A 114,187-nucleotide genomic window follows, 5' to 3' on the forward strand; every position below is an offset into this window, starting at 1 on the left:
ACTGGCAGGGTTGCTGGAGACGCAGGAAGCCACGGTGCGCGCGGCCTATCGCAAGGCGGGCTTGCGACTGGCGGCGCGGATGGTGCGGGGTGACTGGTCCATCCTGTGGATGCGGCGGCGGGCGGCGGGTAGCGTTCGCTCGAGCCGGGTGGGCGTGCTGCCCGAATGGTCTAAACGCTGGTAGTGCGCAACGGGGCTTGTGCATCGCCCGCTCTCGTTTAATCATCCGATTAAGGCGGGAGATGCGCGATGACCTATGAAACCTTCACCATCGAAAAGCGCGGCGCGGCCGACTGGGTGACGCTCAACCGGCCGGAGGTGCTCAACGCCATTTCACTGCAGATGGTGCGTGAGCTTTCGGACTATTTCGGCAAGTTGTTCCATGACCGGGATACCCGCGTCGTCGTGCTGCGCGGCGCGGGCAAGGTGTTCTGCGCCGGGCTCGACATCAAGGAGCGCGCGGAGAACCGCGAGGAAATCCCGTTCGCGGGCGGCTTCGGATTTCAGGGCTACCTCGCCGACGTCTATATCAAGATGCGGCGCTGCCCGCAGCCGATCGTGAGCCTCGTTCACGGCGCGGCCTGCGGCGGCGGTTTTTCGTTCGTGCTGGCGTCGGACATTCGGGTTGCGGGCACCAGCGCGAAGATGAACGCCGCCTACATCAAGCTCGGGCTTTCGGCATGCGACATGGGCTGCAGCTACTTCCTGCCGCGCCTTGTCGGCACTTCGGTAGCAAGCGAGCTAATGTTGACCGGTCGCTTTATCCATGCACCGCGGGCGCTGGCGACCGGCCTGGTTTCAGAGGTCGTGCCTGACGACCAGCTCGAAACAGTCGGTCAGACGTATGTCGACGATTTGCTGGCAGCTTCGCCCATGGGCCTGCGGATGACCAAGGAGGGCCTCAACCTCGCCATTGATGCGCCGAGCCTCGAAGCGGCGATGGCCATCGAGAACCGCAACCAGTTGATGACTGCCGCCAGCCCCAATTTCCGCGAGGGAATGCAGGCGTTTCTGGAGAAACGGAAGCCGAGCTACGCGCCGGAGTGAGCCGCCAGGGTATCGCGCAGCAATATCAAAGCGGCGCTAGTGAAAGCCTGCATGTTGGCAAGTCGGTCGTCGCTCTCCGTCGTCACTCGCACCGAGGCCTCGATCCCGTCAGGCCCGACGACGCCAATCGCGCTGGTACCGGAAGCAACGCCCAAAGGGTGTGAACTGCCGCCGGAAGCGCCGGTTTCGGCGATGGCCCAATCGGAACCGTAACGCTCGCGCATCAGCCGCGCTTGCGCCAGAGCATAGTCTTCCTGCGCCGAAGCGTAGCCGCGCAATGAGCCCGGTGCGTGGCCGAGCACCATGCGCCGCCCCTTGAGCGTGTAGATCACCCCGCCACCAAGGTAGAACGCCGACGCGCCGGGCATGGCGAGCAGGCTTGCCGAGATCAGGCCTCCGGTTGAGCCATCGACGACGGCGATGGTTTCCTGCCTTTGCTTCAGCAGTGCTCCCGCTTCAGCGCCGACTGCGGCCAACACCTCCAGCATCAGCCCGCAGCCTTCACGATTTCGGCCCAGGCGGCTTCATCGATCACGTCGATGCCGAGTGCGGCGGCCTGCTTCAGCTTGGAGCCTGCACCGGGTCCTGCCACGACGAGGTCGGTCTTGGCCGAGACCGAGCCAGCCGCGCGCGCGCCGAGGGCTTCGGCCTGCGCCTTGGCTTCATCGCGGCTCATGGTTTCGAGCTTGCCGGTGAAGACGATGGTCTTGCCGGCCACGGCGCTGTCCTTTGTCTCGACCACATAAGGCGGTGGGGAGACTTCCGAGAGCAGGTCTTCCCAGACGGCGATGTTGTGCGGTTCGTGGAAGAAATCACCCAGCGCTTCGACCACGACCGGGCCGACGCCTTCGATGGAGAGGAGGTCTGCAGTCGCTTCCCCGCCTTCCCGTGCAGCAATGGCCGCCTCGCGCAGGGCCGGCAGCGTGACGAAGCGCTTCATCAGATCGCGGGCGGTGACCGCGCCGACGTGGCGGATGCCGAGGCCGAACAGCAGGCGGGCCGCGTCCGGCTGGCGCTTCCCTTCGATCGCTGCCAACAGGTTGTCCACAGACTTGTCCTTCCAGCCTTCGCGCCCGACGATGTCACTGCGGCGCTTGCGCAGGCGGAAGATGTCAGCCGGGCTTTCAAGCCAGCCGAGCTGGAAGAACTCGATGATCGTCTTCTCGCCAAACCCCTCGATATCGAGCGCGGCGCGGCTGACGAAGTGCTTGAGGCGTTCGACGCGCTGGGCCGGACAGATCAGGCCGCCGGTGCAGCGCACGTCGACCTCGCCTTCCTCGGCAACGGCTTCGGACTGGCATTCGGGGCAGTGGTCGGGGAAGTGGTAGGCTTCGCGCGGGTCCTCGCGGGTCAGGTTCTCGACCACCTGCGGGATGACGTCACCCGCGCGCTGGAGCACGATGCGATCGCCGACGCGCAGGCCCAGACGCCCGATCTCGTCGCGATTGTGGAGCGTGACGTTGGTGACAGTAACGCCGCCGACGAGCACCGGCTTCAGACGACCCACCGGCGTCAGCTTGCCGGTGCGGCCAACCTGGATGTCGATGGCTTCCAGCGTCGTCTCGGCCCGTTCAGCCGGGAACTTGTGGGCGATCCCCCAGCGCGGGGCCTTGGCCACGAAGCCAAGCCGCTCCTGCCAGTCGAGCCGGTCGACCTTGTAGACGACGCCATCGATGTCATAGGGCAAGTCTGCGCGCTGTTCGCCGATGCGGCGGTAATGCGCGACCATTTCAGCCGGGGATGAGCAGCGGACCAGCAGTGGCGAGACCGGCACGCCCCACTCGGCAATTTTGCGCATCATCTCATACTGTGTGGCGGCGGGCACCTCGCTCGCCGCGCCCCAGCCGTGGGCGAGGAAGCGCAAGGGGCGGCTGGCGGTGACGCTGGCGTCCTTCTGGCGCAGCGAACCGGCGGCGGCATTGCGCGGATTGGCAAAGACCTTGTCGCCCGCTTCGGCCTGCCGCGCATTGAGCGCAAGGAAGTCGGCCTTGGCCATGTAGACCTCGCCGCGGATCTCGAAGACAGCGGGCACGTCGAACAGACCTGCGCCCTTCAGCTCCTGCGGAATGTCGGCGATATGCGCGACGTTGGCCGTGACGTCCTCGCCCACCTGCCCGTCGCCACGCGTGGCGGCGCGGACCAGCCTGCCGTTCTCATAGCGGAGCGAGCAGGACAGGCCGTCGATCTTGTCCTCTGCCGTCATCACCACTTCCGCGCTTTCGGACAGCGCGAGGAAACGGCAAACGCGGGCGACAAACTCCTCGACTTCCTCGTCGGTGAAGGCGTTGTCGAGGCTCATCATGCGAACCTCGTGGGAGACCTTGCCCAAGGGCGACGATGCCACTTCGTGCCCGACCTGGGCGCTCGGGCTATCAGGCCGGATCAGGTGCGGAAACGCGGCCTCAAGCTCGGCATTGCGGCGCACCAGCGCATCGTACTCGGCGTCCGAAATCTCGGGCGTATCCTCGGCGTGGTAAAGCCGGTTGTGCCTGGCGATCTGGCGCGCGAGGCGCATTAGCTCGTTGGCGGCTTCGGCTTCGGAAATCTCGATCATCATGCAGGTCCAAGCAGCGTGGCAACCATGGGGCGGCGGGCGCGGAAGCCAAGGCTTTCATAAAGGCGGATCGCCGAGGCGTTGCTGGCGTAACTGTGCAGGTAGGGCACTTCGCCCCGCGCTGCCATGCCGGCCATAACCTTGCGGATCAGGCGCGCGGCAAGGCCCCTGCCCCGGAACTCCGGCCAAGTACAAACGCCGCTGACTTCGGCAAGGTTGGCGGCGGGGCGCATGCGCTCGCCTGCCATCGCGGCAAGGCGGCCATTGATGCGTATTCCGTAGAACTGGCCGTAGCGCCACGTCTGCGCCGCCCAAGGACCGGGCTCGGTGGCCAGGGCCAGCTCCGCCATTTCTGCAGCATCCGTTTCGCCCAGTTGGATGATCTCCGGGTCATCACACAGTTCGTTCGGGCCATCGGCGATCATTTGCAACAACGGCGCTACCTTCAGGACGTGCAGACCAGAAGGCGCGGCAACCGCCTCTGGTTCGACCAGCCAGATCTCCGCCCCGGCCATGTGTTCTGCCAGGGAGTGCTCTTGACCGGGCAAGGCTGCGGCAAACGGACCGTACGCCGGATCAAGGCGGCGAACCTCACCATGACCGACATCGAGCACCTTCTGGGGACCGCCCAGCGAATGCCAGACCGGGCGATCAAGCACTTCGACTTTCAGCATCGTGTCCGGCTCGCTCACGCTCGCTCCAGCAGGCGGTCGGCCTGCGCGCGCGCCTCGGCCGTCACTTCGGCGCCCGAGAGCATTCGGGCGATTTCTTCCTTGCGGGCCGCGTCGTCAAGCAGGCTGACCGAGGTGCGGGTGACAGTGCCTTCGGACGACTTGGCGATCATGTAGTGCCGGTCCCCGCGCGCCGCGACCTGCGGACTGTGGGTAACCGCAAGCAACTGACCACCGCTGGCAAGCCGCGACAGACGATCGCCGATAGCGCTGGCCACGGCGCCGCCGACGCCGCGGTCGATCTCATCGAAGATAATCGTTGCCGCGCCACCCTCTTCGGCAAGCGCGACCTTGAGCGCAAGGATGAAGCGCGAGAGTTCGCCGCCCGAGGCGATCTTGCCGAGCGGGGCGAAATCCGCACCAGGGTTGGTCGAGATCAGGAATTCGACGGCATCGATCCCGCCCGCGCCCCAGCGATCTTCGGGCAGTCTCAGGACCGCCGTGTGGAACTTGGCGGCGTCGAGCTTGAGCGGAGCGAGTTCGGCCGCAACCGCCTTGTCCAGCCTGCGCGCAGCTTCAGCGCGCTGGACCGAAAGCGTCTCGGCCTTGGCCTGGTAGTCCAGCGCCGCCTCACGCGCGGTCCTTTCGAGACCGGCGATCTGGGCCTCGCCCCCTTCGATAGCGTCGAGCGCAGTGCGCATCTCGGTTATCTTGTGGGGGAGCTCATCAACCGCGCAGCCGTGCTTGCGGGCAGCGGCGCGCAGATCGAACAGACGCGTCTCGATGCGGTCAAGCAGCGCGGGGTCGTGGGCCAGCGCTTCGGCGGCGCGGGCAAGCTTGTCCTCGGCCTCGCTCGCCTCGATGACCGCCCGGTCCAGTGCATCAAGTGCTTCGGCCAGCAGCGGGTGCTCAGTGGCAATGCGGTCAAGCCGGCGGGCAGCGCTGCGCAGCGTGGCAAGGGCGGAGTCCGAACCTTCCCACAAGCGCTGCAGTTCGACGAGGTCGCCCGAAAGCCGCTCACCCTTCTGCATATCGGCGCGCTGGCCGGCGAGTTCGTCCTCCTCGCCGATAACCGGAGCAAGGGCAGTGAGTTCGGCCAGGTGAGCGAGCAACAGGTCCTGCTCTTCGGCAGCGCGCGAAACTGCGGCACGGGCAGAGTGGAGCGCATCCTCGGCCTTGCGCCACTTGGTCCATGCCGCATCGACGCCTGCCGCGTCTGCCCCGGCGTAACGGTCAAGCAGGGCGCGGTGGCCGCGCGCGTTCACGAGGCCGCGATCATCGTGCTGGCCGTGCAGTTCGACCAGGCTCCGCGCCAGTTCGCGCAGCAGGGCGACGCCGACCGGTTGGTCGTTGATGAAGGCCTTGGAGCCGCCGTCAGCGCGCACCCGGCGCTTGATGATCAGCGCTTCACCCGGTTCAACCTCGATCTCGGCCTCGTTCAGCGCGGCGCGGATCGCGGCGGGCATCCGGTCAAATTCGAATGTGGCCGTGACGCTGGCCTGATCCTCACCACTGCGAACGAGGCCGCTGTCGGCGCGATCGCCCAGAATAAGGCCCAGCGCGTCGAGCAGGATCGATTTGCCGGCGCCGGTTTCGCCCGTCAGCACGCCAAGCCCGCTGGCAAAGCTGAGATCGAGCGCCTCGATGAGCACGACATTGCGGATCGACAGGCTGGTGAGCATCGCGCGATTCTCTAGCCGGTTGTGGCGCGCTCGTCCACGCACGCTGAAGCGTTTCGTTCTCCACTTGTTTCATTCGAGTGACAGCGTGCCACACGGCCGCAACGCGAATCCGCCAATGAGCTGTGCAGATGGAGAAAGGTTCGCTCATGGCATCGCATGCGAAACTCGACGGCAAGACGCCGTTCAAATCCGCCGCAGATCTGATTTCGTCTGCTCCCGCCTGGCTGGATCTGCCCGAACCACGCGGCTTCCGGCCCAAGCGCCGCCTGCGCACGGTGTGGATTTCCGACGTTCACCTTGGCACGCGAGGGTGCAACGCTCCGATGCTGCTGGATTTCCTTGCATCCATCGAATGCGAGACGCTCTACCTTGTCGGCGACATTGTCGACGGCTGGCGGCTGAGCAAGGGCTGGTACTGGCCCGATGCCCACAATGAAGTGATCCGGCGCATCCTCAAGATGGCGCACCGCGGCACGCGCGTGATCCTGATAGCTGGCAATCACGACGAAATGCTGCGCCCCTATGCCGGCATGAGCTTTGGCGGGGTGGAACTGGCTCTCGAGACAATTCACGAGACCGCCGACGGACGTCGCCTGCTGGTCACCCATGGGGACGGGTTCGACGGCGTGGTGCTCTATGCACGCTGGCTGGCGTTCCTTGGCGACAAGGCCTATTCGTTGCTGCTGCGCGCCAACGTGCTGTTCAACATCGCGCGCCGGCACCTCAAGATGCCGTACTGGTCGCTATCGGCATACCTCAAGAAGAAGGTCAAGAACGCGGTCCAGTTTGTCTGCGACTTCGAGGAAGCAGTGGCGCATGCGGCGCGGGACATGGGCGTCGATGGCGTCGTTTGCGGGCACATCCACTGCGCCGAGATCCGCCAGATCGGCGACGTGACCTACTACAACGATGGTGACTGGGTGGAGAGTTGCACGGCTCTCGCCGAAGAGTTCGACGGCAGCATGTCGATCATCGACTGGGCCGAGGACACGCGCCGCGCAGCTGCAGTCAAGGCCGCGCTTAAGCCCATTCCGCAGCTTGAGGAGGAACCGGCATGAGGATCGCGATCTGCACCGATGCCTGGCATCCGCAGGTGAACGGCGTCGTCAGGACTCTGGCGGCAACGGTCGACCGCCTCATCGCCCGAGGTCACGAAGTCGAACTGGTAACGCCAAGCCAGTTCCTGACGATGCCGCTGCCGGGCTACAGCGAGATCCGCCTTGCCATGCTTCCCCGGTTCGGCACGCGACGCACCTTGGCAGACTTCGCTCCCGACGTGGTGCATATCGCCACGGAAGGTCCGATCGGATGGAGCGCAAGGGGCTGGTGCAAGGCCAACAACGTGCCGTTCACCAGCGCCTTCCACACCCGCTTTCCCGAATATGCAGCTGTCCGCACCGGCTTGAAACCCGAACGCTTCTGGCCGGTCATGCGGCGCTTTCACGGTGCCAGCCGCGCGGTGCTGGTATCAACGCCAACTTTGGCGGCAGAGCTGGCCGGCCACGGCGTGACCCAGACCCGGATCTGGACGCGCGGCATAGATCGGGATCGTTTCCATCCCGATCATGAACCCCTACCCGAACTGGCGGATTTGCCCCGCCCGATCATGCTCAATGTCGGTCGGGTCGCGATCGAGAAGAACCTGACGGCATTTCTCGATGCGGATGTAGCAGGCACGAAAGTGATCGTCGGCGACGGCCCGGCGCTGGCAAGACTGAAGGCGCAGTATCCTGCGGCCGTCTTCCTCGGCGCGCGCCATGGTGAGCAATTGGCGCGAGCCTATGCTTCGGCCGATGTCTTCGTGTTTCCGAGCAGGACCGATACCTTCGGCCTTGTCATGATCGAAGCTCTGGCCTGCGGATTGCCGGTCGCAGCCTATCCCGTGCCGGGGCCGCTCGATATCATCGGGCGCGATGGCCGCGGCCCGTCCAGCGACCTGCCGATGCAGATCGGCGCTCTGGACGAAGACCTTGGCCTGGCGATCCGGAAGGCCTTGCGCTGTGATCGGATCGGCGCGGCCGTCCAAGGTGCACGATACAACTGGGACCGCGCGACCGATCAGTTCCTCGAGGCCGTGGGCGATGCCATACGCGAGCCCAGCGCACATGCGTTCGCCTGAAGCCATGTAATCAGACAAAAGGCGGTGGCATCTATCGAGGATGCCATGCTAAGGGCGCGGTCACGGAGACCCGACCCAATGCTTGCAGATGCCCCGCCCCAACTTGTTGTAATTGCGTCGGAAACGCCCGAAGTCACAGCCTCGCGTGAATTGCCGGCAGGTGTGGCGGATCTGATTGACGCAACACTGGCGTCAGGCAATCGCGCCGATGCCGAAGCCGTCATTCGTGCTGCCAAGCTTGCATTCCCGAGTGCCGCAGAAGCGATTGACGAGAGAGTGGCCACGCGCAAATCGTCCAGCTTTGCGCTGGTTGCGGCACCAGCCAGCAGGCAAGGCGAACCCAAAAAGTCAGAGGCCGCGGCGACACCCGCAAAAGAACCGAAAATTGCCGGCGAAGGGGAAGCCGGCGCATTTGCCAACACCGGCAATGCTCCGGGCATCGGACTGGTTGGCGGCTTCAAGCTGCTGGCCGAGGGCGCCAACTGGCGCATCGCCACGACTGCCCGTGCCGACTACCAGGAAACGGCGGACGTGGTCACCCGCGAACAATATCGCTTCTCGGCAGAGCCAAACTACAAGTTCGACAGCCGAGGCTATCTCTACGGCCTCGGCCAATTCGAGCAGGACCGCTTTCAAGGCTTTGCCTCGCGCTACAGCATTTCGGGCGGGCTGGGCTACAGTCTGCTGAAAGCCGATGATGCCAAGCTGAGCATCAAGGCGGGACCGGCGTGGCGCGTGACGAACCCGGTGGAAGGCGAGCGTGAATCCGTCGTGGCGGGGCTGGCATCGCTGGAAGCGAAGATCAAGCTGACGCCGAGCCTCGAATACAGCCAGGATGCCAGTGCCTATTTCGATGCGCAGGGCAGCACGTTCTATACCTTGGCGGCTCTCGACTCACGGCTGATCGGCAAGCTCAAGGCCCGGCTATCGTACATGGTGCAGCACGAAACCGCACCGGAACTCGGCCGGCTTGGCACGGATACGACGAGTCGGCTGACGCTGGTCTACGGGTTCTGAAGCGCCGTCAGGCGGCGGTGGTGCCCGGGGCGTGCTTGTTCATCAGATCGAACGAGCGCTCATACCACTTGCTGCCCGGATAATTGGTGCCCAGCACCGCTGCAGCCTTCTGCGCCTCTTGCGGCAAGCCGAGCGAGAGGTAGCTCTCGACCAGCCGGTAAAGCGCTTCGGGCGTGTGGCTGGTGCTCTGGTATTTTTCAACCACAGTACGGAAACGGAGCGTCCCGGCCAGCCACTTGCCGCTGCGCTGGTACATGCGACCGATCTCCATTTCCTTGCCGGCAAGGTGATCGTTGATCAGGTCGATCTTGAGCCGTGCATCGGCAGCGTAATCGGTGTTGGGGTAGCGGCGCACCAGCTCGTTCATAGCGGTCAACGCCTGCTGCGTGATCTTCTGGTCGCGCGTGACGTCTGAGATCTGCTCGTAATAGCAGAGAGCGACGAGGTAGTAGGCGTAGGGCGCGTCCTTGTTGCCGGGGTGAATCGACAGGAAGCGCTGGGCCGACTGAACCGACTTCGAGTAGTCCCGGGCAACATAATAGCTGAACGCGCTCATCAACTGGGCGCGGCGTGCCCATGGCGAATAGGGATGCTGGCGCTCGACCTCGTCGAACAGGGCAGCTGCCTGCTTCGAATCACCACGGTCAAGCCGGTCCTTCGCAGCGGCATAGAGCGTATCGACGTCGCGCGCGACGTAGGCCACGTCCTTCTTCTTGTTCCCCCCGCCCGCACAGCCGGCAGTCACGCCCATGGCGACGGTAGCGGCGGCAAGGACGGCGAAGCGCAACGGGCGGCGCATATCGAGGACGGTCATGCCGACCCTATAGCCAGCCGGTTCCTGAACGCCAAGTGAAGTTGCGGTCTTTTACGCCTCGGTGAAAGGAGGCTCGACCGCAATCGGATCGGCCAGCGTCATGCGATCGAGAATAGCTGCCGTTTCATCGCGCAATTGCAGCATCAAACCGCGCAACCGGCACTCGGCCTCGGGCAGGCAATTGGTGCAGGTTTCGTGAGCGTTCCGCGCCGCGCAAGGCACCAGCGCAAGGCTGCCGCGTGTCAGCCGGATGATGTCACCATAGCGGATATCGACCGGCGGAAGCGCCAGTTCGTATCCGCCGTCCCTCCCCCGGTGAGAGATGACGATCCCTTCCCGCGCCATTTCGGAGAGGATGACGGTGAGGAATTTACGCGGGATGTTCTGCGCCTCGGCGATCGCATCGAGACGCACGGGCCCCTGTCCGAACGTGTCGGAAAGGTGCTGGAGCGCCCGGATCGTATATCGCGTCTTTTGCGAGAGCATGAGAAAGACATGAACACTCGAACGCGAATGTCAACGCGCTTGGTAGAATTACTGGTGGGGTCTTCTGCACTTTACCGTTAGTCCAGCCCGGTTCCTTCGAGGAACCGGGCCAGTGCATTCCTTGCCCGTCACAAAGGCAACGCGCGGTTCACTTTGCCTCGGCAGTGCTTTCCACGAAATCAAGCCGGGCGCGGTAGGGGTCTTCGACGTGCTTCGCGCCACCTTCGGCGATAAGCATGACCTTGGTGTCGTCATCGGTGGCGGCCGGCCACGCCAATCCCGGCATCCCGTGGGTCGCGAAATCGATCCACAGCTTATGCGTGGCGGTTGCGACCGCTTGCTCGCCCGGGACCATCTTCCATTGCGTGCGGGCAGCGACAGTGTCGAAAACATAGGGCAATTCGCTGGCGTGCGGCGCACCACCCATGGCCTTGCGGAAATCCGGATGCGCATAGGCGAACCGATACAGGAATGCCGCCTGCCCCCGCTTTGCCAGGGCCCTTGCCACGGCACGTGCCGGTTCAATGAAAGTGCGATCGGCGCTGGTCATGACCGCGACCTGCAAAGGTGCGCCGTCGCCAGTCGGATCATAGAGCTTTCGCGCCTCTGCCTCCCGTTCGCCGTAGCTGGCAAATATCTTGCCCTTATCGGTACCGAAGGGAAGCCCGTCTGCTGAGTTTGCGCCGACCATGATCGGAACCCTGGCATAGAGTCCGGCGGCGATTGCCTCGACAGGACTGCCGAAAATGGTCCGGGCATCGACCATCGGTCCGGAATAGGAGGGCTGCGACATGGTCATCATTGAAAGATCACCTGTGACCTTCTCCGCCGGCAAGGCCCGCAGCGCTGCAGCGTCGAGACCGGCGGCAAAAGCCTCACCGGCTTTGGCTGCACCTGCAATGGTTGGCGTCGGCAAGGAGCGTTCGCGCCCGGCACCGCTCTCTATGATGACCTTCTGGAACAGCCCACGCGCCTCGGGAGCCTGCAGCAGCATATGCATCGACATGCCGCCTGCGCTTTCTCCGAAAACGGTGACGTTCGCCGGATCGCCGCCAAATCTATCGGCATTGGCCTTCACCCAGCGGAGCGCCGCGATCTGGTCGAGATAGCCGAAGTTGCCGCCGTACCCTTCAGCCGCCAAGGCCGGGTGCGCAAAAAAGCCGAAGCGACCAAGGCGATAGTTCAGGCTGATCAGCACCACGCCGTCGCGCGCGAAGTTCTCGCCGGAATAAACCGCAGGCGAGGAGCCGCCGTTGACGAACCCGCCACCGTGGACCCAGACCATCACTGGCAATTTGGCCCCCGGCTTCGCCGATGCGGGTTTCCAGACGTTGACGAAAAGGCAGTCTTCCGCAGGCGTGGTTCGAATCGGTGCCGCATCGGGCGGGAATGGCGCCTGGAGGCAATCTGCCCCGTATCTGGTGGCATCGCGCACCGAGGTCCAAGACGTCGGCGGCTGCGGCTCGCGCCAGCGGTTATCCCCTACGGGAGGTGCAGCATAAGGGATGCCAAGGAAGGCCGAGACGCCGTTTGCAGCCTCAGTGCCGCGAACTGGCCCTGACGCGGTTTCAACGACGACCTCCTTGGTCACAGTCGAAGACGGCTTGGCAGCATGGCCGACACCTGAAGACAGGGCCATCATTCCTGCACCCAACGCCAGCGTTGCAATGACACGCATGCTCAATCCTTCCAGGTCTTGGCTGGCAGCTTTACCTTGACCGGCGTGCCCAGCGTTTCGGCATCCTTGCCAAGGGCGAAGGTGTATTCAACTGCCGGCATTGTCCAGCCGCCGTCCTTCCAGTCAGCAAGGATGCGCGGGTCGATGGTCAGGCTGACGTTTTGCGAAGCGGCTGCGGCAAGGTTCACGCGCTGGAACCCGGCAAGGCGGCGCTTGGCCTGTCCCGCGCGGTCGACGAGGTAAAGCTGCGCAACTTCAGCGCCCTCGCGCTTGCCGGTGTTCTTCACGGTGAAGCTGGCAGTCATGCCCTTCAGCTTCAGGCCCGCGCTCTCGAACGTCGTGTACGACAGGCCGTGGCCGAACGCGAACAGCGGCTTGGCGCCCTTTCGCGCGAACCAGCGATAGCCTACGTCCGACCCTTCGATGTCATAATCAGAGACCAGCTTGTCGCTGCCTGACGAGGGATTACCCGAGAAATCGGGTTCTACCCAGTCGCTGCCATCGAGCCTGGGGCGCGGCAATTGCGCTTCGCTGGCCGGGAAAGTCAGCGGCAGGCGGCCCGAAGGGTTGGTGTCACCGAACAGCACCGAGGCGATGGCCGGCCCGCCGCGTGCGCCGGGATACCAAGCCTCGAGGACGCCTGCTACCTTGTCCAGCCACGGCATCTTCACAGGGCCGCCAGTTTCCAGCACGACGATGGTGTTGGGATTGGCGGCAGCAACAGCCGCAATCAGCTCGTCCTGGCCATCGGGCAGCGACAGGTCGGGCACGTCGAGGCCTTCGGTGGTCCACTGCGTCGCAAAGACGATGGCGACTTCGGATTGCTTTGCCTTCTCCACCGCGTCGGCAATGTAGCGCCCGTCACGGAAGGTGACCTTGGCGTCCTTGGCCAGCGCCTGGATCGCGTCCATCGGGCTGGAGCGGTGGTACTGCTGGGCGATGAAGCCGGCCCACACGCCCTTGCCGCCGATCGGACGGGTCACGGCTGGGCCGCCCTCGCCATGCACCTGGCTGGATCCCGCGCCCGAAAGCACGCCGCCATCGGCATAGCCCCCGATGATGGCGATGGACTTCGCGCTCTTGGCCAGCGGCAGCGCGCCATTGTTCTTGAGCAGGACGATGCCTTGCCGCGCGACTTCTTCTGCAACCATGCCATTGGCGGCGAAATCGATCTTGCCGCCCGGCTTGGCCGGGTTCTTGTCGAGACCCGAGGCGTAGATCGCGGTCAGCACGCGACGGTTCATGTCATCGAGCCGCGCCTTCCACACAGGGTCAGCCGCCGCCTTGTCCTTGAGCTTGTCGCCGAAGAATACGCCGGGATCGAGCTGTTCGCCCGACTGCTGGTCGAGTCCCTTCAGTGCCGCCTCGAGGTTCGGCACCGCGCCCCAGTCCGACATCACGAAGCCCTTGTAGCCCCACGATTGTTTCAGCACCTTGTTTAGCAGCCAGTCGTTGGCGCAGGCCTGTTCGCCATGAACGCGGTTGTAGGCGCACATCACCGAGCCGGGCTGGCCCTGCTCGATGCCGATCTGGAAGGCGAGCAGGTCGCTCTCGCGCGCGGCGCCCTCGCTGATCTTCACGTCGACATACTTGCGCCCGGTCTCCTGCCCGTTCAGCGCGAAGTGCTTGATCGTCGAGATGATATTGTTCGACTGGATGCCGCGGATCGCCGCGCCCACCAGCATGCCCGAAAGCAGCGGGTCCTCGGCAAGGTATTCGAAGGTACGGCCATTGCGCGGATCGCGCATCAGGTTGACGCCGCCGGCCAGGAGCACGTTGAAGCCTTTGGCCCGCGCTTCCGATCCGATCATCGCGCCGCCGCGATACATCAGGTCAGGGTTCCACGAAGCCGCCTGCGCCACGCCCGAAGGCAGCGCCGTGGACCCGTCCTTGCGGATGCCCATCACGTAGGATACGCCAAGGCTGGCGTCGGTTTCCTTGAGCGCGGGCACGCCCAGCCGCTCGATCCCCGGAATGTACCCCGCCCCTGCAATCGCATCGGCCGGAATCGGCGGGGTCGGCCCGCCCAGCGGCAGCGGCATGATGCCATGCGTCAGCACCACCTTCTCGTCCGTCGTCATCTGCCTGACCGTCGCCGCTGCACGCGCATCGGCCGCCTTCATGTCGACTGCAGAAGCTTGTTGGGCTTGGGATTCCGTCGCGCCAGTAGCCACCATCGTGCTCGCCGCCACCAAGAGGCGCCACACCTTCGACATCCATAGTCTCCTGAATTTCACAGCGGATTGACCACTCGATGGCCGAGGACCTGCCAGACTATTGGCAGCGCTGTCAAGCAGACGAATAGAAATCCCAATCCGCAAAATAGGGTTCTTGTGGAGCGCCCGTACAAAGACTAGGTTTCAAGTTGTGAATGTTCGCACAGCGGTTTCCATCCCTGTATTGCCAAAAAGAGACGCATGACCTCCCCGACTTTTCCGGCGAGCTCCGCCCGGGCCACCATGGACGATGTGGCACGTCTTTCAGGCGTGTCGCTGAAAAGCGTGTCTCGCGTCATAAATGGCGAACCTCACGTATCGGCAACCCTGCGAGCAAAGGTCGAGGCTGCGATTGCAGAGCTCAACTATGTGCCTGATGCAGCCGCCCGCTCGCTTGCCGGATCACGCACATTCATCATCGGCCTGCTGCTGGACAATCCCAGCCCGCACTACACCATGAAAATTCAGAAGGGCGTCTATGACGTCGTACGCTCCCAGCAATATCATCTGCGCATCGACAATATCGATTCCACCGTACCGAACGCACAATTTTCTGCGCTATTGGAAGCCCTGATCCGTAACAATCGCTGCGACGGGTTCGTGCTGACCCCGCCGCTTTCGGACAATCTGCTCCTTCTCGACTTTCTCGAGGCGCGCAAGATTCGCTATGTCCGGATCGCCCCGGCGCTGGATAATGCGCGTGGTCCTGGAATTGCCATCGATGACGCTGCAGCAGCTGCTGCCATGGCCAGGCATCTGTGGGACCTTGGTCATCGCCGCTTCGCAGTCATGCGGGGGCCGGCGTCGCACCGGGCCGCAGCCCGCCGGCGAGACGGCTTCATCGCCGAACTGGAGCGGCTCGGCAACACCGCGCCGGTGATCGACGCCGATGGCGGGTTTTCTTTCGAAGGTGGAATTGCCGCCGGCGAAACCCTGATCGCCCAAAGTCCCAGGCCGACCGCCGTCTTCGCCTGCAACGACGACAGTGCTGCCGGCGTGATGGCAGCTTGCTCGAAGGCAGGCTTGAAAGTGCCGGACGACATCTCCGTCTGCGGCTTCGACGACAGCTGGATTGCGCGGTCAGTCTGGCCCTATCTGACGACCGTGTATCAGCCGATCGAGGAAATGGGCCAGGCGGCCGCAGCCCTCCTGCTCAGAAGAGACGAGCAGGAAGGCAAGATTTCCGAGCTTGGGTTTAAGCTTGTAATCAGGGATTCGACTGCCCCTCCCCCGCAGTCTCAAGCGTAACCGCGCCGATCAGCCCTGACGGGCGGAGCGCTGCATCGGCACTATACGTCGGGAACGACGTCCAGGTCACCTTTTTCGCACCGGGTTGTGCATCGCCGATCAGGCGATTGACCCATAGGTTCGCAACCTTGACCTCTACCGAATTCACGCCATTCCGCACTGCACCGGACAGATCGACCCGGTACGGCTTGTGCCAGGCATAGCCGACGTGCTTGCCATTGACGGATACTTCAGCGATCTCGCCCACCTCGCCGAGGTTGAGCCAAAGCGGCGCGCCAGATTTGACGCTCTTGGGCAAGACGAAGCTGCTGGTGTAGGTCGCCATGCCCGAGAAGTACCTGACACCCGGATCGGCCTGGTCGCTCAGCGATGCCAGTTTCGGCAAGGTGATTCCTGCAGGTGCGCCACGTCCTGCCTGGAAGGCGACCTGCCATGGCCGGTCCAGCTTGGCCACCGCAGTGGGCACGACCTTCTTGATCATCAAAGCGTTCGATTTGGCGGGTTTGCGGAACACGACGAAAACGGAACTCTCGGCACCTAGCGTCAGTGGGACGATCGTTTCGCCGTCTTCGATGCGGTAGGATACAGGCTCCGAACGCCCGCTATCGGCGTGCCACAGTTCCGGCTGCTTTCCGGTGATACGGAAGCGCGCCTCTACCCGCTCATCCACCGCCTTGCGGTTGTTCAGAAACCACAGATCGCCGTCACTCAAGGTACGGTGGACGAACAGCACCTCGGCATCGGCACTGGCTCCCGACATCTGGAAGTCCGGCGACACGCCCGCCTTCGCAAGTGCCGCATCGATATCGGCAGAGGCGATGACCTGCCCTGCCCCAATCCGCGTCACCGGTGAGCCAGACCACAGTTTCGCGACCAGTGCTGCGAAATCGGCATCGCCGTCTGTCAGCGCGGGCGAGCTTTCGGGCGCCTGACCGACGACGGTTGCACCCGCCTCGACCAACGCAGCGAGGCGCCGCAATGTCGCGACGGTCATGCGCCGCGTCGATCCGCCAAGCTGGATCGCCTTGTAGCGCGCCCCGCCTTTGGCGACGATCTCTCCATCCTTCACCTCGATCGCATCGAACAGCGCATCGCGATTGATGAAATCATAGGCATGGGCCTTGGGTGCGTCGGCAATCGGCTTGCGCCCATAAAGGGCCGTGATCGGTCCTTCCTCGCCGTAGAAGTAGGCAACGTCGGCAACGTTGCGGCCTGCCTGCAGGAGCAGAGAGGACCGCGCCATGTAATCGACCCACGGCCGGGCAAGTTCGGCCCATGCTTCGTGGCGATTGAAAAACTGGCCGAAGATGGCCAGCGACATGCCTGGCACCTTGTCGTCAACCGGCTGGTGCACCGAAGTGTGCACGACCGGGCGGTTCACGCCGCTGGCGAACTCCAGATCAATGATGCGGCGCAATTCATTGGGAGCGTAGGCCCACGGCGCCAAGGCAGACGTCATCGATTCTGCCGCAACGATGTTCTGGCCATAGACATGCGCTACCGAGGCTGCGCCCTTCATGTCCGCGAGGTAGCTGGGGTTGGGTCCGGCCTTGCGGCTGAAGGTCCACAGGGCGGCCATCGGCACATCGGCATGGCTGCGCATTGCCATGTCATCGCCAAGCGAGGGACGGTTGTCCTCGAGAGCCTCGCCATAGACCTTCAGGCCGTTCTCGTGCGCCACCCGCGCGACCGTTCCGTAGTGCTCGGATGCCATGAGATCGGCGAGAGTCTGGCGGTAATCGCGCAAGAACTTGTCCGACTGATCGCGCGTGCCGACGACCACGCCAGCCAGAGCGGGAAGGTAGGGCATCGGATCGTAACCGCGAAGTCGCTTGAACTGCTCGACCATGCGCGGCGTCCAATTGGCCGCGCCTACCTCGATGGAATCGGTCAGGAGAGCGCGAACGCCTCGCTTGCCGACGAGATCCTCACCCGCCGCATCCTTGTAGGTGCCGATGTAATGTTCGAGATAGCGACGAACAGCATTGCCATCGAACTTGTCGACCTCAAGACCCGTCGCCTCAGGCGGGGCGGGATGATTGGTTGTGCCAAGCAGGCTCGACCCAAAGCGGATCACACGCCACCGCCCCTTTGGCGGCGTCCAATCGAGTGAGCCATCGGGGCGCATCTTGCCTGTCAGGTCGATGACCCTCGAAGGATCAACGCCGACGGCACCCCTGTCTGGTTCGCCGAGCGCATCGTAATCCCGTGCGATCGCAAAGCCCGCCTTGGCTTCGAACTGGTCAACGGCGATTTCGGAAGTCAGGCGAAATTGCTTGATCTCGAGCGGCGCCTTCGCGCTCGCCGCGATCATTTCGACAAAGCCGCCTGCAATGGCACCAGGCGCAGGATCGCCCATATTGGAGCCGTTGAACGGCAAGGGTATGAAAACCAGACGGAAATGACGCGCTGTCACCGGCTTGAAACTGACGGTCGACGGCGCGCCGGTGACCGGTAGGCTTGCGACAGGCTGCCATGCGGTGCCGTCGATGCTGGACTCGAGGCGAATGTCGAGCGTCGGCCCCGCGAACATGCTTTTCGCGCCGGGAATGGCAATCGTCGCAGAGCGTATCGTCTGCGGCTTGGCGTAGCTCGCCACCAAGGTTGTCGGCGCCTCTGCCGGACCACGGGGCAGGGTCACGCCAGTCTGCAGGCTGGCATCCGCCAGTTCCGCGGCAGAGATCGGCTTGCCACCCGAACTGAAGGCGGGAAGCACGTCTGCCGCTGCCGTGTCCGGCAGCGCGAGCACCGCAATATCGCTATACAGCTCGGGAGCCTTGAAGCCATGCTCGCCGGTGATCGCAGCCAGCGGATCTGAATCCGGCATGTCCAGAAAAGGCCCGGTGGTGACCGGAGGCATCGGCAACTTGCCCGTGAACCGCTTTCCACCCTGAAGGCGCGTTTCTGCCCAAACGACCTTTTTCAGCCCATCTTCAGGCTTCACCCACGGGCCGCCGGTTTCCGACCAACCCGGTGAAGCCGCGATGGCGAGCTCAAGGCCGAGGCGGTCAGCCTCGCTGGCGGCGAAGCGAAAGGCGTCCTTCCATTCCGGCGTCATGTACACGAGACGCTTGTCCACGACCTGTGGGGTCTGGAGCCCGGCGTCGAAGTTTTGCAGGCCGCCAATGCCGACGCGCTTCATCCAGTCGAGATCCTTGGCGATCCCATCCTTGGTGATATTGCCGTTCATCCAGTGCCACCAGACGCGTGGGCGCGCTTCCATTGGCGGGTCCTGGAATTGCTGGGCCAGTGGATCAGGGCTCGTCGCGCCCTGATCGGCAGCAGGAGCCTCGGCAAAGGCAACTGGCGAGAGCAGCGTGCTGCAAGCAAGGATCGTGGCGACCGAAAGGCCCCGGCGGATGTTCATCATGCTCTCTCCAGACTTGTTCTGTTTATGGAATTGCAAATCAGACGATGCCTGCGCCCAGTCCGACCGCCTTGCGCTCCTGCGCCTTGCGGCTGCGGTATTGGCTCATGCGGTACGCTTCGAGCACATCAATGGCCCCTCCCGCTTCCACTCGCGCCTTGGCGAGGATCGGCGCAACGTCGACGTTGTAGGCGCGGCGCAGGGCCTGGAACGCCATCATCGTGTCGTTGGCTTCCTGTGCCGCGTGCAGCGCCTCGCGGTCGACCAGTTGCGCCTTGGCGAAGCACTGGGTGATCGTCTCGGCGCTCGACAGCATCGATTCGATCGGATCGGTCACGTTGTGCGACTGGTCGATCATGTAGCTCGGGTTGAAGCCTTCCCGCGGATTGAGTTCGGCCTCGACCAGTTCGTTGAACACCAGGAACAGCTGGTGCGGGTTGATCGACCCGCTGTCGAGGTCGTCATCGCCATATTTGCTGTCGTTGAAGTGGAAGCCGCCAAGCTTGCCGAAGCGGTGCAGGCGGGCAACGATCTGTTCGATGTTCACGTTCGGAGCGTGGTGGCCGAGATCGACGAGGCACTTGGCCTTCGGACCAAGTTCCTGCGCCGCAAGGATCGAGGAGCCCCAGTCGCTAATCACGGTCGAATAGAAGGCCGGTTCGAACATCTTGTGTTCCAGCAGCATGCGCCAGTCATCGGGCAGCGCGGCATAGATCTTCGAAGCCGCTTCGAGATAGCGGTCAAGGCTACGGCCAAGGTCCTGCTGCCCCGGGAAGTTGGTGCCATCACCCACCCACACCGTGAGGTCGGTGGAACCGAGCTGTCGGCCGATCTCGATGCACTCGATGTTGTGGTCCACCGCTTGTTGGCGCGTGGCTGCATCCTGCGCGGCGAGCGAGCCATTGGCGTAGGTGTGAGCCTGCCCAGGCTGGTCCTGGAAGGTGTTCGAGTTCACCGCGTCAAAGCCGAGTCCAAGGGCCGCCGCTTCCTCGCGCAGCGCCTTGTAATCGCTGACCTTGTCCCACGGGAAATGCGGGGACACACGCGGCGTCACGCGGCTGAGCTGCTGGATGACGGCGCAGTCTTCCAGCTTTTCGTGGATGTTGGTCGGCTCGCCCGCGATCGGGAACTTGGCAAAGCGCGTGCCGCCGCGCCCTGCCCCCCACGAAGGCACGGCAACCGAAAAGCCCGCTACGCGGTCCTTGATCGCATCGATGTCGATCCCCGTGCGCGACAGCTTGCGGCCAAGTGCGGCGTAATCTTCCTCCAGCGCCTCGGCATGAAGGGCATTGCATTCGGCGATCAGGTCCACCGAGATGGGCAGTTCGGTCATCTCTTCATCCTCTCCCGGAGACTTAGCGTGTAAAGGCCTGCGCGTTGCCCGCGTCGACATTGATCATGTTGCCGGTGGACTTTGCGCTCATGTCCGACGCCAGGAAATAGACGGCCTCAGCAATGTCCTCCGGCAGCACATCGCGCTTGAGCATCGAGCGCTGGCGGTAGTGCTCTTCCAGTTCCTTGCCGCTGTCGATGCCGTGGGCGCCTGCGCGCTCCTTGCGCCAGTCGCCGTCCCAGATCTTGCTGCCCTTGATCACGGCATCCGGGTTGACGGTGTTGACGCGGATGCCGTGGGGCGCCCCTTCCAGCGCCAGGCAGCGTGCGAGATGGTTTGCTGCCGCCTTCGCCGAGGCATAGGCGCTGGCGTTGGTCGCCGCAGCCACGCCGTTTTTCGAACCGATGAAAACCACCGACGAACCGCCCTGCTCCTTCATCCGCTTCATCAGCGGCCAGGCAGCGCGGGCGGTAAGGAAATAGCCCTGCGCCAGCACGTCGTAATTGCGATTCCACAGCTCGATCGTGGTCTCCTCGATCGGCGCGGACGAGGCAATGCCGGCATTGGCGACGAGGATGTCCAGCCCGCCAAACTCGCGCGCCGCCACATCGATAGCGGCCTTTACCTGAGCTTCGTCAGTGACGTCGCACACGGCAGCGCGCACGACATCCTTGCCGAATTGCTTGGCAAAGCCAGCGCGCACTTCCTCGACCGCATCGGCTGCGCGATCCGCCAGAACCACGCAGGCACCTTCGCGCAGCAGACGAGCGGCAGACGCGGCACCGATGCCCCCTGCCCCGCCGGTGACGAGCGCGATCTTGCCGACCAGCGGCTTGGGCGAAGGCATGCGCTGCAACTTGGCTTCCTCGAGCAGCCAGTACTCAATGTCGAAGGCTTCCTGCTCGTCCAACGCGATGTAGTCACCGATTGCCTCGGCGCCGCGCATCACGTTGATGGCGTTTCCATAAAATTCGCCAGCAAGCCGTGCAGTGGTCTTGTCGGTGGCGAAGGTGATGCGACCGACACCGGGTACGAGCACCACGACAGGGTTGGAATCGCGCATGGCAGGCGAGTTGGACCGCTTGCAGCGTTCATAATAGGCCGCATACATCTCGCGATAATCGGCGATCTTCTGCGCCAGATAGGCATCGTCCTGCAGACGCGCCGGGTCAAGGGTCAGCGGTGCGATCTTGGTGCGCAGGAAGTGATCGGGGCATGACGTCCCCAGTGCAGCAAGGCGCTCGAAGTCGGCCGAGCCTGTGAACTCCAGCGCCTCGGCATCGTCCGAGAAGTGGCCGAGCTTCTGGCGCGCGCCGGTCATGAAGCCGCGCAGGCGGGGCATGAGGTCTGCGGCGATGGCAGCGCGATCCGGGTTCGGCGCAACCTTCCGGCCGCCAAAAGCGGGCTTTCCGCCCAGCTTTGCGTTCAGATAGTTTGCAGCGTCAGCAATCAGCTGCACGGTGTGCTCGTAGCAGGCCTTGGCGCTGTCGGCCCAGCAGATGATCCCGTGGCCCGCCAGCATCACGCCTTCAACTTGCGGGTTCGCCTTCACGTAATCACGCAGCATCACGCCCAGCGTGTAGCCGGGGCGCTTCCACGGCAGCCAACCGATCTTGCCGCCCCAGATTTCCTGCGTCGCCGCTTCGCCGCCTGAGGACGCTGCCAGCGCAATGATCGCGTCCGGGTGGACGTGATCGACATGGGCAAACGGCAGCAACGAATGCAGCGGCGTGTCGATGCTGGCCGCGCGGCCGTTCAGATTGAAGGTGCAGTGCGGCAGGAAGCCGACCATCTTGTCGTCATCGTCAGGACCAGAATAGTGCGCCTCCAGCCCCAGCAGCTTGGCCTGATAGAGCGTGGCAAAACCATCGAGCTTCATCGACCCGATGTCGCCACCCGATCCCTTGACCCACAGCACTTCGACCTTCTCGCCGGTAAGCGGATCGACCTCCTCAAGCTTGGCTGAGGTATTGCCGCCGCCGAAGTTGGTCACCGTCAGATCGCTGCCGAGCAGGTTCGAGCGGTAGAGCAGCAGTTCAGCCGTGCTGAGCTGCGAAGCGACCGCATCGTCCCAACGGCTGGCCGGCACGGCGAACGGAAGGGCGGCAGTAATCGGGGTGTGGGCGTTCATGGCATCCTGCAGACTGTTGCGCGATCTCGCGGTCAGCGACTCAGTAGCACTTTGCGCAAAAACGATCAAGAATGATCATTTGTGATTGTTTGAGCGATGGGCACAAAAAAGCCCCGCACCGGCGAGTGCGAGGCTCGTTGCTATCCAGGCCGTCAATTAGCGTGCTGACTGCTCCAGGAATGCAATCAGATCGGCTCGGTCCTGCGGGTTGGCCAGCGGAGGAAAAGCCATGCGATTGCCGGGTGCAAACTTCGCCGGACCACCAAGAAAAGCGTCCAGCGTCTGCGCATTCCAGACAACCGCCTTGTCCTTGAGCGCTTCGGAATAGTTGAAATTCGGCATTGTGCCAGACGTGCGGCCAACCACGCCCTTGAGCGACGGGCCAAGACGCGTCGCGCCAGTGTTCAGGTCGTGACAGGCGGCGCAACGGGCATACACGGACTTGCCCCTCACCGGATCGCCCGATGCCTGTTGGGCCATCGCACTGCCGGCGACGGCCAGCGTAGCGGCGGCGATAAGGGCGACTGGCTTCATGAAGCGGAATCCTTTGGTCATCATGGCATTATGCCTGACAAGGTATGTCCCGCTGCTGAACGGTCAATCCTTGGCTGGCGCCGAAAGATAAAGCTTCATGAGGATGCGGAACAGTTCGGACTTTTCCTTCCCCGTCAGGGCCGAAGTCAATTCCGTCTCGTGTTCGGCAATCGCCTGACGGGCGCGCGACAAGACCTCGCGCCCTTCGTCTGTAAGCCACAAGCCGCCGGCACGACGATCGAGCTTCGAAGGCTCATTCACCACAAAGTTGTTCTTGATCAGCTGACGGACGAACTGGTGGACTGTCGGCCGCTCGATCTGGAAGAACTTGGAAAGGTCGGTTTGCTTCACGCCCGGATTGGCGTTCACCAGCCAGAGAATGGCAACCTGCTTGGGGGTGACGCTCATGGGATCGAGACGCTTCTCGAGGCGCGTCACGAACAGTGTGTTGACCGTGCCGATATGCAGGCCGAGCACGGAATCCAGATCATCGAGATCAAGATCGGGTACGACCGATTGTCTGCTGATCTCTGCCGTTGCCACTGATTTCCCTTCTCACGCTTGCACGCACCCGCTTATGGTCTGCTTGAAATGCTGGCGGTATCGCGCGGCGGTCGGTTCCGTCCATTAGTAAAGCATACTAATTCTGCAAAGCCTTTTTGCAGCCACAATGCGTCCCGAGCACGTGGAGACGCCGCTGCGCCCTCGACATATCCTCCAGAATTGACCACTTGGGCCGCAACATTGGGAGAGCGTCTATGTCGGGCAAGGTCTATTTGGCAGTTATCATAGCAGCGCTGTCGACCTCGGTGGCATTCGGGCAAAGTGGCCCTAGCGCACCTGCACCTTCACTGACTTATGCCTTTACCGTAACCGCAACACTCGCGCCTCCCGTGGAGCAGGGCGAGGTGGACACGGCCCGCAAGCGCTTCATTGCCATAACCGGCGGCACGGTCAGCGGCCCGGCGCTGAGCGGGGAAGTGCTCCCGGGCGGCGGCGATTGGCAGGCGATCCTGCCCGGCGGACTGACCTCGATCGAAGCACGCTACTTCCTGAAGGCTGCCGATGGGACCGTGATCGAAGTGACCAACCCCGGCGTTCGCACGGCCACGCCCGAGGTGATCGAGAAGCTCGCCAAAGGCGAAGCGGTAGACCCATCCGCCTACTATTTCCGCACGACGCCGCGCTTCTCGGTCAAGCCCGGAGCGTATGACTGGTTGCGGCGCAAGGTCTTCGTAGCGCGCGGCATCCGCAAGCCTGATGGCGTGGTGATCGACTTCTACACGGTGGAGTAAGGCAGTCTCAGGCGTCGACTGGCGCCGTGGTCTTGCCGAGCGCCGGGATACCCACCGAGCGCCTGCCGCCATAGTCGGTTCGGACCACGATGAGGTTACCCTTCTCGAGATGCTCCAGCAGACGGCGGATGCGGCCTGATGAGCGCGTGCCGTAGATCTCGGCGAGACGCTCGTCATCCGGGCATGGTGCACCTTCAACGGCCGCGCGTGCGAGTGTCAGGAACGGCGCGAGCAGATCGTCAGGCACGTCCTTGCCTATGCGCAGAAGATCCTGCCACTGCGCGGCCTTGTCGTCATGGATGCCGGCAACCGCCATGGCGAAACGGCGGCGGAACGCACCGAGGTCCATGCCAGGCAGAATGCGCAACATCCGGCAGCGGACGGTGAAGTCCTGATAAAGCTGCGACGCAGGCTGGAATGTGCAGTCGGGCTCCGCCGCCATCTCCGCCAGGATCGAGGCGATGCTCGCCGCGGTTTCCTCCGCCTCGAACAGGCTGGGCGCCTCAGGTAGCTCGACCTGCTCGGCGGCCGGCACGTACCCTTCGATCTGCTCGAGCAACTCGCCGCTTTCCGGCGGCGGCGCATCCGGTTCGGGAGCACGAGGCGGCGATTCCATCGCCAGCGGCTCGGACAGCAGGATCGATTCCATCTCCGCGCCAGCTGCGTTGGGGAGCGGCATCAGGCCCTGCACCACGTTGCGCGCGCGGGTCTGGACATCGGCAATGCGCACGCTGACCGGTCGCCGGGCAATCGCAGGGCCAAGGCCCAGAAAATGTCCTCGTTCGAGGTCGCGGATCTTTTCGGCCTCGCGCCGCTCCATGCCGAGGAGGTCGGCCGCACGCGCCATGTCGATATCGAGGAAAGTGCGCCCCATCAGGAAGTTCGATGCTTCGGCGGCAACGTTCTTGGCCAGCTTGGCGAGGCGCTGGGTGGCGATAACACCCGCCAGCCCGCGCTTGCGCCCCCGGCACATCAGGTTGGTCATTGCCGAGAGGCTGAGGCGGCGTACTTCGTCGGTCACATCACCCGCGGCGGCCGGCGCGAACATCTGCGCCTCGTCGACCACCACCAGCGCCGGGTACCACTCGTCGCGCGGGGCATCGAACAGGGTGTTCAGGAAAACGGCTGCACACCGCATCTGCGCTTCGAGTTCCAACCCGTCGAGCGCGAGAATCACCGAGGCGCGGTGCTTGCGAATGCGTGCGGCAAGCTTGGCGATTTCCGGGCCATCATAGGCCGATCCATCAACGACGACGTGGCCGAAGGGTTCAGCCAGCGTAACGAAATCGCCCTCCGGGTCGATCACTACCTGCTGGACGATGCTCGCGCTCTCTTCCAGCAAACGGCGCAGCAGATGCGACTTGCCCGACCCGCTGTTGCCCTGCACGAGCAGGCGGGTGGCAAGAAGTTCCTCGACGTCGATCCTGACAGACGCGCCGGACCGGTCGGCGCCGATGACGATTGATGCGCTCACGCCTGTCGCTCTGGCGAAGGCAGGGAGAGTCGGCAAGGCCGTGACCTTGTGATTTCCCCCGCCTTCAGCGCCTTTTACGGCAGGACGATGCCATCGCCGCGCTTGTAAAGCGGCGCGACACTGTCGTCGGGCCGTCCCGGATGCTGCTCTTCGACCGCCTTTGCCGATGATGGCAGTTCGAACGGCAGGCGCCCCTGCGACTTCGCCTTGCCGGTCACGAGATCGACGAGCACGGCATCACTGGCTCCAAACAACCCGTAGATCGCCGCGGCCTTGTCCTTGAATGCAGTCAGTACGGCAGGGCGATCCAGGTCCACCGCCACGATCGTGGGCACTTTGGCGGACGCTTTCTCAACCAGTTTCGTTGCTTCATCGTCAGCACGGAAATCGAGCCTGCCCTCATGCTGGCGCGAGCCGAAGAAGTGGTTGGGGTGAAGCACCTCGAACGGCGTAGCGACACGGACCAGCGCGACGTCGGCCTGATCGAGCGTATCGACAACCGTCAGCCCGCCAGCGCGCGCCGCCTCGGCGTTAACGCCAGACAGCCAGACCTTGCGCCCCGGCGCCAGGGGAAGCAATGCATTCCGGTTTTCAAGCAGGACCTGCGCGGCACGCTGCGCCTTGTCAGCTTCGGCCTGTGTCGCCGGATCGCCGACGACCTTCCCGGCTTGCCCAACATCGACGTAAGGGTTGTCAAACAGGCCGAGTTCGAACTTGAGCTTGAGCACGCGCCGCGCTGCTTCGTCGACGCGGGCAAGGCTGACCTTGCCGTGCTTCACTGCGGCAAGCAGCGGCGCTGGATTGTCGACGCCGCCGAACTGGTCGATCCCGGCATTGGCACCCATCGCATAGCGGTCTTCCTCGGAAAGATCCTCAACTCCCCAGGGCATCGCGATATTGTAGCCTTGCGGCTTTTCCGCAGTTGGCGACTTGCAAGGTTCCATACAGGTGTTGGTGATCCCCCAGTCGGAAATCACGATGCCACCGAAGTTCTTTGTCTTGCGAAGAAGACCTTCGATCAGCGGTTTGCTGAAGCCAGCGCCGACCTGGGGCAAAGGCTTGCCGCCGATGCTGACACCGTTGGCGATCACGTAAGTCGGCATGACGCCCGCGGAGTTTGCGGCCAACGCACCGTCGAATGCGGCCACGTGCTGGGCAAAACTTTCGTTATCAAGGCGGGCGATGCGGCCATAGTAATTGTGCCCGTCGAAGCCTTCCGGCTCAGCGCCATAGCCGACCCAGTGCTTGACCACAGTGGCGACGCCAGAGCGGACAAGCCCCTTGGGGCTACCCTGAAAACCGCGCACATAGGCGCCGGCAAGGCGGGAAACCGTCGCAGCGTCAGAGCCAAAGGTTGCCACGCCGCGTGGCCAGCGCGGCTCAGTGTAGAGATCGGCCTGCGGACTCAAGGCCATGTGGATGCCGACTGCCCGGTACTCGGCGGCAACGAGCCGACCAAATCGCTCGACCAGTTTCTCGTCGCCGATTGCAGCCATCCCTAGCGTCTCCGGCCATTGCGAAAACCCACCGGACGCCGAACTGACGCCAACTGTCACCTGGAAGTGGTTGCGTGGATCGGTGCTGATCGTGACAGGGATGCCGAGCCGCGTTGCCTCGGCGAGGCGCTGGATGGCATTGTTCTCTTCAGAAAAGGATCTGGCATCAGGCGACAGGCGGGTGATCGCACTGTTCACGCCTCGTGCAAGCTGCGCTTGCGCTGCCGACTTGTCGTAGGCCGTCCCTACCCCGATCCCGGACCCCTTCTCGGCAGCCAGCGTGCCATGGAGCATGAGGGCAACCTTCTCTTCCAGCGTCATCTGCCGCAGCAAATCGTCAACGCGACGAGCCGTGGGGGCTGCCGGGTTCTCGTAGACGTCCTGTCGACCGTTGTGATTGAGATCGCGATAGGTCTCGCCCGCGCGGGCTGGCTGGTGGACCAGCATGGCCGCCACAAGGGCTGGCAAGATTGCTGAACCTACACGAAGTGACGTGAACGAACGCGACATCAAACTCTCCCACCCGCACATTGACAGCGCAAGACACATACACGTTAGGGAAGCGATGCACATCAGACAACGCCCCAAAGACAGAAAAAGCGGCGACGCAATCACTTGCGCCGCCGCCTCTGCGACCCGTCGGGCAAAAAGGGGAAAGCCCTTCGGTAACCGAGGGTTATGCTTACCCCTGTCGGATCATGTAGTCGAAAGCAGAAAGCGCAGCTTTGGAACCTTCGCCCATGGCGATGATGATTTGCTTGTAGGGGACGGTGGTAGCGTCACCCGCTGCGAAAATCCCGGGCACGCTGGTTGCACCACGGGCATCGACTTCGATTTCACCGCGCGCCGAAAGATCGATTGCGCCCTTGATCCATTCCGTATTGGGCACAAGGCCGATCTGCACGAAGATGCCTTCGAGTTCGACCGTGTGCATTTCCTCGCTCGTACGGTCTTGGTAGACCAATCCGGTGACCTTTGCGCCGTCTCCCAGTACCTCGGTGGTCAGCGCTGATGTCACGATCGTCACGTTGGGCAACGACCGCAGCTTGGACTGCAGTACGGCGTCGGCACGAAGCTGGCTGTCAAACTCGATCAGCGTGACGTGGGCAACGATGCCGGCAAGGTCGATCGCCGCTTCGACGCCCGAGTTGCCGCCGCCGATCACCGCGGTGCGCTTGCCCTTGAACAGCGGGCCATCGCAGTGCGGGCAATAGGCCACGCCCTTGTTGCGGTACTCGTCCTCGCCGGGAACGCCCATCTGCCGCCAGCGCGCGCCGGTGGAGAGGATCAACGTCTTGGCTTTGAGGCTGGCGCCGTTCTCCAGCTTGACTTCATGAAGCCCGCCCTCGGTGCCGGGAACCAGCGCCGTCGCCTTCTGCAGGTTCATCACGTCGACTTCGTATTCCTTGACGTGGCTTTCCAGCTGGGCGGCAAGCTTCGGCCCTTCGGTGTGCTGGACCGAGATGAAGTTCTCGATACCCATGGTGTCGAGCACCTGCCCACCGAAGCGCTCCGCGACGACGCCGGTCCGGATGCCCTTGCGCGCGGCATAGATCGCAGCGGCAGCGCCCGCAGGCCCGCCCCCGACCACGAGCACGTCGAACGGCTCCTTGGCGGCAATCTTCTCGGCGGCGCGGGCAGAAGCATTGGTATCGAGCTTGGCGACGATCTGTGCAAGGTCCATGCGGCCTGAGCCGAAGGGCTGGCCGTTCAGGAAAACGGTCGGCACGGCCATGATCTGGCGACGCTCGACTTCCTCCTTGAACAGCGCGCCGTCGATGGCGACGTGAGTCACGTTGGGATTGAGTGCCGCCATGATGTTGAGGGCCTGCACCACGTCAGGGCAGTTCTGGCAGGTCAACGAGAAGAACGTCTCGAAGTGCAGCGGACCGTCAAGCTCGCGCACCTGGTCGAGAAGCTCGGCGTCTTCCTTCGGCGGGTGCCCGCCAACATGGAGCAGCGCGAGGATCAGCGAGGTGAATTCATGGCCCATCGGCAGGCCAGCGAAGACGGCTTCCGCCCTGCCCTCGTCTGCCCGGATGGCGAAGCTGGGGACCCGCTCGTCAGTCCCATCAAAGCGCGCGGCTACCTTGTCGGATTGCGCGGCGATTTCCTCGACAAGCGACCGCATCTCTGCGGACTTGGCGCTGTCGTCCAAGGTAGCAACCAGCTCGATCGGACGGCGCAGGTTGCCGAGATAGGCCTTGAGCTGGGCAGTGGTGGCGGCGTCAAGAACGGGCATGGTCATTTCCTTTGGACAATACTGACCGCGCGTCACCGAATGGTCGGCGCACGGGAGATCAATTCGAATTTGATCGGGATCGTGGAACCGGCGGACCGCCCAGAAGTGGCACGGCCCGTCCGGTGGCTATGGCAGGACGTTCAACCCCACGCGGTGAACGCCCTGCCAGAACAATCAGATCTTGCCGACGAGGTCGATCGAGGGAGCCAGCGTTTCGGCGCCTTCTTCCCACTTGGCCGGGCAGACCTGGCCGGGGTTCTCACGCCAGTACTTGGCAGCCTTGATCTTGCGCAGCAGTTCCGCAGCGTTGCGGCCCACGCCCTCTGGGGTGATCTCGACCAGCTGGATGGTGCCGTCCGGATCGGTCACGAAGGTGCCGCGGTCAGCAAGACCGACGCCTTCGCGCAGGATGCCGAAGTTGTTCGAGATCGTGTGGTTCTGGTCGCCCAGCATGTAGTAGTTGATCTTGCCGACGGCCGGCGAGGTCTCGTGCCATGCCTTGTGGCTGAAGTGCGTGTCGGTCGAGACCGAGTAGACTTCGACGCCGAGGCCCTGGAGTTCGCCATAGATGTCGGCGAGGTCTTCCAGTTCGGTCGGGCAGACGAAGGTGAAGTCGGCCGGGTAGAAGAAGAACACGCCCCACTTGCCGAGCACGTCCGCGTCGCTGACGTCGACAAACTTGCCCTGGTGGAAAGCGGTTGCCTGGAACGGCTTCAGCTTGGTTCCGACGATCGACATAGACTCAAATCCTTCTCGTTGTGGATTGGTGAACCGGGATACGAATGGCGAGGTAGGGCATGGCTCAGGATTTTTCCAATGAGCAAATTCGCCCTGTTTGATTTATTGCGTCGATCAATGACCGGGCTTTGACGGTAGTTTCGAGATCTCTCGGCAATATCTGACCCAAAGTGCAAGGTCCGCCGAATGCCTAGGAACGCTTGAGTCTCGGCGGCGTTGCCGCATCCGGATGCAGTTTTTGCACTATGTGCCGCAATTTCCGCACTTGAAATCCTTGCGCGACTGAACCAAGTGGCAATTCGCAACGGAACGATTTCGTTCAATTTCCTGGATGGATTTCTCAATGGCCGTCTCCACCGATACCAGCCCCACCGCTTCAACTTCGGAAAGCAGCTCTGGCCGCAAGAAATTCATTGGCCGAGTCGCGGTCGGCGCGCTGGTTGTCGGTGCGCTCTATGGGGCTTACGCGCTCTACGATTACGAGACTGTCGGCAAGTTCATGCAGGATACGGAAGACGCCTACGTGAAAGCCGACGGCGTCACGATCAGCTCCAAGCTCGGCGGTTACGTGCGCCGCGTTGCAGTGAGCGACAATCAGGCGGTCGAACAAGGCGCGTTGCTGGTCCAGATCGATCCGACCGATTACAACACCCGTCTTGCACAGAGCAGCGCGCAGGTAGACGTCGCCCGCGCTACCGAAACAGCCTCTGTCGCGGCCATCCAGGAAGCACAGTCCGCGGTAGGCCAGGCCCGCGCCGCGCTGCAGGCGTCCCAGCGCGAACTCGCTTACCTGAACGGCGAAGTTGCCCGGATGCGGCCGCTTGTTGCGAGCGGCGCAGAACCAAAGCAGGCGTTCGACCAGCTCATTGCCAACCGGGACAAGGCGGCGGCAGACGTTGCAGCAAAACAGGCCGGGCTTTCGGCCGCGAATGATCGCGTTACCAGCGCTCGTGCCCAGGCCGGGCAGAGCGCAGCGCAGATCAAGGCAGCGCAAGCCCAGCGCGAGGCTGCCAGCACTGATCTGGCGACGACCCGCATTGTCGCCCCGATCGGTGGCAAGATCGGCAACTCCACCGTGCGCATCGGCCAGTTCGTGCAACCTGGCCAGCGCCTGATGACGATCGTGCCGACCGAGGCGATCTACGTCGAAGCCAATTTCAAGGAAACGCAGATCGGCCTGATGCGTCCGGGACAGCCCGTCACGGTCCACGTCGATGCCCTCCCCGATGTCGATTTCCATGGCACGGTTGAGAGCATCACGCCCGGCACTGGCGCCAATTTCTCACTGATCCCGCCGCAGAACGCGACTGGCAACTTCACCAAGATCGTCCAGCGCGTGCCAGTGCGCATCCGCATCAACGCCGGTCCTGAATCACGCAAGGTGCTGGTCCCTGGCCTTTCGCTCTCGGTCGAAGTCGACACCCGTTCGGCAAAGTCGGCAATCGAGACGATCCGCAACGAACAGGATCGGGTCGCGTCGAAGTGAGCCAGTCGGCAACCATCGATGAGGCGGCAATGCCGCCGCCCGCCGCCAGCGGCGAAAAGGCCGACATCACGGCTTGGTTGGCGGTGGCCGCAGGCGCCATCGGCTCGCTGATGGCAACGCTCGACATCTCCATCGTCAACGCCTCCCTGCCCACGATTCAGGGTGAGATCGGCGCTTCGTCGAGCGAAGGCACCTGGATCGCCACCGCTTATCTCGTGGCAGAAATCATCATCATTCCACTTACGGGTTGGCTTGAGCGTGTATTCGGCCTGCGCCGCTTCCTGCTGATCGCGGCGATCCTGTTCACCGGCTTTTCGATCATGTGCGGACTGTCGTCTTCGCTGACGATGATGATCCTCGGTCGTGTCGGACAAGGCTTCACTGCGGGTGCGATGATCCCGACCGCCCTGACCATCATCGCCACGCGCCTGCCACCCAACCAGCAACCGGTGGGCACCGCCCTGTTCGGCCTGACCGTCATCATGGGCCCGGTCCTCGGTCCTCTGGTGGGTGGCTGGCTGACCGAGACGTTCAGTTGGCACTATGCCTTCTTCGTCAACGTGCCGATCAGCCTGATCCTGATCACCCTGCTGCTGGTCGGTCTGCCAAAGGGCAAGATGCAATTGGGCGAACTCGTCAACGCCGACTGGTTCGGCGTGATCGGCCTGATCCTCGGTCTGGGCGGCATCACGGTGGTGCTCGAGGAAGGCCATCGCGAGCAGTGGTTCGAATCCGCCCTGATCTGGAAACTGAGCGCAGTCACGCTGCTCGGCTTCATATTCATCGCCATCGGCCAGTTCAAGGCAAAGCGCCCGGTCATCAAGCTGGCCCTGCTGCGCAAGCGATCCTTCGCCGCGGTATTCGTGCTGGCGTTCGTGCTCGGTGCGGTGATGTTCGGCACCGCCTACGTCATCCCGCAGTTCCTTGCCGCGATTGCCGATTACAACGCCATGCAGGCAGGACGCATCGTTTTCATATCCGGCATCCCGGCGATGCTGATGATGCCGCTGTTTCCGATCCTGATTTCCCGCGTCGATCTGCGAGTGATCGTCGGAACCGGGGTCGCTCTGCTGGCGATGTCCTGTTACCTCGACGTGACGCTAACCGCGCAATCGCGCGGCGGCGATTTCGTCGAGACGCAGCTGATGCGTGGCCTTGGCACCGTGTTCTGCATGATGTTCCTCAATCAGGCGGCGATCAGTTCCGTGGCGCGTGAAGACGCCGGTGACGCAGCGGGCCTGTTCAACGCAGCGCGCAACCTCGGTGGTTCGGTCGGGCTCGCCCTCCTCGCCACGTTGCAGGATCAGCGCTGGGAGTTCCATCGCTGGACGCTCCACAGCGCCCTCGGCGCGAACAACCTCAACGTCCAGGACTGGGTCAGCCAGCAGGCGATGAGCTATGGCGGCGGCCCCGACGGAATGGCGGCGGCGCTCCGGTCGCTCGACGGCATGATCCTGCGCGATGCACTGGTCATGGCTTTCAACGATGATTTCATGGCGCTGACGCTGGGCATCCTGCTCGTTTCCCCGCTCGTTCTTCTTCTGCGCCCGCTTCCCAAGGGCTACCACGCAAAGGCCGGACACTGATGACTGCCTCGCTTTCCTATCGCCGCATCGGCAGCGCCACTATCCTTGCGGCGTTGCTCGCTGGCTGTGCGACCGTAGGTCCCGACTACAAAGGTGCTCCAGAAGTCGCTCCGGCAGCGGCCTCGCGCGGCACGTTCGTCCGTGCCGGAGAGGCCATGCCGCAGGCCACGCCTTCGTCGCGGTGGTGGGAGAGCCTGGGCGACCCCGTTCTGAACCAGTTGGTCGTCTCGGCTCTTGAAGACAGCCCCGGCATCGCCGCGGCGAATGCCCGCATCGCCCAATCGAGGGCAGCTCTTGCTGCCAACCGCACAGCTGCGCTGCCGACGGTGAACACGTCCTTTGCCGCTCCCTATCTGAACGTTCCGGGCAACATCGCCGGAAACGGCGGCGGGCGAGACGAGATCAACGCCTATAATCTCGGCTTTGACGCCTCTTGGGAAATAGACCTGTTCGGCGGCACCCGGCGCAAGGTGGAGGCTGCCTCGGCGCGTGCAGAAGCCGCTGAAGCAGGTGCTGCCGATGCCCGCGTAACCCTCTCGGCCGAAATTGCGCGTGCCTATGTCGGCCTGCGGGCTCGGCAGTCTATGCTGGCGCTGCAAGACCGGCAGGTGGGCATAGACCGGGAACTGGTCTCCTTGGCGCAACAGCGGTTTGCCGCCGGGACGATCCCGCAACAGCCCGTCAACGCTGCAGAAGCGCAAGCTTTCGCCAGCGAGGCCGACGTTGCCAAGTCCCGCGCCGAGATTGCCGTTCTGATGGACCAGATTGCAGTGCTTACGGGCAAGGAGCCCGGTGCGCTCGACACCCTGCTGGGAACTCCGGCTGCGGTGCCGCTGCCTCCTGCCGAAGTGGCCATTGGTGACCCCGCCAACCTGTTGCGCAGCCGCCCCGACATTCGCATGGCCGAGCGCCAGTTGGCGGCCGCCAATGCCGATGTTGGCGTGAAGATTGCCGACAAGTTCCCGAAGATCTCGTTCCTCGGGCTGCTGGGTCTTGGCGGCCAGAACATCGGCGACATCTTCGACCCCGCCAACATCGTCGGCATCGCCCTGCCCCAGATCAAGTGGAACCTCTTCGATGGCGGGCGCGCCAACCGCCAGGTTGAAGCAGCCAAAGGCGCCTATGCTGAAGCCGAAGCGAATTACCGCAGAACAGTGCTGACGGCGCTTCAGGATGCCGAAGGTTCGCTTGCGCGCTTTGGCGCACAGCGCGTCGCTTTCGGCAAGGCGCTTGATGCGGAAGGTCGGGCGCGCAAGAACGTTGAACTGCAGCAGCAACGCTTGCAGGCCGGGACCATTGGCAGGCCCGACCGTCTTGATGCAGAGCGGCAGGCGTTGCAGTTGGCGATGTCAGCTGCCGCCGCACGCGCCGAACTGACGACCGGATTTATCGCGGTAGAAAAGGCGCTTGGGCTTGGCTGGACCGCCAGTTCAGCAGGGTCAGGAGCGGATAAATGAAACGGATTCGCCCATTTTATAGTATATTGACTCCAGCCATGGCTGAGGCACTTTATCCATCAGATACGCCGCAAAGGCGAGAAAGTGGGAAAGATGCGCTGGATTACCGATGCGGGCCTCCGCTTCTGGCAGGCCTATCGCGAAGGACTGGAGATGTCCTGCCCGGTTCACAACCGGATCGCCGAAGCTATGGCCGAACGGCTGTGCGAGCGGGATCAACCGCATGACACTGCCGCCCTCGCCGCCTTCGCAGAACAGCAACTCACCGTCCACTGATCTTTCGGGTAGTAGGACCGCCACGAAGCGCGGTCGTCCGTCGCTGGAGGAAGCGCAACGTCTTCCTGCGCGAATCCTTGAAGCCGGTTGGGAGGTCCTGCGGGACCATGGCTTCGAAGCCTTCACCTTTGATCGCGTCGCGCGTCATGCGCATATCGGCAAGGCCACGATTTACACACGCTTTGCCGGCAAACGCGAATTTCTCGAAGCGCTGCTGGCTCACAAGACCATCGAGCGTCGGCTCGAAATCATGAAGCTGGGCGCTGGCCTGCCCGTCGTCGACGCGTTCTGCATTCGCGCCGCCGCGATAATGCGCGTGCTCCATTCGGCAGAAGGCCGGATGATGGAGCGACTGGTCGACTGGTGCGACCAGGAATTCGGCAATGAAGAAGTGAACTACCGCCAGGCGATGTATGCCGATGCCCTTGTCAGCATCTCGGAAGAAATCCGCGAAGCTGCGCACGTGCAAAACCTCGAACTGGCCGATCCCGGACTGGCTGCTCGCTTCTGGTTGGAGGGTCTGCTCGGCCACGCCCGTTTCACGGGCTCAATCAAGGAAATCGACGACCGCGCCAACGAGGAGTGGGCGCGCGCCTATTCCGAGTTCTTCTTCGCCGGTCTGCGCCACACTGGTGCCATCACGGGGCCTGCCGCGTCGCCTTGATGTTGAAGCTGACACTTACCGCATCCTTTAACTGATCCGTCGCAGACCATTCGGATTCACCGACCCCAAAGGACAGGCGCTGCAAGGTCGCATTGCCGGTGGCGGTTGCCTTGTCGCCGCTGATCTTGAGGGCGAACCGCAGTGCCAGCGGCTTGCGTTGTCCATGCAGCGAAAGCGTTCCATTGGCGACATAGCGGCCTTCGCCCATCTCCCGAATGTTCGTGGAAACGAAGTGCGCCGTGGGGTGTGCACCAACGCCGAAGAAGCTGTCACTGCGAAGCATATCGTCGCGCTGGCTATCGCCGCTGTCGACCGAGGCGAGGTCGATCGTCGCCCGGATCGATGATCCCGGCAGGTCCTCGGGATCGAAGATGATCGTCGCATCCCAGCGCGAGAACGATCCGTTGATCGCCTCGCCGCTGTATTCTGCGGCAAAGCCCAGGCGCCCGCCCTTCTCCAGTTTCCACGGACTCGCCTTGGCGGCTGTCGCTGCCGCGCTCTCGGCAACGGCGGGTTCTGAACTCGCCGGCGCCGATGGATCTTCGCCCGGAACCTCTGCAGAAGTCTCGGAAGCTATTTCGCTCGGCGAAGCAGGAGCCGGAGACTTGTTACCCGAAAACGACAGAAACAGGCCGCAGATCAGCGCCCCGGCACCAAGCGCGATTGCCGCAAATCCGGCGGCGCCTATCGCGCCGTGCGAGCGGATCGCCGCTGGCAGCATCCGGCCAATCACGTCCTCGCGCTTGAAGTGGTGGTACAACGCGCCGGCTACGTGCAGCACGATCAGCGCCATGCCGACCGTGCCCAAGGCACCGTGCAGCACTTCGGCAGGTTCATGCCAGGCCTGGCCGACGGGCAGGTCCGGCCAAGGCACCTTGCCGAACAGCATCGTCTGCAACCGCACCTTGGCCGTCGATACGATGATCCACCCGGTCAGCGGCCCGACGATCATCACTGCATAAAGCAGGACGTGCACGACGGACGCGAGCAACATCTGCGCCTTGCCATCCTGCACCGGCGCGGGTCGCACCTTGAACAGTCGCACCACCAGCCGCGCAAGGCTCAGCAGCAGGATCGCGATGCCGACCGACTTGTGGAACTGGTATCCTGAAAACTGCACCGCGCCCTTGGGCAAGTCCTCCAAGGCCCAGCCAAGCCCGATCTGGAACAGCAGCAACAGGGCGATCGCCCAGTGCAGGATGATGGCAAGCGCAGAATACCGTTCGGGCCGCAGCGTCGTCATAGTCAAAATACCCCTCGATCCGACAAGCGTCATAACAGCGACGACGAAGACATGGTATGCCCCCTCGTATCGGCGCAGTGGATTGCTACATCTGCGCACATCAATCCTTGGGAGACCTCAATGTCCAATAGTCCGTGGGCCCATCACCGCAGCGCAAGCATTGCCGACGACATCGATTTCGAAATCAAGGGCCAGGAATTGCAGTTCCTCGAGATCGAACTCGATCCCGGCGAAAGCGCTGTCGCCGAAGCTGGTGCCCTCGTCTGGAAGGACGGCTCAGTCGGAATGACCACCGTTTTCGGCGATGGCAGCGCCGATCAGCAGGGCGGCTTCATGGGCAAGCTGCTCGGTGCGGGCAAGCGACTGGTCACGGGCGAGAGCCTGTTCACGACAGTTTTCACCCACAACGGTCACGGCAAGGCCCGCGTCGCCTTCGCCTCGCCCACGCCGGGCGCCATCCTGCCGATCAAGCTGTCGGACGTGGGCGGCACGCTGATTTGCCAGAAGGACAGCTTCCTCGCCGCCGCGCGCGGTGTTTCGATCGGCGTTGCCTTCCAACGCCGCGTGATGACCGGCCTGTTCGGCGGCGAAGGCTTCATCATGCAGAAGCTTGATGGCGACGGCTGGGTCTTCGTCCAGATGGGCGGCACGCTGGTGGAAAAGGAACTGCGCCCTGGCGAAGAACTCCACGTCGATACCGGCTGCCTTGCCGCTTACACGCCGGGCATTGACTTCGACCTGGTAAATGCAGGCGGCGTGAAGTCCGTCCTGTTCGGCGGCGAAGGACTGTTCTTCGCGCGCCTGCGCGGTCCCGGCAAGGTCTGGATCCAGTCCCTGCCCTTCTCCCGGCTTGCCGGACGGATGCTTGCCGCCGCCGGCTCCCGCGGCGGCCAGAACCGCGGCGAAGGCTCGATCCTGGGCGAACTGGGTGATTTCATCGGCGGCAACAACTGAGGATACGAAAAGAGGCCGGTGGATCGCTCCACCGGCCTTTGAGTACCGCATGCGCTGCGGGGTGGTTCAGCCTCAGAAGCTCTTGCGCAAGGTGACGCCCCAAGTGCGCGGATCACCCGGAAGGCCCGCGATCAAGCCGGTATTGCCGGGGCCGACGAAGAGCTGGTCGATATAGTTCTGATCGAACGCATTGCGTACCCAGCCATAAATGTCGAAGCCGCTGTCGGTGCGGAAACCGGCGCGGAAGTTCGACAGCGAATAGCCATCGACCCAGGTGTAGATCGAAGGCGTCGGGTTCGACGAGAAGTTCGACCGGTAGCTCCCGTCATAGCCGAAGTAGACTTGCCCATCCTCCTCGAGGAAGGTGACCGGTGCATTGGCTTCGAGCCCGAACGACAGCGACCACTTCGACACGCCGGGCAGACGCTGACCGGAGATGTCGCAATTGGCCGGGCTGGTGGTGGCGCCCGAGAGCTCTGGCGGGCACGGCGCATCGACGAACTTGCGGTACGTGGCGTCGGTGTAGGCCCCATTGACGTAGGCATTGAAGCGCTCGCTCGGCCGGACTGAGAAGTCGGCCTCGATACCCTGCGAGCGCACCGCACCGGCATTGGCGAGATAGCCGCGCAGAACCCCGAACTGGCCATTGTTAACGTTGGCCTGATAGTCCTTGATGTCCGTGCGGTAGGCCGAGAGGTTGAGGATCGCACGACGGCCCCAGAACTCGGTCTTCAGACCCGCTTCGTAGTGCTGCACCGATTCCGGCTTGACCGTGGCCGCGCCCAGAATCGGGTTGTTTGCCGCATCCGTCGGCACGCCGTTCTGGTTGATGCCGCCCGATTTGAAGGTCTTGGCATAAGTCGCGTAGAACATGATGCCCGGCGCAACCTTGTAGCTGGCGGTGAAGTCGTAACTGAAGTTCCAGTCGCTGAACTTGGGCGAGATCGTCTGGGGGGTGAAGATGCCTAGCTGCGCCGTCTTCACCGGAGTGGTCGTGCCGTCGATCAGGATTTCGCTGCCCGAGGCCGTGAACACCCGCCGCTGGTAGAAGCCGTCCTTTTTGTCGTAATTCACGCGCACGCCCGGCTGCAGCGTCAGCTCAGGCGTCACCTTCCAGCTCGCCTGCCCGTAAACCGCCACGCTGGTATTCTTGAGATACTGCGTGTTGAGCGCGGTCAGCCCGTTCAGCACGTCCGAGTTGTAAAGGGCGTTGCTCGGCGCAAGGTTCCATTTCGTCGATGCGCTGCCATGCTGCTCTGTGCCCTGCGTGTCGATACGCTGGTAGAACCCGAAGGCACCAAGCACGAAATCGAGGCGGTCGGAGCTGTAGTTGTAGCGCAATTCCTGCGTGTACTGGTCCTGCTGGGAAGGGTTCTGCGACTTGGTGACAATCGGCAGGCCGGTAAAATCACGGTCGTTCTGTGGCTTCCAGTCCCAGAAGCGCCACGCCGTGACCGAGGTCAGCGTGCCCGGCCCGATGTCCCACTTGGCCTTGAGCGACACGCCGCCGATCTTGTTGCCAGCCTGCAGCGTCGCGTCCAGATCGGTCAACCGGTCATAGGGATTGGTGCTTGGCACGGTGTAGCCCTGTGCCGCCGCAAGCGCTGCAAACTGGCGGTTGGCAGCACGCTGCGTCGTCCCTGTGCGGACATAGACCGAACCGCAGCAAGCAGCGTCCTGCTCGCTGTAATCCCCGGCCAGCGTGATGCTCAGCGCTTCGGATGGCTTGAACAGCAACTGGCCCCGAAGACCAAGGTTGTCCTGCCCCTGTATCCACTGCTTGGAGGTCACATTATAGATCGTGCCGCGGCGGTTGGTCGATGACACCGCCAGGCGCGCCGCCAGCGTATCCGTGACTGGCCCAGAGACGGCAGCCTTCGCCTGCACGAAGTTCAGGTTGCCGATGCTGACTTCGGCCTTGCCTTCGAAGTCGAAGGTCGGCTGGTTGGTGGTGATGTTGATCGCACCGGCCGTCGTGTTCTTGCCATAAAGCGTGCCCTGCGGCCCGCGCAGGACCTCGATCTGCTTCACGTCGAGAAAGTCGAACGTCGCCGAGGCAACGCGCGCGTTGTAGACGTCGTCGATGTAGATGCCGACGCCCTGCTCGATGCCATCGTTGGTCAGGCCGAACGGCGCGCCAAGGCCGCGAATGTTCACCGCGGTGTTGCGCGGGTTCGAGGAGTAGAACTGCAGCGTTGGCGTCAACTGCTGCAAACGGCCGACGTTAAAGGCGCCGGTATTGTCGATATGCTCGCCGCCGACGACGGAGATCGCCAACGGGACGTCCTGCGCCGTTTCTTGGCGCCGACGCGCTGTGACGACGATCTCGCCGCTGTCACTGGCCCCCGTTCCGACGGAAGTCGTCTGGGCGTCCTCGGGCGCGGGCACTGCGGCGGTGGTGGTGGTGGCAGGCGCTTCGGCAGCGTAGACGCCATGCGAAGCCAGGGCGAGCGGCGCAACGCCACCCGCGAGAAGGACGCGGAAATTCATCGTAGGACCTCATGTGTTCCCGAACGATGCTTCCGGTTGTCCGGTCAGCGGTGCGGTAGCTCTGTGTGTTTTTGGTATTGGATGCGCGGGACGATCAGTTCGGCTTGAGCCGTCGCTTCTCGGTCACGTCGATCTGGACGACACGTCCTTCGTGGACGGTCAGTTGCACGGCCCCATAACGCAGCCCGGTCAGGGCTTCGCGCACGCTGGCAATGCTTTCCTCGAGATGGCTTTCGGATTCACCCTGATTGCCAGCCCCTGATTTGGTCGGTTCGGTCATTCCCCGTTCGATCCTGTTGGCGCGAAGGGTGCCCGTCGATTGTGCTCGCATGATTGCCATACCCCTTTCTTGCGCAGTGTCCGGCGACTCGCCGCCGTTGCCCAGCTTCTATACTCAAGTTTTTTAGTAGACATTAAACTTCGTCTGTTGCGGCGCAAAGCTTTCCTTTTGTCGATGCAGGAGGCTGTTGCGCAATTGGCGCCGTCAGGACCAATTATCTCTATCGCAAAGATAGACAATGCAGTTGCGACGAATTGGCGCGAGCGCGCGACAGTTCGCGTCGAGGTTCAACCGTTGTTCGACAACGCGCCCTTGGTGGCTCAGTCGTTCTTGATGAGGCGAAGAACAGGTCGGGGCTTCAGCGGAGCCTGCGGAACGTCGTCCTCCAGCCTGTGGGCGAGGCATTCCACTGCCATGGCGAGATGGAGCGCGGCCATGGCTTCACCGTGGGTGTCGAGTTCGTCGAGCGCAGTCGACAAGGCTTCGAAGACTTCGACTAGTGGCTTGGCTGCTACTTGCATGGCGTAGACTGTTCCTGTTGCCCCGCACAACCTGACGGACCCTGTTGTCAGGCAACTCCTAACCGCGAATTCGCCCGCAGAAAGGGAAGATTGCACCGGAAATGAACAACCGGAAACCAGGGTGGAGACAGATGCAGACGCTTGCCGCGGAGATTTACTTACCTCTCTGACAGTTAGTCAGGCAACGCCTTCGCGCTGCAGCATGCCGGCGCACTAGCGCCGACAGAATCAATCGCATCCACTTTGGCAATATCGCCAAGTCCAGTGCCTGCGCACTTTTGAGCCTGCCTCGCGGTATCCTACCGTCGCCGAATCGGCGGCAAGTTCCCTCGCCAAAACGACGAAACGCAACGCGCGTTCGGCAGACACAAAAATCGTCGCGGCTGGCAAATCACCAAGAACTGTTAAGGTTCGGATTCGAACCAATCACTTACTGGCAGCGCGCCATGGCCTCCCTCGCCAGCCGCGCAAGAACGGGAAATGCCTCTGCGCGGTCCCTGGCATGCGCCGATGCGGCAGTGCCCCGAAGGTAGCGTCCCTTGATGCCATGGAAGATCGCGGCGAGCCGGAAATAGTTGAAGGCCACGTAGAAATCCCACGAGGCGATCGAGTCTCGCCCTGTCCGACGGCAATAGGCAGCGACGTATTCAACCTCGCTGGGGATATTCAACGCAGTCAGATCCGCCCCTTCCAGCCCGGCCACGATGTTCGGCGGCATATGGTACATCATCGCGTGATAGGCAAAGTCGGCCAGCGGATGCCCCAACGTCGAAAGCTCCCAGTCGAGCACGGCAATCACGCGGGGCTCTGTGGGGTGAAAGATCATGTTGTCGCAGCGGAAGTCGCCGTGAACGACACTTGTCTCGTCGCCTTCGGGAATGGCGGTCGGCAACCACTCGACCAGCGCATCCATGTTCGGATCGCGGCCGGCAAGTTCGTCCTCGAGGTACTGCTTCGACCAACGGCCGACCTGCCGCGCGAAGTAGTTGCCGGGTTTGCCATAGTCACCCAGCCCCACCGCTTCGTGGTCGATCGAGTGCAACTGCGCGATCGTCGCGTTCATGGCGTCGAAATAGGCCGGACGCTCCTCGCGGGAAACGTCAGGAAAAGTCGCATCCCAGAAGATGCGGCCCTCCACCATCTCCATCACGTAGAACCAGCTGCCGATGACGCTTTCATCGGTGCACAACCCATGGACGTGCGCCACCGGAAAGCCGACAGACCCGAGCGCCGAGAGCACCTTCGCCTCCCGCTCGACCGCGTGCGCCCCCTTCAACACTGGCCCAGGTGGCTTGCGGCGCAGCACATAGGCACGGTCGGGCGTGATCAGCTTGTAGGTCGGGTTCGATTGCCCGCCCTTGAACTGCTCCACCTCGAGAGGCCCCGAGAACCCCTCGACATTGGCTTCCATCCACTTCGCAAGCGCCGCCTCGTCGAAGCGATAGCCCTCACGTACCGGGGTGGTGCCCGCGTTTGCCTCCTGCGCCGTGCCGCTCATCAGTGCGCCGCTCCTGCCTGCGCATGACGCCAATCGCGGCGGATCTTCTTGGCAAGGCTCCACTTGTGGACCTCTGTCGGGCCGTCATAGATGCGGAACGCTCGCACTTCGCGGAACATCTGCTCGACGATCGTATCGGTCGTCACGCCCGTTCCGCCCATCACCTGCACGCACTTGTCCGCCACGCGCATCAACGCCTCGGACACTGCAACCTTGGCCATCGAGCTTTCGACAGTACCGAGCGAGCCGGTATCGAGCACGCCTGCGCACCAGTCGATCATCAGCTCAGCCTGCTTCAGGTCGATCATGTTCTCGGCCAGCATGAAGCCGACGCCTTCGTGATCGATCAGTTGCTTGCCGAACGCCATGCGACGGTTGGCGTAGTCCGAGGCGATCTCCTGCGCGCGGATGCACCCACCCAGCCAACGCATGCAGTGCGAAAGCCGAGCCGGGCTCAGGCGCACCTGCGCATACTTGAAGCCCTCGCCCGGCTCGCCCAGCATCTGGTCCGCCGACACGCGAAGGTCCTTGATGTCGATCACCGCGTGGCCGCCCGGCATGTTGCTGTCGATGGTATTGGGCACGCGCACGATCTCGATCGCCGGGTCCGGCAGGTCGACGAGGAACATGCATGCCCCGCCCTCCTCGTCCTTGGCCATGACGATGCCGACCTTGGCGCCCTTGGCGCCGGTGATGAAGGCCTTGCGTCCGCTGATGACCCAATGATTGCCGTCGCGCCGGCATGTCGTCTGCATCATCGAAGGGTCGGAGCCCGCCCCACCGGTCTCTGCCGGCTCGGTCATGAAGAACGCCGAACGCGCCTCCCCCGATACCAGCGGCTTGAGGAAGCGCTCCTTCAGTTCAGGGCTACCGACCTTGCCGAGCAGGTACATGTTGCCTTCGTCCGGCGCCTGCGTGTTCACGGCCAGCATGCCCAGCGGCGAAAGCCCTGAGCGGATCAGCACGACCGCCGTCTCGCGCTGGCTGAGGTGGCGACCATCGGCCAGGATGTGCGGCGTCAACACGCCCGCCGCGCGCGCCTTCTCGCGCATTTCCATGACCATCTCGTCAAGCGGCGCGCCGTGATCGTCACGGCGCGGATCGCTTTCATACGGGATAACTTCCTCGCGAACGAACCGCTCTACCCGATCCGCGATTTCCAATGCGGCGTCCATGCCGATGCCAATTGCCATTCTGCTTTACTCCTCAATCGCGGGATCGGTTGACAGTTTTCAGCGCGGCGCCATGCGGATCGCGCCGTCCAGGCGGATAACTTCGGCGTTGAGCATCGGGTTGGTTACGATGCTCTCGACCATGCGCGCGTATTCTTCAGGCTTGCCGAGACGGCTCGGGAACGGGACTTGGCTCCCAAGCGAGTCCTGCGCTTCCTGCGGCAGCGATTGCAGCAGCGGCGTCAGGAACAGGCCCGGCGCGATGGTGTTCACGCGGATGCCATAGCGGGCAAATTCACGCGCAATCGGCAGTGCCATGCCGACGACACCACCCTTGGATGCCGCATAGGCCGCCTGCCCGATCTGGCCTTCGAACGCAGCGACGCTGGCAGTGTTGACGATCACGCCACGCTCTTCGCCAACCTGCTCGGCATTGAAAATGCGGGCCGAAAACTTCGACAACACGTTGAACGTGCCGATCAGGTTGATCTGGATGATCTTCGAAAAGTCCTTGAGCGGGATTGCCTTGCCATCGCGCCCGATGACCTTCGCGGGCGGCCCGATCCCGGCGCAGTTCACCAGGATCCGAGCCTTGCCGTTCATCGCCTCGGCCTCGAGGATGGCGTTGTCCACTGCATCCTCATCGGTGACGTCGACCTTGAAGAACGTGCCGCCGATGGCCTCTGCATGGGCGCGGCCCAGATCCTCGTTCAGATCGAAGATCGCAACCTTGGCACCCAGTTCAGCGAGTCGAGCCGCTGTTGCCCCACCCAGACCAGAGGCGCCACCCGTCACGATTGCTGCCAGCCCCTTGATTTCCATAGCCTATGCATCCCTTCCTTCAATCAGTTCTGTCACAAGTCAGAACCGACCAGAACAATATCTACTCACGAGTAAGTATTGTTCCAAAGGGTATGGAGTCAATCGCAGCATTGCCCTACCCTGCGCGCGACAGAAGCGCCGACTTGGCGCAATTTCCAACTGGCAGAACACGCAGGGTACCGCTCTTGGCCGCACGATCTCCCTTCAAGACCGCCGCCGAACGCAGCGAGGAGCGCGAAGCCAAGCGCATGGCCGTGCTCGAGGCCGCGGTGCGGATGTTCAACGCCCGAGGCTACCACCAGACCTCGCTCGACGACGTCGCAGCGAGCCTCGGCATCTCCAAGCCGACGATCTATCACTACCTTGGCAACAAGGAGCAGGTTCTGGTCGAATGCCTGACGATCGGCATGAACCAGTTGCTTGCTGCAGCAGACGAGGCGCGCGTTCATCACGGACGCGGCCTCGACCGCCTCCGCGCCTTCCTGACCGACTACGCCGAAATCAACATGAACGACTTCGGGCGGTGCAACATCCTGACCGCCAACGAGGCACTGTCACCAGACGCCCGGGAGTCCATCCGCCTGCGCAAGCGTCGGATCGATGCGACTTTGCGTGAACTGGTGGCCGAAGGGATCGCCGATGGTTCGGTTTCGCCGTGCGAGCCGAAACTGGCTGCACTCACATTGGCCAGCGCATTGAACGGCCCCTCGCGCTGGCATCGTCCTGATGGCCAACTGTCAGAGCGTGATATCGCGAAGAAGCTGGTCGATTTCCTGACCGCAGGCCTCGCCCCGCGCTGATCAGCTGCCGCCGTAGAAGCTGCGGAACGAAGCGGGCGCACCACACTTGGCGATCGCCGTCTCGACGTGCCGCTTGCGCTCACGCACCAGCGAGGCCGAGGTCAAGGCAAACCGGCGCTCGTAGCCGACTTCCGCGGCAGTGAACGGCTTTGTCCCCGGCAGCACGCTTGTCCCGCCAAGGCCGAACACCATGAAGTTGAGCATGTCCGCGAGTTGCTGATTGTCGCTGATCCGGCTCTTGGCGATGTTGGGCAGGCGCAGCAGGTAGGCCCGCGTGTCTGCCGTGCACATCATGTAACCGACGCGTCCGCGCAGCTCGGGCAGCTTGGCCGGTGCCGAAAGCCCCTGGACGCCGTGGCACCCGGCACAATGCTCGACATAGTCGGCCTTGGCCAGTTCCGCATCGCCAATTGCCGCCAGCCCTTTCGCCACGGTCTCCGCCCGAGGATCACCCGCCGAGACAGCCGGCACCGCAAGCGCCAGCGTCGCAGCGAGTCCGGCTAGAGCAACGAGGCGCATCGCCGTCCGCCTCAGGCCGCGCCGATCATCATGGCGGTAGAGCAGTGATACTCCATGCTGCTCGTACCGAAGCACCAGATGATATTGTTGTTGAGCTGCGGCAGATACAGCTGCGTCTCGCGATCGATATTGTCGCAATTGCACTGACCGCAGGCGGGCTTCCCGCAACAGTCGCGATAGGCGATCATGTAGGCCTTGCCGTCATCGGGATTGATGCAAGATCCCACCCATGAAACCGGCGAAGGCTCTGCGCCTGCCGGGCAAGTGTGGATGCCGCCACCGCAGCAGGTGCACAACGCGCCATCGATCGCACAGTAGCGCCAGTAGTCGCACTTCGTCTGGTCGGTCGTCTGCGCGCTGCGGGCAAAGGCCGTCTTGGCCTCGGGCGACCGGTCAGGCTTGGCCGCTTCGGCACGGCTCACCGGCAGCAGCGGGAAGACCGGCGCCGCCACCAGCGCCGCCCCCATCCGCGCAAGGATGCCACGACGCGAGGTTCCACCGGCAAAGCGCCGCAACAGCTTCTCGCCCATCGCATCGGGATTGAAACGCTTCATCGAATGCCCCCTATGATCCTTGATGCGCCCGCGCCGTCAAGCTGCGGCAACAGTCTTCAGCTTGCCGATGTAATCCTGCACTGTGGCAATCCCCATTTCGTGCGCCACCACCAGGCTCTCGAGATGCTCGCGACTGTTGACCAGCCCCTTGGAAAGGATCGTCCCTTCCGCATCCAAAAGCACCGCGTACGGCAGCTTGCCCACTTCGAACGCCTGCCCCACCTCGGGACCGTTGATGAAACGGTAGTTTTCCAGCCCCTGCGCCGCGATCAGTCCGCGCTGCACCTGCGCGTCATCGTCGCCAACGAAGGTCAGTTCCACCCGCTCGTCCTTGGCAAAGGAGCGTGCCGCCGGGATCAGGCCCTTGCACAGCGGGCACGTTGCTGAAACGAACATCAGCAGTCGCAACGGCACATCCTTGGCAGGCCCGCCGACGATCACGTCCTTGCCTTCAAGCGTATGAGCCGGAACCGCCGGAGCCTTGCCCCCGACTGCCGGCCCGCCACTCGTCTGCAAGGCGCCCGCCGGAGCCACCCGCATGTGCAGCACACCCACTTGCCGCGCCAGCGCCAGCAGCGCCACCACCAAGGCGATGATCACCAGCCATGACAGGACCTGTCCAACGATCAGTGCGGTCATCATCGCGAATTCCTTTCCGTGGCGAGAGGCCCTTGCGCCAGCGCCGCCAGTGCGTTGGCCAGAAGGGTCAGAAGATAAAGCGCTGCACCGGCCGCGAGTCCGATCAGCCATTGCGCCGAAGCGAACGGCGGCTGCGGCAGCAGTGCAGGCACCAGCAGCCCAGCCAGCACGATGTTCCGCATCACGAGCGCACGGCTAAGGGGCTGGCGCAGTTCCGACCGACCGCAACCGCAATCAATGTTGGAACGACCCCTGCCAATGTTGATCGCCATGGCCGCCGCAAAGACCAGCAGCAAAAGACCGGCGGGCACAGCGGCAAAGCGAACGCCTCCGATCAGCGCAAGCCCAACCGCCACTTCGGCAACCGGCAGCGTCGCCGCGACCGCGGGGACCAATGCCTCAGGCAGCAAGCGATAGTTGGCGACGACACCGGGAAAGACCCGCCGGCTCCGCAACTTCGCAATCCCCGCGCCGACGAACACCGCGCCAACGCCGATCGCGCCGGCCATGCCCGCGATCCCCATTGCCGCAGTCATGCTCAAGGCTTCACCTGTGATCACATCGGCTCCACGACGGTGATCAAGCCGCCACCGGCGTTCTCGATCTCGTGCTTCACCTCTCCTGTCTTGGAATCGATGACAAGCGCCTTGCCCTTGTAGCTGTTGACCATGATCATCGCCGCATCGTCCTGTGTGATCTGGATATTGCCCGGCTCCCCTTCCACCGGGATGCGCTTGACCAGCTTCTTCGTCGCCAGATCGACGCCCCAGATTTCCTCGGCGCCTTCCTTGTGACTCCAGTATTCGCCCTTGTGCATCAGCACCCACAGCGTACCGCTCGGCCTGTGCAGCGCAACCGGCTGCATCCCGCCGGGATACCAGGCAATGTCGAGCGGCTTGACGTCAGCTGGCTTCATCCCGCCCGCTTCCTGGATAGAAAACGGCGCGCTTACCTCAACCTTGCCACCGATCGAAGCCGTGCGGATCAGGCCGGTGTAGCTGACCATCACCACCTGCTTCTTCTTGCGATCATAGACGGTGTTCGAAAAGATCGGGTCTGCCGCAGCGTCGAAGAACGGCTCGGTCCGCGTGATGTCCTGCGTTGCGCCCTTGATTGCCACTGTCGCGATCGTGCCGTCGGCGCAGAGCGAAGAGAACCCCACGCCCGGATTAGGGATCATCCCTGCGCATCCCGGCAGTTCCACCGCACGCACGAACTTGCGCTTCACCATGTCGATGATGTTCACCGACGAGGCCGGATCGAAGTTGTAGTCGTAGGCGGTCTTGCCGTCGTCGGTCAGCACGAAGTTGGTCGTGAACCCGCCGACGATCAGGCGCCCCGGCGTCGGGATCTCGCTGATCAGCTTCAGCGTCTTGCTGTCGTAGACCGAAACCAGATCCTGGCGCGTGCCACGGTTGACCTTGGACCACATCGTCTCGGCGACGTAATAGAACTTGCCCGCTGGATCGATCGCCATATCGGAATCGCGGCTGGTGTTGACCATGCCGACCATCTTGCCGGTCCCGGCATCGAAGATGCTCGAACCTGCCGATCCCCAGCCCCCGCGGACATAGAACCAGCTCGCCTTGGGCGGCTCCAGGGTCATCACACCGGGCTCTTCGGCCTCCGGCACCACGGTTTCGGCGAATGCCGGCTTGGCATGAACGCTTGCCAGCGTTCCGGCCAGCAATGAACCCAGAACAACTCGCGCCACTTTGCGTTCAAGCGTCATCTCGGCCCCCTTTGCCAGTCCGCAGGGCAGAGACTTGACGCATGTCCAGATTCGGTCAACGCCTTTTTTGCGTGTGCGAAAGGATGCGCTACCTGCGGTCGGCCAGACCGGCAATTTCCGCCGAAGTTATCGACTTGGCAAGCGATACCAGCGCGTGTGTCGCAATTGCGGTATAAGTGCTCATCCGAGAGGCCCACGGCTTGCCATAACCGAGGAACGGCGTCGCCCCTTCCATCGAAGCGCTGATGTAAAGCGCCACGTCCCGCACTTCCTGCTGGCTTAGCGCGGGGTTCAACTCGGCAACGTATTCCGAAATGAACTCGTGCACCCGCTGGTAGAACAGGCGCACGCGATCGGCCACGAACTCGTTGTGGTTGGCCAGCGCCCACAGTTCGGTGAACAGGCGCGTGGTGCGCTTGCCGGCAATGTCATCAAGGCACATCACCACGATCAGGCGCAACCGCTCCTCGGCATCGAGCCCCGGCTGGCGCACTGTGCGCTCCAGCAGCTTGTCGTAATTGCCGATGATGTCATCCAGCAGCGTCTGGATCAGCAGTTCCTTCTTCGGGAAATGATAGCTGACGTTCCCCACCTTCATCCCGCACTGCGCGGCGATGCGGCGGATCGTGAAGGCTCCGGCGCCCTCTTCGATAAGGACGCTGAGCGCCGCCTTGATGATCGCGTCGACCGTTTCCGTCCCACGCACGTATGTTCCCGGCCGCCGTGCGGAAGGCAAATCAGTATCAAACGTCTCGGGAAGCGCGGCCATCTTGCCTCGCGCATATCACCACCCGCGCCCAACACCAAGGATGCCGTTGTCACCCCGCCGTATAACCTGGACCTGATAAACAAGGCGCTTGACGATCTCCGGATGCCTGTCCAGATTCCGTGAGGTACGAGCCGATGGCCTTGTCTTTCGCGCTTTGTCTTTCCGGAATTTCCAAGGATTTCAGGCGATGAGCATTTCCCTCACCGTAAACGGCCGCAAACGCGTGGTGGAGGCGGAGGCCGACAAACCCCTGCTCTGGGTCCTGCGCGAAGACCTTGCCATGCCCGGTACCAAGTTTGGCTGCGGCGCGGGGCTGTGCGGCGCCTGCACCGTCCACCTCGATGGCGATGCCGTCCGCTCTTGCCAGACGCCGATCGCCGATGCCGCCGGCAAGTCGATCACCACGATCGAGGGCGTCGGCCTCAACGAGCTTGGCAAGCGGGTGCAGGATGCATGGGTCGCGCTCGACGTGCCGCAGTGCGGCTATTGCCAGGCCGGGCAGATCATGTCTGCCACCGCCCTGCTCAAACAGAATCCCAAGCCCACGCCCGAGGATATCGACGGCTGGATGAGCGGCAATATCTGCCGCTGTGCCACCTACATGCGCATCCGCGCCGCCATCCGCACCGCCGCAGGCCTCCCTGCCGAGGAGACCGCAGCATGAGCGACCAGATCGCCCTCTCCCGCCGCTCCTTCATCGCCGCCTCGCTGGCAGGCGGCACGGCGCTGACGCTTGACGCTTCGGTCGTTCTCGCCGCTGCAACGGCCACCGCACCCGCCGACGTCCTCAACGCCTTCGTGCGCATCAATGCCGATAACACCGTAATCATCGGCGCAAAGAACCCGGAAATCGGCCAGGGCGTGAAGGTCATGCTGCCGATGCTCATCGCCGAGGAAATGGACCTCGCTTGGGAGCAAGTGCGCATCGAGCAGACCGACGCGAACGAAAAGATCTACGGCGTACAGACCGCTGGTGGCAGCACCGCGACACCGCGCAATTGGCTGCCCATGCGCCAGGTCGGCGCCGCCGCCCGCGCCATGCTCGTATCTGCCGCAGCAAAGAAGTGGGGCGTCGATCCGGCCACCCTCACCACGGCCAAGGGCGCCGTGATCCAGGCCTCCTCCGGCAAGAGCCTGACTTACGCCTCGCTCGCCAAGGCAGCCGCCACCGAAACTCCGCCCGATCTCGCCAAGGTCCAGCTGAAGGATGAGAAGACCTTCACGATCATCGGCAAGTCCAAGCCTGGCGTCGACGTTCCGAAGATCGTCAAGGGCGAGCCGCTTTACGGCATCGACACCAGCCTCCCGGGCATGGTTCACGCCGCCATCGTCAAATGCCCCGCCCACGGCGGTACGGTTGCCTCGTTCGATGACGCGGCGGTCAAGGCCATTCCCGGCGTGCTCGGCGTCGTCGCCGTCAACAGCGGCTTCGTTCCGCAGGGCAAGTCCGACACGGTGGTCGTGATCGCCGACAGCTGGTGGAAAGCCAGCAAGGCGCGCGAGAAGCTCACCGTGAAGTGGGACGATGCCGCCGTCACCGGCTTCTCTACCGGAAAATACGAAGCCGACGCTGCCAGGATCGTGGCCACTGCGCCGCAAGCCAGCCTGTTCAAGGCCGGCGATGCTGACGCCACGCTCGCCAAGGCGGCAAAGGTCGTCAAGGCAGACTACGAATACCCGTTCCTCGCCCACGCATCGCTCGAACCGCAGAACTGCACCGCGATGTTCCAGAACGGCAAGCTCGAGATCTGGGCACCCAGCCAGGCCCCCGCAGGTGGAGCTGAGGAAACCGCCAAGCTCTGCGGCCTGACCACAGACGATCTGACTATCCACATGACCCGGATCGGCGGTGGCTTCGGCCGTCGCCTGATGAACGATTACATGGTCATAGCCGGTCAGGTCGCAAAGGCCATGCCCGGAAAGCCGGTGAAGGTCCTTTACGACCGCACCGACGATTTCCGCCATGATTTCTACCGCCCCGCCGGCTGGCACCGCTTCACCGCCGGGCTCGATGCCAATGGCGCTCTGACCGCGCTCAAGGACCACTTCGTCACCTTCGGCAAGGACGGCAAACCGATCCGCGCAGCACAGATGGCGCCGAGCGAGTTTCCCGCTCCGGTCGTGCCCAACGTCGACCTCGGCGTCAGTTACATGGCCACCAACCTCGCCACCGGCTGGCTGCGCGCCCCCACCTCGAACGCCATGTCGTTCGTGTGGCAGTCGTTCATGGATGAGGTTGCCGAAGCTGCCGGGCTCGATCTCCCCGAATTCATGCGCCGCACCCTCGGCGCGCCGCGCGAGATCCCGGGCGAACGCGTCAAGTTCCACACCGGCCGCGCGCGCGGCGTGATCGACGCCGTGTGCAAGTCCGCCGGATGGCAAGGCCGCAAGAAGGGCCGCGGCTTCGGCTTCTACTTCAGCCACCTTGGCTATTTCGCCGAGATCGTCGATCTTTCCATGAAAGACGGCGCTATCCAGATCGACAAGGTCTGGGTGGCCGGCGATATCGGCGCACACGTCATCAATCCGATCAACGCGCTGAACCAAGCGCAAGGCTGCGTGATCGACGGGATTGGCCAGGCGCTCGTCGGTCAGAAGATCGTGCAGGAGAACGGTGCGATCACTGCCGAGAATTTCGGTGATTTCCCGCTCATGCGGATTGATGCTGCGCCACGTGAAATCGCGGTCGAGTTCGTAAGGACCGACTTTGCGCCGACGGGTCTTGGCGAACCAGCGCTTCCCCCGGTCATCCCGGCACTGGCGAACGCGATCTACTCGCTCACCGGAAAACGGCATCGCCGCCTACCTCTGGAGCTGATATAGCCCGCGACGCATGGTCGCGACGACTCCCTCAGACATTCTTCGCTTTCTGTCCGCTCGTGCGGATGAAGGCGTGGAAACAGTGCTCGTCACTCTGGTCGCTGTGATCGGCGGTTCGTCGCGCGGCATCGGCACGCAAATGGCCGTCGCGGCAGACGGTCGGCGGCTGGGCTCGTTCTCGGGTGGGTGTATCGAAGACGCCGTGGTGGCGGAGGCATTGGAAACGCTGTCCGACGGCTGGGGGCATGTCGTCCGCTACGGAATCGGTTCACCCTATATCGATCTGCGCCTGCCTTGTGGCGGCGGCATAGATCTTCTGTTCACGCCGCGCCCGGCCACCGCGTCGATCCGCACGGCTCTCGATCTGCTGGAAGCGCGCCAGCCAGCTGCGCTCCGATTGGAATGCGATCGCGTCACCGTCGCAGGCGACGTGGAGGAAGTGCTATGGAATGGCGAGAGCCTGACCCATTGCTACCAGCCAGCCTTGCGCATTCATGCGTTGGGCCAAGGTGAGGATCTCACGGCTTTTTCCAGACTGGCCAATGCGTTCGGCGCACAAGTTCACGCACTATGCCCAGACATCGGCACTTGCATGGACCTTGCTGCTCTCGGTATCGCTACCACCCACATCCCGGTGCGAACGACCCTCCCGTTGACCGCGTCCGATCGCTGGTCCGCCATCGTCTTCCTGTTTCACGGGCGCGATTGGGAAGAACATCTGCTGCCGCAGGCGCTTGCACTACCCGCCTTCTATCACGGCGCGATCGGCAGTCGGCGCACGCACAGCGCAAGGCTTGAGGCCTTGCAGGCGAGCGGCGTGCCTAAGGAGCACATCGCGCGTTTGCGAGGCCATGTCGGGCTGATCCCGGCCACCCGCGATCCGGCAACGCTCGCCATATCGCTGCTCGCCGAACTGGTGGCCGAATACAACACTCTCGCACATTGGACTTACTGGACAGGAGAATCCCTGGCCCAAGCAGACCAATGACAGCCGCTGACATCGTCGTCATTTTCCTCGCTGCCGGGCGCGGGAGTCGCTTCGGCGGTGGCAAGCTTGCTGCGACGCTGGCAGGCAGGCCATTGGCCCGGCATCTCGGCGACCGTCTCGCCGCCTTGCCGTTCAGGCGAAAGCTGATGATCTGCTGCGAGGCCACGCCCGAAGTCGAAGGCTTTGAAAGGCTTGCGCTCGCTCCCCCCGGCGCCCCCCTTTCCCGCTCGATCGCCACCGGCATTGGCGAAATTCCCAACGCACCCGCCGCCCTGATTGCCTTGGCAGACATGCCGCTCGTACCGACCAGCCATATCGAAAATCTCGTTCGTGCGTTCGATGGCGATCGCATGGCCACCTGCGTTGCCGAGCGGGCGATGGTGCCTGCCATATTCGGCTCGCGGCATTTCCCGGCCTTGCTCTCGCTGCAAGGTGATCGCGGAGCCGCAGCGTTGCTTCTCGGCGCCCCCGCCATCCCGCTGGAGCAACAGCTTGCCCTTGATGTCGACACGCCCGAAGACCTTGCACAAGCCGAAGCGATCATTCAGGGGCGATAGGTCTTCTCGATATGCCCCTTGATGTCTTCGGGGTAGAAGTAGACCGCCCGCATCTGTCCTGACACATAAAGTTCGGCCTGATCGTTGAAATGGGGTGCCCCTTCGCGTCCGCTTGCGCCGCCCGATGAGACCGCCAGCGCCTTGACCCTCGGGCCGAACTCGACCACGGCGACAAAGCTGTTGCCGCTGGTACCGTACCACCGCCTTGTTCCCGGATATTGCTTCGTCCCGAACGATGCCAACGAACCCCAGCGGGCCGAGGAGAACGCCACCGGTAGGCTCGGCTTGTTGTCGTCAAAAGGCTGAATGATGTCCGAAGTTGTACGCTGATAGCGGTTGACCTCGCTCCAGGGTACTTGCCACCCGCCAAAGTCGTCCTCCAAGCGCGCAACAGCACGTGCCAGCGCCGCCGTGCGCTGCTGCTCCGTCGTCGCGCGCATCGCGGCGAAGACGTTGCCTGTGCGGGGCAGCGTGCGGCGCACCCCAGCCTCCAGTTCGTCGCCCCAATAGTGCGCAAGGCTCATGGCCTGCGAACCTGCCGACCACCGCCGGTCCCAGCCCTTGAGCAGCGCAACCGGTCGGCTCAGCGGATCTGTGGCAGCAACCTGCGGCAACCCTGCAATCAGGTCGTCGAACAGCGGCATGTGCGGATCGTAAGCGAGCGCACGCAGGCTTTCGAGATCGAGCCCCTGCGCCTTGTCCAGCAGTTCTAGCGCATGGTCGCCGCGCGGATTGGCCCCGACCTGGTCGAACGTCGCCGGCCAGCGCGCCGGGTCGAACGTTCCCTCGCCTGCCGCTCGCCACGGCGCATCGTTGGAATTGTAGACCCAGCCTGACTGCGGATTTACCACGTCGGGCCGCTCTTGGGGCCCATAAAGACCCTTCCAGTCAGCACGGAAGTCGCTCCCGTCCACCGGCGCGCGATAGTCGAACCGTGCATCGCGGCGTGGCGCAAACTGTGGCATGAGCAGCGCGATATTGCCCTTGCCATCGGCATAGAGCGTGTTGTTCGATGAATTGGCGCGAAACTCCCCAATCTTGAGGAACTCTGCCTGGTCACGCGCCTTGGTGCGCAACCACGACTGGCCGAGCGCGGCCACCGGCCTGTGCATGAGGGACAGCGCGATCCAGTCCGGGCTGTCGCCGGATTCGGCTCGCACGATCGGCCCATGTTCGCTGGCATAAGTCGTGAAAGTCCGCTCCCCGAAGCTGCCATCACCCTTGCGAAACCGCAGGGTGACGGGCCGTTTGACGAACGGCTTCAGGACATTGCCACGCCTGTAGAACCACGCATCGCCCTTGCGCGAGACCTGTTCGACAAACTCGTCGACATTGTCCGCCCCGCTGGTCGTGTGCATCCAGCCGAGCTTCTCGTTGAAGCCCTGATAGATGAAGAATTGCCCCCACGTGGAGGCGCCATAGGCGTGCAATCCTTCCCCGCTCTTCATTTCAAGCTCGGACCGGAAGAACAGCGAGGTATGCGGGTTGATGAGCAGCAATGCGTTGCCATTGGCCGTGCGTTTGGGCGCTATCGCGATCCCGTTCGAACCGCGCGGCTCGTCATCCCGCACCATTTCCCTGGCCAGCGCCAAGGGGCTTGCTTCACCGCCGTAAAACGCAGCCAGGGGTTTGAGTGCTGCCTTCTCGATGTCCCCGCCGATCGATCCTTCGGTAAAGGAAAGCGCCATCCACGGCTCGAACCGGGTCAGGACTTTCGGCCTGTCTTCCGGGTGGGTCGCGATGTAGTGGTTGAGCCCAGCCGCCCAGGCATCCATCAGCTTGCGCAGCCAGGCCGGTGAAGCGGCATAGTCGCGTTTGAGCGCGTCCGGATCGATCCACAACCGCTGTCGCAGGTCCTGCCACAGGAAGTCTTCGCCCTCTGCCTCGGCCCGCCGCCCCAGCGCGGTCAGCAGGTTCGCTTCGATGCGCGGGAAATCGTCCTCGGCCTGCGCGTAGATTGCACCGAATACCGCGTCGGCATCGGTCCTTCCCTCGACATGGGCGATACCCCAATCGTCGCGGGTTATCGTGACGTCATGGCTGCTTGCAAGTGCAGGCCGAGCGACCGCAAGCAAAGCCAGCAAGGCGCTGCGGGAAAGGGCTCCAAAGGTCATCTGCCTAGCCTAGCGCCTTTCCCGCAGCATGGCGAAGGAAGAGAGCGGGACCCTTCGCCAATTCGCTATCACCCAATATCTCAGGCAATCGTCCGCACCGCGAAAGCCGCCGCCGCCGCGCGTGTCTCGACGCCCAACTTCTCGAAAACCTGCTCAAGATGCTTGTTCACCGTGCGCGGGCTGATCCCCAGGATCTCGCTGATCACGCGGTTGGGCTTGCCATAACTGATCCACAGCAGCACCTCGGCCTCGCGCTGGGTCAGGCCATAACGGTCGCGCAGGCGCTCCAGGTCGGCCCCTTCGCGGATCAGGTTCAACCGCACCAACACTTCGCGCCCCTCGCCGTCGTCGCGACGCACTGGTCCAACAAGAACCAGTTCGATGACTTGCGCCCCCGCCTCGAAACGCAGGGTTGCATCCGGATTGTCGCGCTGCGAAATCAGGCGGGCAACCGGCCCGGCAAAGTCCGGCGGCAGGCGGTCTCCACCGCCCATGCTGGACATCAGGTGCTCCACCTGCGGCGTTGCCCAGAGCAGTTGCCCCGCACGGTCCACGGCAAACAGGTGCCGCCCCGTGGCATCGAGCGCGGACCGCCCCGCCTGCGAAACCCGCGCACCCGCAAGATGCACCCGCATCCGTGCCAGCAGCTCCTCGATCGCGATGGGTTTGCGGACATAGTCCACGCCGCCTGCGTCCAGCGCCCGAACCGCATGCTCGGTCTCGGTAAGGCCGGTCATGAAGATCACCGGGATGTCGGCCAGGCGCGGCTGCTTCTTGATCGCGCGCGTCGTGTCGAACCCATCCAACCCCGGCATGATCGCGTCGATCAGGATCAGGTCCGGCGCGACATGTTCCAGCAGTTCCAGCGCATTCTCGCCATTCGTGGCGATCAGCACGGTCATTCCAGCCCGCTCGATCGTGTCGATCAGGAAATGCAGGGACTCAGGATTGTCATCGACGACCAGCACTGTGTCGCGCCCTGCCTGCCCGGCAATCGCATCATTGAACATGGACGACGCCTCGTCGGAGGGCTTCGCGCAGGCCCTTGAAATCGAAGCATTCGAGACTGGAACGAAGGTGTGCGACGAAGCGGGCTGCATCGGGGACGGCATCCTCAAGTTCGGAAAGGCGGGTCTGGATCGCGCGGACATTGCCAATCCGCGCGAGGCTCTCGATTTCAGGTACGAAGGGCAGTGCGGCAGCTGGCAAGTGCAGCTCGACCGTCGAGGCCGGGGCCGATTTTCGCGGGCTGCCGTCCTGCACGGTCCAGGTAAGGTCCAGCTGCCATGACAGGGCATCGAGCAGACTGTCGAGCTCGATCGGCTTGGTCAGGAACATGTCGTGCGGATCGTGTCCATCGCCACCCCGCCTGAACTGGTGCGCGTCGGCCGAAACCATGACGATCCGCAAGGAGCCGCCATGCGCCGCCCGCAGCACGGCGGCGGTCTCCCAGCCAGTCTTGCCGGGCATCGAAATGTCCATGAACACGATGTCCGGCCGCGTCGCCGCCGCCAGCGCTATCGCCGTGTCCCCGTCGCGCGCACCGGTCACCACGAAGCCCAGCGGGCGCAGCAGGTTCTCGATGACCGAGGCCTGCGCTGCATCGTCGTCCACCACCAGCACCCGGCGCCGCTCGCCTTCATACCCGGTGATCACGTCCGCGCGATGGCTCTGCACCGGTTGCGTCACCGGCCGCGAAAGCATCAGCCGCAGCGCAAACCGCGTGCCCTTGCCGAGCGTGCTGTCGACCGTCAGGTCCCCACCCATCACATGGACCAGCGTCGAGGTGATCGCGAGGCCAAGACCGATCCCCGGCTGCCCTGCCACGGAATTGCTGTTTCCCCGCTCGAACGCGCCGAAGATGCGGTCCATGTCCTCGGGCGCAATGCCGATGCCGGTGTCGATCACCTCGAACGTCGCGATCTCGCCGCGCCAGCCGATGCGGAACGTCACCGCGCCTGCCGGCGTGAACTTGATCGCATTCGAGATCAGGTTGATCAGCACCTGCCGCAACCGCTTCTGGTCGCCCCGCACGAACTCGGGCAACTGCTTGGGCGTCTCCAGCCGGAACGTCAGCCCCTTGGCCTGCGCCTGCGGGCGGAACATGTTGGCGATCTGCTCGACGAACGCCGGCAGCCGGATCGTATCGCGCGACAGCCGCAGCACGCCCGCCTCGACCTGCGCAATATCGAGCAGCCCGTCGACCAGGTTCGAGAGGTGCTCGCTCGACCGGCAAATGACCTTGCCCACCTCGCCCGGGTTGAGGTCGCTCCCCCGCTCCAGCAATTGCGCATAGCCATAGATCGAATTGAGCGGCGAGCGGATCTCATGGCTCACCGAAACGAGATAGCGGCTCTTGGCGGCATTGGCGTTCTCGGCCACCTCGCGCGCCTTCTGCAGCGCAGCGTCGGTCGCTTCATGCGCGACGATTTCCTGCTCCAGTTCCGCCAGATGCCGCCGCGTCTCGTCCAGCGCGGCACGCCGGCTTTCATGCGCCAGCACGATGAACCACGAGCCCACGCCCGACATGAAGAAGAACACCAGGAACACCGCAAACAGGATCGACCAGACATGGGTCGAAAGCGCCGGATAGTATCGCGCATACTCGCGCCCGATCAGCCCCAGCACCAGCATGTTGGCCAGCGTGAAGGCGCCTGCCACCCCCACGAAATGCCCGGTCGTGGTATGGACATGGCGCGCCAGGACGCGGGGCAGCAGGCGCTCGGCGATGTTGGTGAACTGTTCCGTGGCGCGGGAACCCTGCTTGCAAGCGTCGTGGCAGCGCGTCTCCAGAGTGCAGCACAGCGAACAGATCGCGCCTGAATAGAACGGACAATGCGCGGTATCGGCTCGCTCGAACGTATTCTCGCAAATCACGCAGACGACCCGCGCCGGAGCCCCGGCCACTCTCTTGCGAGCAAGGTAATAGCGCCCATGCGTAAGCGCAGCGAGCAGCGGCGCGGCAAGGCAAGCCACGACCAGCCCGATCACCGGCGAAAAGGCCTGCGCCACCTCCCCCGCAAACCCCAGCTGGCACACCGCCGATGCGATCAGCGAAAGCAGCATGGCGCCGATGCCGACCGGGTTCACGTCATAAAGATAGGCCCGCTGAAACTCCGGTTGGTCCGGCTTGAGCCGCAAAGCCCATGATACCACCAGGTCCGCGCCAAGTGGCCCGATCCAGCTCGCCGCGAGGCTTGCGTAAAGGATCATCACCACGTCGAACGAACGGGTAATGCCGAAGAACAGCAGCATGGCTGCAAGTCCGACATTGAACAGCAGCCAGACGTGCCGCGAGGAGTACCCTTGCGTCAGCCGCGCAAACAGGTTTGACCATGCCACCGAACCGGCAAAGGCGTTGGTCAGGTTGGCGCGCGTCTGGCAGACTACTGCGAACAGCAACACCAGCAGCACCCCCAGCTCGCGGCTTCCTGCGATCGCGGCGAAGGCCTGCACATGGATGCGGCTGACTGATTCCGCAGCATCGGGCGCAATCCCCCGGCCAACCGCCCAAGCCGCCAGCACTCCGCCGATCGCCATTTTCAGGCCGCCAATGACAACCCAGCCCGAACCGCCAAGCAGCACCGCGCTCCACCACCGCTTCGCCCCGATCTGCTCCGGCGGGGGCAGGAAGCGAAGATGCCCGGCCTGCTCGCCGATCCGCGGCAGCAGCGACAGCATGACCGAAAGCGCAAAGCCGAACGAAACAAGGTCAGAGCGTGGCGCATAGACCCCGTTGAACCCGCTCCACACCTCTCCCACGTCGCCGATGTTCCAGGCAATGTAGGCAACCGGCACAAGTTGCAGCGCAATCCACAGGGGCTGCGTCCGCGCCTGGAAGCGGGCGATGAAACGCATGCCCTGGATGGCCAGCGGCACCACGACAAAGGTCGAAACGAAGTACCCGAGTTCGAGCGGCAAGCCCGTCGCCTGCCGGAGCGCATTGGCCAGAATGCTCGCCTCAAGCGCGAGCAACAGGAAAGTGAAAGTGGCGTAGATCAGCGTGCTGATGGTCGAACCGAGATAGCCAAAGCCGTTCCCGCGCGAGATCAGATCGACGTCGATCCCTCGCCGCGCAGCATTCAGGGTTATCGGAAGCCCGATCAGGAACAGGATCAGGCAACCGGTGACAATCGCCGCAATGCCGACCTTGAGCCCGTAGAGCAGGGTGATCGCGGCCCCGATTGCCTCGTAGACCAGCGACGAACTCGTCCCCAGCGCCGCAGCCACCACGCGTGAGGCCGGCCCCTGCCGTGCCTGTGCGCCGGTATGGCGATGCGCGAAGTCATCAAGCGTCTGGACTGCCGCCCACTGGTTGTAAGATCGGCGCTCGGGAACGATCGTGGTGGAGCGCGACATGCCCGATGCAGCCGCTCGCCCCGCAGAATCCAGCCTGGCTCGTTCCATATGAGCGATAGTGGCCAAGACCGCGCCGTCCGAGGATGGGCCGATCTACGTACACCCAAGGGTCAGGACCCACTACTCGCACCTTCGAGGTTTGAGGCAAAATGGCCCAGCGCCCCGCTAATTTTGAAATGGGCGGATGGGCGCGGGAATAGTGGTTCTATTTCAAGCTCATCCAACGCAGCGATGGGCCATTTTGGTCAAATCCCTGTGGGACGCCGGAATGGCTTCCATCTCGAACGGAAATCCGCATGGAAAGGCAACCAGCCTTCCCGGCGCGCATTTCCGCCCGATATATTCGCCATTCCGGCGCCTCGAAGGTGTGAGTAATGGGTCCTGACCCAAAGGTGCGAACTCCCATCGGTGGCCGCGGCAGTACGTCAAATGACCCATAGTCGCGCCGCATGCAGCGGTTAGCTTTGCCCCATTCCGGATCGACCACCGGGGAGAAATGCATCGGCGCTGTGAACAGAGCTCAAGCCAGAGCCACCGCTCCACCGATGATGAGGGTGACTGAAGCCACAAGATACAAAACAACAAAGTGAGGGTTTCATGACGTTTTCCCTGAAGCGCGCAGCGCTCCTCTCGGCCAGCGCACTGGCCAGCATCGCGGCTCTTCCTGCTGTCGCACAGGAAGCCCCGGCCCCCGACAGCGCGGAAGCCGCAGAGGCCGGTGGTGCCGGCAACGAAATCATCGTCACCGCTACGCGCCGTGCGGTCTCGCTTCAGAATGCGCCAATCAACATCTCCGCCGTCACCGCGGAAAGCCTCAAGGACCAGCGCGTCGACGACGTCCGATCGCTCGCGGCCTTCACGCCAGGCGTCACGATCCAGGATACCGGCCCGCGTTCGACCGGCAGCATCGTCATGCGCGGTCTTTCGGCCAGCGACAGCAGCACTTTCGGCGCCAATGGTGACAACACCCTCGCCACCTACCTTGGTGAAATCCCGCTCTACCAGGACTTCAAGTTCATCGACATGAACCGCGTCGAAGTCCAGCTCGGGCCGCAAGGCACGCTCTACGGCCTCGGCACTCTCGCAGGCGCCATCCGCTACATTCCCAACCGTCCTGACCCGGACCGCTGGGAAGGATTGTTCCACGCCCGCGTCTATGACGTCGCCCATGCCAAGGATCCCGGCTTCGTCGTCGATGGCGTGGTCAACGTTCCGATCATTCCGGGCAAGGTCGCCTTCCGCTCCGCCACCGGCTACTACAACGATCCGGGCTTCATGGACTACATCTACCTGCTCAAGCAGCCGGGCGTGTCCAATCCCCAGCCTGCCCGGCCCGGCACTTTCTTTGGCCCCATCGGCACGCCGCAGCAGATCGCTGACAACTTCTACACTTACGCCGACGCCAACTTCGAGCACACCTTCACCAGCCGCAACCAGCTGGGTCTCTATCCCTTCGATGGCCTGAAAGTGACGCTCAGCTACGTCCGCCAGCAGACCGACACCAATGGTCGGCAAGCGAACGGCGGCGGGGTATTCGGCACCGGCAAGTACGAAGCCCCATGGCGCTATCTCGAGCCGGCCAAGCGCACGACTGACCTCTATGCCGCTGAAATAGAAGCGGAACTGGGTGACATCGCCCAGCTCGTTTCCGCCACCGCCTTCACTCGTCAGAAATTCAAGAGCTCGGTCGACGTTACCGACCTGCTTCTCGATCTCGATTACGACTACGAACTGTTCCCCGCCTTCTCGGGCTATACCCGCTCGAATGGCGAGAATGAGCAGTTCAACCAGGAAGTCCGCCTGGTCTCCACCCACGGCGGTCCGTTCAGCTGGGTGCTCGGCGGCTTCTACAATCGCTTGAAGACCAACTCAGACTACCGCGAAATCGTCCCCGGCTATCCCGCCTGGGCCGGGATAAACCGTCCTGACGAAGTCGAATACGCATCCTTCGTCCGCACCGATACGAAGGAAAAGGCTGTATTTGGTGAACTCACTTTCCAGCCGATCGACGCCCTCACGCTGACTGCAGGCGGTCGCTACTTCAACTATGACGCCTACGTGATCGGTGGCCAGGCACTCCCGCTGTTCCAGCCTTTCCCCAATATCAACTTCCGCTCGCGCGAAGGCGATACCGGCAAGAGCGGCAGCGTCTGGAAGTTCAACGGTTCGTACAAGTTCTCGCCTGATCTCATGGTCTACGCGACCTACAGCAAAGGCTATCGCATCGGTGGCGTCAACCGCGTCGCTCCTTGCGTCCTGCCCCTGCCACCGGGCCAGAATCTCTGCGCTCTTCCGAACGAGCTGTCCTACCAGCCAGATACCACCAAGAACAAGGAAATCGGCATCCGCGCCAGCCTGTTCGATGGCAAGCTACGCACCACGCTCGCGCTCTTCCACATTGATTGGGACGGTATCCAGCTGGATGGCCTGACCGAGAACGGCGCCATCGGCATCACCGTCAACGGCGGCAAGGCCGTATCGAAGGGCGTCGAGTTCTCGTTCAATGCCCGCCCCTTCGAAGGGTTCAGCGTTCAAGGCAACTGGTCCTACACCGATGCTTACCTGACGGAAGCCGTACCTGCCTTGCTAAAGACCCGGGGTGGCGAATTCGATGCCCTGCCCGGAGATCGCCTGCCCGGCTCGACCAAGGTTTCCGGCTCTCTCGGCCTCAATTACGAGTTCCCGGTCGGCGAAGACCAGATGACGCTGAGCTGGACCTCCAGCTTCACCGGCAACATCTTCACCCGCGTCGGAGCGCGTGCCGGCGGCGAGATCCTGCCCTCCTACACCACGCACCGCGCCTCGATCGCCTACCGTCTCGACGAGACGCTCGAGTTCCGCGTCTACGCCGACAACATCTTCGACAAGTACGCCGTGGTCTCGGTCTCGAACGACCTGTCGCGCCGAATTGTAAACGATGGCGTCGTCTCGCGCTATTACGCCAACTCGGTGCTCAGCCCGCGCAAGGTCGGCATCGAAATGACCAAGAACTTCTGACGTTTACGCCGGCCTGCTGCGGCAGGCCGGCACCAGTTCCTGCGAAGACTGGGCCGCCGCTCGAAAGACCGGCGGCCCTTTTTTCGTGCACTTCAGGAAAATCAGTCGAGCGGAATGCCGTTGACGAGGAAGTAGTCCTTCACCTCGCCAAGGTGCTTCTCGTAATCGCGCCAGCGACCGACGGAGCGTGCATTCATCGGCTGGCGCACCTGCTGCGCGCTCGGCGTGGCAACCGCAGCGCGATTGCGGTGAAATTCCAGACAGTTGGCATCCCACTCCAGCCCGCAATGGCTCAGGAGCTTGCGGGTTTCCGTCTCCTGGTCCGCCACCAGCCATTCATAGGTAACTTCATGAATTCGGCCCGGAAAACGCTGACGCCAGAACCCCATCAGGCGCTGGAACAGCAGCACATAGCGCGCCGTGTCCATCAGGTCGTAGGACCAGCGATAGTAGGGCGAGCCGAGCGCGAACAGGTGCTTGTAGTTGCTCCACACACTGTCCATCGCCCCGCGCCGCAGGCAGACGATGCTCGCGCGCGGCAGCGCCTGAAGGATGTATCCAACATACAGGAAATTCAGCGGAAACTTGTCGGTGAACCGAGGGCCGGCGGCCCCGGCGTTCTGGCGTGCCCGGGCGAGATAAAGCTCCCCCAGCTTCTGCGCCGAAACGCCTCGGCTCGCCTCCACCGTCGCCGGATCGAGCACCAGCCGCGATGATGTCCCGGACAACTGCTTCACCGCCAGCGGCATGGCCTGAAGCTCCCCGGCCGAAGTCACCTCCGCATGTGACGAGAGGATCCTGTCAACCAGCGTCGTCCCGGTGCGAGGCAGGCCGACGACGAAGATCGGTGCTTCGTCAAGGCGGCTGTCGGACATCAAGGGCAGGTCGCGAACGAAGGTGCGGCGGATGATCTCGAACAGTGCCTGATCAGTCTCGAACTGGTAGCCGAGGTTGGCCCTGTGCCTCGCGTTGCCCAGGGAGAGTTGCGCGTTTGCCTCGTCGAGTTGCCCTTCTGCCTCGTGGAGTTGGAAAGCAGCGTAGCGCAGCCTGACTTCCTCTTCGGGGTCGGGATTCTGCGACAGGGCCGCGGCAATCCGGGTGAGGCCTGTTTCCGGGGAAGTACGGCGCAGTCCCGCCAATGCAAGATGCGCCCGGCCATGTCCCGGCTCGCGCGCGAGTATGGCTTCATAGGCCCGCGCCGCCTCGTCAACCCGGCCGAAGAATCCCAGGGTGCTGCCAAGATTGAACTGGAATTCAATGACATCCGGGGCAGATCTTACGGCTGTTTCGAACAGGGGCAACGCCTCGTCATGCGCCCCGAGCCGCGCAAACACGCAGCCGATAGTATCCAGCACCAGCGGATCTGAACTTCCTGCAGCCACAGCCGCCCGCGCCGTGGCAAGGGCATCGGCCTCTCGCCGTGCCAGCAGAAAAAACCGTGCCTGTTGAGCAAGATACTCGGCATTTTCGGGTTCGGCCTTGAGCACTGCACCAATGGCCTTGAGCGCGTCGGCCACCCGCCCGCTCTCTGCCAGAGCGACGGCGGCGACAAAGCCCGCCTCCACATCACGGGGATCGGCCCGGAGCGCCTCTCCCGCCTTGGCCAAGGCCTCGGTAATTCGCCCTGCCCCCAGAAGCTCGCGCAAAGATGTGCCCACCGCCATTGCCGAAGCCTAGCTTCACGCGCGAAGGCGAGCGCTACGCAAATTGGCGCAGTTACCGGCCAAGCATCCGGAACGGTGGACCTGCCCGAACGTTCACGTCGGGAACCATTCGGAGAATGACGATGCCAGCCAAATCAGCAGCCCAGCAGAAGGCCGCCGGCGCCGCACTATCGGCCAAGCGAGGCGAGACGGACAAGAATGACCTCAAAGGGGCGTCACGATCAATGGAAAAATCTATGACCGAGAAGGAGTTGGAGGAGCTTGCCGCGACACGTCGCAAGGGTAAGCCAGAGCACGTGCGCAAGGACTGATCCGGTGGAACAGGCTTTCACCGCCATCGCCAACCGGGTTTCCGGATGGGCCGGACGCCCCGCAACCTTCGTCATCGCGCTCGCCATCATCATCGGCTGGGGATTGAGCGGCCCGTTATTCCAGTGGAGCGACACCTGGCAACTCGTCGTCAACACCGGCACCACGATCATCACATTCCTCATGGTTTTCCTGATCCAGAACAGCCAGAACCGCGACGCTGCCGCGATGCAGGCAAAGCTGGACGAGCTTATCCGCGCTGTCGACAAGGCTCGCGAAGGCTTTGTCGGCATCGAACATCTGACGGATGATGAAATCTGCCGACTGCGATCCGCGCTTGAACGCGAAGTTGGTGCATCAGCCGACAAGCAGGGTACAGCAAACGAGACAGTGGAGCGACTGCTCGACCGCACCTGACCGGAGAAGCGTATGCAGCGTATCGAGAGCGACAGTCTGGGCGAAGTCCGGGTCCCGGCCGAAGCCTACTGGGGCGCGCAAACACAACGCAGCATAGACAATTTTCCGTTCGGTTCCATGGAGCGGATGCCCTTGGGCATTGTGCATGCGCTGGGTATCATCAAACAGGCAGCCGCCAGGGTAAATCGTCGGCATGGACTGGATGCCAGGCTCGCCAACGCCATAGAGCAGGCTGCTGCCGAAGTGTCCTCAGGAAAACTTGATGAGCACTTCCCGCTGGTGATCTGGCAGACCGGAAGCGGCACGCAAACGAACATGAACGGGAACGAGGTCATCGCCGGGCGCGCCAACGAGATGCTTTGCGGTGAACGCGGCGGCAAGAGTCCGGTGCACCCCAACGATCACGTGAATATGGGGCAGTCCTCGAACGACACCTTTCCCACCGCGCTGCATGTGGCGGCGGTGGAAGCGCTGAATAGTGCGCTGATCCCGGCGCTGGACAAGCTTTCCGGTGCGCTTGCCGGTTGTGCGATTGCCTGGAAGGACCTGGTCAAGATCGGGCGCACCCACCTGCAGGATGCCACGCCTTTGACGCTTGGCCAGGAGTTTTCAGGCTACGCGCAGCAATTGCGCAATGCGCACGATCATCTACGGCACGCAGAACTTCACCTGCTTCGCCTGGCGCAGGGCGGCACCGCTGTTGGCACAGGCCTCAATGCGCCGGCAGGATTTGCTGAGGACATTGCTGCGGAGATTGCGGTTCTGACGGGAAAGCCCTTCAGCACGGCGCCGAACAAGTTCGAGGCGCTCGCCTCCAATGATGCGCTGGTGCAACTATCGGCCACGCTTTCGACGTTGGCGGTTGCGCTGACAAAGATAGCCAACGACATCCGCCTGCTAGGCTCCGGTCCCCGATCCGGCATCGGAGAACTGGAGTTGCCAGCCAACGAGCCTGGTAGCTCAATCATGCCCGGAAAGGTCAACCCGACACAGGCCGAGATGCTGACGATGGTTTGCGCGCAGGTGATCGGGAACCACCAGGCCGTGACCGTTGGAGGAATGCAGGGGCATCTTGAACTCAATGTTTTCAAGCCGATGATCGGGGCAGCGGTGCTGCGCTCCATGCACCTGCTGACGGTCGGGATGGAAAGCTTTGCAAAGCGCTGTGTCGAGGGGATCGAACCCGATCGGCGGCGCATCGCAGAGCTTGTCGAACGCTCGCTCATGCTTGTGACTGCGCTGGCCCCCGAGATCGGCTACGACAACGCCGCCAAGATCGCCAAACATGCCCATGAGCATGATCTAAGCTTGAGACAGGCGGCGCTGGCGCTCAATCTTGTAGACGAAGCGACGTTTGATCGCCTGATCCGTCCGCAAGAAATGGTGTGACCCAACGGTTCTTCGACGATCCGGTTGGGCCTAGACGTCGGGCAGGGACTGCTCTGCCACACCCCACCCCCGCAGCAGTTTGCCCTCGCTGCGCTTCAGCAGGGCGGCCGCATCTGAAATGGTGAAAGCGCTGGCCCTCTCGAAATCATCGAGTTCGTTCCAGTCGATGGGCGCTGCAACCGGGGCGTTGGCGCGTGCGCGGGCGGAATAGGGCATGACTGCGGTGCTGCCGCGCTGGTTGCGCAACCAGTCGATAAAAATGCGTCCCTTGCGCTTGGCCTTGCTCATGTTGGCAACGTAGCGCTCCGGCTCTGCCATCCCCAGGGCCTTGGCAAAACGCTCGGCAAAGCTGGCGTGTGCTTGCCAGGAATGATCGCGGCGCAGGGGGATGACGACGTGCACGCCCTTCCCACCCGAAAGCATCGCAAAGCTTACCAGACCGAGATCGGACAGGCGCGACCGGATATCCTTCGCTGCGCGTTTCACGTCCGCAAAATCAAGCCCCTCGTCAGGGTCCAGATCGATGACCATGCGGTCTGGCGCTTCGACATCGTCAGTCCGGGCGCACCAACCGTGGAATTCAATCGTGCCCATCTGGACACACGTGAGAATGCCCGCAGCATCGCCGACATAGAGATAGTCTTCGCTATCGCCATCCTTCTCGCGGATCGGGACATGATGGACATGTTCGCCGAACGAGCCGCTATCATGCTTCTGGAAAAAGCACTGCTTCGCCCTGCCCTGCGGACACCGCACGAGGCTTAGCGGGCGATTGGCAAGAAACGGGAGCATCGCTGGAGCAAGCTGTGCGTAGTAGTCTGCCAGATCACCCTTGGTCTGACCGCTTTCGGGAAAGATCACGCGCGAACGGTTGCTGATGCTGATGATTTCCTTCGGGTTCTCGATCCGCACAGGTTTCTCGGGCGTCACGTCCTCGGCCTTCTTGTCTTCACGCAAACCGACGAAGCTGGCGTGGCGGACCCTTCCTTCACCGGTGAACTCGGCAAAAGCGATCTCGGCGACGAGCACTGGCTCGAGCCATGACGCGCCACGGGCTTCAGTCTTGGGCACTTCGAGTGCGCGGTCTTCCCGTCGCAACGGTTCAAACCGGGCGGCCAGTTCGTCAAGCAGTTCTTCATTGAACCCCGTGCCGACCTTGCCCTTGTATACCAGCGCATCACCTTCCCGCTGTGCCAGCAGAAGCGAGGCGAAGGGGCGGCGGCGGGCACTCGATTTTGTCATGCCGACAATGATGAATTCCTGGCGCAGGATACATTTGACCTTCAGCCAGTTCTGCGTCCGCTTTGGCAGATAAGGCGCATCGGCCCGCTTGGCGATGATGCCCTCCTGCCCGGCACGGCACATTGCCTCCAGCAGCTTCTCACCCCCACCAATGATGTGATCGGCGACATGGATTGGCGGAGAAGCTTCGGCCAACAGGCCGGACAGCCGCTGCTTGCGCTCCACATTGGATAGTGGTTTCAGGTCCTCGCCATCGAGTTCAAGGAGATCGAACGCATGGAAGGAAAGAGCATCGCCTTCGCCCTGTTCGCCATGGCCTCGCTTCAGCACGGCTTGCAGGCGCGAGAAATCCGGGTTGCCCTCGGCGTCCGATGCCGTGATCTCGCCATCGATCAGGCATGACGGCAGATCGAGGCTAGCGAAGTGGCGGATCAGGGGAGAGAACTTCTCGGACCAATCGAGGCCACTGCGGGTAAACACCCTGACGTCCTTGCCCTTTGCAGCGATCAGCGCCCGATACCCGTCGAACTTGATCTCATGAAGCCATTGGCGCCCTTCGGGGACACTGTCGACCAGAGTTGCAAGCTGGACGGGTTGAAACGCTGGCAGTGGTGCTGCACCGCGTTTCTTGCCTGGTGCCTGCGCCTTCGTCATCCGCGCATTGTGCTTGGCTGCCGCTTGCATCTCGGCGGTAAAGTCTTTTCCCCGCTTCCCCTTCAACGAATGGCTGGAGCGCTTGTCGGCGGCAATCTCGGCCATGGTCCGGCCGGTAAGCACGCTGGTGAGAGCACGTTCGACGAGAAGATCTCCCTGCGCGGCAAATGCGTCATCAATCTTGCGCAGCAACCAGTTTTCGCGCTTCTCGTTGCCCCGCTTCTTCAAGCGGATGAGCAGCCATTCGCCCTTCATTCTCTGCCCGACGAGACGAAAGTGCAGATGCCCGTCTAAAAGGTCCTTGGCGCTTTTGCCCTTAATCGGCTCCCAGGTTCCGCGATCCCACAGCATCACGGTCCCACCACCATACTCGCCCTCGGGAATGGTACCTTCGAACTCGGCGTAGCTTAGCGGGTGATCCTCGGTCTGCACCGCAAGGCGCTTGTCTTCCGGATCAGGGCTGGGTCCGCGCGTCACCGCCCAGCTTTTCAGCACACCGTCAACCTCGATGCGGAAGTCCCAATGAAGCCGCGTGGCGTCGTGCTTCTGGACGATGAAGAGGTTGCCCGTCGTGCTCGATGCCTTCTTGCCCGAAGGTTCTCCGGTGCGGGTGAAATCGCGCTTGGCGTTGTAAGCTGCGAGGGGATCGCGGACGGCCATCGCTCAAGCCCGTTTCCGGCGTGACGGCGATGCGCGCTTTCGCGGCCTGCCCTCATCGGCATCTTCGTCGTGGCCGAGCGATTGCTTGAGCGCGGCCATCAGATCAATCACGTTGCCACCGCGCGGAGCCTCGTCAGCGTCGGGGTCCTCGATGATGCGCTCACCCTTTGCCTTGACCTTCTTGTCGATCAGCGCGTGGAGCGCGTCGACATAGCGATCATGGAACTTGTCGGGTGCAAACTTCGCGGTCTTCTTCTCGATCAGGCTGGCGGCCAGATCTAGCAGTTCGGGGTCGGCATCGCGCGCGGGAATGTCGCGGAACCAGTTATGGGCGCGCTGGACCTCATCGGCATAGCGCAGAACCTCGAGGATAAGGCCCCGGCCGCATGGTTTCAGTGAAACAAACTGTTCGCGTCCGCGGACCGAGAGCTGTCCCAACCCGACGGTTTTCGTCTGTCTGAGCGCCTCACGCAGGACGATGTAGGCATCCTCGGCAAGGTCATCGGCCGGCACGACGAAATAGGGCTTTTCGTAATAGAGAGCATCGATTTCATCTGCCCCCACGAACTGGACAAGCTCCAGTGTCTTGCGGCTTTCGATGCGAACGGACTCGATCTCCTCGTCATCAAGCAGGACGTAGTTGCCGCGGGACACCTCGTAGCCCTTGACGATCTCCTCGCGATCAACGGCACCTACGCCGGGCGCCACTTTCTCATAGCGGATGCGCTTGCCGCTGGGCTCGTGGATCTGATGAAAGGAAATGGCCGCACCGCTGCGCGTGGCCGGATAGATTTCGACCGGGATCGAAACCAGGGCAAGGCGCAATTGCCCTTGCCAGTATGCGCGAGCGGCCATGGCGGGCTTCCTTCCGGGTCATGACTGAAGCGCGAAATGGCGCCAGCTTCGTCTGGCTCTATGCGCGAATGGCCGCTGCGGTTCCCGCAGGCGAGGAAGGGACGTTCAGACTTTTCGAACGGCTTAGGTAATCAGACTTAGGGACGTCGCGGAGAAAAAACGCCGAAATCCCGCCATTCCTAAAGCTTTCCCGGAAATTGTTAACCAGAAACCGGAACCGGACGTTGGCGGCCACCGATGCATGATGCCTGAGTGTTAATGGAGATTGCATCATGATTTCTGGCAGGATGGTAGCTCTGGCGCTCGCCACGTTGGGTACGGTGGCCGCAGGTGGTGCGGTGCAAGCATCGCAAGGATCAGCTTCGATCACGATCACCGGGCAAGTGCCGCTGGTGTGCCGCGTTTCGGTGGACAACAGCGCCAGCGCAATGCTCAACGCCAATGGCAACAAGAGCGAACTCCGCGAGTTCTGCAATAACGGTGCGGGATATCGCGTCGTTGCGACCTATTCCAAGCAGCTTGCTGCGGGCCGGCTGATCGTAGACGGCCGCGCGATTGCCCTCGACGGTTCGGGCGAAGTCCTCATCAGTGACGTGGCTCACGCCGCCGCAAAAACGCGCTCGATAGCGATTGAAGCCAACGGCAAGGCAGCAGGCTCGATCCGCTTCCGTATCGAGCCACGCTGACTTTCACAGCGGGATGCTGCCGCAGTCCGTGGGCGCAACTGATCCAGCAACGAGCGGAGTGATCGTGACGACCAGGTTCTCCGAGTAGATCGGAGAGATCGCCTTGGTCGCTCCGCCGTCGATCAGAGTGCTCTGCACCGGCAAACGGTCTTCGATCGCATCGCCAATTCCGGCTCGGGCGCAGGTTTGGGTGATTGCCGACGTACTGGTTGGAGACCGGGTCTGCCCGAGGAAGCGGACCGAATAGCGGATCTGCTGACTCGTGTCCGTCGTCGAGGCGCCACCTGGGGTCAAGACAAACGGCTGGGCATCTCCCGGCATGACGCCGAGCGAGACCGTGTAAGGTCCGGAGCTTTGCACGCGAACGTGGTTTGACGGCGAAGTCTTTACAGTTGTCGCCTGGGCATCCGAGACTTGGGCAAGCTCGCCGAAATCGAGCGCAGTCCCAACGAAGCTTGCGCGAAGTGCGCTCAGGACATTCACGTTGATCGAGATGGCGGCCGCACTGTCGATCGGCGTCAGGACATCGTTCAAGCCGCCAGTGCCCTTGCAGACGTAGCGAATCCCGAACTGAATCAGGCCACCGGCGATCAGATCGACGTTGGCAGGCACGGTAACCCGCAGGTTGATCTGAAGCGTGTCCGGCTGGGCAGCCCCGCCGAACTGCACGGCAATCTGGCCCGTCTGAATATTGGAAATGGCCGGGAGATTGCTTGGCACCGCGTTGGAATCATACAGTACGTCAAAGTAGGTGCCACCGCCCGGCACAGTAGCCTGCACCTGATAGGCGGGGCTTCCTGCGGGCTTCGTCAATACGAAGTATGCTTCCTGCGTCTTCTTTCCGCCGCCTGCCGTAACGCGCGTAAGGGTCAGCGGAATATCAACCGATTGCAGCCCGGATGACGCAAACGGATCGTACTGGATGGATGTGCTTCCGCCGCTTCCGGTAACGCCGCAGTTCGACTGGGCGTAGGCGCCATTGGCACCAGCAATCATCAGGACAACTGCGGCCATAGCCAGGAACTTGCGCAGGCTTGACATGACGGTCCGAGTGATCATTTCTTTTCTACCGCCTTTATCTCCCCGAGCTGGACAACTCCCGTTGCCTTCTGGGGGATTTCGATTTCGAATGTGGAGCGTGCAGCGTCGAGCATTTCGACACGCCATTTTCCGGGTGCAAGGCCGGTCGCACCAAAACGGCCCTGGCGATTGGTGAACACGGTTTGCGCCGGCCGCTCCGGATGGGCGACTTCCGTGGCCGTGCCGCTGACCAGCGACACCGGCTGGCCGTCAAGATCGAGCATGACGCCGAGCGCTGTGACGTTGTAGTCGGAGCCAACGGTAACGACGTATCCGCTGCGGTATGACGGGAACACGCGGAAAGAACCTTGGCCGATATCAGTGCCCGGAGGCGCATCCCGAACATCGAGAGGCACAGTGCGCTCGGAATACGAAGGCAAGCTCGGCATGGTAGCCGAGCGCAAGCTCCCGCTATTGGCAGCGTTGCCGAAGGTTGACGCATCCACCACGATGTCGGCCTTGCCGAGGCTTCGGTGCGGCCGCACGATGGCGAAGCTGTCAAAGATGGGACGGCCAAGCGAAACCGCACCATCGGCAAGCGCCAGCGAGGTGCCCAAGCGGAAAGTGCTGCGCTGGTTCTGACTGTCACCGAAGCCGCGCGAATAGGTGCCGAAATGGCTGAAGCCAAGCTCTGCGCGATTGGCGAAATAATTGGCGTTGACCGAGACGCCTGCCCCATTGTCGGAGCGTTCAACATCGGCGGTGACGTTATAGCTGCCAACGCCGCTACCGCTGAGTGTCTGGTACGATGCGCGGAAGCGATTGTCGCGCGTATCAAAGTCGGAGCGGACAGTGGAATAGCGCCCCAGACGGACGATGAGCGAGACAAAGCCGCTGAACTCCCGGCCCAGCGTGTCTTCCTGATAACGCGCCTCTGCGTTAAGCGTTGCGCGGTCTGAAAATCGCCAACCCGCGCTCAGACGGTAGTTCTGAACATTGGGCCTGCCGGTCCGGCCTTTCGAAAACCGAACATCGGCGCCACCGAAGAAGCTTGTGGTGAAGGCATGGGTGTAACCACCACCCAGCTCGTACTTGTAAGGATTGTCTGGCAGAAAGAACGAGACAGGAGCGAAGCGGCGGCTCCGCCGTTCGACGAACAGGTTAAAGGTATCGCCGAGGCCGCTCGGTCGCTGGATCAGGCGCTGGAACGTGGCGTTGAAAGCATGTCCCGACCCGATGCCATCAACCTTGCTGAACGAGATGTTCGTGCCAAGCGTGCCGAACGGCGTGCCGACAACGGCTTCGACCCCGCCCATCCGGCTATCAGCGTCGGCCTGAAAGTTGACTCCAACAGTCAAGGCATCGGTCAGCCCTCGGCGATAATAGCCCGATGCAATCCAGTCATCGCTGTACCGCGGGCCGCGCGAACCGAGTGGAGCCTTCACGCCAGCGTAGAGGCCAAATTCGCTCAGACCCTTGGCGAGCTGCGTTTGATCGACAAACAGGTTGAACTGGACGACTTCCGTACGACCGGTGTCGTCAAGAATATTCAGGCGAATATCGTTGCCCCCCTGCGTGAAGGGGAAGTCTCGCAGATTGTAGTTGCCTGGAGCCAGTTGCAGACGACGGACCTGCTGACCATTGACGACGACCTCAACCGTGGATGCACGGTCGAGGCGAAAAGCGCGGTCACCACGCGGACGCACGACCTGTTGTGGATTGAGGACACTATAGGAACGAAAGATCGAAATCCCGGCGATGTCCGGCGCAGACTGAAAACCACGCGCCTGCGATTCAAGGTCGCCCGCAGAAATGCGCACCAGATGCCGGGTGTCATCAAACACGAAGCGACTGCCGAGCCTCTGGAAATCGCCGCCCAATGCTCCTGGCTGCCAGATCGCATCGCTTTCCGCGACGATCGGGCCAAGACGCAACGCGCCATCAACAAGCATGACCGGTTCGCGCAGTCCCTGATCAAACCCATCTTCGACCAGGTCCATCGAGCTGCGGAGATTGAGATAGGCGCTGAAGTTTGCAGGCTTCAGCAGTTCGCCAACCCGCGACCGATCGAGCGCCGAGACCGACACGGCCCGCGACGCACGCCGCTCTGTGGGAATGCTGAAACGCAGTTCCAGCGTGCGCGGATCGTAATCTACGCCAATGCCAACAGGGGCCAGATCTTCTGCACTGACTTGCGTCTTGCCGCCAAAGCTCGTCCGCAGGCCTTCCAGCACGTCAGGCGCAAGCAGTTCGGACAGGATCTGTATGACGCGAGCGGCCGGAAAAGTCAGGCGGTCGTCGACGTCGATCTGCACCGGGACGTCGCCGAGATAGCTACCACCGTCCTTGGCAGGCACCGTCAGAACCACCGCGCGTCCCGTCGGATTAAGCTTCTGCGAACGAAATGCCGGGGCTGGCAACTGCTCTGCCAGATTGGCCGCCGCAAGCTTTGTCGCTGGTGCAAGAGGAACGCGCATCCCGGCGCCATCGCGACCCGGTTCGAGCGTGTCCGCCCAGACGGCAGGAGCCCTGCCCGCAACAAGCAAGCTGGCTCCTATGGCGAAGATCTGCCGCGACCGGCCCTGCATGAGCTCAGCCCTCCGGTGTGATCGTCGCTTCAACCGTGCCAACGGCAAGCGGCAGTTCGACAGGAATAGTCACCTTGCGGGTCTGGTTACCGCCCACGAGGCCGAAGCCGATTGTCTGCTGGATTTCAGGACCAGAAAGTGTGCGCCGGAATTGCTCCTTCCCCGCCGCATCCTTTTCGACAATGCGCAACTTGCTGCCGCTAAGGTAACCGTGAACCGCAGAAGCATTCCCAACAGTCACGACAGCCACTGGCTTGCCGGCCCCGTCCTTGCCGACTTCGGCGCTTGTGACCTCCAGCTTCGGCTTTACGCCTGCAGGCGCAACGCTGGCGAGGACCTGGAAATTGTAGAGGATCTGAATCGCAGATTGGCCTTCGGGCAACTTTACCGGCAACTGTGCGACTGTCACATAGTAGTGCCTGCTGCCGGCGAGAGCCGGGTCGCCAACGTATTGGACGCGGAAAGTCTGGGTCTGGCCGGGATCGATAAGCGCTTGCGGCGGGAATACGAGAAGGTCTCCGGGATCCTTGCCGGTCGGTGAAACGCCGGTGTCGGTCAGGCGGAGTTCCTGCACGGTGAGCTCGACCGGCAGCGGACTGGCGAACGTGTTCTCGACCGTGATGACTTGCGACATGTCACGCCCGGAGGTCTTGAGATCGATCACGACCGGCTGCACCGTCATCGCCATGGTCGAGGCAGCCGGCAGCACCAGCGAAACGGCAGCAGCAGACAGAAACGAGACAATGGATTTCACGTGAAGTTCCCCCTGCCCGCAGGCAATAGATTCAATCGGTTGGCTGCAGCTGGATGACGATCGTGTCGTCATAATCACCGGCAATCAGCGGCGTGCCGCCATCGGGTGTGTTGACCAGCAGGGCGAGATTGCCCGTTGCGCCATTCGCCACCGCCAGCACCAGCATGCCAGCATTGCTGCTTCGCTCCTGACTCGCCCCGGCCCAGTCAAGGCGCAGAGTATAGGGCAGCAAATCGGCAAAGCCCTGCGCCTGAGGGCCGGCGGCCCCAACCCTGCCCAATCCGCCCTTGCCCGACGCGGCAGTTACCCGGTGCGAGGCATTGCAAGTGGCTGGGATCTCCAGCTCGAAGCTGGCGCCCCGCGGCAGCGCCGTGTTGGGATCAACCAGGCGCGTCAACCCGACCGTGGCGTTGCCGTCGCCCGTCGCCTGAAAGTTGGCATTGGTCACTGCTCTGGCTCTCGGTGTGCTGATTACGCAGGCCGAACCAGCAGTCGCACTGAGTTCGAGCACTTGAGCCGCGCGATCAACCTCTTGGGCATTGGCCGAAGCGCCAAACGCGAGTGCCGCGATTGTGAGCATGTAGCGCATCATTTTGGCTCCAGCGTAATACGCAGCGTATCGCCATAGACGCCGGCAAGCACGGGCGCATTCACCCCGCCATTCGATGCCCCGGCGAGAATGGCGAGGCGCAAGGTGACAGTTCCCGCTGTCGCCTGGTCAACGTCGATGCGCTGCTCGCGATTGCTGCGGATGCGGGCATCCATTTGGAGTTGACCGGAGGAACTGCCCCAAGTGAGGTTGGCGTCGTAAGGCAAAGCCGTTGCAAATCCCGGCGCATCAGTGGCTTGCCGCCCATCGGTGGGCCACAAACCATTGTTTTCGGACTGGATGCGGATCTGATGCGGGTAGTTGCAGACGGCGGAGAATGACACAGTAGCGCTCGCCGGGCGGGCGGCGAGCGTCTGCTGGTCCAGCAATTGTGTAACCTGCAGAGTGTCACCGGAAATGCCATTGAAGTTCACGAGCTGCCCTGCCTGCAGTTCGCCACCTGCAAGGGTGCAGACCTGTGGCGCAGAACCGGTTACGGGAAGCCCAGTCGCACTTGCGGCCTCCTGTGCGGCAGCTGGCATCGCGCACACCGGCAAAAACGCCAGAGCGAACATGAGAGAAGAGCGCGCCATGCTTCAGCTTTCCGGAGTCAGCGTCACGGTAACCGTGCCACGATAGGAAGTGTCGGCAACGAGGCGCAGGCCGGTGCCTCCGGTGGTTGCAAAGTCGCCAATGTTGACGGTGATCGGTCCGCTGAATGCAGTCGTGCGTTGCTGGATCGCCGCAGGATTGCTTGCCGACGCGGTGCTGAAGCTGGCGGGAGTGGTTGTCCAACCCGCCGCCGTCGCCGTGAAATCAACGCTACGTGAAAAACCCGTTGGCGCAGTGGCCGTGAATGTCTGTGCGACTACGGGCGTGGCAGCAACCGCAATCGAACTGCGTGACGAGCAGAAGCTCCCCGCCAGCACCTGGGAGGGTGCGCTGAGATCGGAGCGGAGGAAACCAGTGGTCGTATCGACGAGAATGCCCAGGTCGAAAATGCCACCGGCTTCCGACACCGAGCCGCCGACGCAAATTGCCGGAACATTACCGACAACCGCGAAGTCGGCCGAGTCACTAGCGCTCTGGGCCTGCACCGGAGCCGAAATTACGACGCCGACGATAGCTGCGAAAAATTTAAGCCTGTTCATGGTCGCTTACTCCGTGACCGGTACGGGACCGAGGGTTACAGTGACCAGCCCGCTATAGTTTCCTGCAACGAGCAGAGCGTTCTGAGGCGCCGAGAACGAGGACAGCGCGACTTCGATGTCACCCAGCTTCGGGCTAGGCTGCGTGCTTCCTGTGGCGGCCGAATCTGGAGACGTTCCATCTGCCGCTGCATCGGTCGTCGCAGCGGTACCGCTACTACCCCAGCCTGTTGCCGTGGCTGTGTAGTTCACGGCGCGTGAAAATCCGGCTGGTGGCGCAATTGTTGAATCGCCAAGCAATGCAGTTGCGCTTACGCCGAGCACCGAGCCGGCAAAGTTGCAGAAGCTTCCGGGCAGCGAGACAGATTGCGTGGCGAGCGCGGCAATCCGTCCGACGGATGCACCAGAGGTCTGCACCATCTGGCCGAGATCGATCACCGCACGCGAAGGTTCACCCAGGATGCACAACCGTGCGACGGAACCCGTCACCGCGACCTGACCCGAAGCTGTTTCGGAAGCCGTTTCTTGCGCCGACGCAGGCGCGGCCATCCCGCAGAGGGGCAGCATAAGCAGGCTGGACTTGAACAGTGCGGATTTCATCGTCGTGCTCCTGGATGAACTCTTCATGCGCAATGCAGATCAGACGGTGGGTGAGAGGAAGACCTCGACCTTGCCGGTGTAAGCACCCGCGACGAGCTTCTTGCTGGCTGCCGTCGACGAACCCAACGTAACGGCGATGTTACCGGAGAACATGTCGACGTTGGCGGCAGTGCTGGCGACAGCATCCGTGCTGATGTCAGAAAAGCTCTTGCCGTTGGCCGAGACCGAAGCAGTATAATTGACCGTATCGGTGAACGCCGCCTCGGCGCCCGACGTGACTGGCTGGTCTCCGGTCAACGCGGTCGCCTTGACAGAGAGTGTGGCTGCCGAATTGTTGCACCATCCGGTGAGTGTGCGGGTTTGACCGTCAACCTTCGTGGTATCGAGGCCACCGTCTGCGTCAGCCAGTTCGCCCAGCGGCAGGTCCTGCGATGACGTCACGAACTTGCACTTGGCAGCGACGGAGCCGGTGATGTTGACGGTGCCGGTAACGCTTTGAGCAGAAGCGGGCACTGCCGACAGGGCGGCTGCGGCGGTCGCCGCGAGAAGAAGCTTACGCATTTCATTTCTCCTGGAAAAAGGCTCGATCGAATCAGGCCACGGGTTGGATGTTTACGGTGATGGTGGAGGTGTAATTGCCGGCGACGAGCAGGTTCGAAGCGCCCCCCCTGGTCGAGAAGCCATAGGCCTTCACAGCTATGTTGTTGCCCGAAGCCGCGAGACGGCCGACAGTCGCCGAATTGGCTGCGGTGGCGCCAGCGGCGGTGCTGTACGTCACGGTGCCATTCCCGCCGGCCGCAAGCGCGACCTGCATTTCGGCGGTATAGTCGATCTCGTTGGAGTAGCCTGAAACGGCGGCGGCAGCCGTGCTCAAACGGTCAGCCACGATCGCAAGAGAGACGCTGGCCGAAGTGCAAACCACGCGCGTGGCGACCGGGGTTCCGCCCGAGGCCGCGCTGGTGGTGTTGGTGAAGCCGGTTGCCAAAGTGCCGTCCGCTGCGTCCAGCGCGCCAAGGGCGATAGTGCCGGTAAATGCCTGGGTCGCCGAGCCGCCCGGTGCAACCACGGAGCACCTTCCCAGGACGCTGCCCGTGACATTGACTGTCCCGGTCGTCACCGTCTGCGCCTGTGCAGGGGCTGTTGTCATTGCAACTGCGGTAGTTGCGGCCAGCAGGGATAGCATGGTCTTCATGGCAATCGGCCTTTCAGTTACCGCCACAAGCGGCGTGATTGGTTGCCGGGAACGAGCCGGCTGGAAGCGTCAGGTTACAAGGCTGCGGAAACGGTCACGGTCAGGGTGTCGGAATATGTGCCCTGAACCAGAATGGCTGGGCCGGTGTATGCCGGGGCACTTACCTGGAGATAGGCGCCAGCCAGGTTTTGCGAACTGGGCGCAACCCGCAGCCCTTGGCTTTGCGTCGCAGGCCCGATGAACGAGCAAGGCGCACTCGCAGTGACGGCAAGAGTGGCCGCCTCACACTGATCGGTCACGCTCCCCCCGCCGGCACCGACTAGGTTGAGCTTGACCTGATAAGGGGCAATGCCGGCATAACCTGCGTCAGAGGGCTGCGTGGCGCTGCGCAATCCGCCATTCGCCGAGGTAACCGCCACACGCGCTGCGCCGTTGCAGTTCAGGGTGAATGGAAACTGATTGGACCAACCCGACTGGTCAATTTGCCCTGCATCGAAGCTGCCGGACGGTGCGCCGCCAATGGCGAAGCCACACCGGCCACCAACAGATGCCGTAACTGGCAGGGTGAGCGAAACGGGGGTACCACCGGCGTATGCCGTCGGCCCCGCGATGGTAGACTGGGCCAAAACAGCAGACGGGCAAGCAGCCGCAACCGCCGTCAAGCCGATCCTGATCTTGTGCATCAACATGCGCACTGCTCCCTGCTGCCTTGCGGCAACCTCGGCGCGCTTGCCTTGCGATGAAAACACCTGCCCTTGTGTGGGCGCAGTTCTTCGGCCTCGGAAATGCCGGGCGGCATGTCCGAGCGGATGAATTGGCTTGAGTGTTCGTCTTCGCTGGCAATACGCCTGAATTGGTTAACTTGTGGGTAACCTTTTACGCTCGACACAACGCCTGCCGTGACTCACGATGCATCCAGATCCGAGAAAGTTTGCCCCAGATGCGTCGCATCTGGAGATTTAACAAATAAAGTTAACAAGACTGGCCTCCGGCTAACGCCAAGAGCAGGGAAGACCTGAAATATCGAAAAATCTCTTGAAATTTCGTCACTTGGAAGTTTACTCCAAGGACATCCAAGGAATCTTTTTACCTTCAAGACAATGAAGCCGTCTGAAATTATTACTGGATATAGTTAATCGCTTTCAGAACTGCAGCGATGAGATTTGACAAGAATCACTCAATATTTTCGAGATAACGGTCCTTCTGAGACTCCGAGTCGCACCGCTTATGAGCGATACGACTGAAGCTCTGCCTCCATCATCTTGCGCATCTCGAACTTCTGGGCCTTGCCCGTTACGGTCATGGCGAAACTTTCGACTATGCGGACGTGTCGAGGAACCTTGTAATGCGCGATGCGGCCTTTGCAGTGCGCAAGCACATCATCCGGACCGAGCTCTTCCCCAGCCCGAGCGATAACCCATGCGCAGACTTCCTCACCGAATTTCTCGTCGGCGACACCAAAGACCTGCGCGTCCTGCACGGCGGGATGTGTCAGCAGAAATTCCTCGATCTCGCGCGGGTAGATATTTTCTCCACCGCGGATGATCATGTCCTTTATGCGACCGGTAATCCTCACGTACCCGTTCTCGTCCATGGTTGCGAGATCGCCGGAATGCATCCATCCGTCGGGATCGATGGCTTCAGCAGTCTTGGCAGGTTCATCCCAGTAACCAAGCATTACGGCATAGCCGCGCGAACAGTATTCGCCCTGCTCGCCAATCGGCAGCACTTCGCCGTCAAGGCCCACGATCTTGGCCTCCGCGTGTGGATGGACGCGCCCCACAGTCCCAACACGTTCCTCAATCGGATCGTCGGTTGCCGTTTGGGTGGTCAGCGGACTGGTTTCGGTCATGCCGTAGCCAATGGTGACCTCGGTCATGTTGAGGCGATCCATCACCTGGCGCATCGTGGTAACCGGACAGGGAGAACCCGCCATGATTCCGGTGCGCAATGTGCTGACGTCGTATGCGTCAAGGTCGGGCTGCGCCAGAATCGAGATGAACATCGTGGGGACGCCATAAAGCGCCGTGCAACCCTCGGCCTGCACCGCCTCAAGCGCCAGGCGGGGATCGTATGCCTCACCAGGATAGACCATGGCTGCACCACTCGTCAGCGCAGCGAGGTTGCCCAGAACCATACCGAAGCAGTGATACAGCGGGACCGGAATGCAGATGCGATCGCTGGTCGCGAGGTTGATTGTCCGGGCGGTAAAATGTCCATTGTTCAGGATATTGCGATGGGTAAGCGTTGCGCCCTTGGGAAAGCCGGTCGTACCGCTGGTGAACTGGATATTGATCGGATCATTCTGGTTTAACGTCCTGTCTACAACCAAGAGCCGGTTCAGATCAGGTTCGGCTCGCAGGGCGTCCCACGGCTCGAAGCCTTCATGGACCGCATCGCCAAGAGCAACCATCCCGCGCAGCATCGGCAACTTGGCGCGCCCCAGTTCGCGCAGCATCGCGACGTAATCGCTGGTCTTGAAGCTGGCGGCGGTGACGAGAAAGGTGCAGCCGACCTTGTTCAGCGCATATTCCACTTCACTGGTGCGGTAGGCAGGATTGATGGTGACCAGGATCGCGCCGATCCGGGCCGTGGCAAACTGGAGCACGGTCCATTCGGCGCAATTGGGCGCCCAGATGCCGACGCGATCGCCTTTTGCCACTCCTCGATCGAGCAAGCCGGTTGCAATCCGATCGACTTCAGCGTCCAATTGCGCCCAGCTCCACCGGATCCCCTGATGACGGGAAACCAGCGCCAGTTCCCCTCCCCAGGCTTGCGCGGCATCGCGCAAGGCTTGTCCTATCGTTTTTTCCAGCAGCGGCTCATCGGTTGCGCCCTTGGCGTAGGAAAGCTGCGTCATCGCTTGATATTCACCACCTGGGTCTGGGTATACTCGGCTAGGCCTTCGACGGATTGTTCCACGCCAAGGCCACTGGACTTGAAACCGGCCATCGGAATGTGCGGACCGATCGCGATGTGCTGATTGACCCAGACCTGCCCGCTTTCGATCCGCGATGCAATGTCTGCGGCGCGTGCTACATCCTTTGACCAGACCGATCCGCCAAGGCCATAGTCCGATGCATTGGCGCGTGCGATGACATCTTCGACATCATCGAATACGATCAAGGGAAGGATCGGGCCAAACTGCTCCTCGTCGACGATCCTGTCGCCGTCGGTCACGTCGCGGACGATGGTCGGGCGGATGAAGTACCCGGCACGCTCCATCACTTCACCGCCCGCAACGATCGTGCCATCTGCGCGCGCGGTCGCGAGGAAGTCCTTGACCTTTTCGAACTGCATCGCGTTCTGGATCGGCCCGATCTGTGTCCCTTGTTGCAGACCATCGTCCACCACGGCTGCCTCGGCAAGACGGGCGAGCTCTCCACACATCGCGTCATATATGTCGGCGTGGACATAGGCGCGCTTCACGGCAAGGCAGACCTGGCCGTTGTTGAAAAAGGCATTGCCGAAGATCGCCTGGGCAGTTTCGCGAACGTCAACATCTTCCAGCACGATGGCAGGGTCGTTGCCTCCAAGCTCGAGAGTGACGCGCTTCAGCGTATCGGCACCACTGGCAGCGATACGCTTGCCAGTGGCCGTGGAGCCGGTGAAGCCGACCTTGGCGACGTCCGGATGGGCCGTCAGGTGCGGCCCAAGGTCATTGGCATCAGTGATGATGTTGACCACGCCTGCAGGGAACACGTCCCGGCAGATCTCGCCAAGGATCAGCGCACAGACCGGCGTTGTCGGCGCGGGCTTGAGCACGATGGCATTGCCCGCCAGAACCGCAGGTCCAATCTTCCAGCAAGCAACGAGCAGCGGGAAATTCCAGGCGATGATTCCAACCACCACTCCCAACGGACGGTGCTTGACTGCGACGTATCCCGCCTCATCGTCCTGAATAACACGATCGGGAAGCTCCAGCGTGGCATAATGGCGCAAGTAGCCATCGGTCATGGCCAGCTCGCCCATGGCCTCGGCCAGCGGCTTGCCTTGTTCCATGGTCAAGGTCCGAGCCAGTTCGTCCTTGCGAGCGGCAATTGCGTCAGCAAGTTCAAGCAGCTTTGCCTGCCGGTCTGCCCAAGGCAGAGCTGACCACGCAGGGACGGCCATTTTGGCCGCTGCGATGGCAGCATCTGCCTGATCGACGGAGGCCCGGGGAACCGTGCAGAACGGCTCCCCGGTTGCGGGATTGATCACGTCCATCGACATGTCGCCATCGACGAGATTGCCGCCGATCAGCAGCTTGTAGTCAGCCATGGTCCTCTCCTGACGGCTTTGCCGCCTTATATTGCGAGAATGTCAGAATTTTGCGCCAACCGTCACCCCGTACATGCGAGGGTTGCCGATGTGGTTGTAGTCGAAGCCGAAGCCTGCCAGCAGATCAACGCGGGATGTGAAGTAGAACTTGTCGGTCAGGTTCTTCCCCCAGATCGAGGCGTTGAATCGTCCGTCCGCGCTTTCCCAGTCGATATGCCCTCCCACGAGGGCGTAGGAGGACTGGCGCAAGCGGGGAACATTGAGCACTTCGAAGAACTGGCTTGACTGATAGGCGATGTCGGGGTGCAGCGAGAACTTGCCCATTTCGCCGTCGAAGACAGTCAGGTCGATGGTGGCGTTGAAGGTAAAGGTCGGCGCATTGGACAGGCGGTTGCCTGCCACGTTCACGCCGCTTACGCTGCCACGCTGAATCTTTGTCGCCAGCACGCCCATGCCGCTATGAAGCGTCAGCCGGTCGCTCGCACGGATCGTCAGTTCAGCCTCACCGCCATAGATCCGCGACTTCGGAATGTTGAGTAGCGTTTGCGCCGCCGATACCGGGTCGACGTTGATGAACTGCTGGTTGCGATAGTCGTAATAGAAGCCGGCGACATTGAGCGTGACCTTGCGGTCGAGGAACTGGGTCTTGGCCCCCACCTCGTAGGACGTCACCTGCTCGGGCTTGGCGATCGACAACTCCGACGGATCGAAGAAGGCCTGAGCGTTGAAACTGGGCGCACGATAGCCCCGGCTGACGCTTGCATAGAGCAGGTTGCCGCCGGCAAGCTTGTAATCGAAACCGATCTTGCCCGAGAGATTGTCCTGCGAATAGCGCAGCGAAGAAAGCGGGATCAGATTGGCAATCAATGTGCCGTCCACGCCAAGTGCGTCAGATCGGAAGCCGCTCTGGACGCCGGTATCGTGCGTGTAGCGCAGGCCACCCCGCATCGTGACGGAATCCGTCAGTTCGTATTTCACGTCGGAATAGATCGCATAGCTCTTCTTCAACTGGTCGAAGCGGTTGCGGAAGAGGCACGCGAGAGGAAGGCCGACCGCACAATCATCGGCGGTGATTCCCGGGACGCCATCAGAGTCGATGTCCTTGCCGATCTCGAATGTCGTTTCGTTGAACACCTTCTCACGGTGGAAGTAGCCACCGAGGATGAAATCGAACGGGCCGCCGAAGTCGCTGGTCAGCCGCAAGTCCTGGGCGAACTGGGTCGCACGGTCGTTGTAGGGAATTTCCAGCAGTTCACCGGCCGTGCCATCGGTATCTTCGTAGAAGAACAGGCTGCCCTTGTCCCAAGCGGTGATGCTCGTGACGGTCAGCGTGTCGGATACGTCGAATGTGCTGGTCAAGGCTACCGAATAGGTACGCGCCCGACGCTTGGCATCGATGTTCGAAGCGATTTCGCGCTTACCAAGGCCAGGACGGTTAGCTGCTTCGGGCTGAGCATAGATCCCGTAATTGTACGGATTCTGCAGACTGGTCGATGCGCGCAGGACGAACCGGACCGTCTCGCTCGCCTCGACATTCAAGGTGGCCCTGATCGCGTACTCGTCAGTCGAGGCAAGGTCCGGCTTTCCCGGCACCACGTTCTTGAACCAGCCATCGGCCTTGGCATAGGTCCCGGCCACGCGCAGCGCCGCCTTTTCCCCCAACGGCACGTTGACTGCACCGTTCAGGTCTACGCGGTTGTAATTGCCATAGCCGGCATTGAAGTAACCGCTGGTTTCGCCAAGCTTGGCGCTATTGGCAATGATGTTGACCGCCCCGCCCGTGGTGTTCTTGCCATAAAGCGTGCCTTGGGGGCCACGCAGGACTTCGACGCGCTCAAGATCATACATGGCCACGCCAAGGAACGCGAAGTTACCCTTGTAGACTTCGTCATAATAGGTTGCGACGGGGCTGGCCTGGTTGAGGCTGTAGTCCGACATAGAAACGCCACGCAGCGAGAAAATGGGCGTGTTGTCGCCCACGATCGACGTCAGCTGGAGATTGGCAACCTTCGTCACGAGACTGTCAACATTGACAACCCGTGATTTGGAGAGCGTATCACCGCCGATTGCCGACACGGAAATCGGAACGGACTGCAGGCTTTCGGCGCGCTTTGTCGCCGTAACGACGATCTCCCCTTCTGGTACAGCTGCTTCGTTCCTGGCATCCTGTGCAAGAGCCGGTGTTGCGACGAGAACGCATGTTGCGGCTACCCCAGCCAGCGCGATCCCACGAAAAAGACGTTCCCTCATTGTCTTTGCTCCCAAGTTCAGGGTGATTGCGTTTGTGTTCTTTCCTGCTCGAACCCCGCGACAAGCCGCGCCCTCATCGGCGCTCTTTCCAGCCTCAGGGGGTGGCGCCGCAGCCTGCCGATTTCCTGAGCCGTGTAGGGCCTGAAATCGGCAGGCATGTGCGCCGGGTCGTAAGTGTAGAGCGTCCAGTTCAAGAGATTTGCCAGGCGCGCGTCGTCGAGATCGACGGTCGAGACACCCGGCACCCTACCGAGAAATTCTCGGCCGCCGGGCACCTTCAGAAATCGGGCGACAACATTCTTCATTGGTGGATTGGAGCGATCATCGCCGCCACCATCGGGGCGATGGCACCCCTGGCACTTCAACATGTAATCGATCCGCGCCTGCTGCGGATTGCTGACGCCACGCATTCCCGGCTCACCCGCCTCGACGCCGACACCCGCTGCAAGCACAACGAGGACGGCGGCCAGAGCGAGTGCGAGGCGCTTCATTTGCCACCGGCTCCTGCATGAAGCTTCGCGACATCAGCTGCCGAGAGCGAAGCGCCGGATTGGCGATGCGCAGCGACCTCCTTGTCGGTGAACAGCGCGAACTTCGGCCCTGTCTTTGCCACCTGCGTACCGATATGGTTGAGCACCGCCGCGACCGCAGCATCGTCCAGCACTTGAGCAGGCATGACACCCCGATAGGGTTTCCCCTCGACCGTGATCGGGCCTGAGAGACCGCGCAGCACTGCAAGCGCAAGATAGCGCCGCCCTGCCGGCTTGACCGCCAAGGCCCGGAAATCGGCGCCGAGCGGGGGGTAAGCACCAGGCACGCCCGCACCAGTCTTGGTGTGGCACGCCGCGCAACGCTGAAACACTGCCGCGCCGTCGGGGGCCGCCCTGGCGGGCAGCGCAAGTGCCGCCATCGCCATGACCGGGATCAGTCCGACAAGCACCCTCATTTCGGTGCGTCCAACGCCACGCCGACGATCACTGCGGTCGAGCAGTTGTAGATGCTGCTTTCCGTGCCCAGGCACCAATTGTAGTCGTTGTTCGATTGCGGTCGGACTTGTGGGCGGTCCCCTTCGTTACGGTTGCATAAGCACTGTCCGCACGAGGAAATGCCGCAGCAATCGTTGTAGCTGATCACGTAGGCGCGGTTGTCGGCCGGATTGGTGCACGTGCCGATCCACGTAATCGGCGACATCTCGGTGCCGGGAGGGCAGGAACTGACAGTCCCGCCGCAGCACGAACACAAGAACCCGTCGATCGCGCAGTAGCGCCAGTAATCGCACGAAGACTGATCACCCGGGTCCTGCGGATTGCCCGATGAGATGGGTGCGTGCTTGCCGCCACCGCCATGTGATGATCCGCTTGCCGCGCGAGCGACCGGCAGGACCGGAAACACTGCCGCACCGGTAATCGTCGCCCCCAGCCAGGCGAGAGTGCTGCGTCGCGATGTTCCGCGCGCAATTGTGCGGGTCAGGCGCTCAGTCCACTTGTCGAAGCCAGCCATTGATCAGGCCTCCTTCCGGCGTGCGAGAAATTCCTGGATCGAGGCAACGCCGCGCTCCTTCGCCTCGAACAGGCTTTCCAGATGCTCGCGGCTGTTGACGAGACCGAGCGAGGCAACGCGGCCATTCTCGTCCAGAAGGACTGCATAAGGCAGCTTGGAGACGCCAAACGCCCTGCCAACCGCCTCGGAAAGGACCATCGGCACGCGATCGAGCCCATGATTGTCACGCAGTCGCTGGTATTCGGCTTTGGTTCCATCCCCAGCAACGACAATGTCAAGCCAATCGGCTTCGGCATTTGCTGCCGATCGCACGACAGGCAGCAGGGTCTTGCACACCGGGCAATCAGGCGAGGCGAAGAACAGCAATTGGCTGCGCCCTTCCCGCTTGCCGCCGATCTCGATGGGCGCACCCTCGATCGTAGTGACGGTCATCGGACTGGCGACTTCTCCGACCTCTACCTTCTGGTGCAGCGTCAACGCACCCGCTGGGGCAATGCGTTCGTGGAGGATACCAACCTGACGAGCGAGGGCTGCGATCAACAAAGCCTGCACGACCACAGCGGTCCACAAGAGAATCTGGGACGTCAGCATCACGATTTCCTCCAGCGTGGATGGGGAATGGCAAGCAGTTCAGAAGCTGCGAGATAAAGCGCCAAAAGGCCGGCGGCAGCGAAGGGAGCGTCAAGTCCGATCGGCGCCGCCGGCAGGGTGGAAGCAATAACGGCAAGCAGGGCGAGCACCGCGGGACGAGCAATTGCGGGCCAGTCGATCGGCTTTTCACGGGCCACAAGATCGCAACCGCAATCGAAGCTCTGTCCACGACGCAGCAAGAGCGTGGCTGCATAAGCCAGCCATATGACCGAGCCCAGCAATGCCCCAGTCCTCTGAAGTGGCGCGGCAAGCAGGCACAGGGCAGCAGCAGCCTCGAGCGTGCCCGCGATGATCAAGAACAGCTGCCCATGCGAGGGCATGCCGACCAATCGTGCCGCTGCGATGGCCATTCGCCGGTGAGACACTGCCTTGTGCACGGCGGACCCGGCAAGCAGCATCGCGAGAAAGATTATGACCGGAGCCATGTCAGGGCGCCGTGATCAGGATGGGGTTGGCACCACCTGCAGTGCCAAGTGAGCGCACAAATGCGCCGGTTGCGGCATCGTGAATATCGATCACTCCGTCACCGCGAGCGACGACAAGTTGCGGTTTGCTTTCCTTTGTCAGCGTAATCGCCGAGGCCATTGCGCGCAGGGGAATGCGGGCAACACGCGCCTTGGACGCGGTATCGACGGCCCAGACTTCGGTCCCGCCATCCTTGTGGCTACCCTCGCGGCCATTGGGGCTCATCAGGACAAACAGCTTGCCTGCGCCATCGGTGGCGATCACTTGCCAGCCGCCCGGCCGCCATTCCGGCGCGCCACCTTCGGCGGTCCCGATGTTGAAGGAGCCGCCCAGCGGGCGCGCAACATCTCCTGAAAAATCGAACGCCTTGATCTGCCCCCGATAGCTGACAAACCAAGCCGTGCGCCCGACCCATGCCGGAGTGCTGAACAGCGGCTGGTTGTCGATATCCTGGACTTTCTCGACGGTCTTGGAGGACACCGCCTGCCCATCGGCCCCAAGGGCCACGCTCAGGATAGAGCCATCAGCGCAGAAACTTGAAAACCCACGCTCACCGGTGGGGTAGATCTGCGCGCAGCCGGGCAGATCGACTTCCGCCAGTACTTTCCGCGAGTCGAGGTCGACAACGCTAACCGACTGAGCAGGCGTGAAATTTGCGACAAGTGCCCACTTGTCCGCATTGGTGAACTGGAACAGCTGTGGGTAGGTGACTGACTGCTGGCGCTTACCGCCCGGCAACACAATTTCACCTTTCGGCTGAAGCGTGGCCATGTCCCAAATGGTAATCGCATCTGTCCGATCACCACGCGTCAAGCGCGAGTAAAAGGTCTCTGCCGTCAAGACCTCTCCGCGCCGAGGAGAGACGAGCATGTTGGCGAACTGCGCAGCGCGCACGATTCCCTTCAGAGGCTGGTCTTCGGACGTAGTGTCCACGAGCATCACCCGACCATCGACGATCGAGCTGAAATGGAAGTCGTGGATCAGCACCCATGCTGCGGGCCAGGCTGCTGGCAAACTCTGGATTGAAGGAATGGGCTCTTCCGGCAGCGCCTTGGGAAACGGAGATGTCTCTTTGCCGGGGTTAGCTGCAGCAGCCCCGGCGACCGCACTGATCGCCAGAGTGAAAGCCATGGTCAACCCAACAATTCTCATGCCGGCACTCCCTTGTCCGCCGAACTTGCTCATCGGCTGGGGACCATAGTCTCAGAGGAGCAACAAATCTGTCAAGTGACCTAAATTTAGCTTATGACAGGTTTTCGAAGCGGCGATATGATGTGAATAGGATGAAGGGTTATTGTGATGAATCAGGCTGATGATGCGCCGAAGTACGTTACGGACATGGTCATGCCGGAGCGTGAAGGTGGCTACGTCAAGGGTCATGAAACGCGCGAACACATTCTTCGCACGGCGCTATCGATCCTGATCGAAGAGGGATACCGGGCCATGTCGATGCGCCGGGTCGCGGCTGCTAGCGGCATGAAGTTCGGCAACCTGACATACCACTACAGAAGCCGCGAAGACCTGGTTCGGGAGCTGCTCGAAGCCGTGATCCGCAGCTACGAAGTCGAGTTCGTCGAGATCGTGCACATGCCGGGCGTACCGGCAGAGGAACGGCTGCGCCGGGTTTGCAATCTTATCCTGGACGACATCCGATCGAAGAAGACGACCAATTTCTTTCCGGAGCTTTGGGCGCTGTCGAACCACGACACGTTCGTCCTTGAACGCATCCAGGAGCTCTACGTCCGTGCGCGCGCGCCGCTTCTCGAGATCATCGCCGAAATGCGTCCAGATCTGGATGAGGCCAGCCGGGAAACGGTGGCGCTTTTCATTTCCGGATCCATGGAGGGAATGACCATCTTCGCTGGGCACGACAAGCCGTTCGAACCCCGGATGCCGCAGATCGAACGCATTGCGGCGCATTCGTTCGTGCTGTTGGTCAAGACCATCAGCGAAAGCGAGATCAAGGGGCTGCGCCACTCCTGAGTCCGCCAATCCTGACAGGATATCCCCGCATCTGCTTTATCCGGCGCAGGGAAAAGCTGGATCTCATCGCAGAGACACCGGGCAGGCGAGCAAGGCACTCGCGGTGCACCCAATCGTATTGCTCCAGATCTTTTGCCGCCACGCGCAAGATATAGTCCGCCGAACCGGACATCAGGTGGCATTCAAGAATTTCGTCGAAATCGCAGACCGAGCGTTCGAAGCGGTCCATTGCCTCGCGGCTCTGGCTGGTCAGTGTAATCTCCACGAACACTTCAACCGACAGGCCAAGAGCGCGGGGATCCAAAACCGCGCCGTAACGCGCAATTACGCCGCTCTGCTCCAGCGCCTTGATGCGACGATGGCAGGCGGATGAGGACAGCGCCACCTTCTCGGCAAGGTCCGACACGGACAAGGACGAGTCGTCCTGTAAAGCTTCAAGCAGGGCGAGATCTGCACGATCCAAAGGCAAATTTCCCAATAATTCTGTACTTCGTCGAAAATATCACCATCTGAAGCGTGTTCAACGTGAAAAATAGGCAAGAACTGCCGCCTGCGCCGCGATACTCTTCCAGCATTGAATAGACCTGTTTCAGGGGAACGATCCAATGCGCGTCGGCACCGTCAAGGAAATCAAGAACCACGAATATCGCGTCGGTCTGACGCCTGAGAGCGTTCGGGAATTGGCTGCTCATGGGCACGAAGTGTGGGTGGAAACCGGCGCAGGCAACGGCATTGGGGCCAGCGATGCGGACTATGAATCTGCTGGCGCCCTGATCAAGGCTGACGCCAGGACAGTGTTCGACGGGTGCGAGATGGTCGTGAAGGTCAAGGAACCGCAGGCGGTTGAACGGGCAATGCTGCGCAAGGGCCAGATTCTCTACACCTATCTCCACCTCGCTCCCGATCCCGAGCAGACTGCAGACCTTGTGAAGTCCGGCGTGACGGCCATTGCCTATGAGACGGTGACGGGCTTGGGCAACACCCTCCCCCTTCTCAAGCCGATGAGCCAGGTTGCCGGCCGCATGGCCATTCAGGCAGGCGCGACAGCTCTGGAAAAAGCCCATGGCGGGCGCGGCGTACTGCTCGGCGGCGTCCCCGGGGTGCTGCCTGGAAAGGTCGTCGTGATTGGCGGCGGCGTTGTCGGCTTCAACGCGGCGCAAATGGCCGTAGGCCTTGGCGCCGACGTCACCATCCTTGATCGCGATCCTGACGTGCTGGAGCGCCTCGACAACCACTTCGAAGGCCGCGCCCGCACGCTCTATTCAGGCAAGGCTGCACTTGCCTCTCTCATTGCCGATGCCGATCTGGTCATCGGCGCCGTGCTGATCCCCGGGGCCGCCGCGCCGAAGCTCGTCACGCGCGACATGCTGTCTACCATGAAGCCGGGCGCCGTGCTGGTGGACGTCGCAATCGATCAGGGCGGCTGCTTCGAAACCTCAAAGGCCACCACCCATGCCGAACCGACCTACATCGTCGACGGGGTCGTTCATTATTGCGTCGCGAACATGCCGGGCGCTGTCGCACGCACCAGCACCTACGCGTTAAACAACGTCACCCTGCCCCACGCGCTGCGTATTGCCAACATGGGCTGGAAGGCAGCGTTGAAGGCCGACCCCAACCTTGCCGAGGGCCTCAATGTTCACGAAGGCAAAGTGACCTATGAAGCGGTCGCCCGCGAACTCGGGTATGATTACGTTCCGGTTGCGGAAGTCCTCGCCTGATCAAACGGCGTTGATATCGACCACGGTGGGGATCGTGTCGTTGAGAAGAAAGATCTTCTTGCGCGCGATCCGCCACGGTCCGTCGGAATTGACCAGCCGGTATTCGTAACGTCCGAAGAAGCAGTCCGAACGGTTCATCCGCACGTCATGGCGGTGGCAGGTAAAGGCTGCGGACACCTCGGCCCATCCCTCGCCCGCGCCTGACAACAGGACGTTCGTGACTTGGTGAACCACGCGCGGCAAGGGTGAGGAAGCAGTCGACAAACCGGACGTAAGCCGCATGACCCGATCCTCAAGGTTGCGGCGCCCCTTGTAGTAGATCAGCGATAACTCGCGATCCGGGTCAGAGGTTGGGGTTGTCTCATCACGCCACGCGGGCATCCAGAATTCCACGTCTGCAGTAAACAGGTCCAGCCACTCGTCGAAGCGCCCTGTATCGATCAGCAAGGCCTCCAGATACAGAAGTTCCTCGGCCTCCTTGCGCGTCATTGCCGGCGTCACTCTGCAAACTCCGCGCTCATGCGCTTTGCCCACGTGCGATAGTAGCTGTGATACAGCGTCTCGTCGCACAGCTGGGAATCCGCCAGCACACTGCGTTCGGGATAGAGATCAATTCTGTCCGAGAAGCGATTTCCCCCTGCGGCAGACGCGGTCATCCCTCGTGCATAACCCTGGAGCCATGGCTCGATTTCGGCAGCAAAGCCGATCTGGCAGTTCTCGTACGATACCGTGTCGTCCGGCGTGGCCATGCCAGTGGGATTGAAGAAGTCCTCGTACTGACGAATGCGCTGACGCCTGGCTGCATCACTCTCCCCTTTCGGTGCGATGCACCAGGTTCGCATTTCCGTAAGCCCCGGCCCGAGCGGACGTATCACGCGCAGCTGACTAGAAGCATTCTCTGCGATCTGCAGGTTCGGAAAGATCGTGAGGTTGCGCATGTTGAACATCCAGTCGCGCTTTGCCTCGCCATGCTGCGCAGCAAGCGCTTCCGCCCGTTCATACAAGGGTATGGCCGGCGTCACGCCAAACACACCCCAGTTCAGCACGTGACCATTGGCAAAGCTGAAACTGCCACCGCCGATACCCTGCGTATCCTCTTTCCAGTAATCGCTGTTTTCCCAGACGGAAGCGACCACGTCGGCACTCAATTCCTTCTGCCGTCGCTCCAGAACCCGGATGTAGGACGGATGAGCAGACGTGAAATGATAAGCGTCTGAACAATTCTCCAGTTGCAGCTTCCAGTTGGCCTCGAAGGTAAAGGTAACCTGACCGGGTACGAGTTCCACGCCATCCGCGCTCTGGTCCGCAACGAGGTCGAGCAACTTGGCCGCTTCGCCAAGGTAGTCCGCCAGAGGCGGGACGTCAGCCGCCAGACTGCCAAACAGGAAACCACGGTAGTTGGCAAACTGCGGCAAATGCGCAAGTCCGTGATCGTCTTGATCGAAAGCCTGCGCGTAACACCCGGCCCCCTTCCATTTCACCGCTCTGTTCCTGCCCGCGCTGTCGAAGGACCAGCTATGGTAGGGGCAGACATGCAGGCGCGCGTTGCCCTGTCGGACCTGCGCAAGGCGTGCTCCCTTGCGGGGACAGGAGTTGATGAAGCCTCGCAGGATGCCTTCGCCATCCCGTTGGACCAGTATCGGCACACGTCCAGCGTAGGTTGTGAAGAAGTCGTGTGCCTCGCCGGCCTGGCTTTCAAGGCCGAGGAAAATCCAGCCACCTTCGAACAACCGGTGGATCTCGGCATCAAACACGCGCTGTTCGGTAAAGATTGCACGGTTGACCCGGAACACGCCTTCATCAGGCCTGTCGTCAATCAGGTCTGTCAGGCGCAGGTTCATGGGACGACCGCCTCGACAAGCGTGGACTCCCTTGAAGCCAGCGACCATGCAAGCGCCGCATCAAGCGACGCAGGATCATCGGCTCTACGCGCCGAAAGCCCATGGCCTTCGGCGATCTTGCAGAAGTCCAGTTCCGGAAACCTGGTCCCGACAAGTTCCTGCATCCCGAAGTGATGTCCGAAATGATGCAGTGCTTCGTAGCGGTTGTTCTTGATGATGATGAAACTGACCGAAAGGCCATGCTGCACCGCAGCATGCAATCCCTGGATCGCGTACATGGCAGAACCATCTCCGAGCACGGCGATGACCTTCTCGTCCGGGCGCGCCATCGCCATGCCAATTGCAGCGGGCAGGCCATGTCCCAACCCGCCGCTGGCGGTGGTATAGAAGGTATCCTTGTGCAGGATCGGCAAGCGATCATGCATCGCCCCACGGCTGGAGGGGGCCTCCTCGACGATGATGCTGTGCGGGTCACGCAGCGCGGCGAGCCGCTGCAGTACGAATGCGTCGGACATGACCTTGCCCTCAAGCAGTTCGGGGAGCGATCGCGACAAGGGTGCCGCTCGTTGCGCGAGGCCGTCCTCGGCAAGCATCGCATCAATCGCCAACTTGCAGTTGCTAACTATTGCCGTTCCCGCAGGCGCCCACGCTGCGTGCACATGATTGTCGCCGATCAGCCAGACTTCGCAGTTCTCGGGAACGTGGGGGCCGGTCCCTTCGACATGATACAAGTTCATGGGGCCGCCGAGCGACAGAACGAAGTCGTATGGAGCAAGAGCCGAAACAATGGCCTCGCGCGCCGCCGTGAGAAAGCCTGCGAAGAGCGGGTGATCTTCCGGAAAGCTGCAGCGTGCGGACATCGGCGCAACCCAGACCGCGGCATTATGCCTTTCCGCCAGCTCGACGACCTCGTCCCATGCCCCGTCGCGCGCAACACCTGCTCCAACAACGAGCGCAGGGCGATCGGAACGCGCCAGCGCATTGGCGCACTCTGCCAGCGCAAGATTGTCGGGAGCGCACGCGGCATGTACCTTGCGCACCGCGAAGGTCCCACATTCGCGGTCCCAGTCGTCAATCGGTATCGAAAGAAATGTCGGCCCCCGTGGCGGCTCCATTGCCACCAGCCACGCGCGATGAATGGCCGCGGGCACATCTTCCGCGCGCGCCGGCTCGCACGACCATTTCACAAATGGCCGAGGAAACTCGCTGGCGCGTTCTGCAAAAAGAAATGGCTCATATGGCAGTATGGAGCGAGCCTGTTGCCCCGCCGTCACCACCAGCGGCGTCTGGTTCTTGAATGCGGTAAACAGGTTTCCCAAAGCATGCCCGACCCCCGCCGAGCTATGGAGATTGACGAGCGCCGCGCGGCCCGTTCCTTGCGCGTATCCATCGGCCATGCCCAGTACGACGCTTTCCTGCAGTCCCATCACATAGCGAAAGTCTGCCGGAAAATCGCGGAACATTGGCAACTCGGTCGACCCCGGATTTCCGAAAACGGTGGTCATCCCGAGTTCGCGCATCACCCCTATCGAAACTTCTCGAACTGTCGGCATCGTGCTCCTCGAGGTTCACAGGGTGCAAAGTCTGCGGCGCGATTGGCATGCGCACAATTGTTATATCGCTCTGGACCCCATAAGTGAAACGGAGTTGGGCATCTGGCGTAATCCAACCACGCATGGAGGAAGCATGAAACGAGTGGTGGTGCTGGGTGCCGGAGCCATGGGATGCCTTTTCGCGGCACGTCTGGCCCGTGCAGGAAGGACCGTCACAATGGTGGACATTGACGCGGACCGCCTCGGGCAGATCGCAGAGAGGGGCGTCGAGTTGAACGACGAACGCGGCAAAGACGTCGTAGCTGTCGGCACTGCACTGGCAGCCGATGCACCCCACGCAGATCTGTTGCTACTGTTCACAAAGGCCATGCACAGCCGAGCTGCTATTCAATCCGTTGCCCACCTTGCCGATGGGCACTGCTCCGCTTTGACGCTTCAGAATGGCCTGGGCAATGCCGAAGCCATTTCGGAAGTATTCAGACCGGACCGCACGCTAGCTGGCGTTACGGATTGGCCTGCAGACCTGTCGCCTCCCAACGCCGTGGCGGCGCATGGAACAGGCCACGTCTGGCTGGGATCATTAGTGCCAAATGGCGAAAAATCGGCGCTCGAGGCCGTGGCATGTCTAAATGCTGCAGCGATGGAAGCGCAGCATGATCCCTTTGTCCTTGCAGCAATCTGGGAGAAAGCAGCGTTCAATGCTGCGTTGAACGCTCTTGCGACGATACTCGGCTACCCGGTCGGTGACCTCGATTGCCCTGAAGGCCGAAGAATTGCCACAGCAGTGATAGAAGAAACAATTGCAGTGGCCCGCGCCCAGGGTATCCGCATGGACCGGGACCGGCTTTTGGCCAAGACAGATTTCGCGCTGACCAACCACCGCGCGCACAAGCCATCCATGCTGCAAGACAGGAAAGCCGGTCGCGCAACAGAGATAGAGGCGATCAACGGCGAGATCGTCGCCGCGGCAAGACGCGCAGGGCTTGCTGCCCCCGTTACCGAAACGCTTGCCGAACTTGTCAGGATGGGCGAGCCCGGCCGGATTTGATCCAGACCGGGCTCCAATAGCTCAGAACTTAGCGCCGGCCCGCAGCCCGAACATGCGCGGTGTCGTGGGCACAATGTAGGGTCGCTGCGTGCAGGCGCCGCACTGCACGAAACGCGACAATTGGCCGCGCTCGTCGGTCAGGTTCCGCACGAAGGCTTCGATCGAATACGTCGACCACTCACCCCCGATCGCAAGATTGACCTGACCAAAGCCTTCAAGCCGCCCTTGCGCCGCTGCAAAATCAACGCGTAGGTCCGAGCTTGCCGAACTCTGGTACGTGGCGTTGACTTGTCCGTAGACCTTGCCCCCGCCCATCGGCACGGTGTAGCGCGCGGTCCCGCTCATCTTCCATTGCGGCGTGATCGGCAGGCGCGTTCCTGCGGGCGCACTTATGCTGTTGTCGGGGTCAGAACAGGTAAAGGTCGGATCGACGGCAGCGCAAAGATTGTTCCTGATCTTGGCGTCGGTGTAAGCCCCCGAAAGATTGATGCTCAGACGATCGAGCGAGATAGCGGCATCGAGATCGAAGCCGCGAATGCGCGCATTCGGTCCATTGGTGATGATCGTGAAGCTATTCGGCCCGAGATACGCAAACTGAAAGTTCTTCCAGTCCTGCTGATACACCGCGCCATTCAGGCGAAGCAGACCGTTGGCCAGCGTCGTCTTGAAGCCAATCTCGTAATTGGTCAGGTAATCCGGCTGATAGGCTCCGAAATCGCCGCGACGATTGATGCCGCCTGGGCGGAAGCCTCGTGAAACGGTCGCATAGGCGAGCATGTCACTATTGGGCTTCCACGTTGCGTTGAAGCGGTAGGTGCCGCCCGTCCCGGACGCCTTGACCGGCTTGATACCATCTGTGGTGTAGACGCCAAGGTTCGTACAGGGACTGCCGGCAACCTCTGGCGGCAGCAAAGTCGTATTGGTTTGCCCGGCCAATTGCGCATCGCGCAGCCGCAGACCGGATTGCGTGAAGCACGCAGCCACACCGGTCCGCGATGAGCCCGCAGCATTCGGAGGAGGATTGTCGTCCGCACCCTGGATGAAGGCAGGATTGCGCCCGAAGCCGAAGAAGCCGACCAGCGTATTGTCATAGATAAATGCGCGTCCGCCCGCAGTCAGCGTCACCGTCGGTGAAACGTCGAGGCTGAATTCACCAAACGCTGCGTAGTCTTGATCGACGCGCTTCTGCTGGGTCAGCCAGAGCGTACCCGGAAGGCCGTTGACTGAGACCAGCGGCCCAAGATTTGCAATCTGGTAGTCCTGATGGATCAGGTTCGACTGGTACTGATAGAAAAGGCCGCCAACGAAGCGGAACGGGTCCGACGAGGGCGAAGCAACGCGGAACTCCTGGCTCAATTTCTTGAAGTGATCACTCCCCAGAACCTTCTGCCGGGGATCAATCGTGTTACCCAAAGAATCTTGATAATAGAAATAGTTGGCAAGACCACCGACGGACTCATAGAGCGAGTCATAGGCTTCCGAATAATCCGTGTAATCGCTTGATTGGAACGTCTTGCGATCAAGATATGCGCCTGCATAGGTAACGTCCCAGTTACCGAACTTGCCTTCAATCGTCAGCGCGGCCTGCCAGAACTTGTCGTTGCGGAACTCCGGGAAGAAGTGCTGGACCTGAAGGTCGCCGACCGACGGATCATATCCATATGACCCGCGGCTCTTGGTTTCCTGGTACATGAACTGCGGCGTCACGGTCCAGCTTTCGTCCAGATCGACCTTGAGCGCCGCGCGGCCACCGTAGATGTCGGTGTAATTGTAGTCCTTCTTGACGAAGGCCGCGTTGTTGACGCTGACGCCATCCTTGATGCAGCCGTTGATCTCGCCTTCGTCGTCGAATGTCGGCGTGCCGCAGAACGTGCGCGTTCCTTGCACATTATCGATGAAGCCGGCATCGCGCTGATACCAGCCCACCACGCGCAAAGCCGCGTTGGAGGACAGCGGCGCGTTGATCATGCCTTCGAGCTTGTAGCCCTGCCCGCCCTTGCGGACCGTGTTCACCTCGCCGTCGACGCTGCCGTAGAAGCCGGAAGTATCGGGCTTGTTGGTGATGATGCGGATCGTCCCGGCCTCGGACGAGGCGCCGTAGAGCGTGCCCTGCGGACCAGAAAGGCTTTCGATGCGGGCAATGTCATAGACATGCACGTCAAGGTTGCCGCCGATGGTGGTAACCGGTTGCTCGTCGAGATAGACACCGACCGACGGCAGCGAGCCAGAGTGATTGCCATCGCCGCCTGAGGCAACACCGCGCATGTAGACGACGTTCGTACCTGGCGTTCCACCAAGGGCCTGGAACGTCACCGAAGGCAACTGCTGCGCATAGTCGGTAAAGCTGGCAACGCCGAGTTGCTCCAGCTTCTGCGTGCCGAGAGCCTGAATCGAAATGGGTACGTTCTGCAGATTTTCGCTGCGCTTTTGCGCGGTCACGATGATTACGTTGGGATCGGATTCCGCAGCATCTGTCTGCGCCTCTTGCGCCATCGCAGGGAAAGTTAAGGTCGCCCCCGCAAGCATCAGAACCTTGGCCAACTGCGTACGACGATTGATCTTCGTGTGCCCGCGCATAGCAGAATTTACCCTCATGTTTCTGTTTTGCACACGAATGCTGCTCCCCCGCGATCCATATCGTCAAGCGGGATAATGCGCGAAGCGAGCGTTAACCTTAAAGGCGTGGCTAATTTACAACGATGTCGGTACCGAAGTCTGCAGGCACGTCCGGATAGGCATCGAGAACGTCTCCCAACACCGACTTGAGCGGTTCGAGCCACTGCTCGAACGGCTTCCATGCCTCTGTTCCATCTCGGAAAATTGGTCGACGCACCTGTTCGGAACTCGCAGTCCGCACCGCGCGCTCGGTTTCATGGAACGAAAGGCAAGCATCCTCGAATGGCAGCCCGCAATGGGCCAGAAGCGCCCTCACTTCGGTTTCCGTCTGATCAACCATCCGCTCATAAAGGACCCGGTGGACCACGCCGGGGAGCACACGATCGAAATGCGCCATCGCCCGCACATAGTCGCGGTAATAGCGGCCCATGTCGTCCAGTGAATAACTGAAACCCTGCCCCCGTGCGAAATGCTGCTTGTAGTTCGAAAAGCAGCACGCGAGCGGATGACGACGGGCATCGATGATCTTGGCGTTCGGCAGGATTGCATGGATGAACGGCACATGCAGCCAATTATTAGGCATCTTGTCGATGAACAGCGGCCGCCGCGTATGCCGTTGCACCCGGGTTCGCGCGAGGTAGGCTTCGCCAAGCTTTCGCAATTCTTCTCCATCGAGAGCTGAAATGGCTTCGGGATAGCCTTCGACACTGCGCGCAAGGAAGCCGATGTCGGAAAGTTCGCTCGTCCCTTCCACCTGCGAGTGACTGGACAGGATTTGCTCGACGAGCGTCGAGCCGGCGCGGGGCATGCCAAGGACGAAGATGGGATCAGGCGCTGCACACCCCTTCCCTTGCAAACCTGCGACAACTGCCGGCGTAAATGCAGCAATCGCAGCGTTCACATTCTGGGTCGTGTCTTCCGCCCGGTATGGCATCCGACGACCGCGCAATTCGTTGCCCGCCGCGTAGTGCGCAAACGACGTCTCCGCCTCTCCTCGATCCTCGAAAGCTTTGCCGAGTGCAAAATCCAGATGCCAGCGATCCTCTACGGCCAAATCCGTGCGCGCCAGTGCCTGCTGCATGGCGGCGATGTCCTCATTGGTGAACTTCACGGTCTTCAGGTTCGCCAGGCTCCACCATGCTTCACCAAGCACGGGCAGAAGTTCGATGGCCTTGCGGTAGGCCGCGATGCCCTCGGCCTGCCGCCCTACGGTCTTGAGCATATGGCCATAACTCATCCAGACGCGGGGCTGGTGGGGCGCTTGCCTGAGCACCTGTTGGTAAAGTGCAAGCGCCTCGTCGAACTCACCGATGCGCCCGTAGGCTGCTGCCTGCAGGTTGGCATGCCCGGCATTGTCCGGATCGTCTGCCGTGACTTTGGCCAACTCTTCAAGCGCCTCTGGCGCCCGATTTGTGCGGTAGAGGACCAGCGCGAGGTTCGCCCTTGCTGCCGTGAATTGCGGAGCAAGCTCGATTGCCCTCCGCAACAGGTTCTCCGCGTCGTTATAGCGCCCGATACGCCCGGCAAGTTCCGCAAACAGACGGATAGCACGTACATCGAAGGGATCATCCTTCAGCAGGGACCGCAGAAGCGGCTCGGCTGTCGGCAAGTCGTTCTCGTTCATGGCGATTGCCGCACGGACAAGCCGCGGATCGTAGACCGGTGCAGCAATGCGGGGCGAAGACGTGGTCACATTGGTCATCAGCAGCATCACAAACATGGTGACGCCTCGCGATCAAGCGCTAGTCTTCACCCAACCGCAATGAAGGGAACCCGCAGCCTATGACAGCAACGCGCAAGCTGGGCTTCTGGATGACCCTAGCGCTGGTCGTGGGCAACATGATCGGTTCGGGGATCTATATCCTGCCGGCAACGCTTGCTCCCCTGGGCCACAACCAGCTGATTGGCTGGGCGGTGACGCTTGGCGGTGCGTTGTGCCTTGCTTTCACATTCGCTCGCCTTGGCGCGCGCCTGCCCTTGGCGGGAGGTCCCTATGCCTATGCGCAGGCCGCATTCGGACCGGTGGGAGGCTTTGTCACCGCGTGGTCCTACTGGACGATGGTCTGGGCGGGGAATGGGGCAGTCGCTGTCGCAGTCGTATCAAACCTCAGCCTGATCGTGCCGGCCATGGGCCGCATCCCCGGCCTCCCAGCAGTGCTTTCGGTGGCCTGCGTCTGGCTGCTCACTGCCGTGAACATTCGCGGTGTCCGCGCCGCGGGCGATGTCTCGGTAGTGACCACGGCGCTGAAGCTGGTGCCACTGGTGGGGTTGATTGCCCTTACAGTCTGGCTGCTGCTGACTGGCGCACCGCAAGCCGTGCAACCAGCAGTGCCGCTATCGGGCGCGGTGGTTGCAACGGCGGCCGGGCTGACATTCTGGGGCTTCCTCGGGCTCGAATCCGCGACAGTGCCGGCCGACAAGGTCGAAAATGCCGCGAGCGTTGTCCCGCGAGCGACCCTGATCGGCGTTGCCCTGACCGGGTTCGTCTACATCGGGATTTCCACAGCCTTTGCGCTCTACATGCCAATGCAAGCCGCTGCCGCTTCTCCTGCGCCCGTAGCCGATTTTCTGGCGCGTTTCTTCGGATCCGGCGTGGGGCAGATTGTGGCCGTCTTTGCCGCGATCAGCGCTTTCGGCACCTTGAACGGGTTCATCCTGCTTCAGGGCGAGGTTCCCTGGGCGATGGCCAAGGGCGGCGTCTTCCCCCGCTGGTTCGCCACGGAAGGTGCCCGGGGAACGCCGGTGCGCTCGCATGTCGTGTCGAGCATCCTGCTGAGCATCGTCACGCTGCTCAACTACGGGCGCGGCATGGGCGACCTGTTCGCCTTCATCGCCTCGGTCAGCCTTGCTGCGGGGATGCTGTCGTACTTCCTCGCAATGCTCGCAGCGGTGCGTCTGTTGCCGACAGAGCGCGTGCTGGTTGCGGCAGCGCTGGTGGGTGCAGGCTTCATCGCCTGGGCCGCGTGGGGCCTCGGGATAGAGGCCCTCACCTACGGCGTAGGGTTCATCGCGCTCGGCTTGCCGGTCTATCTATGGGTCAGGCACGATGCAGCAGCTTCCACAGTACAGAGCGGTCACGGATGATCTCATGCGCCGCGTTGTGGCCGGGCGCTCCGGTCACGCCGCCACCGGGATGGGTCCCCGATCCGCACATGTAGAGCCCCTTGATCGGCGAGCGATAGTCACCGTGGCCCAGCACCGGACGCGCAGCCCAAAGCTGATCGAGACCCATCGTGCCGTGGAAGATGTCGCCCCCGATAAGCCCGAACTTGCGCTCAAGATCCAGGGGCGAATGGATCTGGCGCGCAATGACTGCGCCCTTGAAGTTGGGCGCATGGTCAGTGACCGTATCGATGATCAGATCCGCCACTTGCTCGCGGTGCGCATCCCAATCGATAGTCGGATCGAACTGCTGGCAGAACAGGCTCGCCACATGCTGGCCCGGAGGCGCAAGGCTGTCGTCGACAGTGCTCGGGATCTTGATCTCCACGATCGGCTTCTTCGACCAGCCATGCTGCTGGGCATCGATGAAGGCCTGATCCATGTAATCCATGCCTGGCGCTATGATGATGCCGGCGGTGTGATGCTCAGCCTGTTCCTTGCCCGGCAGCACGGTGAAGTCCGGCAATTCGGATAACGCGACGTTCATGCGGAAGGTGCCGGACCCTGTCTTGTAGCCCTTCATCCGGCGGTTGAAGTCCTCATCGAGATCCGCAGAATCGACCAGTTGCCGGTAGAGCAGCGCCGGGCCGACATTGGCAGCGACGATCGGCGCATAAAGCTCCTCGCCCCCTTCGAGCTTCACGCCCGCCGCCTTGCCGTTGTTCACCAGAACCCGCGCCACCGGCGATTCAAGGCTGATCTCGACGCCGACTTCGGCGCATGCCTTGGCCATCGCCTGCGTGATCGCCCCCATGCCGCCGACAGAATGGCCCCAAGCGCCAAGCTTGCCATTCACTTCGCCGAATACGTGGTGGAGCAAGACATAGGCCGAACCCGGCGTTGAAACGCCCGCGTAGTTGCCCACCACCGCGTCGAACGCGAATGCCGACTTCACGTGATCGTCTTCGAACCAGCCATCGAGGAAATCGCGCGCCGACTTGGTGAAGATGTCCAGCAGGTCACGCTGCGTTGCCATGTCGAGCTTGGCGATCGGCCAGCCCTGCATTGCGGCAGACTTCAGCGCGGCGATCCCGCCTCCGACATTCGGCGGCGTTTGCAGCGAAATGTCGCGCAGCACATTGGCGACCTTTTCCAGCGCGGCATCATACTTGGGGTAAGCCTCGGCATCCTTCTTCGAAAAGCGTGCGAACTCTGCTTCGGTACGCCCTGGCCCGCCGCCCAGTTTCAGGTAAGTGTCGGGAAAGGGGAAGAAATTGCTGATCGTCCGCTCGATCACGCGATAGCCGTGATCGTGGAGCTTCATGTCCGCAATCACCTTTGGTCGCAGCAGGCTGACAGTGTAGCTCGCCGTCGAGTTGCGGAAGCCGGGATGGAATTCCTCGGTTACTGCTGCGCCTCCGACAATGTCACGACGTTCCAGCACGCGCACCTTCATTCCCGCCTTGGCGAGATAGAATGCGCAGACCAGGCCATTGTGGCCGCCGCCGATGATCAATGCGTCGTAACGGTTGGACATGCGATAATTCCCCGGAGCTTTTGTGATTACTTCTTCGACCAGCCGGCCGGCGGCGCTTTGTGCAGCCGTGCCTCGGGCGTGATCGCGCGGATCTTGCGGGCGAAGCTGCGCAGGCACACTTCGCTTTTGCCGATTGGTCCGGCGCCGTAGGAATTCGACGCCATGCCTTGCTGGATCCGTTCGATCAGCCAAGTATCTTCCGCGTTGACCACCCGATTGATCCGCCAGTTGGCATATCGCACCAGCTTCATCTCGCGGCGTTCGTCCGGTAGCGCAAAGCACATCTCGCGCAGCAACGAAGTCGTCGGCGTCAGCGGCAGCCACTGCATGAAGTCGATCTGATCCGCATAGATATCGAACGCCATGTTCGGCCAGAGCTTGTAATACAGCCACCGGCGCTGCGATTGCTGCGGAAGATGCGGCACCTCCGGCAAATGCGTCTGATAGAACCGTTCCCAGAAATTCGCCGAGGGCTTGTCAACAAGGTCGCCCTTCATCCGGTCGGCCCAGCCGTGGTCTGAGATCTCGTAGGACTTGCCGAAAATGCGCGTAAGGCCGTCGTGCGCTACCGGGATGTGCAGATTGTCGGAATAGTTGTCGCCGACATTCTTCCAGTTCACCTGCCGCTCGCGCAGGCGCACGTCACCGATACGGCGCATGTCCTCAAAGCGATAGGGCGCAACTTCCTCCTCGAACGGCGCCATCATTTCGGCGACACTGGGGAAGCCTCCGTCCACAAGGCGCACGAACACGAAGCCGCGCCAGATCTCGAGCGCAACTGGCACGAGGCCGTTGTCTTCAAGCTTGAGCGCGGGATAGTCCGACTTCATCGGCACGCCCGATAGACGTCCGTCAGGCTCGAATGTCCAGGCGTGGTAGGGGCAGACCAGCTTCTTCGCGCAACCTGCCGGACCTTCGACAAGACGCATGGCGCGATGGCGGCAGACGTTGGCGAAAGCGCGGATCGTGCCATCGTCGCCACGGATCGCGATCACACTTTCATTCAGGTAATCCAGCGTCCGGTATTCCCCGGCATCCGCAATGTCGCTTTCGTGGCAGACGATCTGCCACGAAGGCCGGATCACCCGCTCCATCTCGACGCAAAAGTATTCCGGATTGGTATAGAGCCAGCCCGGCAGGCTCCAGTCCGCGTCGGGATCGACCTCGTCCGATGAGATATGGCGGAATGCGCCAGATAGATCGCCCATATGCCCGAATCCAGATAGCTTATTGAACAATCGTACAACAACGGGCAGAATGTTCAAGAGATGAGCGAAGCATCAGCATCCCCCGCATTCCGCCGTGCAGAACCTGACGTCCGGCGACTGAGCCTGATCGAAGCCTGCGCCCGCGTGCTTGCCCGCAGCGGGGCAGCCGGAGCCAGTGTACGCGCCATTGCGCAGGAAGCAGGTGCCTCGGTCGGCCTGGTGGGTCACTACTTCGGCGGTGTCGATGCGCTTGTTGCAGCGACTTACGATCATATCGATCGCCGTGTTGCCGAAGCGCTCGACCTGGCAGTCGCCGCTGCTGGTCCCGCCCCTCAGGACAGGCTGGAAGCTTTCGTCACGGCATCCTTTGCGCCGCCGATTGCAGACACGGCGCTGCTGGCCACGTGGATCGCGTTCTGGAGCCTTGTCACGGCACGCAAGGACATTGCTCGTCAACATGACGAGCAATACGCCCTTTACCGCGCCCGGCTCGAGGCCCTGCTTGGAGATTGCGGCGTGCCGGTCTCGGCACGCCGTCGGCACGCCATCGCGGTTACGGCGCTGGTGGACGGGTTGTGGCTCGAACTGTGCCTGTCGCCCGGATGCTTCACCCCCGAAGAAGCGCGGGACATCGCCCGCGGCTTCCTCGCTTCGATCACTTCGTCAGGTCGGTGATCAGGCTCAGGTAGTAGGTAATCCCCGGCCGGATGTTGGATAGGCGGGTCCGCTCATTGAGGCCGTGAGCGAACGACTCCGAATCCTTCGAGAACGTCGGGCTGAGGCCGTAACTGGGCACGCCGACCGCGCGGAACCACATCGAATCCGATGCCCCTGATGATTGCGAGGGAACAAGCGGCACGCCAGGATAAGCCTTGGCCATCGCCTTCGTTACGGCAGCCATCAGATCGGGCCGCAGCGGCGATGCCGGCGAAGCCACCGAACCGACCGTGACGTCGGTGATCTTGACCACCGGATCGTCAATGACCTTGCCCAGTTCCGCCATGATCTCCTCCTTGGAGTGGCCGGGGAAAATGCGACAGTTGATGTTGGCAAAGGCCCGCTGCGGCAGGGCGTTCTCTGCGTGTCCACCACCAAGCATCGTCGGAACACAAGTCGTGCCGACCAGACCGACCATGGCAGGATCGGCGCGCAGGGTAGCCAGCGCATTCTCATCGGCGGGATTGGCCGCGAAAGCGCGCATGGCCGCAGCCACTTCCGGCTTTTCGGTAAACGGCGCTGCCTTCTCGAATGCGGCCTTGGTGATCTCGTTCTGCTCGGCCTTGAACTTGTAGGCACCCACTTTCACCAATGCTTGCGAGAGTTGCACGATCGCATTGTCGGGGCGGGGCGCGGAACTGTGCCCGCCGGGATTGGTCACCTCCAGCCGATAGTCGGCATAAGTCTTCTCCGCGCCCTGCCACGTCCAGAACAGCGGCTTGGCAGTCGCCTCGTCAAGCAAGCCACCACCGCCATCGACATTGATGACCAGTTCGGCGTTCTTCAGCTTTTCGGCAATGATCGCGCTGGTCTTCATCGTCGTTTCCTCGTCACCGGAAAACTCGATGACGATGGTACGCTTGGGCTTGAAGCCCTGTCGGCGCAGCTCGATCAGCGTCGAAAGAGCCAGCGCCCCGTCGAACTTCATGTCGCTCGCGCCACGACCATAGAGGATACCATCTTCCACTACCGGCACGAACGGATCGCGCTCCCAATCCTCGCGCTTGGCCTCGACCACGTCCATGTGGCCCGAGATCACCAGCGGCTTGAGCGCCGGATTGCTGCCCTTCCACGTTGCGATGATGTAGGCGGTATCGTCCACCGGCGTGATCTCGATGTCCGAGGCGCTCCAGCCGCCCGCCACCAGCGCGTCACCGAAGAGCTTGGCAACATCAATGGTCCTGTTGCCCTCACCCCTGACAGAGCGAATGGCAATGGCCTTCTGCGACAGGTCAAGCACCTGCGCCTCGGCCTTTGAATAGGCGGCCTCCTTCGCGGTGGCAGGCATGGAGCACGCAAGGGAAGCGGCAAGGACAACTCGGAACTTAGCGACCATGGACAAGACTCCTTTGCAGCCAAGCTGACTTCTGACGAAGCGACAGGCAACCGCTTTTACTGGGCATTTCAAATCAGAAAGGCCCCGGACGCGAGTGCGCCCGAGGCCTTTCCAAACTCGTCGTAACAACGATCAGCGCTTGATCTTGCTCGTGTCGAACGTGCCGAGGCCGGGCTTGAAGCTCTTCTCGTCAAGGAACTGACGCGTCGCTTCCTTGCGCGCCTCAACGCCGCCGAAGTTGTGGAGCGCTTCCTGCGCGCGGATCAGATAATCCTCGGCATTGTCGTAGGTCATTTCCGTCATGCGGCGCACGGCCCACTTGGTCGCACGCAGTGCATGCCCGTCCTTCTTGCACAGGGCCTGTGCGATCTCGAGAACGCGCGCCTGCAGCTTGTCGGCAGGCACGGCCTCGGTGACAAGGCCCTGCTGTTCGGCCTGCTTGCCGGTCAAATTCTCGCCCATCATCGCATGATACATGGCCTTGCGCAGCGGCATGAGGTCAGCCGCAACCTTCGAAGCGCCGCCACCGGGCAGGATGCCCCAGTTGATCTCCGAAAGACCAAACTGTGCATCTTCCGAAGCGATAGCGATGTCGCAGGCGAACAGCGGACCATAGCCGCCGCCAAAGCACCAGCCATTGATCATGGCGATGGTCGGCTTTTCGTACCAGCGCAGGCGCTCCCACCAGGAATAGGCTTCGCGCTGCGCCTTGCGGATCGACCACAGGCCCTCGGCCTCGGTCTCGCGGAAGTATTCCTTGAGATCCATGCCGGCGGACCAGGCATCCCCTTCGCCGGTGAGTACCAGCACCTTGACGTCTTCGCGGAATTCGAGGTCCGCAATGACCCGGCCCATCTGCCGATTGAGCTTCGGGCTCATGCAGTTGCGCTTTTCCGGGCGGTTGAATTTCACCCAGGCAATGCCGTCTTCCACGGTGAAAGCGACGGTATCTTCTTCCGCGCGCTCGATCTTCTGCTGTTCAGTCATGGTCTTTCCTCTAGGGCAATCTTGAAAATTCAGATGGGGTAATGGCCGGGCTGGGTTTCCATCGTGATCCAGCGCAGCTCGGTGAAACTGTCGATCCCCGCCTTCCCGCCGAAGCGTCCGTATCCGGACGCGCCGACGCCGCCGAAGGGCATCTGCGCCTCGTCATGCACAGTGGGGCCGTTCACATGACAGATGCCAGACTTGATCTGGCGCGCCACGCGCAGGCCGCGTGCCGTGTCGCGGGTAAAGACTGCTGCCGACAAACCATATTCGGTATCGTTTGCCAGTTCGATGGCATGGGCTTCGTCGCGCGCACGGATGACGCCGACGACCGGACCGAAGCTTTCGTCGCGGAACAGCTTCATGTCCTGGGTGACGCCCGCGACGACATGCGCCGGCATCAACACGTTGTGCGTGGTCTCGCCCCCGGTCAGCAGCTGCGCTCCCTTGGCAAGGGCATCTTCGATCAGGCTCTTGCAGTGCGCGACTGTCTTTGCGTCCACCACCGCACCCAGCGGCGTCGTCCCCTCGCGCGGATCGCCTACCGGCATGGCAGCTACCTTCGCCTTGAACTTCTCCGCAAAAGCATCGGCGACAGCATCGACCACGATGATGCGTTCGGTCGACATGCAGATCTGCCCCTGGTTCATGAATGCGCCGAACGCAGCCGCCTTGACCGCCTCGTCAAGGTCTGCGTCCTCAAGAACGATCAGCGGCGCCTTTCCGCCCAGCTCCAGCAGGCAGGGCTTGAGATGTTGTGCAGCCCGCACCGCGATGATCCTGCCCACGGCAGTCGAGCCGGTAAAATTGATACGCTTGACCTGAGGCGCGTCGATCAGTGCGCCAACGACCTCGGCAGCATCCTTAGGCGCATTGGTGACGACATTGACCACGCCTTCAGGAAAGCCCGCCTCGGCAAAGGCTTCGATGATCAGGGCGTGCGTGCGCGGGCACTGCTCCGATGCCTTGAGAATCACGGCGTTGCCGCAGGCGAGTGGCACGGCGATCGCCCGAACGCCCAGAATGATCGGCGCATTCCACGGTGCAATGCCGAGGATCACCCCGACCGGTTCGCGCAGAGCCATCGCCACGCAACCAGGCTTGTCTGAAGGGATGACCTCACCCGATATCTGCGTCGTCAGCGCGGCAGCTTCCCGCACCATGCTTGCGGCCAGCCCGAGGTTGAAGAGCGCCCAGCCCCTGGTTGCCCCGATCTCGCCCATCATGGCCTCCACGAAGGCATCAGCGCGGCTTTCGAGCGCAGCGGCCGCCTTCATCAACACGGCGCGCCGGGCATTTGGACCCATGGCCGCCCAAGCTGGAAATGCTGCCGCAGCACGGGCGGCGATTGCAGGAATATCCGACGTCTGCATGGCCTCGGCCGTCGAAGCTACCGCGCCAGTCATTGGATTGATGCGCTCAAACAGCATGTGCTCTCTCCCATTTCTGTTATGGGTTATAGCAATCAATAATTGCCGTCGCAACAGGTCATTTGCAAAGTGGAGGACCTGACCTTTTGTGCAGGGAATGCATCGTCACCGCTCGGCAAACGGGATGCGCAGATGGGAGACAATCGAAAAAATACGCAGGAATTCTGGCTTTCGACGCCGCGCCATCCTGGAAGCAGACCCGCGCACTCACTTGCTTAATTGCAATAAATGCAACCGAACATGTGGGTTTCGCACTTGCACACAAAGCACAATTACCCCATTTCGGAGGGGCCTTTCAGGCATCCTCTCCCAAACTTTTCAGGGCCGCCCCGGCAACGGTGCGGCCCATTTTTTGTCTATCGAAGGCGCTCGCCGCTTCAGGGCCGTCTCAGGTGTGCGGCATGATCACGCTGCGCCCGATGACACTGCGCTGCTCCATCGCCTCAAACGCACACTTCCAGTCATCAAGCGCGAAGGTCGCGTGCAAGTGGGGGCGGATCCTGCCCTGCCCCGCCAATTCGAGGATGCGCGCGACGTTCTCCTTGCCCCGGTCCGGGAAACGGCGCCCATACTCCCCGGCGCGCACGCCGACGACCGAGAACCCCTTGATCAGAGGCATGTTCACGCGAACCTCCGGGATGCGCCCACCAGCAAAGCCGACGACCAGCAGACGACCGTCAAATGCAATACAGCGAGTCGATTCGTCGAAAACGTCTCCTCCCACGGGGTCGTAGACAAGATCCGCTCCTTTGCCGTCGGTGATCGCCAGCACCTGCTCGCGGAAACCGGCACTGCCGTCGATCACGTGGGCGGGTTTGTAGAGGTCGCTGATGGCCTCACGCTTTTCCTGCGTAGAGGCAACGGCAATGACCTTCAGGCCAAGAGCCACTCCAAGATCGACGGCAGCCAGTCCCACGCCGCCAGCGGCCCCGTGCACCAACAACCATTCGCCTGCCTGCGCCATTCCGCGACAGACCAGCGCCACCCAGGCAGTCAAATAAGCAGCCCGCAAGGCCGCGCCCTGGGCCATCGAGAGTCGCTCAGGCAGCCTAAGGAGAGCCCCTTCAGGGAAACACCCGAATTGGGCGACCCCGCCGGTGAGCATCCCTGCAATCACACGGTCGCCTTCACGCCAAGGTCCATCGCTTGGCGCACGCACCACAATGCCCGCGGCCTCCATGCCCGGAACGAATGGCAAGGCCGGTTTTGCCTGATATTCCCCACGGGTCATCAGGAGATCGGGAAAACCCAGCGCGGCGGCTTCGATCCGGATCAGAACCTCGTCCGGCTTCGGCTCCGGAATCGCTGCATCCACAATGCCAACACCGGACAGGTCAGCACTCAGATTCCGGACCTGCAGCGCTCGCATCATTCTGGTCATTTTCATCTCCCCGGCAGAGCGTGACGCATTCCGATAGGCGCTCCAACAGCCACTTCTTGACCGATCATCAAGAAAATTTCTTGCGCCATTGCTGCGGCGCACAAAGCAGGGGGCGTGACGCGTACGGGCGGAGGTCCCTTTTGCAATCTTGCTCTAGCCCTCTCGGCAAATGGCTGACTTCCGCCAACAATTTTGAACAATCGTCCTAAGTCAGCCTTCTCATGCCGATATGGCATGCATGAAATCTGCCCTTTCTGCGCGGCATCGATGCTGCGTGGCAACAGCCAAAACCCCTTAAATCCAAGGGTTTTGCAGGAAATATGGCTTGTCCGACGTGCGCCCTCGGCCTATTTTATGCACGGATCAACAAGCCGGGCAAACCGCACGGTCCACCATGATAAAGCGAGGCCACAAAGGCACTCGCACATAAAAGACAGTACGCAGGAGAATGCTCATGAAGACCCTTATCGCCGCCACTCTGGCGGTCGGCTTGCTGTCTGCGCCGCAGATCGCTCTTGCCGCACCTGCCCCCCAAACCGTCAACATCGCCATCTCGGCCGATGGTCTCGACCTGTCCCGTCCTTCGGACATGCGCCGTCTTCGCAACCGCATTGCCGATGCCGCTGCGGAAGCCTGCGATCCGGCTGACCGCATGATCGTGACGCCGATGCCTGATTATCAGTGCCGCCGCGCCGCAATCGCAAGCGTCGAACCGATGGTTCAGGAACTCGCCCTCGCTGCCCGCAGCGGGAAAATGGCGCGCCGCTGATCGATCTTTGGCCAAGCCTCGCGTTGGCGTGAAGTCTGGCCAGAAGCGCAACGCCGCCTGGAGGAGCATTTCCCCTTCCGGCGGCGTTATCGCCTTCAGGTGCCTAGCACCTTCAGCGCGACTGCGGCCGCCGCAGCCCGCGTTTCAACACCCAGCTTCTCGTAGATGCGTTCCAGGTGTTTCTGCACCGTGCGCGGGCTGATCGCGAGCACCTCCGAGATCATCCCGTTGGACTTGCCGTAGCTGATCCAGAGCAGCACTTCGGCCTCGCGATCGGTCAATCCCAGCTTGATCTGCAATTGCGCCACGTCGGCCTTGGGATTGAGCTCGTTGAGCCGGATCAGCACTTCGCTGTCGCGGTACTGTGCAATCACCACAAGTTCGAGCGCGCTTTCCCCTTGCTCGATCCGCACAGATGCCCCCGGGGCATTGCGCGCCAGCACGCGAAGCAATGGCAGCCGGATCGCATTGGGCAGCTGTCGCTCCTCCCGGCTCCATTCCGGACTTGCTCGAAGGATCGCGCGTTCAGCCAGCGGCGTGCACCAGAGACAGCGGCCCTGTGGATCGACAGCCATCATCAGCCGTCCGGTTGCATCCAGGCCGGCAGCGCTCGCCTGCATTGCCCGCGCATTGCCTAGATGCACCCGAACCCGCGCCAGCAGTTCATGCACGTTGACCGGTTTGCGGAGGTAATCGACGCCACCAGCTTCGAAGCCTTCGATCACGTGCTCGCTTTCGGTAAGCCCGGTCATGAACATCACCGGCACGTGCGCAAGTTGCGAGCGTGCCTTGATCTGCCTGGTTGCTGCAAAGCCGTCGATACCCGGCATCACCGCATCCATCAGGATGAGGTCCGGCACGACATGCTCCAGCAGGTCCAGCGCGGCCGCACCCGATATGGCGACGAGCACCGTGATGCCCGCACCTTCGAGTGCGTCGGTCAGGAAGCGGAGTGAATCCGGCTCGTCATCGACGACCAGAACCGTATCACGACGCAAGTTATCGCCACTCATCGGGCAGGTCCTCCAGTATCCTTCCGATCCCGGCGAGATCAAAGCGGTCGAGATGATCGAACAGGCGCACGGCAAGCTTGTCTGCTGCAGGATCAGCGGCTGCCAATGCCTTGATCTCGCCTTCGAGCGCCCTGACGTGGCCGATCTGGACCAGCGCCTTCAACTTCTCGACGTGTTCACGCGTGGCGGCAGAAACCTCGACGCGGTCACGCCCGGCAGTGTCACCCTCCCGCGCTTCGGGCAGGATCCATTCCAGCTGAAGATGGCGCCCCAATGCGTCGAGAAGCGACCCCAGATCCACTGGCTTGAGCAGGAACGCATCGTGGCTGGCCTGCTGACCGGAGAGTCCGTGGCGCTCGAACGCATTGGCCGACAACATCAGTATCTTGAGATCGCGCCCGCAGCTGGCGCGCAGACGTTCGGCGACATCCCAGCCCGACAGGCCGGGCATGCTGACATCGCATATCACGGCGTCGAAAGCTTGCGCATCGGCCAATGCCAACGCCGTGGCTCCATCGCCCGCCTCTGAAACGTCGAAGCCGGCCTCGGCAAGAACGGTCCGCAAGACACACAGGTGATCAGCGTCATCGTCGACCAGCAGGATCGCGCGCCGGTCCCCCCTGTACCCGGTCGGGCGAACCTTGTCGGCAGCATGATCGACCATGCCCGAAACCTGCGGCGCCATAAGCTTGATCGAGAAGCAGCTGCCGCGGCCAACCGCACTTTCCAGCTTGAGGTCGCCGCCCAGCATGCTCACGACCGCGCGCGTTATGGCAAGACCAAGGCCTGCCCCTGTCCTCTCTGCCTCGGATGCAGCATCAGCGCGCTCGTAAGGTGCAAAGATCTGCTCCTGCCGCTCGAGCGCGATGCCGGGACCCGTGTCGTGAACTTCGATCGTGGCAATCTGGCCGGACCATCGCAGCACAAGCCGGATTTCCCCACGCTGCGTGAACTTTACCGCGTTCGATACCAGGTTGATCAGTGCCTGGCGCACGCGCCGTTCATCAAGCCGCACGAACTCGGGCAACCGGCCCTGTATGCTGCAGACGAACGACAGCCCCTTATGCGCCGCCAGCGGCGCAAACATCTCGGCTACCTGCTCGACCAGAGCTCCGAGCCGGATAACGCCGTTATCGACCCGGACCACGCCCTGTTCAACCGAGGCAATATCGAGCAGGCCCTCGACGAGGTTTGTCAGATGTTCGGCGCTGCGGCGAATGACCCGCGCAGCCGCCAACGGATCGACCTGTGCGCCCCGTTCCACAAGCTGGGCATAGCCATAGATCGCATTGAGTGGAGATCTGATTTCGTGGCTGACATTGGCAAGAAACCGGCTTTTCGCCTCGTTCGCAGCTTCCGCCGCGGCGAGGCGCGCACGAAGCTCCGCCACCTGATCCTGCTTTTCCACTCGCGACTGCCGGGGCGGCCGTCGACCCGCCTGTGCCCCCTGTCTGCTCCCGCCGCGCCGGGAAGTTTGCATTTCAATGACCCCGCGTGCCTGTGTTGTTGTCTGAGGCACGCGGCGATTGTGCACTGCAACTAGCTTTAACTCAAGCCCCGTAAGGCGGCGCCTTGGAGGGCGAACGGTGCAGTCAGATCAGCTGGTCTCGCTG

At 62.2% G+C, this 114,187-nt stretch carries 99 protein-coding genes (2 of these 99 cut by a window edge); 29 read left to right on the forward strand and 70 right to left on the reverse strand.

Annotation, left to right across the window (positions count from 1 at the left end):
* Positions 1-184: the end of a 50S ribosomal protein L11 methyltransferase gene (locus ACZ1JY_RS04420; RefSeq protein WP_465130496.1), read on the forward strand. It extends 773 nt beyond the left edge of the window; the window shows 184 of its 957 coding nt (coding positions 774-957); the start codon falls outside the window, past its left edge; its stop codon occupies positions 182-184.
* Positions 185-249: 65 nt separating this feature from the next.
* On the forward strand, positions 250-1,047 hold the full coding sequence (locus tag ACZ1JY_RS04425) for an enoyl-CoA hydratase/isomerase family protein (protein ID WP_465130497.1): 798 nt from the start codon (positions 250-252) through the stop codon (positions 1,045-1,047).
* Here the strand turns inward: ACZ1JY_RS04425 and ACZ1JY_RS04430 are convergent.
* Genes ACZ1JY_RS04430 through recN form a run of 4 tightly spaced genes read right to left on the reverse strand, consistent with a single transcriptional unit; the run spans position 1,032 to position 5,954 of the window.
* The gene (locus tag ACZ1JY_RS04430) at positions 1,032-1,535 is read right to left on the reverse strand and encodes a CinA family protein (RefSeq protein WP_465130498.1); all 504 of its coding nucleotides are present in this window, start codon (positions 1,533-1,535) and stop codon (positions 1,032-1,034) included. The two genes, ACZ1JY_RS04425 and ACZ1JY_RS04430, sit on opposite strands and share 16 nt — an antisense overlap.
* Positions 1,535-3,601: an NAD-dependent DNA ligase LigA gene (gene ligA, locus ACZ1JY_RS04435; protein WP_465130499.1), complete on the reverse strand. Its 2,067-nt coding sequence runs from the start codon at positions 3,599-3,601 to the stop codon at positions 1,535-1,537. Before ligA ends, ACZ1JY_RS04430 begins: the two co-directional genes overlap by 1 nt.
* A complete protein-coding gene (locus ACZ1JY_RS04440; protein WP_465130500.1) occupies positions 3,601-4,293 on the reverse strand; it encodes a GNAT family N-acetyltransferase in 693 nt (230 codons plus the stop codon). Before ACZ1JY_RS04440 ends, ligA begins: the two co-directional genes overlap by 1 nt.
* Positions 4,290-5,954 (reverse strand): DNA repair protein RecN, encoded by a 1,665-nt coding sequence (gene recN, locus ACZ1JY_RS04445; protein WP_465130501.1) that lies wholly within the window; start codon positions 5,952-5,954, stop codon positions 4,290-4,292. Before recN ends, ACZ1JY_RS04440 begins: the two co-directional genes overlap by 4 nt.
* 146 nt (positions 5,955-6,100) lie before the next feature.
* Here recN and ACZ1JY_RS04450 point away from each other — a divergent pair, with 146 nt between their 5' ends.
* The 3 genes from ACZ1JY_RS04450 (at position 6,101) to ACZ1JY_RS04460 (ending at position 9,090) form a co-directional block, all read left to right on the forward strand.
* On the forward strand, positions 6,101-7,012 hold the full coding sequence (locus ACZ1JY_RS04450) for a UDP-2,3-diacylglucosamine diphosphatase (RefSeq protein WP_206065722.1): 912 nt from the start codon (positions 6,101-6,103) through the stop codon (positions 7,010-7,012).
* A complete protein-coding gene (locus tag ACZ1JY_RS04455; RefSeq protein ID WP_465130502.1) occupies positions 7,009-8,073 on the forward strand; it encodes a glycosyltransferase family 4 protein in 1,065 nt (354 codons plus the stop codon). Before ACZ1JY_RS04450 ends, ACZ1JY_RS04455 begins: the two co-directional genes overlap by 4 nt.
* Before the next feature lie 78 nt (positions 8,074-8,151).
* Positions 8,152-9,090, forward strand: coding sequence for a DUF481 domain-containing protein (locus tag ACZ1JY_RS04460; protein ID WP_465130503.1), 939 nt, complete (start codon positions 8,152-8,154; stop codon positions 9,088-9,090).
* A 7-nt stretch (positions 9,091-9,097) separates the two neighbouring features.
* On the opposite strand, the gene ACZ1JY_RS04465 is transcribed toward ACZ1JY_RS04460, so the two are convergent.
* From ACZ1JY_RS04465 to ACZ1JY_RS04480, 4 genes are all read right to left on the reverse strand, one after another.
* Positions 9,098-9,904: an outer membrane protein assembly factor BamD gene (locus tag ACZ1JY_RS04465; protein ID WP_168904569.1), complete on the reverse strand. Its 807-nt coding sequence runs from the start codon at positions 9,902-9,904 to the stop codon at positions 9,098-9,100.
* A gap of 51 nt (positions 9,905-9,955) precedes the next feature.
* Positions 9,956-10,390 carry an RrF2 family transcriptional regulator gene (locus ACZ1JY_RS04470; RefSeq protein WP_118073635.1) on the reverse strand — a complete coding sequence of 145 codons (435 nt, stop codon included), beginning with the start codon at positions 10,388-10,390 and terminating at the stop codon, positions 9,956-9,958.
* 148 nt (positions 10,391-10,538) lie between these two features.
* Positions 10,539-12,068, reverse strand: coding sequence for a carboxylesterase/lipase family protein (locus ACZ1JY_RS04475; RefSeq protein ID WP_465130504.1), 1,530 nt, complete (start codon positions 12,066-12,068; stop codon positions 10,539-10,541).
* Positions 12,069-12,070: 2 nt separating this feature from the next.
* A complete protein-coding gene (locus ACZ1JY_RS04480; protein ID WP_465130505.1) occupies positions 12,071-14,284 on the reverse strand; it encodes a beta-glucosidase in 2,214 nt (737 codons plus the stop codon).
* 243 nt (positions 14,285-14,527) lie between these two features.
* On the opposite strand from ACZ1JY_RS04480, the gene ACZ1JY_RS04485 reads away from it, so the two are divergent.
* Positions 14,528-15,532, forward strand: coding sequence for a LacI family DNA-binding transcriptional regulator (locus ACZ1JY_RS04485; RefSeq protein ID WP_162896011.1), 1,005 nt, complete (start codon positions 14,528-14,530; stop codon positions 15,530-15,532).
* Here the strand turns inward: ACZ1JY_RS04485 and ACZ1JY_RS04490 are convergent.
* The 5 genes from ACZ1JY_RS04490 to ACZ1JY_RS04510 all read right to left on the reverse strand — a co-directional run bounded on the left by ACZ1JY_RS04490 (position 15,492) and on the right by ACZ1JY_RS04510 (position 23,440).
* Positions 15,492-18,899 carry a glycosyl hydrolase gene (locus ACZ1JY_RS04490; RefSeq protein WP_465130870.1) on the reverse strand — a complete coding sequence of 1,136 codons (3,408 nt, stop codon included), beginning with the start codon at positions 18,897-18,899 and terminating at the stop codon, positions 15,492-15,494. The two genes, ACZ1JY_RS04485 and ACZ1JY_RS04490, sit on opposite strands and share 41 nt — an antisense overlap.
* Before the next feature lie 40 nt (positions 18,900-18,939).
* Positions 18,940-20,232 (reverse strand): L-rhamnose catabolism isomerase, encoded by a 1,293-nt coding sequence (gene rhaI / locus ACZ1JY_RS04495; RefSeq protein WP_465130506.1) that lies wholly within the window; start codon positions 20,230-20,232, stop codon positions 18,940-18,942.
* 22 nt (positions 20,233-20,254) lie between these two features.
* On the reverse strand, positions 20,255-22,363 hold the full coding sequence (locus ACZ1JY_RS04500; RefSeq protein WP_465130507.1) for a bifunctional rhamnulose-1-phosphate aldolase/short-chain dehydrogenase: 2,109 nt from the start codon (positions 22,361-22,363) through the stop codon (positions 20,255-20,257).
* Positions 22,364-22,519: 156 nt separating this feature from the next.
* On the reverse strand, positions 22,520-22,897 hold the full coding sequence (locus ACZ1JY_RS04505) for a c-type cytochrome (protein WP_118074727.1): 378 nt from the start codon (positions 22,895-22,897) through the stop codon (positions 22,520-22,522).
* A 63-nt stretch (positions 22,898-22,960) separates the two neighbouring features.
* On the reverse strand, positions 22,961-23,440 hold the full coding sequence (locus tag ACZ1JY_RS04510) for a MarR family winged helix-turn-helix transcriptional regulator (RefSeq protein WP_118073632.1): 480 nt from the start codon (positions 23,438-23,440) through the stop codon (positions 22,961-22,963).
* A gap of 215 nt (positions 23,441-23,655) precedes the next feature.
* Between ACZ1JY_RS04510 and ACZ1JY_RS04515 the strand changes: the two genes are divergently transcribed.
* Entirely contained in the window at positions 23,656-24,192 is a 537-nt protein-coding gene (locus tag ACZ1JY_RS04515) for a DUF3237 domain-containing protein (protein ID WP_465130508.1), read from the forward strand.
* 7 nt (positions 24,193-24,199) lie between these two features.
* Here ACZ1JY_RS04515 and ACZ1JY_RS04520 read toward each other — a convergent pair whose 3' ends face one another.
* From ACZ1JY_RS04520 to ahpC, 4 genes are all read right to left on the reverse strand, one after another.
* Positions 24,200-25,666 carry a helicase HerA domain-containing protein gene (locus ACZ1JY_RS04520; RefSeq protein ID WP_465130509.1) on the reverse strand — a complete coding sequence of 489 codons (1,467 nt, stop codon included), beginning with the start codon at positions 25,664-25,666 and terminating at the stop codon, positions 24,200-24,202.
* 74 nt (positions 25,667-25,740) lie between these two features.
* The gene (locus ACZ1JY_RS04525) at positions 25,741-27,672 is read right to left on the reverse strand and encodes a glycoside hydrolase family 3 protein (RefSeq protein ID WP_465130510.1); all 1,932 of its coding nucleotides are present in this window, start codon (positions 27,670-27,672) and stop codon (positions 25,741-25,743) included.
* 172 nt (positions 27,673-27,844) lie between these two features.
* Positions 27,845-29,404 (reverse strand): alkyl hydroperoxide reductase subunit F, encoded by a 1,560-nt coding sequence (ahpF, locus tag ACZ1JY_RS04530; protein WP_465130511.1) that lies wholly within the window; start codon positions 29,402-29,404, stop codon positions 27,845-27,847.
* Positions 29,405-29,578: 174 nt separating this feature from the next.
* On the reverse strand, positions 29,579-30,142 hold the full coding sequence (gene ahpC, locus ACZ1JY_RS04535; RefSeq protein ID WP_427463321.1) for an alkyl hydroperoxide reductase subunit C: 564 nt from the start codon (positions 30,140-30,142) through the stop codon (positions 29,579-29,581).
* Positions 30,143-30,485: 343 nt separating this feature from the next.
* On the opposite strand from ahpC, the gene ACZ1JY_RS04540 reads away from it, so the two are divergent.
* The 5 genes from ACZ1JY_RS04540 to ACZ1JY_RS04560 all read left to right on the forward strand — a co-directional run bounded on the left by ACZ1JY_RS04540 (position 30,486) and on the right by ACZ1JY_RS04560 (position 35,611).
* A complete protein-coding gene (locus ACZ1JY_RS04540) occupies positions 30,486-31,628 on the forward strand; it encodes an HlyD family secretion protein (RefSeq protein WP_168904580.1) in 1,143 nt (380 codons plus the stop codon).
* Between the two features lie 29 nt (positions 31,629-31,657).
* Positions 31,658-33,214, forward strand: a complete 1,557-nt coding sequence (locus ACZ1JY_RS04545; RefSeq protein ID WP_465130871.1) for a DHA2 family efflux MFS transporter permease subunit — start codon at positions 31,658-31,660, stop codon at positions 33,212-33,214.
* Positions 33,214-34,671 carry an efflux transporter outer membrane subunit gene (locus ACZ1JY_RS04550; RefSeq protein ID WP_465130512.1) on the forward strand — a complete coding sequence of 486 codons (1,458 nt, stop codon included), beginning with the start codon at positions 33,214-33,216 and terminating at the stop codon, positions 34,669-34,671. The genes ACZ1JY_RS04545 and ACZ1JY_RS04550 overlap by 1 nt, the downstream gene beginning before the upstream one ends.
* An 84-nt stretch (positions 34,672-34,755) precedes the next feature.
* Entirely contained in the window at positions 34,756-34,947 is a 192-nt protein-coding gene (locus tag ACZ1JY_RS04555; protein WP_162896010.1) for a hypothetical protein, read from the forward strand.
* Positions 34,895-35,611: a TetR/AcrR family transcriptional regulator gene (locus ACZ1JY_RS04560; protein WP_118073626.1), complete on the forward strand. Its 717-nt coding sequence runs from the start codon at positions 34,895-34,897 to the stop codon at positions 35,609-35,611. The genes ACZ1JY_RS04555 and ACZ1JY_RS04560 overlap by 53 nt, the downstream gene beginning before the upstream one ends.
* Here the strand turns inward: ACZ1JY_RS04560 and ACZ1JY_RS04565 are convergent.
* The gene (locus ACZ1JY_RS04565) at positions 35,586-36,854 is read right to left on the reverse strand and encodes a YceI family protein (protein WP_465130513.1); all 1,269 of its coding nucleotides are present in this window, start codon (positions 36,852-36,854) and stop codon (positions 35,586-35,588) included. The genes ACZ1JY_RS04560 and ACZ1JY_RS04565 overlap by 26 nt on opposite strands.
* A 120-nt stretch (positions 36,855-36,974) precedes the next feature.
* Between ACZ1JY_RS04565 and ACZ1JY_RS04570 the strand changes: the two genes are divergently transcribed.
* Positions 36,975-37,808, forward strand: a complete 834-nt coding sequence (locus ACZ1JY_RS04570) for a TIGR00266 family protein (RefSeq protein WP_465130514.1) — start codon at positions 36,975-36,977, stop codon at positions 37,806-37,808.
* Positions 37,809-37,880: 72 nt separating this feature from the next.
* Here ACZ1JY_RS04570 and ACZ1JY_RS04575 read toward each other — a convergent pair whose 3' ends face one another.
* The 6 genes from ACZ1JY_RS04575 to ACZ1JY_RS04600 form a co-directional block, all read right to left on the reverse strand.
* The gene (locus ACZ1JY_RS04575) at positions 37,881-40,298 is read right to left on the reverse strand and encodes a TonB-dependent receptor (RefSeq protein WP_465130515.1); all 2,418 of its coding nucleotides are present in this window, start codon (positions 40,296-40,298) and stop codon (positions 37,881-37,883) included.
* Between the two features lie 94 nt (positions 40,299-40,392).
* Positions 40,393-40,578, reverse strand: a complete 186-nt coding sequence (locus ACZ1JY_RS04580) for a YezD family protein (RefSeq protein WP_118073623.1) — start codon at positions 40,576-40,578, stop codon at positions 40,393-40,395.
* A 320-nt stretch (positions 40,579-40,898) separates the two neighbouring features.
* Positions 40,899-41,099, reverse strand: a complete 201-nt coding sequence (locus ACZ1JY_RS04585; RefSeq protein WP_118073622.1) for a hypothetical protein — start codon at positions 41,097-41,099, stop codon at positions 40,899-40,901.
* A gap of 430 nt (positions 41,100-41,529) precedes the next feature.
* Positions 41,530-42,597: a phosphotransferase gene (locus tag ACZ1JY_RS04590; protein WP_465130516.1), complete on the reverse strand. Its 1,068-nt coding sequence runs from the start codon at positions 42,595-42,597 to the stop codon at positions 41,530-41,532.
* Complete coding sequence (locus ACZ1JY_RS04595; protein WP_465130517.1) at positions 42,597-43,790, reverse strand: acyl-CoA dehydrogenase family protein; 1,194 nt, start codon at positions 43,788-43,790, stop codon at positions 42,597-42,599. Before ACZ1JY_RS04595 ends, ACZ1JY_RS04590 begins: the two co-directional genes overlap by 1 nt.
* Before the next feature lie 39 nt (positions 43,791-43,829).
* A complete protein-coding gene (locus ACZ1JY_RS04600; RefSeq protein ID WP_465130518.1) occupies positions 43,830-44,591 on the reverse strand; it encodes an SDR family NAD(P)-dependent oxidoreductase in 762 nt (253 codons plus the stop codon).
* Between the two features lie 185 nt (positions 44,592-44,776).
* On the opposite strand from ACZ1JY_RS04600, the gene ACZ1JY_RS04605 reads away from it, so the two are divergent.
* Positions 44,777-45,391, forward strand: a complete 615-nt coding sequence (locus ACZ1JY_RS04605) for a TetR/AcrR family transcriptional regulator (RefSeq protein ID WP_240344592.1) — start codon at positions 44,777-44,779, stop codon at positions 45,389-45,391.
* On the opposite strand, the gene ACZ1JY_RS04610 is transcribed toward ACZ1JY_RS04605, so the two are convergent.
* The 6 genes from ACZ1JY_RS04610 to ACZ1JY_RS04635 form a co-directional block, all read right to left on the reverse strand.
* Entirely contained in the window at positions 45,392-45,910 is a 519-nt protein-coding gene (locus ACZ1JY_RS04610; protein ID WP_168904588.1) for a cytochrome c family protein, read from the reverse strand.
* A gap of 11 nt (positions 45,911-45,921) precedes the next feature.
* Entirely contained in the window at positions 45,922-46,464 is a 543-nt protein-coding gene (locus tag ACZ1JY_RS04615; protein ID WP_465130519.1) for a methylamine dehydrogenase light chain, read from the reverse strand.
* A 36-nt stretch (positions 46,465-46,500) separates the two neighbouring features.
* Positions 46,501-47,103, reverse strand: coding sequence for a thioredoxin domain-containing protein (locus ACZ1JY_RS04620; protein WP_240344589.1), 603 nt, complete (start codon positions 47,101-47,103; stop codon positions 46,501-46,503).
* Positions 47,103-47,639 (reverse strand): MauE/DoxX family redox-associated membrane protein, encoded by a 537-nt coding sequence (locus ACZ1JY_RS04625; RefSeq protein ID WP_465130520.1) that lies wholly within the window; start codon positions 47,637-47,639, stop codon positions 47,103-47,105. Before ACZ1JY_RS04625 ends, ACZ1JY_RS04620 begins: the two co-directional genes overlap by 1 nt.
* A gap of 20 nt (positions 47,640-47,659) precedes the next feature.
* Positions 47,660-48,835: an amine dehydrogenase large subunit gene (locus ACZ1JY_RS04630; protein ID WP_465130521.1), complete on the reverse strand. Its 1,176-nt coding sequence runs from the start codon at positions 48,833-48,835 to the stop codon at positions 47,660-47,662.
* 88 nt (positions 48,836-48,923) lie between these two features.
* A complete protein-coding gene (locus ACZ1JY_RS04635; protein ID WP_346766731.1) occupies positions 48,924-49,541 on the reverse strand; it encodes a TetR/AcrR family transcriptional regulator in 618 nt (205 codons plus the stop codon).
* 250 nt (positions 49,542-49,791) lie between these two features.
* On the opposite strand from ACZ1JY_RS04635, the gene ACZ1JY_RS04640 reads away from it, so the two are divergent.
* The 4 genes from ACZ1JY_RS04640 to ACZ1JY_RS04655 are packed head-to-tail and all read left to right on the forward strand — an operon-like array spanning position 49,792 to position 53,969.
* A complete protein-coding gene (locus ACZ1JY_RS04640) occupies positions 49,792-50,268 on the forward strand; it encodes a (2Fe-2S)-binding protein (RefSeq protein ID WP_465130522.1) in 477 nt (158 codons plus the stop codon).
* Entirely contained in the window at positions 50,265-52,427 is a 2,163-nt protein-coding gene (locus ACZ1JY_RS04645) for a xanthine dehydrogenase family protein molybdopterin-binding subunit (RefSeq protein ID WP_465130523.1), read from the forward strand. Before ACZ1JY_RS04640 ends, ACZ1JY_RS04645 begins: the two co-directional genes overlap by 4 nt.
* A 10-nt stretch (positions 52,428-52,437) precedes the next feature.
* Positions 52,438-53,412, forward strand: coding sequence for an XdhC family protein (locus tag ACZ1JY_RS04650; protein ID WP_465130524.1), 975 nt, complete (start codon positions 52,438-52,440; stop codon positions 53,410-53,412).
* Positions 53,409-53,969 carry a nucleotidyltransferase family protein gene (locus ACZ1JY_RS04655; protein WP_465130525.1) on the forward strand — a complete coding sequence of 187 codons (561 nt, stop codon included), beginning with the start codon at positions 53,409-53,411 and terminating at the stop codon, positions 53,967-53,969. Before ACZ1JY_RS04650 ends, ACZ1JY_RS04655 begins: the two co-directional genes overlap by 4 nt.
* Here ACZ1JY_RS04655 and ACZ1JY_RS04660 read toward each other — a convergent pair.
* From ACZ1JY_RS04660 to ACZ1JY_RS04670, 3 genes are all read right to left on the reverse strand, one after another.
* Positions 53,957-56,083 carry a penicillin acylase family protein gene (locus tag ACZ1JY_RS04660; protein ID WP_465130526.1) on the reverse strand — a complete coding sequence of 709 codons (2,127 nt, stop codon included), beginning with the start codon at positions 56,081-56,083 and terminating at the stop codon, positions 53,957-53,959. The two genes, ACZ1JY_RS04655 and ACZ1JY_RS04660, sit on opposite strands and share 13 nt — an antisense overlap.
* 80 nt (positions 56,084-56,163) lie before the next feature.
* Positions 56,164-57,093 carry a response regulator transcription factor gene (locus tag ACZ1JY_RS04665; protein WP_118073609.1) on the reverse strand — a complete coding sequence of 310 codons (930 nt, stop codon included), beginning with the start codon at positions 57,091-57,093 and terminating at the stop codon, positions 56,164-56,166.
* Entirely contained in the window at positions 57,083-60,490 is a 3,408-nt protein-coding gene (locus ACZ1JY_RS04670) for a hybrid sensor histidine kinase/response regulator (protein WP_465130527.1), read from the reverse strand. Before ACZ1JY_RS04670 ends, ACZ1JY_RS04665 begins: the two co-directional genes overlap by 11 nt.
* 549 nt (positions 60,491-61,039) lie before the next feature.
* Here ACZ1JY_RS04670 and ACZ1JY_RS04675 point away from each other — a divergent pair.
* Complete coding sequence (locus tag ACZ1JY_RS04675) at positions 61,040-63,439, forward strand: TonB-dependent receptor (protein WP_118073607.1); 2,400 nt, start codon at positions 61,040-61,042, stop codon at positions 63,437-63,439.
* Between the two features lie 101 nt (positions 63,440-63,540).
* On the opposite strand, the gene ACZ1JY_RS04680 is transcribed toward ACZ1JY_RS04675, so the two are convergent.
* Entirely contained in the window at positions 63,541-65,103 is a 1,563-nt protein-coding gene (locus tag ACZ1JY_RS04680) for a sulfotransferase family protein (RefSeq protein WP_465130528.1), read from the reverse strand.
* Positions 65,104-65,225: 122 nt separating this feature from the next.
* On the opposite strand from ACZ1JY_RS04680, the gene ACZ1JY_RS04685 reads away from it, so the two are divergent.
* Genes ACZ1JY_RS04685 through fumC form a run of 3 tightly spaced genes read left to right on the forward strand, consistent with a single transcriptional unit; the run spans position 65,226 to position 67,218 of the window.
* Positions 65,226-65,414, forward strand: a complete 189-nt coding sequence (locus ACZ1JY_RS04685) for a DUF3008 family protein (RefSeq protein ID WP_168904733.1) — start codon at positions 65,226-65,228, stop codon at positions 65,412-65,414.
* A 4-nt stretch (positions 65,415-65,418) separates the two neighbouring features.
* Entirely contained in the window at positions 65,419-65,829 is a 411-nt protein-coding gene (locus ACZ1JY_RS04690; protein WP_118073605.1) for a low affinity iron permease family protein, read from the forward strand.
* Positions 65,830-65,841: 12 nt separating this feature from the next.
* A complete protein-coding gene (gene fumC, locus ACZ1JY_RS04695; protein WP_465130529.1) occupies positions 65,842-67,218 on the forward strand; it encodes a class II fumarate hydratase in 1,377 nt (458 codons plus the stop codon).
* A gap of 30 nt (positions 67,219-67,248) precedes the next feature.
* Here the strand turns inward: fumC and ligD are convergent, their stop codons facing one another.
* A complete protein-coding gene (gene ligD / locus ACZ1JY_RS04700) occupies positions 67,249-69,774 on the reverse strand; it encodes a DNA ligase D (RefSeq protein ID WP_465130530.1) in 2,526 nt (841 codons plus the stop codon).
* A 3-nt stretch (positions 69,775-69,777) separates the two neighbouring features.
* Positions 69,778-70,629 (reverse strand): non-homologous end joining protein Ku, encoded by an 852-nt coding sequence (gene ku, locus ACZ1JY_RS04705; protein ID WP_465130531.1) that lies wholly within the window; start codon positions 70,627-70,629, stop codon positions 69,778-69,780.
* Positions 70,630-70,901: 272 nt separating this feature from the next.
* Between ku and ACZ1JY_RS04710 the strand changes: the two genes are divergently transcribed.
* Positions 70,902-71,315, forward strand: a complete 414-nt coding sequence (locus ACZ1JY_RS04710; protein ID WP_168904604.1) for a hypothetical protein — start codon at positions 70,902-70,904, stop codon at positions 71,313-71,315.
* 3 nt (positions 71,316-71,318) lie between these two features.
* On the opposite strand, the gene ACZ1JY_RS04715 is transcribed toward ACZ1JY_RS04710, so the two are convergent.
* The 19 genes from ACZ1JY_RS04715 to ACZ1JY_RS04805 all read right to left on the reverse strand — a co-directional run bounded on the left by ACZ1JY_RS04715 (position 71,319) and on the right by ACZ1JY_RS04805 (position 89,517).
* A complete protein-coding gene (locus ACZ1JY_RS04715; protein WP_465130532.1) occupies positions 71,319-72,374 on the reverse strand; it encodes a hypothetical protein in 1,056 nt (351 codons plus the stop codon).
* Positions 72,371-74,923, reverse strand: coding sequence for a fimbria/pilus outer membrane usher protein (locus ACZ1JY_RS04720; protein WP_465130533.1), 2,553 nt, complete (start codon positions 74,921-74,923; stop codon positions 72,371-72,373). The genes ACZ1JY_RS04715 and ACZ1JY_RS04720 overlap by 4 nt, the downstream gene beginning before the upstream one ends.
* A 4-nt stretch (positions 74,924-74,927) precedes the next feature.
* Positions 74,928-75,677, reverse strand: coding sequence for a fimbria/pilus periplasmic chaperone (locus tag ACZ1JY_RS04725; RefSeq protein ID WP_346766733.1), 750 nt, complete (start codon positions 75,675-75,677; stop codon positions 74,928-74,930).
* Between the two features lie 31 nt (positions 75,678-75,708).
* A complete protein-coding gene (locus ACZ1JY_RS04730) occupies positions 75,709-76,266 on the reverse strand; it encodes a hypothetical protein (RefSeq protein ID WP_205525168.1) in 558 nt (185 codons plus the stop codon).
* Positions 76,266-76,700, reverse strand: a complete 435-nt coding sequence (locus ACZ1JY_RS04735; RefSeq protein WP_162896008.1) for a hypothetical protein — start codon at positions 76,698-76,700, stop codon at positions 76,266-76,268. Before ACZ1JY_RS04735 ends, ACZ1JY_RS04730 begins: the two co-directional genes overlap by 1 nt.
* A 162-nt stretch (positions 76,701-76,862) precedes the next feature.
* Entirely contained in the window at positions 76,863-77,417 is a 555-nt protein-coding gene (locus ACZ1JY_RS04740; RefSeq protein ID WP_465130534.1) for a hypothetical protein, read from the reverse strand.
* Between the two features lie 6 nt (positions 77,418-77,423).
* Positions 77,424-78,014, reverse strand: a complete 591-nt coding sequence (locus ACZ1JY_RS04745) for a hypothetical protein (protein WP_162896006.1) — start codon at positions 78,012-78,014, stop codon at positions 77,424-77,426.
* A 39-nt stretch (positions 78,015-78,053) separates the two neighbouring features.
* The gene (locus tag ACZ1JY_RS04750; protein ID WP_118073593.1) at positions 78,054-78,575 is read right to left on the reverse strand and encodes a hypothetical protein; all 522 of its coding nucleotides are present in this window, start codon (positions 78,573-78,575) and stop codon (positions 78,054-78,056) included.
* Positions 78,576-78,606: 31 nt separating this feature from the next.
* Positions 78,607-79,080, reverse strand: coding sequence for a hypothetical protein (locus tag ACZ1JY_RS04755; RefSeq protein WP_465130535.1), 474 nt, complete (start codon positions 79,078-79,080; stop codon positions 78,607-78,609).
* Positions 79,081-79,280: 200 nt separating this feature from the next.
* Positions 79,281-79,832, reverse strand: coding sequence for a hypothetical protein (locus tag ACZ1JY_RS04760; RefSeq protein WP_465130536.1), 552 nt, complete (start codon positions 79,830-79,832; stop codon positions 79,281-79,283).
* Between the two features lie 599 nt (positions 79,833-80,431).
* Complete coding sequence (locus tag ACZ1JY_RS04765) at positions 80,432-82,066, reverse strand: AMP-binding protein (RefSeq protein WP_465130537.1); 1,635 nt, start codon at positions 82,064-82,066, stop codon at positions 80,432-80,434.
* A complete protein-coding gene (locus ACZ1JY_RS04770) occupies positions 82,063-83,466 on the reverse strand; it encodes an aldehyde dehydrogenase family protein (RefSeq protein ID WP_118073589.1) in 1,404 nt (467 codons plus the stop codon). Before ACZ1JY_RS04770 ends, ACZ1JY_RS04765 begins: the two co-directional genes overlap by 4 nt.
* 42 nt (positions 83,467-83,508) lie before the next feature.
* Positions 83,509-85,716, reverse strand: coding sequence for a TonB-dependent receptor (locus tag ACZ1JY_RS04775; protein ID WP_168904614.1), 2,208 nt, complete (start codon positions 85,714-85,716; stop codon positions 83,509-83,511).
* A 17-nt stretch (positions 85,717-85,733) separates the two neighbouring features.
* On the reverse strand, positions 85,734-86,207 hold the full coding sequence (locus tag ACZ1JY_RS04780) for a cytochrome C (RefSeq protein ID WP_465130538.1): 474 nt from the start codon (positions 86,205-86,207) through the stop codon (positions 85,734-85,736).
* Entirely contained in the window at positions 86,204-86,662 is a 459-nt protein-coding gene (locus ACZ1JY_RS04785; RefSeq protein ID WP_465130539.1) for a c-type cytochrome, read from the reverse strand. Before ACZ1JY_RS04785 ends, ACZ1JY_RS04780 begins: the two co-directional genes overlap by 4 nt.
* Positions 86,659-87,216 carry a methylamine dehydrogenase light chain gene (locus ACZ1JY_RS04790; RefSeq protein WP_118073586.1) on the reverse strand — a complete coding sequence of 186 codons (558 nt, stop codon included), beginning with the start codon at positions 87,214-87,216 and terminating at the stop codon, positions 86,659-86,661. Before ACZ1JY_RS04790 ends, ACZ1JY_RS04785 begins: the two co-directional genes overlap by 4 nt.
* 3 nt (positions 87,217-87,219) lie before the next feature.
* On the reverse strand, positions 87,220-87,807 hold the full coding sequence (locus ACZ1JY_RS04795) for a thioredoxin fold domain-containing protein (protein WP_465130540.1): 588 nt from the start codon (positions 87,805-87,807) through the stop codon (positions 87,220-87,222).
* Positions 87,807-88,292, reverse strand: coding sequence for a MauE/DoxX family redox-associated membrane protein (locus tag ACZ1JY_RS04800; protein ID WP_465130541.1), 486 nt, complete (start codon positions 88,290-88,292; stop codon positions 87,807-87,809). Before ACZ1JY_RS04800 ends, ACZ1JY_RS04795 begins: the two co-directional genes overlap by 1 nt.
* Position 88,293: 1 nt before the next feature.
* The gene (locus ACZ1JY_RS04805) at positions 88,294-89,517 is read right to left on the reverse strand and encodes an amine dehydrogenase large subunit (protein ID WP_465130542.1); all 1,224 of its coding nucleotides are present in this window, start codon (positions 89,515-89,517) and stop codon (positions 88,294-88,296) included.
* Positions 89,518-89,676: 159 nt separating this feature from the next.
* Between ACZ1JY_RS04805 and ACZ1JY_RS04810 the strand changes: the two genes are divergently transcribed.
* Entirely contained in the window at positions 89,677-90,315 is a 639-nt protein-coding gene (locus ACZ1JY_RS04810) for a TetR/AcrR family transcriptional regulator (RefSeq protein ID WP_465130543.1), read from the forward strand.
* On the opposite strand, the gene ACZ1JY_RS04815 is transcribed toward ACZ1JY_RS04810, so the two are convergent.
* A complete protein-coding gene (locus ACZ1JY_RS04815; RefSeq protein WP_465130872.1) occupies positions 90,293-90,778 on the reverse strand; it encodes an Lrp/AsnC family transcriptional regulator in 486 nt (161 codons plus the stop codon). The genes ACZ1JY_RS04810 and ACZ1JY_RS04815 overlap by 23 nt on opposite strands.
* A 142-nt stretch (positions 90,779-90,920) precedes the next feature.
* On the opposite strand from ACZ1JY_RS04815, the gene ald reads away from it, so the two are divergent.
* On the forward strand, positions 90,921-92,036 hold the full coding sequence (gene ald / locus ACZ1JY_RS04820; RefSeq protein ID WP_465130544.1) for an alanine dehydrogenase: 1,116 nt from the start codon (positions 90,921-90,923) through the stop codon (positions 92,034-92,036).
* Here ald and ACZ1JY_RS04825 read toward each other — a convergent pair whose 3' ends face one another.
* The 3 genes from ACZ1JY_RS04825 to mdlC are packed head-to-tail and all read right to left on the reverse strand — an operon-like array spanning position 92,037 to position 95,430.
* Positions 92,037-92,525, reverse strand: coding sequence for an aromatic-ring-hydroxylating dioxygenase subunit beta (locus tag ACZ1JY_RS04825; RefSeq protein WP_206065726.1), 489 nt, complete (start codon positions 92,523-92,525; stop codon positions 92,037-92,039).
* Positions 92,526-92,533: 8 nt separating this feature from the next.
* Complete coding sequence (locus tag ACZ1JY_RS04830) at positions 92,534-93,877, reverse strand: aromatic ring-hydroxylating oxygenase subunit alpha (RefSeq protein WP_465130545.1); 1,344 nt, start codon at positions 93,875-93,877, stop codon at positions 92,534-92,536.
* Positions 93,874-95,430 carry a benzoylformate decarboxylase gene (gene mdlC / locus ACZ1JY_RS04835; protein WP_465130546.1) on the reverse strand — a complete coding sequence of 519 codons (1,557 nt, stop codon included), beginning with the start codon at positions 95,428-95,430 and terminating at the stop codon, positions 93,874-93,876. The genes ACZ1JY_RS04830 and mdlC overlap by 4 nt, the downstream gene beginning before the upstream one ends.
* A gap of 133 nt (positions 95,431-95,563) precedes the next feature.
* On the opposite strand from mdlC, the gene ACZ1JY_RS04840 reads away from it, so the two are divergent.
* On the forward strand, positions 95,564-96,478 hold the full coding sequence (locus tag ACZ1JY_RS04840; RefSeq protein WP_465130547.1) for a ketopantoate reductase family protein: 915 nt from the start codon (positions 95,564-95,566) through the stop codon (positions 96,476-96,478).
* A gap of 21 nt (positions 96,479-96,499) precedes the next feature.
* Here ACZ1JY_RS04840 and ACZ1JY_RS04845 read toward each other — a convergent pair whose 3' ends face one another.
* Entirely contained in the window at positions 96,500-98,971 is a 2,472-nt protein-coding gene (locus ACZ1JY_RS04845) for a TonB-dependent receptor (protein WP_465130548.1), read from the reverse strand.
* Positions 98,972-99,164: 193 nt separating this feature from the next.
* Positions 99,165-100,718 (reverse strand): tetratricopeptide repeat-containing sulfotransferase family protein, encoded by a 1,554-nt coding sequence (locus ACZ1JY_RS04850; protein ID WP_465130549.1) that lies wholly within the window; start codon positions 100,716-100,718, stop codon positions 99,165-99,167.
* Positions 100,719-100,876: 158 nt separating this feature from the next.
* Here ACZ1JY_RS04850 and ACZ1JY_RS04855 point away from each other — a divergent pair, with 158 nt between their 5' ends.
* Positions 100,877-102,178 (forward strand): amino acid permease, encoded by a 1,302-nt coding sequence (locus tag ACZ1JY_RS04855; protein ID WP_465130550.1) that lies wholly within the window; start codon positions 100,877-100,879, stop codon positions 102,176-102,178.
* On the opposite strand, the gene ACZ1JY_RS04860 is transcribed toward ACZ1JY_RS04855, so the two are convergent.
* Entirely contained in the window at positions 102,132-103,733 is a 1,602-nt protein-coding gene (locus ACZ1JY_RS04860; protein WP_465130551.1) for a phytoene desaturase family protein, read from the reverse strand. The two genes, ACZ1JY_RS04855 and ACZ1JY_RS04860, sit on opposite strands and share 47 nt — an antisense overlap.
* Before the next feature lie 26 nt (positions 103,734-103,759).
* Positions 103,760-104,941, reverse strand: a complete 1,182-nt coding sequence (locus ACZ1JY_RS04865) for an aromatic ring-hydroxylating oxygenase subunit alpha (protein ID WP_465130552.1) — start codon at positions 104,939-104,941, stop codon at positions 103,760-103,762.
* Between the two features lie 60 nt (positions 104,942-105,001).
* Between ACZ1JY_RS04865 and ACZ1JY_RS04870 the strand changes: the two genes are divergently transcribed.
* On the forward strand, positions 105,002-105,616 hold the full coding sequence (locus tag ACZ1JY_RS04870) for a TetR family transcriptional regulator C-terminal domain-containing protein (RefSeq protein ID WP_168904627.1): 615 nt from the start codon (positions 105,002-105,004) through the stop codon (positions 105,614-105,616).
* Here ACZ1JY_RS04870 and ACZ1JY_RS04875 read toward each other — a convergent pair.
* The 4 genes from ACZ1JY_RS04875 to ACZ1JY_RS04890 form a co-directional block, all read right to left on the reverse strand.
* Positions 105,597-106,946 carry a M20/M25/M40 family metallo-hydrolase gene (locus ACZ1JY_RS04875; protein ID WP_465130553.1) on the reverse strand — a complete coding sequence of 450 codons (1,350 nt, stop codon included), beginning with the start codon at positions 106,944-106,946 and terminating at the stop codon, positions 105,597-105,599. The genes ACZ1JY_RS04870 and ACZ1JY_RS04875 overlap by 20 nt on opposite strands.
* 180 nt (positions 106,947-107,126) lie before the next feature.
* A complete protein-coding gene (locus ACZ1JY_RS04880) occupies positions 107,127-107,981 on the reverse strand; it encodes a p-hydroxycinnamoyl CoA hydratase/lyase (RefSeq protein ID WP_118073572.1) in 855 nt (284 codons plus the stop codon).
* Positions 107,982-108,010: 29 nt separating this feature from the next.
* On the reverse strand, positions 108,011-109,411 hold the full coding sequence (locus ACZ1JY_RS04885) for an aldehyde dehydrogenase (RefSeq protein WP_465130554.1): 1,401 nt from the start codon (positions 109,409-109,411) through the stop codon (positions 108,011-108,013).
* 388 nt (positions 109,412-109,799) lie between these two features.
* A complete protein-coding gene (locus ACZ1JY_RS04890) occupies positions 109,800-110,792 on the reverse strand; it encodes an NADPH:quinone oxidoreductase family protein (protein ID WP_118074719.1) in 993 nt (330 codons plus the stop codon).
* Positions 110,793-111,246: 454 nt separating this feature from the next.
* Between ACZ1JY_RS04890 and ACZ1JY_RS04895 the strand changes: the two genes are divergently transcribed.
* On the forward strand, positions 111,247-111,561 hold the full coding sequence (locus tag ACZ1JY_RS04895; protein WP_162896004.1) for a UrcA family protein: 315 nt from the start codon (positions 111,247-111,249) through the stop codon (positions 111,559-111,561).
* Between the two features lie 95 nt (positions 111,562-111,656).
* On the opposite strand, the gene ACZ1JY_RS04900 is transcribed toward ACZ1JY_RS04895, so the two are convergent.
* The 3 genes from ACZ1JY_RS04900 to ACZ1JY_RS04910 all read right to left on the reverse strand — a co-directional run.
* Positions 111,657-112,574 carry a response regulator gene (locus tag ACZ1JY_RS04900; protein ID WP_465130555.1) on the reverse strand — a complete coding sequence of 306 codons (918 nt, stop codon included), beginning with the start codon at positions 112,572-112,574 and terminating at the stop codon, positions 111,657-111,659.
* Positions 112,561-113,982 carry an ATP-binding response regulator gene (locus tag ACZ1JY_RS04905; RefSeq protein ID WP_465130556.1) on the reverse strand — a complete coding sequence of 474 codons (1,422 nt, stop codon included), beginning with the start codon at positions 113,980-113,982 and terminating at the stop codon, positions 112,561-112,563. Before ACZ1JY_RS04905 ends, ACZ1JY_RS04900 begins: the two co-directional genes overlap by 14 nt.
* A gap of 184 nt (positions 113,983-114,166) precedes the next feature.
* Positions 114,167-114,187, reverse strand: partial view of a hypothetical protein gene (locus ACZ1JY_RS04910; protein WP_118073567.1) — the end only. 183 nt of this gene lie beyond the right edge of the window; 21 of the gene's 204 nt are visible here — the last part of the coding sequence; its start codon lies off the right edge, out of view; it ends in the stop codon at positions 114,167-114,169.

The sequence above is a fragment of the Novosphingobium sp. BL-A-41-Hi4B-X5A genome, from assembly GCF_055521705.1.

Excerpts from the sequence above, each read along its gene's own strand:
- ACZ1JY_RS04460 (WP_465130503.1), top strand. The coding sequence starts at position 8,152 with ATGCTTGCAGATGCCCCGCCCCAACTTGTTGTAATTGCGTCGGAAACG.
- ACZ1JY_RS04620 (WP_240344589.1), bottom strand. The coding sequence starts at position 47,103 with ATGACCGCACTGATCGTTGGACAGGTCCTGTCATGGCTGGTGATCATC.
- ACZ1JY_RS04580 (WP_118073623.1), bottom strand. The coding sequence starts at position 40,578 with ATGACCGAACCGACCAAATCAGGGGCTGGCAATCAGGGTGAATCCGAA.
- ACZ1JY_RS04590 (WP_465130516.1), bottom strand. The coding sequence starts at position 42,597 with ATGAGCGGCACGGCGCAGGAGGCAAACGCGGGCACCACCCCGGTACGT.
- ACZ1JY_RS04840 (WP_465130547.1), top strand. The coding sequence starts at position 95,564 with ATGAAACGAGTGGTGGTGCTGGGTGCCGGAGCCATGGGATGCCTTTTC.
- ACZ1JY_RS04490 (WP_465130870.1), bottom strand. The coding sequence starts at position 18,899 with ATGAACATCCGCCGGGGCCTTTCGGTCGCCACGATCCTTGCTTGCAGC.
- ACZ1JY_RS04465 (WP_168904569.1), bottom strand. The coding sequence starts at position 9,904 with ATGACCGTCCTCGATATGCGCCGCCCGTTGCGCTTCGCCGTCCTTGCC.
- ACZ1JY_RS04810 (WP_465130543.1), top strand. The coding sequence starts at position 89,677 with ATGCCGGAGCGTGAAGGTGGCTACGTCAAGGGTCATGAAACGCGCGAA.
- ACZ1JY_RS04615 (WP_465130519.1), bottom strand. The coding sequence starts at position 46,464 with ATGAAGCGTTTCAATCCCGATGCGATGGGCGAGAAGCTGTTGCGGCGC.
- ACZ1JY_RS04575 (WP_465130515.1), bottom strand. The coding sequence starts at position 40,298 with ATGAATTTCCGCGTCCTTCTCGCGGGTGGCGTTGCGCCGCTCGCCCTG.
- ACZ1JY_RS04785 (WP_465130539.1), bottom strand. The coding sequence starts at position 86,662 with ATGAGGGTGCTTGTCGGACTGATCCCGGTCATGGCGATGGCGGCACTT.
- ACZ1JY_RS04475 (WP_465130504.1), bottom strand. The coding sequence starts at position 12,068 with ATGCGTGTCATTGCAACGCTGGCGTTGGGTGCAGGAATGATGGCCCTG.
- ACZ1JY_RS04570 (WP_465130514.1), top strand. The coding sequence starts at position 36,975 with ATGTCCAATAGTCCGTGGGCCCATCACCGCAGCGCAAGCATTGCCGAC.
- ACZ1JY_RS04630 (WP_465130521.1), bottom strand. The coding sequence starts at position 48,835 with ATGACGCTTGAACGCAAAGTGGCGCGAGTTGTTCTGGGTTCATTGCTG.
- ACZ1JY_RS04765 (WP_465130537.1), bottom strand. The coding sequence starts at position 82,066 with ATGACGCAGCTTTCCTACGCCAAGGGCGCAACCGATGAGCCGCTGCTG.
- ACZ1JY_RS04645 (WP_465130523.1), top strand. The coding sequence starts at position 50,265 with ATGAGCGACCAGATCGCCCTCTCCCGCCGCTCCTTCATCGCCGCCTCG.
- ACZ1JY_RS04680 (WP_465130528.1), bottom strand. The coding sequence starts at position 65,103 with ATGGCGGTGGGCACATCTTTGCGCGAGCTTCTGGGGGCAGGGCGAATT.
- ACZ1JY_RS04670 (WP_465130527.1), bottom strand. The coding sequence starts at position 60,490 with ATGGAACGAGCCAGGCTGGATTCTGCGGGGCGAGCGGCTGCATCGGGC.
- recN (WP_465130501.1), bottom strand. The coding sequence starts at position 5,954 with ATGCTCACCAGCCTGTCGATCCGCAATGTCGTGCTCATCGAGGCGCTC.
- ACZ1JY_RS04650 (WP_465130524.1), top strand. The coding sequence starts at position 52,438 with ATGGTCGCGACGACTCCCTCAGACATTCTTCGCTTTCTGTCCGCTCGT.
- ACZ1JY_RS04875 (WP_465130553.1), bottom strand. The coding sequence starts at position 106,946 with ATGCCTGCCACCGCGAAGGAGGCCGCCTATTCAAAGGCCGAGGCGCAG.
- ACZ1JY_RS04450 (WP_206065722.1), top strand. The coding sequence starts at position 6,101 with ATGGCATCGCATGCGAAACTCGACGGCAAGACGCCGTTCAAATCCGCC.
- ACZ1JY_RS04780 (WP_465130538.1), bottom strand. The coding sequence starts at position 86,207 with ATGAAGCGCCTCGCACTCGCTCTGGCCGCCGTCCTCGTTGTGCTTGCA.
- ACZ1JY_RS04900 (WP_465130555.1), bottom strand. The coding sequence starts at position 112,574 with ATGAGTGGCGATAACTTGCGTCGTGATACGGTTCTGGTCGTCGATGAC.
- ligD (WP_465130530.1), bottom strand. The coding sequence starts at position 69,774 with ATGGCCGTCCGCGATCCCCTCGCAGCTTACAACGCCAAGCGCGATTTC.
- ACZ1JY_RS04825 (WP_206065726.1), bottom strand. The coding sequence starts at position 92,525 with ATGACGCGCAAGGAGGCCGAGGAACTTCTGTATCTGGAGGCCTTGCTG.
- ACZ1JY_RS04515 (WP_465130508.1), top strand. The coding sequence starts at position 23,656 with ATGTCGGGCAAGGTCTATTTGGCAGTTATCATAGCAGCGCTGTCGACC.
- ACZ1JY_RS04430 (WP_465130498.1), bottom strand. The coding sequence starts at position 1,535 with ATGCTGGAGGTGTTGGCCGCAGTCGGCGCTGAAGCGGGAGCACTGCTG.
- ACZ1JY_RS04610 (WP_168904588.1), bottom strand. The coding sequence starts at position 45,910 with ATGCGCCTCGTTGCTCTAGCCGGACTCGCTGCGACGCTGGCGCTTGCG.
- ACZ1JY_RS04685 (WP_168904733.1), top strand. The coding sequence starts at position 65,226 with ATGCCAGCCAAATCAGCAGCCCAGCAGAAGGCCGCCGGCGCCGCACTA.
- fumC (WP_465130529.1), top strand. The coding sequence starts at position 65,842 with ATGCAGCGTATCGAGAGCGACAGTCTGGGCGAAGTCCGGGTCCCGGCC.
- ACZ1JY_RS04480 (WP_465130505.1), bottom strand. The coding sequence starts at position 14,284 with ATGTCGAAGGTGTGGCGCCTCTTGGTGGCGGCGAGCACGATGGTGGCT.
- ACZ1JY_RS04860 (WP_465130551.1), bottom strand. The coding sequence starts at position 103,733 with ATGTCCAACCGTTACGACGCATTGATCATCGGCGGCGGCCACAATGGC.
- ACZ1JY_RS04500 (WP_465130507.1), bottom strand. The coding sequence starts at position 22,363 with ATGAACGCCCACACCCCGATTACTGCCGCCCTTCCGTTCGCCGTGCCG.
- ACZ1JY_RS04865 (WP_465130552.1), bottom strand. The coding sequence starts at position 104,941 with ATGGGCGATCTATCTGGCGCATTCCGCCATATCTCATCGGACGAGGTC.
- ACZ1JY_RS04660 (WP_465130526.1), bottom strand. The coding sequence starts at position 56,083 with ATGACCTTTGGAGCCCTTTCCCGCAGCGCCTTGCTGGCTTTGCTTGCG.
- ACZ1JY_RS04895 (WP_162896004.1), top strand. The coding sequence starts at position 111,247 with ATGAAGACCCTTATCGCCGCCACTCTGGCGGTCGGCTTGCTGTCTGCG.
- ACZ1JY_RS04470 (WP_118073635.1), bottom strand. The coding sequence starts at position 10,390 with ATGCTCTCGCAAAAGACGCGATATACGATCCGGGCGCTCCAGCACCTT.
- ACZ1JY_RS04750 (WP_118073593.1), bottom strand. The coding sequence starts at position 78,575 with ATGCGTAAGCTTCTTCTCGCGGCGACCGCCGCAGCCGCCCTGTCGGCA.
- ahpC (WP_427463321.1), bottom strand. The coding sequence starts at position 30,142 with ATGTCGATCGTCGGAACCAAGCTGAAGCCGTTCCAGGCAACCGCTTTC.
- ACZ1JY_RS04770 (WP_118073589.1), bottom strand. The coding sequence starts at position 83,466 with ATGGCTGACTACAAGCTGCTGATCGGCGGCAATCTCGTCGATGGCGAC.
- ACZ1JY_RS04885 (WP_465130554.1), bottom strand. The coding sequence starts at position 109,411 with ATGCTGTTTGAGCGCATCAATCCAATGACTGGCGCGGTAGCTTCGACG.
- ACZ1JY_RS04710 (WP_168904604.1), top strand. The coding sequence starts at position 70,902 with ATGATTTCTGGCAGGATGGTAGCTCTGGCGCTCGCCACGTTGGGTACG.
- ACZ1JY_RS04595 (WP_465130517.1), bottom strand. The coding sequence starts at position 43,790 with ATGGCAATTGGCATCGGCATGGACGCCGCATTGGAAATCGCGGATCGG.
- ACZ1JY_RS04425 (WP_465130497.1), top strand. The coding sequence starts at position 250 with ATGACCTATGAAACCTTCACCATCGAAAAGCGCGGCGCGGCCGACTGG.
- ACZ1JY_RS04675 (WP_118073607.1), top strand. The coding sequence starts at position 61,040 with ATGACGTTTTCCCTGAAGCGCGCAGCGCTCCTCTCGGCCAGCGCACTG.
- ACZ1JY_RS04805 (WP_465130542.1), bottom strand. The coding sequence starts at position 89,517 with ATGAGCAAGTTCGGCGGACAAGGGAGTGCCGGCATGAGAATTGTTGGG.
- ACZ1JY_RS04740 (WP_465130534.1), bottom strand. The coding sequence starts at position 77,417 with ATGAACAGGCTTAAATTTTTCGCAGCTATCGTCGGCGTCGTAATTTCG.
- ACZ1JY_RS04790 (WP_118073586.1), bottom strand. The coding sequence starts at position 87,216 with ATGGCTGGCTTCGACAAGTGGACTGAGCGCCTGACCCGCACAATTGCG.
- ACZ1JY_RS04830 (WP_465130545.1), bottom strand. The coding sequence starts at position 93,877 with ATGAACCTGCGCCTGACAGACCTGATTGACGACAGGCCTGATGAAGGC.
- mdlC (WP_465130546.1), bottom strand. The coding sequence starts at position 95,430 with ATGCCGACAGTTCGAGAAGTTTCGATAGGGGTGATGCGCGAACTCGGG.
- ACZ1JY_RS04545 (WP_465130871.1), top strand. The coding sequence starts at position 31,658 with ATGCCGCCGCCCGCCGCCAGCGGCGAAAAGGCCGACATCACGGCTTGG.
- ACZ1JY_RS04880 (WP_118073572.1), bottom strand. The coding sequence starts at position 107,981 with ATGACTGAACAGCAGAAGATCGAGCGCGCGGAAGAAGATACCGTCGCT.
- ACZ1JY_RS04505 (WP_118074727.1), bottom strand. The coding sequence starts at position 22,897 with ATGAAGCCAGTCGCCCTTATCGCCGCCGCTACGCTGGCCGTCGCCGGC.
- ACZ1JY_RS04795 (WP_465130540.1), bottom strand. The coding sequence starts at position 87,807 with ATGCTGACGTCCCAGATTCTCTTGTGGACCGCTGTGGTCGTGCAGGCT.
- ACZ1JY_RS04730 (WP_205525168.1), bottom strand. The coding sequence starts at position 76,266 with ATGCGCTACATGCTCACAATCGCGGCACTCGCGTTTGGCGCTTCGGCC.
- ACZ1JY_RS04585 (WP_118073622.1), bottom strand. The coding sequence starts at position 41,099 with ATGCAAGTAGCAGCCAAGCCACTAGTCGAAGTCTTCGAAGCCTTGTCG.
- ACZ1JY_RS04565 (WP_465130513.1), bottom strand. The coding sequence starts at position 36,854 with ATGACGACGCTGCGGCCCGAACGGTATTCTGCGCTTGCCATCATCCTG.
- ACZ1JY_RS04560 (WP_118073626.1), top strand. The coding sequence starts at position 34,895 with ATGACACTGCCGCCCTCGCCGCCTTCGCAGAACAGCAACTCACCGTCC.
- ACZ1JY_RS04540 (WP_168904580.1), top strand. The coding sequence starts at position 30,486 with ATGGCCGTCTCCACCGATACCAGCCCCACCGCTTCAACTTCGGAAAGC.
- ku (WP_465130531.1), bottom strand. The coding sequence starts at position 70,629 with ATGGCCGCTCGCGCATACTGGCAAGGGCAATTGCGCCTTGCCCTGGTT.
- ACZ1JY_RS04455 (WP_465130502.1), top strand. The coding sequence starts at position 7,009 with ATGAGGATCGCGATCTGCACCGATGCCTGGCATCCGCAGGTGAACGGC.
- rhaI (WP_465130506.1), bottom strand. The coding sequence starts at position 20,232 with ATGACCGAACTGCCCATCTCGGTGGACCTGATCGCCGAATGCAATGCC.
- ACZ1JY_RS04525 (WP_465130510.1), bottom strand. The coding sequence starts at position 27,672 with ATGTCGCGTTCGTTCACGTCACTTCGTGTAGGTTCAGCAATCTTGCCA.
- ligA (WP_465130499.1), bottom strand. The coding sequence starts at position 3,601 with ATGATCGAGATTTCCGAAGCCGAAGCCGCCAACGAGCTAATGCGCCTC.
- ahpF (WP_465130511.1), bottom strand. The coding sequence starts at position 29,404 with ATGCCCGTTCTTGACGCCGCCACCACTGCCCAGCTCAAGGCCTATCTC.
- ACZ1JY_RS04600 (WP_465130518.1), bottom strand. The coding sequence starts at position 44,591 with ATGGAAATCAAGGGGCTGGCAGCAATCGTGACGGGTGGCGCCTCTGGT.
- ACZ1JY_RS04890 (WP_118074719.1), bottom strand. The coding sequence starts at position 110,792 with ATGACCAGAATGATGCGAGCGCTGCAGGTCCGGAATCTGAGTGCTGAC.
- ACZ1JY_RS04550 (WP_465130512.1), top strand. The coding sequence starts at position 33,214 with ATGACTGCCTCGCTTTCCTATCGCCGCATCGGCAGCGCCACTATCCTT.
- ACZ1JY_RS04720 (WP_465130533.1), bottom strand. The coding sequence starts at position 74,923 with ATGCAGGGCCGGTCGCGGCAGATCTTCGCCATAGGAGCCAGCTTGCTT.
- ald (WP_465130544.1), top strand. The coding sequence starts at position 90,921 with ATGCGCGTCGGCACCGTCAAGGAAATCAAGAACCACGAATATCGCGTC.
- ACZ1JY_RS04485 (WP_162896011.1), top strand. The coding sequence starts at position 14,528 with ATGGACGATGTGGCACGTCTTTCAGGCGTGTCGCTGAAAAGCGTGTCT.
- ACZ1JY_RS04800 (WP_465130541.1), bottom strand. The coding sequence starts at position 88,292 with ATGGCTCCGGTCATAATCTTTCTCGCGATGCTGCTTGCCGGGTCCGCC.
- ACZ1JY_RS04850 (WP_465130549.1), bottom strand. The coding sequence starts at position 100,718 with ATGAACGAGAACGACTTGCCGACAGCCGAGCCGCTTCTGCGGTCCCTG.
- ACZ1JY_RS04745 (WP_162896006.1), bottom strand. The coding sequence starts at position 78,014 with ATGAAATCCGCACTGTTCAAGTCCAGCCTGCTTATGCTGCCCCTCTGC.
- ACZ1JY_RS04665 (WP_118073609.1), bottom strand. The coding sequence starts at position 57,093 with ATGTTCAATGATGCGATTGCCGGGCAGGCAGGGCGCGACACAGTGCTG.
- ACZ1JY_RS04845 (WP_465130548.1), bottom strand. The coding sequence starts at position 98,971 with ATGGCGCAAGAGGCGCAGACAGATGCTGCGGAATCCGATCCCAACGTA.
- ACZ1JY_RS04855 (WP_465130550.1), top strand. The coding sequence starts at position 100,877 with ATGACAGCAACGCGCAAGCTGGGCTTCTGGATGACCCTAGCGCTGGTC.
- ACZ1JY_RS04870 (WP_168904627.1), top strand. The coding sequence starts at position 105,002 with ATGAGCGAAGCATCAGCATCCCCCGCATTCCGCCGTGCAGAACCTGAC.
- ACZ1JY_RS04625 (WP_465130520.1), bottom strand. The coding sequence starts at position 47,639 with ATGACTGCGGCAATGGGGATCGCGGGCATGGCCGGCGCGATCGGCGTT.
- ACZ1JY_RS04640 (WP_465130522.1), top strand. The coding sequence starts at position 49,792 with ATGAGCATTTCCCTCACCGTAAACGGCCGCAAACGCGTGGTGGAGGCG.
- ACZ1JY_RS04655 (WP_465130525.1), top strand. The coding sequence starts at position 53,409 with ATGACAGCCGCTGACATCGTCGTCATTTTCCTCGCTGCCGGGCGCGGG.
- ACZ1JY_RS04715 (WP_465130532.1), bottom strand. The coding sequence starts at position 72,374 with ATGATCACTCGGACCGTCATGTCAAGCCTGCGCAAGTTCCTGGCTATG.
- ACZ1JY_RS04775 (WP_168904614.1), bottom strand. The coding sequence starts at position 85,716 with ATGAGGGAACGTCTTTTTCGTGGGATCGCGCTGGCTGGGGTAGCCGCA.